This window comes from Veillonella sp. 27098_8_77, from assembly GCF_041431535.1.
Classification (GTDB): Bacteria; Bacillota; Negativicutes; order Veillonellales; family Veillonellaceae; genus Veillonella.
Map to the genome: position 1 here is coordinate 1 of NZ_JAPVXW010000005.1, position 115,343 is coordinate 115,343.

Genomic DNA, 115,343 nt, shown 5'->3' on the forward strand with positions numbered 1-115,343 from the left:
CTTCCTGAAGGTGTAGAAATGTGTATGCCTGGCGATAACGTAACAATGGAAATCGAATTGATTACTCCAATCGCTATCGAAGAAGGTCTTCGTTTCGCAATCCGCGAAGGTGGCCATACAGTAGGCGCTGGCGTTGTAACTGAAATCGAAGGTTAATTTAACCTTTTATGCTCATCGTAGTGATGCGTTGGGCACAATATCCACGACATGTAAGAGCGGCATGTTCTGCCGCTCTCGTGTTGTGTTTTTAAACTATGAAGTAGAAGGTTGCCTCTGCGGAGGAGAATTTCTATGGAGCAGTTCATTCACGAAATGGACGACAGGAGGAATTATTAATAATGGCTAAACAGCAAAAAATCCGTATTCGCCTTAAGGCATACGACCACAAAGCTCTCGATCAAAGCGCTGCTAAGATCGTAGACACTGCAAAAAGAAATGGCGCTATGGTATCTGGTCCGATTCCATTGCCAACAGAAAAGAATATCTTCACGATTCTTCGTTCCGTACACGTTAACAAAGATTCCCGTGAACAATTCGAAATGCGTACACATAAACGCTTGATTGATATTCTTGAACCAAATTCGAAAACAGTAGATGCTATCACTCGTTTAGATTTACCAGCTGGTGTATCTATTGAAATAAAACTATAAGGAGGTGCGATAATGTCTAAAGCTATTTTGGGTAAAAAATTAGGAATGACACAAGTCTTCACAGCTGAAGGCCAATTAGTTCCTGTAACAGTAGTGGAAACTACCCCAAGCGTTGTAGTGCGCGTTAAGACTGTTGAAACAGACGGTTATGAAGCAGTACAAATTGGTTACGGTTCCATTAAAGAAAAACATTTAACAAAACCTGTAAAAGGTCAGTTCGACAAAGCTGGCGTAGCTCCAGTTAAATATCTTCGCGAAGTTCGCGTTGACAATGCAGCTGACTACACAGTAGGCCAAACTCTGGCAGCTGATATCTTCGCAGAAGGTGAATTGGTGGACGTAGTAGGTACAGGTAAAGGTAAGGGTTTTGCTGGCACAATTAAACGCCATAATTTCTCCCGTGGTCCTGAAACTCATGGCTCCAAATCTCACCGTGAACCTGGTTCCATCGGTCCTATGATCTCCGGTGGCGGCGGTAAGGTATACAAAGGTAAAAAACTCCCTGGACAAATGGGTGGTTACAGAGTTACCGTACAACGCTTATCCGTTGTGAAAGTTGATGCTGAACGTAACCTTTTATTGGTTAAAGGTGGTATCCCAGGCGCTAAAGGTAGCTTGGTTATGGTTCGCAACACGGTTAAACCTGTTAAATAATCATTTGTCGAAAGGAGGATTATGTAATGCCTACAGTAGCAACATATAATCAATCCGGCGTTAAAGTCGGTGAAATACAGTTAAACGATGCAGTATTCGGCGTTGAAGTAAACGAAGCCGTTATGCATCAAGCCGTAGTTCGTCAATTGTCTAACGAACGTCTCGGCACTCATGCAACAAAAACTAGAGGTATGGTTCGTGGCGGTGGCCGCAAACCTTGGAAACAAAAAGGTACTGGTCGTGCACGTTCCGGTTCCAGCCGTTCCCCAATCTGGATTGGTGGCGGTACTACATTTGGTCCACAACCTCGCAGCTATTACAAAGCTATGCCTCGTAAGGCTAGACGTTTGGCAGTTAAATCTGCTCTTAGCGATAAGGTAAATAATAGCGAATTATACGTTTTGGAAGAAATCACATTAACAGCTCCTAAAACAAAAGAAGTATTGAATATTATCAATAGCTTCAATGTTGGCGATGCAAAAGTATTGTTCATCACTGAAGGTGATGTAAATGTTGAACGTTCCGCTCGCAACATCCAAGGTGTTAAAGCATTGGCTTGCGAAGGTATGAACATTTTCGATCTTCTTCATTACGATAAGCTCTTCATTACTAAAGGCGCTGTCGCAAAAATTGAGGAGGTACTTGGATAATGCAATTACATGATGTACTAATCCGTCCGGTTATTACCGAAAAATCCACAAAGCTTATGGAAGAAAACAAATACACGTTCCGCGTGCCTTTGACTGCAAATAAAGTGCAAATCCGTCAAGCTGTTGAAAAAATCTTCAATGTAAAAGTAGAAAAAGTAGCTACTATTCGCGTATTAGGCAAAACTAAACGCATGGGTCGTACACAAGGTAAACGTAGCGATTACAAAAAAGCTATCGTAACTTTAAAAGCTGGCGAATCCATTACATTATTTGAAGGTGTCTAAGAGTCTAGTTGTAAGGAGGCCCACTAATGGCAATTAAATCATTTAAACCGTACTCCGCTGGTCGCCGGTTTATGACAGTATCCGCCTTCGACGAAATCACAGCAAGCAAACCAGAAAAATCTTTGTTGGCTAAGATTTCCCAAAAAGGTGGTCGTAATAATACTGGTAAAATGACAGTTCGTCACCAAGGTGGCGGTCATAAACGTCAATACCGTATCATTGACTTCAAACGTACTAAAGATAATATCCCAGCTAAAGTAGCAACAATCGAGTATGATCCTAACCGTTCTTCTCGTATCGCTTTACTTAACTATGCTGATGGTGAAAAACGTTATATTTTAGCTCCTAACGGCTTAAAAGTTGGTGACGTTGTTTTCTCCGGTCCTGAATCCGATATTAAACCTGGTAACTGCTTACCATTGGCTAATATCCCAGACGGTACTCAAATCCACAACATCGAATTAAAAATTGGTAAAGGCGGTCAAATCGTTCGTTCCGCTGGTACATCCGCTCAATTGATGGGTAAAGATAATGGCTATGCTATTCTTCGTTTACCATCTGGCGAAATGCGTCGCGTACGTCAAGAATGCCGTGCAACAATTGGTGTTGTAGGTAACGCTGAACACAGTAACCTAGTAATTGGTAAAGCTGGTCGTCATCGTTGGATGGGCGTTCGTCCTGGTAACCGTGGTGTTGTAATGAACCCTTGTGACCATCCACATGGTGGTGGTGAAGGTAAATCTCCTGTTGGTCGTAAACATCCTGTTACACCTTGGGGCAAACCAGCACATGGTGTTAAAACTCGCGACAAGAAAAAAGCTTCTAACAGCTTGATCATTAAACGTCGTACAAAATAGGATAAAGGAAAGGAGATAAAATAGTGTCCAGATCTATTAAAAAAGGCCCTTTCGTAGCAGATCATTTGCTTAAGAAAGTTGATGCTTTAAACGAAACTAACGAAAAGAAAGTTGTAAAAACCTGGTCCCGTGCCTCTACTATTATCCCTAGTTTTGTAGGCCACACAATTGCTGTGCATGATGGTCGCAAACATGTACCTGTATTCATTACAGAAGATATGGTAGGTCATAAATTGGGTGAATTCGCTCCTACACGTACTTTCAAAGGTCACGGTAAGGACGAAAAATCTACAGGCAAATAATAGGAGGAATAATTAATGGAAGCAAAAGCAATCGCTAGACATATCCGAATCGCGCCTCGTAAAATCCGTATCGTTGCTGATTTAGTGCGCGGTAAAAACATCGGCGAGGCATTTGCCATCTTGAAGTTCACTCCGAAAGTTGGCGCTGATGTAGTCGAAAAAGTTATGCGTTCCGCAATCGCAAATGCAGAACACAATTTTGATATGAATGTGGATAACTTGTATGTATCCGAGATCTTCGTAGATCAAGGTCCTACATTGAAACGTATTCATCCTCGTTCCCGTGGACAAGCTTTCAAAATTTTGAAACGCACTAGCCACGTAACAGTAGTAGTTAAAGAAAGAGCTTAAGAAGGAGGGAAACAGAGTGGGTCAAAAAGTTAATCCACACGGTTTGCGTGTCGGTATCGTAAAAGATTGGGACGCAAAGTGGTATGCAGAAAAAGATTTCGCTGCTAATCTTCATGAAGACGTTAAAATTCGTAACTTCTTGAAAGAAACCCTTTTCATTGCTGGTATTTCCCGCATTGAAATCGAGCGTACAAATAAACGTATTAAATTGACTATCCACACTGCAAAACCAGGTATGGTTATCGGTCGTGGTGGTGCTGGTATCGAAGATATCAAAAAAGCAATGACTCGTTTCACTGATAAACAAGTTGACGTAAACATTGCAGAAATTAAACAAGCAGATATGGATGCAGTTCTTGTTGCAGAAAACATTGCTGGCCAATTGGAACGCCGTATCGGTTTCCGTCGTGCAATGAAACAAGCTGTTGGTCGTACAATGCGCTTAGGTGCAAAAGGTATCAAAATCATGGTAAGCGGTCGTCTTGGCGGCGCTGAAATCGCTCGTAGCGAATCCTACCGTGAAGGTTCCATTCCATTGCACACACTTCGTGCAAATATCGACTACGGTACTGCTGAAGCTCATACAACATATGGTTGTATCGGCATTAAAGTATGGATTTACAAAGGTGAAGTTTTGCCTGAAGCAAAACAACCTGCTAAGAAGGAAGAAGGTGGCAAGTAATGCTTATTCCAAAGCGTGTAAAACATCGTAAGCAATTCCGCGGCCGTATGAAAGGTCGTGCTATGCGCGGTAATACAGTGTCTCATGGTGAGTTCGGCTTGGTAGCATGCGAACCATCTTGGATCACTAACCGTCAAATCGAAGCTGCCCGTATTGCTATGACTCGTTATATCAAACGTGGCGGTCAAGTATGGATTAAAATATTCCCTGACAAACCTATCACAGCTAAACCAGCTGGTACTCGTATGGGTTCCGGTAAAGGTTCTCCTGAATACTGGGTAGCAGTAGTTAAACCAGGTCGTGTAATGTTTGAAATGGACGGCGTGCCAGAATCCGTAGCTCGTGAAGCTATGCGTCTTGCAAGCCATAAACTTCCAATCAAATGCAAATTTGTTGTTAAGGGTAAAGAATTGGGTGGTGACGTAAATGAAGGTTAATGACATTCGCAATATGAGCGCTGCCGAAATGGAACAAAAAGTTTCCGGTCTTAAGGAAGAGTTATTTAACCTCCGTTTTCAGCTTGCAACAGGTCAATTAGAGAATCCTATGCGCATTCGTGAAGTTAAGAAGACAATCGCTCGTATTAAAACTGTACAACGTGAAGTTGAACTTAAATCTGAAAACGCATAATGACAGATTTGTTAAAGTTTGAAAAGGAGGCTTAAAATCGTGGCAGAAGAAAGAAACGTACGTAAAGTCCGCGTAGGTAAAGTTGTTAGCAACAAAATGGACAAAACTGTTGTCGTTGCTGTAGAACGTAAAGTACCTCACGCATTATATAATAAGCCAATGGTTAGCAATAAACGCTTCAAAGCACATGATGAAAATAATGAATGCTTAATTGGCGATACAGTTAAAATTGTAGAAACTCGTCCACTTTCTAAAGATAAATGTTGGAGAGTTGTTGAAATTCTTGAAAGACAAAAATAAGAGTGATGTAAGGAGGAATAGACGATGATCCAGCAACAAACAATTTTGAATGTTGCCGACAACACTGGTGCAAAACGTATTATGTGCATCCAAGTCATGGGCGGTTCTTATCGCAAATTCGGCAATATCGGTGACGTAATCGTTGCTTCTGTAAAAGATGCATCACCCGGTGGCGTTGTCAAGAAAGGCGACGTAGTCAAAGCTGTTATTGTTCGTTCTAAAAAAGGTATCCGTCGTCAAGACGGTTCCTATATCCGTTTTGATGAAAACGCAGCAGTAGTTATTAAAGAAGATAAAACCCCTCGTGGTACTCGTATCTTCGGACCTGTAGCTAGAGAACTTCGTGAAAAAGACTTCATGAAAATTGTTTCCTTAGCTCCAGAAGTATTATAAGAAGGAGGAACGCAGCATATGGCTAAATTACAAATCAAAAAAGGCGATACAGTTGTTGTTATCTCCGGTAAAGATAAAGGTAAGCAAGGTACAGTTATCGCAACTGCTCCTAAAAAAGAACGCGTATTTGTTGAAGGCGTTAACACTGTAAAACGTCACACAAAACCTTCTCAAGCTAACCCACAAGGTGGTATCGTTACTAAAGAAGCTGGTATCCATGTTTCCAATGTAATGATTGTTGACCCAGAAACTAAAACAGCTACTCGTATCAAAAAAGTTGAAGGTAAAGACGGTAAATTCGTTCGTGCAACTGTTAAATCCGGTACAGTACTTAAATAATCAGGAAAGGAGGAGCTACATAAATGTCTCGTTTATTTGAACAATACAACTCTGAAATTAAAAAGAGTATGCAAGAAAAATTCCAATACGGCAACGTAATGGAAATTCCTAAATTGGAAAAAATCGTTATCAACATCGGCGTTGGCGATGCTGTAGGCAATGCAAAAGCTTTGGAATCTGCAGTTAATGACTTAACAATTATCGCTGGTCAAAAACCTGTAATCACAAAAGCTAAAAAATCCATTGCGAACTTTAAAGTTCGTGAAGGCATGGCGTTGGGTACAAAAGTTACTCTTCGCGGCGAACGCATGTATGAATTCCTTGATAAATTGATCAATGCGGCATTACCTCGTGTACGTGACTTCCGCGGTATCAGCGCAACTGCATTTGATGGCCGTGGTAACTACGCTTTGGGTCTTAAAGAACAGCTCATCTTCCCTGAAATCGAATATGATCAGGTAGAACGCGTTACTGGTATGGATATTATCGTAGTAACAAGTGCTAAAACAGATGAAGAAGCTCGTGAATTGTTGACTCAATTCGGTATGCCTTTTGAAAAATAATAGGAGGAACATATAGATGGCTAAAAAATCTATGATTGAACGCGAAAAGAAACGCGCTAAAATCGTTGAAAAATATGCAGCTAAACGTGCGGCACTAAAAGCAGCAGGTGATTATGAAGGCTTGTCCAAATTACCAGCTAATGCATCCCCAACACGTTTGCACAATCGTTGCAACTTAACTGGTCGTCCTCACGGCTATATGCGTAAATTCGGTATCAGCCGTATTGCGTTCCGTGAATTGGCGTACAAAGGACAAATTCCTGGTGTTAAAAAAGCCAGCTGGTAATATTAGACGAGAGGAGGTTTTTAGATTATGGTAATGACCGATCCTATCGCGGATATGCTTACGCGCATCCGTAATGCAAATGCTGCACTTCATGAAACGGTAAACATTCCTGCATCTAGAATGAAAGCAGCAGTTCTTGATATCCTTTTACAAGAGGGTTTCGTAAAGAACGTTGAAAAAGAAGACAACACTTTAAAAGTAACTTTGAAATATGGTTCCAATAACGAAAAAGTTATTACAGGAATTAAACGTATTTCCAAACCTGGTTTACGTGTTTACGCGAAAAAGGAAGAACTTCCTCGTGTACTTGGTGGTTTGGGTATCGCAGTTATTTCTACATCCAAAGGCGTTATGAGCGACAAACAAGCTCGTAAAGAAGGTCTTGGTGGCGAAGTAATCGCATACGTTTGGTAATAGTAGCAATAGGAGGTAGAAATAATGTCACGTATCGGTAGAATGCCTATCGAGATTCCTGCAGGCGTTACTGTTACATATGATAACCATCATATGAACGTTAAAGGTCCTAAAGGTGAATTATCTCGCGATTTGCATCCAGATATGATTATCACTGTAGAAGGTAACACAATCACAGTAGATCGTCCTTCCGAAGACAAAGCTCATCGTGCCCTTCACGGTTTGACTCGCGCTCTTGTTGCTAATATGGTAACAGGCGTAACAGAAGGATTTACAAAAACTCTTGAAATCAACGGTGTTGGTTACAGAGCGGCTAAACAAGGCAATAAATTGGCTCTTACACTTGGCTTCTCTCACCCAGTAGAGATGGAAGCTCCAGCTGGTATTACAATTGAAGTTCCAGCTCCTAACAAAATCGTTGTGTCTGGTGCAGACAAAGAAGTTGTAGGTGCAGTAGCAGCTGATATCCGTAAATGGAGAAAACCTGAACCTTACAAAGGTAAAGGTATCCGCTATGAAGGCGAAGTTGTTCGTCGTAAAGCTGGTAAAGCTGGTGCAAAAGGTAAATAGTAATATCATCTATATAAATGAAAGGAGTGAATATCTTGCCTCGTAAATCTAGTAGAAACATCGCTCGAGCAAAACGTCATCTTCGTATTCGCCGCCACATTTCTGGTACGGCAACTTGCCCACGTTTAAACGTATATCGCAGCTTGAGCAACATTTACGCTCAAGTTATCGATGACGTAGCAGGTACAACTTTAGTAGCTGCTAGCTCTTTAGATAAAGATTTAAATTTATCCTATGGTGGTAACATTGCCGCTGCTAAAGCTGTTGGTGAAGCAGTTGCTAAAAAAGCTATCGCTAAAGGTATTGATACTGTAGTGTTTGACCGTGGTGGTTATATTTATCATGGTCGCGTAGCAGCACTTGCAGAAGGTGCTCGTGAAGCAGGCTTAAAATTCTAAGAAGGAGGAACTATAGACATGGCGAGAATTGACTACACCAGTCTTGATCTTAAAGAAAGAGTAGTATTTATCAACCGCGTAGCCAAAGTAGTTAAAGGCGGTCGTCGTTTTTCCTTCAGCGCACTTGTAGTTGTTGGTGATGGCAACGGTTATGTAGGCGTTGGCTTAGGTAAAGCTGCGGAAGTACCTGAAGCTATCCGCAAAGGTATCGATGATGCTAAGAAAAATATCGTAAACGTAGCAATTAAAAATGGTACAATCCCTCACACTGTAACAGGTGTATTCGGCGCAGGCCGCGTATTCTTGAAACCAGCTGCTGAAGGTACTGGCGTTATCGCTGGTGGCCCTGTTCGTGCCGTATTGGAATTAGTTGGTGTTCGTAACATCTTGACTAAATCTTTGGGCTCTTCTAACCCTAACAATATGGTTCGTGCTACTATTGAAGGTTTGAAAAATTTGAAACGTGCTAGCGAAGTTGCTGAACTTCGTGGTAAATCCGTTGAAGAAATCTATAACGCGTAATAAGGAGACAAGAAATGGCACAAGTTAAAGTAACATTAACAAGAAGCTTAATCGGTCGTCCTGAAGATCAACGCGCGACAGTTAAAGCTTTGGGCTTGAAAAAAACTAATTCTCAAGTCGTAAAAGAAGTAACACCTCAAATTCAAGGTATGCTTCACAAAGTTAGACATTTAGTAAAAGTTGAAGAAGTTTAATACTGATAAGGAGGTGCACTGAATGAAACTTCATGAATTACAACCAGCTGCTGGTTCCAAAAAGACTCGTACTCGTGTAGGCCGTGGTTTAGGTTCTGGCTTGGGTAAAACATCTGGTCGTGGTCAAAAAGGTCAAAACTCCCGTTCCGGCGGTGGCGTTCGCTCTGGTTTTGAAGGCGGCCAAATGCCTCTTTATCGTCGTTTACCAAAACGTGGTTTTAACAACGTTTTTGCTAAACAATATGCTGAAGTTAACGTAGAACAATTGAACCGTTTTGAAGACGGTGCAACAGTTGATCCAGTAGCTCTTATTAAAGCTGGTATTTTGAAAAACGTACGCGATGGTATCCGCATCTTAGGTAATGGTTCTTTGGAATCTAAAAACCTTACTGTTATCGCTAACGGCTTCACTAAATCTGCTGAAGAAAAAATCACAGCAGCAGGCGGAAAAGTAGAGGTGATCTAGTTTGCTAGATAGCCTCTCGAACATCTTTAAGATTACCGAGTTGCGTAATAAGATTTTATATACGTTGATGATGTTTGCCGTGTTTAGAGCCGGCATTCACATCCCTGTACCAGGTGTAGATGCATCTGTAATTGAATCCTTGTTTACATCCGGTAACCTATTCGGTCTATTAGACTTGTTTGCTGGTGGTGCGCTAAGTAAGTTCTCTATCTTTGCAATGAGTATTACACCTTACATTAATGCTTCCATCATCATGCAACTACTTCAAGCTGTAGTTCCACAGTTTGAAGCGTGGAGTAAAGATGGTGAAGAGGGCCGTAAAAAAATTGCGAAGGTGACTCGTTATGGTACGGTTGTTTTAGGTTTTGTTCAAGCCTTTGGCATGGCATTTGCACTACGTGCGAATTCCGCTCTCGTAAATAATGATATCCTTAGTGTATTTGTTGTCGCAATCATCCTTACTGCAGGCACTTGCCTATTGATGTGGGTTGGCGAACAAATCACAGCATATGGCGTTGGTAATGGTATTTCCCTAATTATCTTTGCTGGTATCGTAGCTCGATTACCAGATGGACTTCAAACCATTTACCAATATATACAAACCGGAACAATCAATATGTTCCAAGCATTCTTATTTGCTGTAATCGCTATTGCAATGATTGCTGTTGTAGTAGCTGTTACACAAGGCCAACGTCGCATTCCGATTCAATATGCAAAACGCGTAGTAGGTCGTAAAATGTACGGAGGTCACTCTACATTCTTGCCGTTGAAAGTCAATCAGGCAGGTGTAATTCCAATTATCTTTGCGTCATCTGTGTTGATGTTCCCTGTAACAATTGCACAATTTATCGACAATGATTTTGTTCATAAATTGGCTGATCTATTCACATGGGGAACGCCGTTACAAACGGCATTGTATGCAATATTGATTTTTATCTTTACGTATTTCTATACTGCAATCTCTATCAACATTACAGATATGGCAGATAATATGAAAAAATACGGTGGTTTTATCCCTGGTATTCGTGCGGGTAAACCTACTGCCGATTATGTGGATAACGTGATGACCAAGATTACATTGGCTGGTGCTGTATTCTTAGCTATCGTCGCTATCATACCGAATTTCCTCGGTACGATTACTGGCGTGCAAGGCGTATACTTTGGTGGTACAGCTCTCTTGATCGTTGTAGGTGTAGCACTTGATACAATGCAACAAATTGAGTCACTTATGGTAACACGCCACTATAAGGGCTTTGTAAAATAGGAGGGAAACAGAATGTATATTTTATTAATGGGACCTCCTGGTGCTGGTAAAGGCACACAGGCAGCTCGACTTATTGAAAAATACGGTATTCCCCAAATTTCAACAGGTGATATGTTCCGCGCTGCGATTAAGAACGAAACACCTCTTGGAGTTGAGGCTAAGAAATATATCGATGCCGGTCAATTGGTACCTGACAGTGTAACTGTTGGTATCGTACGTGATCGCTTGGTTAAAGATGACTGCAAATCTGGATTTATTCTTGATGGATTCCCAAGAACTACAGCGCAAGCTGTGTCCTTGGATGCAATCCTTAAGGAATTAGGAATTTCTTTGGACGCTGTGCTTAACTTAAATGTTCCTTCCGAGGAACTTGTTAAACGTATTAGCGAACGAGCAGTTCTTGAAAATCGTGCTGATGATAACCCTGAAACAGTACAGAAACGTCTAGCTGTGTACGAAGAATCTACTAAACCATTAATTGACTACTATCGCAACAGCGGTTTGTATCAAGAAATCAATGGTTTACAAGATGTAGACGCAGTATTTGCTGACATCATTAAGGCGTTGGAGAAATAATCTATGATTATTTTAAAATCTGCCCATGAAATTGAATGTATCCGCAAGGCAAGCAAGCTTACAGCAGACACGTTGTCCTTGTTAGTAGAAAAGGCTAAACCTGGCATCACGACGCTTGAGTTAGATACAATTGCCGAAGAATATATTCGCAGCCACGGTGGTATACCAAGTTGTAAAGGGTACTATGGGTTCCCTGCTACAATCTGTGCTTCTATCAATGAAGAAGTTGTTCATGGTATTCCGAGCGCTAAGCGTAAGCTTAAAAATGGTGATGTCATCAGTATTGATCTTGTAGCATCAATCGATGGCTATCACGGCGATTCGGCTGTGACGATTCCTATCGGTCACGTCAAACCGGATGTGATGAAATTGTTAAAAGTTACAGAGGAAAGTCTGTTCAAGGGAATCGAACAAGTGAAAGTTGGTAATCATATCGGTGCCATCGGTCACGCTGTTCAAACGTATTGTGAGAAACATGGTTACGGTGTCGTTCGCGACTTCGTTGGTCATGGTTTAGGCCGAGAAATGCATGAAGATCCACAAATTCCAAACTATGGTAGTCCGGAACATGGTCCGATTATGAAACCTGGTATGGTATTGTGTATTGAACCGATGATTACAATGGGTTCTTATAAAGTTCGTGTATTAGGTGATGACTGGACGGCAGTTACCATTGATGGTAAACCGGCTGCTCATTTCGAACATACAGTGGTTGTTACAGAAAACGGCCCTGAAATATTAACCATGCGTGAAGAACCGCGGTTAATTAAATAAACAGGTAACCGGAGGAAAAAATATGTCAAAAGAAGACGTTATTGAGGTGGAAGGTACGGTAGTAGAAGCGTTACCGAATGCTATGTTCCAAGTAGAGTTGGAAAATGGTCATGTGGTATTAGCTCACGTGTCAGGTAAAATGCGTATGAATTTTATCCGTATTCTTCCTGGTGATAAAGTTACTATGGAACTGACACCATATGACTTAAATCGTGGTCGCATCACCTATCGCTTTAAATAAGCATAGGGTCCACAAAGGAGGTACTAATGAAGGTTCAACCATCAGTTAAAAAGATATGCGAAAAATGTAAAATCATTAAACGTAAAGGCCGTGTAATGGTTATTTGCGAAAATCCAAAACATAAACAAAAACAAGGATAATCTGATAGGAGGTGGAGATTTAAATGGCACGTATCGCCGGTGTAGATTTACCTCGTGATAAACGAGTGGAAATTGGTTTAACTTATATTTATGGTATTGGTCCTACTTTGGCAGACGAAATTCTTGCTAAAACTGGTATCAATCCTGACACACGTGTTCGCGATCTTTCTGAAGATGAAGTAGCGAAAATTCGTGAAGTGTTAGATGCTGATTATAAAGTAGAAGGTGACCTTCGTCGTGAAGAAGCACTTAACATTAAACGCTTGATTGAAATCAACTCCTATCGAGGCAAACGTCATCGTATGGGTTTACCACTTCGTGGTCAACGTACTAAAACGAATGCACGTACTCGCAAAGGTCCTAGAAAAGCAATTGCTGGTAAAAAGAAATAAGATAAAGGAGGGATAAAGCGTGGCTAAAAAAGTTGTTAGAACTAAAAGAAAAGAAAAGAAACATATTGAATCCGGTGCGGCTCATATTCGTTCTACATTCAATAACACTATCGTAACTTTGACAGATACAAACGGTAATGCGTTGTCTTGGGCTTCCGCTGGTGGCTTGGGCTTCCGTGGTTCCCGTAAATCCACTCCATTCGCTGCTCAAATGGCTGCTGAACAAGCTGCTAAAGCTGCAATGGAACATGGTCTTCGCACTGTTGAAGTATTTGTAAAAGGTCCTGGATCCGGCCGTGAAGCTGCAATCCGTGCTTTACAAGCTGCAGGTCTTGAAGTTACTTCCATTAAAGACGTAACTCCAATTCCTCACAATGGTTGTCGCCCTCCAAAACGCCGTCGTGTATAATATATAGACGGCCGTTTTGACGGCCGTGCTATAATTAAACTAAGAACGTGTGTTATATAGGAGGATGTTCCTGATGAGCGAAGAAAAGAAACTTAAAATCGAGAAGGTGGACATCGCCGATGGCGGTCGCTATGGTAAATTCGTATGCGAACCATTAGATCGTGGCTATGGTATCACTCTCGGTAATAGCTTGCGCAGAATTTTGCTTTCATCCTTGGATGGGGCAGCTATCACCTCTATCAAAATTGATGGGGTTCTTCATGAATTCTCTACTATTCCTGGTATCCGTGAAGATGTTACGGATATCATCCTTAACTTAAAGCAATTGTGCATTAAGCTTGAAGAAGATGCAGAATGGCCATTGGAAGTTCACTTTGATTTCCAAAAGGATGGTGTATTAACAGCTGCTGATTTGGCTGAACAACTTCCACCAGAAGTAGAAGTATTAAATCCAGAGCTCGTGATTGCGACAATGGATGAAACAGCTCATTTAGTAATGGACGTAGTAATCGAACGTGGTAAGGGCTATGTTCCTTCCACTAAGAATAAAAAGGATACAGATGTTATCGGTTGCATTCCAATCGATTCCATCTTCTCTCCAATTCTTCGTGCTAAATACGAAGTGAGTGATGTTCGCGTAGGTAATGAAATGGACTTTGACAAACTTACATTAGAAGTTTGGACTGACGGTTCCATTACCGCTGCTGATGCAGTGGCAAAATCTGCTGCCATTATGATTGGTTATTTAGGGAACTTCACTAAATTAGCGCACTCTACAAGTGTTGTTGAATTAGACGATCAAAATCTTGAAGGCGATGTAGTTGATCCTACACCTCAAGATGTTCAAGAAGATGACGGCCCAGCTAAGATTTCCATCGATGAATTGGAACTCTCTGTTCGTGCGTACAACTGCTTGAAACGTGCTGGTATCAACACAATTGCAGATTTGCTAGACAAAACCATTGATGACTTAGGAAAAGTTCGCAACTTAGGTAAAAAATCTATCGATGAAATCGCTGAAAAACTCAGCAACCATCCAGGTGGATTTAATCTTAAGCAAAAAGGCGAATAAGGAGGAAGACGAATGTACAGAAAATTAGGCCGCGATAGCTCCGCTCGTAAAGCGTTGTTCCGTAGCATGTTAACATCTTTCTTCCAATATGAGCGTATCGAAACTACTGAAGCTAAAGCGAAAGAACTTCGCTCTTTAGCTGATCAAATGGTAACTTTGGCTAAACGTGGTGATCTTCATGCACGTCGCCAAGTTCTTGCATACCTCATGGATGAAAGCGTAGTAAAAAAATTGTTTGATACAATTGCTCCAAAATATGCAGACCGTCAAGGTGGTTACACTCGTGTAATCAAAACTGGTCTTCGCAAAGGTGACGCTGCACCTTGCGCTATTATCGAGTTAGTTTAATCAAACTCATACGGTGTTGTAACTTCGGTTGCAACACCGTTTTTTTATTGTCAATTTTATGGTACAATCGACTAGTACAAATATCGTTATATAGTAGCAGTTATCGTAGTGCTGGAAGATTAATTGTTAACTTTCACATACAACGAAATTGACTAGAAAGATACGAGGCTATTCATGAAATCAAAGGAAACAATGATTGAGGTCAATCATTTAAGCCATTTATATGTTGATGAAAATGGTAATGACTTGCGTGCTTTGGATGATGTGAATCTTACCATACAACGTGGTGAATTCGTGGCCATTATAGGTACTAATGGTAGTGGTAAAAGCACATTGGCTAAGCATTTTAATGTATTATTACAACCGACAGAGGGCAATGTTACGGTATGTGGTTTTGATACATTAGATGATGAACATATTTGGAATATTCGCCAACATGTAGGCATGGTATTTCAAAATCCAGATAATCAAATTGTAGCGGCCGTGGTAGAAGAGGATGTAGCATTTGGTCCTGAGAATTTGGGTGTACCAAGTGCAGAAATTCGTAAACGTGTGGATGAAGCGTTGGCTGCTGTTAATATGACAGAATATGCGGAGCATGGTCCACATCTATTATCAGGTGGCCAAAAACAACGGGTTGCCATTGCCGGTGTACTTGCGATGAAACCAGATTGTATCGTTCTAGATGAACCTACTGCTATGTTGGATCCAAAAGGGCGTTTAGAGGTTCTTGAAACAATTCATAGACTTAATAAAGAAGAGGGGATTACTATTGTAATCATTACTCATTTTATGGAGGAAGCGGTAACCGCAGACCGTGTCGTGGTTATGAAAAATGGCGTTAAATTACAAGAGGGAACGCCGCGTGAAATCTTTACACAAGTAGATACGCTAAAAGATTTGGGCCTAGATGTACCTGTTGCAGCTGAGGTAGCATCTAAACTTATTCATAAAGGTGTAGATATTCCTAATGACATCATTACAAATGATGAACTTGGTGATGCATTAACGACGTATTATGCGAAGGAGGCACACTAATGGCTATTGTATTAGATAATATTACCTATACCTATGGTGTGGGTACTCCTTTTGAGAAAACAGCGTTGAAGGGAATCTCCATGACCATTGAAAATGGTGAATTTCTTGGTATTATTGGACATACGGGATCCGGTAAATCTACATTCGTACAACATCTTAACGGCCTACTACACCCTACGACGGGGAAGGTAACTGTTAATGGTGTGGATGTAAGTGAAAAAACTGATGAAGCAAAACATATGCGCCATAAGGTGGGCATGGTATTCCAATACCCTGAACATCAATTATTTGAGGAAACCATTGCCGAAGATATTGCATTTGGCCCGAAAAATTTAGGCCTTGATGCAGAAGAGGTAGAACGTCGCGTTCGTGAAGCGATGGCCTTTGTAGGTCTGGATTATGATACCTATGCTGAGCGATCTCCGTTCCATTTATCGGGTGGTCAAATGCGCCGCGTTGCTATAGCTGGTGTAGTGGCGATGGAACCGGATTTCCTTGTACTCGATGAACCTTCGGCAGGCCTTGATCCATTTGGACGAGAAGAAATTTTTGATGAAATTATCAAACTACATAATGAAAAAGATGTAACTGTCATTCTCGTATCTCATAATATGGAAGATATTTCGCGTATGGCGAATCGCTTGATTGTGCTAGATAAGGGTCAAATTGTACTAGATGGCAAACCATTAGATATTTTTAATCATCATCGCGATGTATTGCAACAAGTGGGCGTTGATGTGCCACCCGTATCCGTATTGATTGAATCATTGCGGAAACGAGGCCTTGATATATCAAACGAAGTATTAACTGTAGATGATGCTGTACAAGCTATTCTAGAAGGAGGTCAACATGTTAAATAATATTACAATTGGCCAATTCTTCCCTGGTAACTCGTTGTTACATCGCATGGACCCACGGGCAAAAATTATAGGCACTACCATTTTCGTAGTTGCCATATTCCTAGCCAATACACCATTGGCATACGGTATTGTGGCAGCTTTCACCATAGGAGCCATGCTATTATCTAGATTGCCAATGCGTTTGATGTGGAATGCCATAAAACCACTTTGGATTATCATCGTATTTACCATGGGGATTCATATATTTACAACACCTGGTAATAGCATCATCTCTTATGGCATCATTAATATTACGGATAATGGCCTTGCTATGGGCTTACAAATGGCGGCACGATTAGTGTTCTTAATCTTATTCTCGTCCTTGCTAACCTATACAACATCGCCTATACGGCTCACAGATGGCATTGAACATTTATTAAATCCATTCCGCCGCATTGGTGTGCCTGCTCATGAACTAGCCATGATGATGACCATTGCATTACGTTTTATTCCTACCTTGCTTGATGAGACAGATCGTATTATGAAAGCTCAATCGGCTCGTGGTGCAGATTTTGTAACAGGTTCTATCATTCAACGTGCTAAAAATATGGTACCTCTCTTGGTGCCATTGTTTATCAGCGCATTCCGTCGTGCCGATGAATTGGCTGTCGCTATGGAAGCCCGTTGCTATCGTGGCGGTGTTAATCGTACGCGTATGAAAGAACTCAGCATTACATGGGTTGATTATGTAGGATTGGGAGCTGTGTTTATTGTAACGGCTATTTTATTAATCCTATGGTGGTTAGGCTAATGCGAAACATACGATTAATTGTGGCTTATGATGGGACCGATTTGGCGGGTTACCAGAAACAATCGGCTGATAAGGGAATTACCGTGCAAGGAGCCTTGGAAAAGGCGCTATCAATCATCTGTGCTGAACCGATTCAAATCTATGGTGCATCTCGTACAGATGCGGGCGTACACGCACGTTTTCAAGTCTGTGCATTTCAAACATCCGGGTCTATACCGGTAGAGAATATTCCACGCGCAACGATTGCTCATTTGCCAAAGGATATTGTTGTTACAGAGGCTATTGAGATACCGTTAGACTGGAAACCGCGCAATAATATTTTTGGTAAGGAGTATATTTACTCCATTTATAATCGTGAAATTGCAGATCCTATGGGGCAGCGATATCATTGGCATATTAAGAAACCACTAGATATTGAAGCTATGCGTCAAGCAGGCAAAGCCCTTGAAGGAACACATGATTTTTCTACCTTGAAAGGGGCTAATACGACACCTGTGGATCCGGTGAAAACCATTTATGCTATCGGCATTGTAGAAACGAATGGACGTATCGATATTTCTGTGGTAGGCGATGGATTCTTGTATCATATGGTTCGAAATATAGCTGGTTTATTAGTTGATGTCGGTCTTGGACGAAAGTCAGTGTCTCGAATTCCTGAGCTATTAGCTGCAAAGGACCGTAAACGAATTGGAAAAACGGCACCGGCTCAAGGACTTGTTCTGGAAGAAATTTTCTTTACAGCCGATAGACTACATACGGTAATAGAACGTATTAAAGAAGAATAATTATGAAATGTTACATTGTAAAAGAGTTACTATACATGTTACAATTGCACTATGAGACAGGTTTATTACTTAGCTGTAATTTATATACATAGGGTAGACTCTTGTCAGCATTGTAATTGTATCCTAAGGAGGGTGAATCTCTTGCAAAAACGTAAAGATTTTATCTGGAAAATGGGTGGACAACAAGGTGAAGGTATCGAGAGCTGTGGCGAAATCATGGCTACAATCCTTGCAAAAGAAGGATATTCTCTATACAGTCAACGTTTGTTTGCATCCCGTATCAAAGGTGGTCATACTACCTTCGCATTGCGCGTTGCATTGGAACAAGTTATGTCCATTGGTGAAGGCGTAGACTTCTTGCTTTCTCTTGACCAAGAAACTGTTGATATGCACGGTGGTGAAGTGCGTGATGGTGGTTATATCATCTGCGATAGTAAAGTAAAACCAGATTTTTCTAAATTTGAAGGTTCCAAAGTTAACTGCTTATCCTTGCCAATCTCTGAAACGGCAATGAAACAAGGTTCCTTGTTGATGCGTAATATCGTAGCACTTGGTATGTCCGTAGCACTTCTTGGTTTTGACACTAAGATGTTTAAAGATGCAATCGCTGCAAAATTTGCGAAAAAATCCCAAGAAATCGTGGATAAAAACTTGGCAGCTTTTGATGATGGTCATAGCCTTGTAATGGAAAAATTAGGCGATGTAGAAATCGATACATTGCCTGCTCCTGGCAAGAAAGATCAAATGTTCTTACTAGGTAATGAAGCATGTGCTCTTGGTGCTATTGCAGCAGGTTCCCGTTTCATGGCATCCTATCCTATTACTCCTGCATCTGAAGTAATGGAATACATGATTAAAAACATGGATAAATTAGGTGCTACTATCGTTCAAACAGAAGATGAAATCGCAGCTTGTATGACTGCTATGGGCGGTGTATACGCAGGTGTTCGTGGTTTCACATGTACTTCTGGCCCTGGTTTATCCTTGATGGCAGAATCCTTGTCTATGGCATCCATGGCAGAACTTCCTATGGTTGTTATCGATGTACAACGTTCTGGCCCATCTACAGGTATGGCTACAAAGGTAGAACAATCCGATATTGATGCGGCTTGCTATAACGCACATGGTGATTATGCAGGTATCGTTATTTCTCCAACATCCATCGAAGAATGTTTCTACGAAATTCAAAAAGCGTTCAACTTGGCAGAAATGTATCAATGCCCAGTTATCTTCATGCCGGACTTACAACAAGGTTTGAATAAACAATCCGTTCCTACATTCGACTTGAACCGTGTACCTATTAACCGCGGTAAAATGATGAAGGAAGCTGACCTTCCTGAATTGGAACAACCTAAATATTTCAAACGCTTTGAATTGACAGAAGATGGTATTTCTCCTCGTACAATTCCTGGTATGAAAAATGGTTTATTCCTTTCTACAGGTCTTGAACATAATGAAGAAGGTAAACCAGCAGAAGCGCCTACAATGCACGTAGCGCAAACTGATAAACGTTTCCGCAAATTGGAAACTGTAGCTGATAACTATGAACCATTCTTGAATAACGCTAAATACGATGAAGCTGATGTACTCGTTGTAGGTATGGCTTCTAGCCGCGGCGCTATCGAAGAAGCAGTTGCTGAATTCGATCAAGAAGGCGTTAAAGTTAACCACTTACAATTGCGCTTGATTAAACCATTCCCAGCAAAACAATTACAACCATTCATGGATGCTGCGAAAAAAGTGGTTATCGTTGAGCACAATGCAACAGGTCAATTGACTAACTTATTTAAAATCAACATGCATAAGAAATCTAAAATTTCTAGCTGCTTGAAATATGATGGTAATCCATTCACAAAATCATATGTGAAAAATGCAATTAAGGAGGTCCTATAATATGACAACAGCTAAAGATTACAGAAATGATATTCGCCCTAACTGGTGCCCTGGTTGTGGTCATTATGGGGTACAAGCTGCCATTACTGATGCAGTAGTAGCAAAAAATATTCCACCTGAAAAATTAGCAGTTATCTCTGGTATCGGTTGTTCTAGCCGTATCGGTGGTTATTTCTATGCATATGGTGCACATACAACTCATGGTCGTGCACTTCCATACGCTCAAGGCGTCAAACTTGCTAACCAAGACTTAGAAGTTATCGCTTGTTCCGGTGATGGTGATGCATTCGCTATCGGCATGGGTCATACAATTCATGCTTTCAAACGTAATGTAAACATGACATATATCGTTATGGATAACCATGTTTACGGTTTGACTAAAGGTCAAGCATCCCCTCGTTCCGATATCGGTTTTGTTACAAAAACAACACCTCGTGGGGCATTTGAAACACCATTGTCCGTTTGTGAAACTGCCATCGCTGCAGGCGCTACATTTGTAGCACAAGGTTATATGATTAACCGTGCAGAATTGGTTGATTTGATTCAACAAGCTATGGACCATGAAGGTTTCTCCTTCATCAACGTATTTAGCCCATGTGTTACATACAACAAACACAATAGCTATGACTGGTTCAAAGAACATTTGACTAGCTTGCCAGAAGGATATGATCCAACAGACCGTGCGACTGCACTTAAAACATTAGGTGAAACACAAGGTTTGGTTACTGGTCTTATCTATCAAGATACGACTAAACCTTCCTTTGAAAAAGCTATGGCCGCTGTTAATGGTGGTCCACATCCACGTCCATTGACTGAAGATGTTGTAAAACCTGATCAAGCATTATTTGATAGCCTCTGCAATCAATTTAAATAATTTTAATTTAACATATATCATGTTATGATATATTCCCCTCTTTACTGACAATTATGTAAAGAGGGGATTTTCATTTTATTACTTTTCGGTTAGTGATAATTACTTTACGGAGTTTTTCTTAACTGATATACTAATTTTAATTTAAGTTATTTATAATTAAACATAGGTATAGTACCTGCTAGACGTATTTTAACTATTACAGCCATAAGATAGAGGGGTAGAGTAACGTGTCGAATGAATATAATGAAGCATTACTAGAACCACTAAAGTATTACAGAGAAAGTCTTAAGGATACATTCCAAGGTATTACAGAAGATTATTTTCAAGATTTGGTAAATCAATCACAGGTTGATATTAATAAAAATAAAGACTTAATCGATAAGTATACGAATGTTTCGGAGAATCGAAATCAGTCTAACAGTACATATAAACGGTTTGGTATTGTACGAATTATCGATTCCATTGTGGGCATAGGCGCACTTATTTATGGTGTGTATCAGTTTTCACAACCGCAAATGGATATTCTATCCATCGTTATATGTATCGCTATTATAGCCTTATGCATAGGGCTGTATGTATATTGGATTCGACCTAATCGTAAGAGCCTCGAAGAGAAACTGAATGATTTAGATGCAACGCTAAGTCAAATGCGTGACGAAGGGTACGAAATGATGCAACCGTTGAATGAGTTGTTTCATAGTGAGATGACCGCAGAACTCATCAAAAAGTCGATTCCCTTTATCCATCTAGATTCCAATTTTAATATGGAGCGTTATGAACAGCTCGTTAAAGATTATGGCTTTTTAGAAAAAGATGATGTAAATCGCTCTACATTGGATATTACTTCCGGAGATATTTTAGGAAATCCTTTTGTGTTTATTAAGCGTATTATCCATTGGATTGATGATTATACATATGAAGGTACTCGTGAGGTCGTCTATACAGAGGAATATATAGATTCTGATGGCAATACAAAAACTAGAGATGTAAGTGAAACACTTCGTGCCACGTTAAAACGACCTGGTCCATATTATGCGGATAGAATATCCTTGGTATATGGTAATCATGCAGCACCGAATTTAATATTCCATAGAAGACCACCAGAAAAAGGTTTATTTAATTTTGGAGGTGCGAAGATTCAACTGGCAAAACGCATTGCAGGGCTTAGAAAGAAAAGTGAAGATGCCTTAGAAGATGGTGGAAACTTTCAGGCCTTGGCAAATGAAGAGTTCGATGCACAATTTAATGCATTAGACCGAAATAATGAGGTCGAGTTCCGCGTGTTATTCACCCCATTAGCACAAAGTAATTACAAAGATATTTTTGAGAATTCTCCCTATGGTGATGACTTTGTTTTCAATAAACAATGTAAAATCAATGAAATTTTAACTGATAACTCTATGGATTGGAATTTCGATACCGTACCATCACAATACTATGATTTCTCCTTTGAAAAGATTAAAGAGAAATTCATTAATTTTAACTGTAGCTATTTTGAGCATATGTATTTTTCATTTTTGCCAGTCTTAGCAATTCCTGTATATCAACAAATGGCTTCTACTGATTATATTTATAAGAAATCTTACGATTTTAAATATAATGATTACATTACAGAAATGCTCGCGAATAAGATGAACCTTGGGTTATTTATTCCTCCTGATGCAACGCAGAGAAGTAATGTAAAAACATTGCTAAAAACGAGTCACTATAAAAAAGAGGCAGATTCGGAAATTATTAAGGTAGATGCTTATTCGTATAGGACTATTGAGCATGTGGATGAGGTTCCTGTTACAGCAGGTAATGGTAGAACCTATTATGTACCAGTTAAGTGGAATGAGTATGTGCCGGTTACAAAGCATGAACTTATTGAAGTAGCAGAAGTAGATACAGTTGACGATGACTTCAAGCGTGTTAAAGAATTGAATCATTACCAACGATCCGAAAATAACAAAAATGGTTCCTTTGCCTATGGACATTTTATGGTAGGGAAACTCTATAAAGATAATCAGTCTCTCGTAGACTTATTACATACGATTTATGAACAAAATGGAGGTAAGTAAAATGGCTAATCAACTTGACGAAATGAATCCTGAGATTATGTCTCAAGGCAGAGATGTACATGTTATTGCTAAGGTGATTCCTGTAGAAACAAGTGGTTTTGAAAAACTGATTCCCACCATCCTTATGGCTATCGGTGTAATTGCCATCGTTTTAGGGATAGTGATAGACAAGTACCTCATATCTGTTATAGGTGTGGTTGTACTTGTTTATCCTTGGTGGAGATTAAAACAAATTAGTTCCGAATTTAATATGATGGAACAACGAATTCAAAATGCAGCATCCGAAATTGATAACTATATGGAACAACGAGTTGTCATTCTTTCTAATGCGGCTAAACTCGTAGAAAAATCTATTGAAGTAGATAAAGATATTCTTGTAGATATTGCAAAATATAGAAGTGGTAATTTTAGTGAAGAATCTAGAAGTGATGTAAATGCTCAGCTTAATAAAGCGACGAGAGCATTAAATGTAGCTATAGAAAATTATCCAGAATTGCAAAGCCAAGATACAATTCGCGATGCAATGCAACAAAATTCATATTTGCAAAAAGAAATTACTGCAGCTAGAACGTTGTATAATGATGCGGTAAATACTTGGAATCGAGAAATATTCGATTTCCCATTCAAAAAAATTGTAGCTGCTAAGGAAGGTAGAACCACAAGAATTCCATTCATAGCAGATCAAGAAACTAAAGAAAAGGCAAAAGGTGTTTTCTTTTAGTTCATAACATTTGGTAGTCATAAAAAGGGGATACTATGAAAACATATGAAAAAGGCATTAGCTTGTCTATTTGGACCTTAAGCTGGCCTATATTTATCGAAGTATTCCTGCAAATGCTCGTCGGCAATATCGACCAACTGATGATGAGTCATTACTCGCCACAGGCGGTAGCCGCTGTAGCTAATGCAAATCAGATTTTAAATATTTTTATCATGCTCATCGTAGTTATGAGCACGGCTACAACTATATTAATTGCTCAATACTTGGGCGCTCGCAATCAGTCGAAGTTATCAGAGGTTTGTACCGTTAGTTTAGTGCTAAACTTTGCATTCTCCTCTGTGGCAGCGGTGTTTTTTATTACTTGTCATGAATGGATTTTTACATGGCTTGGCATACCACCAGAAACGATGGGGGATACATCGCTGTATACGACCATTGTAGCAGCGGGATTACCAATACAGGCCATGTACTATGCATTGGTTGCCGTATTTAGAGGCCATTCATTGACGCGTATCACCATGTATGTGGCACTCGTTATGAATATTATCCATGTAGGAACAAACTATATCCTAATCTTCGGGCATGGCCCGATACCGAGTCTTGGCGTACTCGGTGTATCTATTTCTACGTGGCTTTCAAAGGTTATTGGCCTTCTTATCATCGTATATCTGTTCAAGACCTTGTTGCAATTGAGGGTTAGTACGTCTTATTTAAGACCCTTTCCTTGGCATACGGTTAAATCCTTGCTCCATATTAGCGTGCCATCCGGCGGCGAAACATTGAGCTATCAATTATCGCAAACGACGATTATGAAGATGGTCAACATTCTAGGGTTAACTGTGATTAATACGAAGGTTTATGTATATGTCATCGCTATGTTGTGTTATGTGTATACCATAGCCTTATCGAATGCATCGCAAGTTATCGTAGGATTCTTGATGGGCGCTAAACGGCAAGATGAGGTGACAAATCGCGTATGGCATTCTATGTTTTTAGCTATCGCTATCAATGTAGGATTGGCAACGTTCTTTTATATAACAAGTGATACGGTTTTATCTGTATTTACAACGGATCCTGAGATTTTATCCTTAGCCCATAATGTACTCTTGGTTGAAATCTTCCTTGAACTAGGACGGGCTGTAAATATCGTTATGGTCGGTTGTTTACAGGCTGCAGGTGATATTCGTACCCCAATGCTCGTTGGTATCTTTGGCATGTGGTTATGTGCTGTGCCATTATCGTACCTATTGGGTATTTATTGGGGATGGGGCCTTGTAGGCATATGGATTGCTATGGCTGCTGATGAGATTTTACGTGGTGTATTGTTTATCTATCGCTGGTATAGCGGAAAATGGAAAGAAAAACGCCTTATTGAGGTGTAGTGGTATAGTTTGTTTGTGTTTCTATATTGGAGATATAGGAACGTTTGTGAAAGTAGGTTTATATGAGTAAAACCGTAGGTATAATTGGATTAGGTTTGTTGGGTGGTTCGTTGGCAAAGGCTTTGAAAGCCTATACAGATTATGATGTAGTAGGGTATGCACGCCGACAAGAGGTATGTGATGCAGCATTACAAGATGGGGTAGTATCCCAAGCTTGGACCGAGGTAGAGCCACTCATTGAGCACTCGGATATCGTAGTGTTTTCGTTGCCGCCAGATACTAATGCTCGACTTTTTACAGAGGTGGCACATCTGTTTAAACCAGGTCAGGTGGTAACAGATGTATCCAGTGCAAAGGAACATTTTGTACGCGCCGTGTATGAATCTATTCCAAAGGGGACCTTTTTTGTATCTGTTCATCCTATGGCGGGATCTGAAAAGGGCGGCTATGAAGTATCTCATAAAAACCTGTTTAAAGGCATGGGGTGGATTGTCTTAGAGGATAAGGCATCTGATGTGTATAATGCAGAGGTGGCCAAAGAATTGGCTGATATGGGGCGCGCCGTTGGTTCTCGTATCGAATTTGTCGATGTATATGCTCATGATGCGTATTTAGCGATGGTTAGCCATATGCCACATCTGATGGCAGCTATGTTAACTCAAGTATCTGGTGGCGATGAGCTCGGTGAATTGCGTATGCGCTTATCCGCAGGTGGATTCCGTGATTGTACGCGTGTAGCTGGTGGTTTACCATCCATGTGGCGTGAAATCATTTATGGTAATCGCCATAATGTATTAGAAGGCTTATCTAAAATGGAAGATGAAATTCGTCGGGTAAAAGAAATACTTTCACAAGAAGACGAAGGTCAAGCCTTAGAAGACTATTTAACTAGAAGCCGAGCCGTTCGAAATAAATTACCGTACTTAACGGGACAAATTAAGAATAATTAAGAGGAGTTGTTATGGGGTTACTACAAGAAACCTGCGACGCAATTCACAGTCGTAGTAAAGAGATTGAACAACATATTATTAAGAATTGGAATGATGCGTCAGATATTAAGCAATATGGACGTCTCGTCAATATGGTGGCTCAATATGGGGCGGCTACAAATCAAGAGAATGTGACAATTCCAAAACCTTGCATGATCATTGCCTCTGCCGATCACGGTGTGGCCGATATGGGGGTTAGTGCCTATCCAAAGGAAACGACTGTTGGTATGACGCAAAATTACTTAATTCCCAAAGGGGCTGGTGCCAATTCCTTAGCCAATTATTGTGGTGCTACAATGGAAGTCATTGACATGGGCATTGATGCGGATATGAGTTGGGTACCTGGACTGCGTTCTCACAAATTGGGGATGGGGACAAAGAATTTTGTAGAAGAACCGGCCATGACGCGTGAACAAGCAATCGAAGGTATTGAAACGGGCATTAAATTGGTTCAAGAAAAGATGTCTGACGGATATAATGTGTTTCTTGTAGGTGAAATGGGTATTTCCAACACGACAGCTAGTGCACTTATGACGGCCAAGTTTGCGGGCCTCACTGCAGAAGAGGCAACGGGGCGAGGTACGAATATTTCAGATGAGCGCCTTAAATTAAAACAACGCATCGTTCATGATGTATTGGTTAAATATAAGGATATCCCAAAGGATGATGCCATTGGTATTTTGGCTGCCGTAGGGGGCTTTGAATTTACATGTATTGTAGGTGTTATTTTGGGGGCAGCTGCTCATCATGGTATGGTCATCATCGATGGCTTTAATACATCTGCTTGTGCACTGGTGGCTAAAACATTGGTTCCCGCCTCCATGGATTACGTTATGGCCTCTCATTTATCTGCAGAAAAAGCGGCTAAATCTTCATTGCAAAATCTTGGATTAGAAGCCTATGTGGACTTAGGTCTTTGCTTAGGAGAAGCCTCTGGTGGTTCCGTTCAAATGGGGATGCTTGACCTTGCAGTTCATATGTATAAGTCTGTCACAGGAGGTAAGGCATGAGAGCTTTTAACATTCAACCATTAGATACGAAAGCGATGGAAACATGCCGGTATCGCATTGATAATTTAACCAAACCTATTTATAGCCTGGCTATGCTCGAAACGATAGCTGAACGATTTGCAGGCGTATTGGCGAATCCTAAACCAAATCATTTAAAATATGGTGTTCTTATTGTAGGAGCAGACCATCTTGTGGACGGTCCTCAAAATGTTGAACATGGGCATACTAGTTTAAATGCAATAAAACGATTTAATGAAGGCATGAGTGCTACGCAAGGGGCGGCATTTAAATTACAAGCACCGGTTTACGTTGTTAATATTGGCTTAGAACAAGATACAAATCATTTGGCAAATATTGATTCTCGAGTTATTCGTAATGGGTCCCACTTCTTTGGCGTAGAACCTTCTATTAGTCATGATGAATTGGAACAGGCTCTTGAAATGGGCTTTGGTTATGCGGATACATTGCATGAAGCAGGCCTACAAGTGGTGGCCTTAGGTAATATAGGTGAACGCACATTCCTTGATGCGTTGGTTACGACCGCTACCATTACAGGCGCATCGTACGAGACTTTATTGACAGAATCTGATAATGGACCTACCATTGCACAGCGTGCTACACACATCCATTCGTTTGTGGATCCATTTGATATTGCTGTAGATGATTGGTCTGTTTTATCTGAAAGCGACCGCCGCACTGCTGTATTGCGTTTGCTTCATGTAGTAGGTGGCCTCGATATTGCTTTTTTAACAGGCTTTATCTTAGGTGCTGCTAGCCATCGTATGGCTGTGGTATACGATAATGCACTAACTGGTGCTGCTGTACTCGCAGCAGTGACGATGGAACCATTGGTGAAAGACTATGTTTTCTCATCCGCTGTTTACGATGATCCTATTCATAAGGAACAATGTCGTTTTTTAGATGTAAAACCTCCATTACATTATGATTTACAAATCGATGAAGGCTTAGGCTCTACAATGGGGCTATCTATCGTAGATGCATCTATGCATATGTTAAATGACATGAAAACATTCGTAGAAGCAGAGGTTCGTGCCGCTGAGGATGGTGCCGGTAAAGGTAGACAAGAAGATATTAAATAATGATAGAGAGGACTTCATGATATATAGTTCCTTTACTTAAGAAATAGTAATGGAACTATATATTTGAAAGTCCTCTTTTATATGTTTGTTGTAAATTACGTAGATTTGTATCATATAGATTTCGTATTATTTTTATAGGAAATTCATTGAAAAACCATTGACACTATATGTGTAAATTGATATTATTATAAGGCAGTCAGAACTGACCTGGTTTAGTTCTTGACTAACAGAAGGTAATTATGATATAGTAATTATCGGTTCTGTATGCGGGAATAGCTCAGCGGTAGAGCACCGCCTTGCCAAGGCGGGGGTCGCGAGTTCGAATCTCGTTTCCCGCTCCATACATTCCTCGATAGCTCAGTTGGTAGAGCAATCGGCTGTTAACCGATCGGTCGTAGGTTCGAGTCCTACTCGGGGAGCCATTCATGACTCACTAGCTCAGTTGGCAGAGCACCTGACTTTTAATCAGGGTGTCCCGCGTTCGAGTCGCGGGTGAGTCACCAACTTTGGCCCGTTGGTCAAGCGGTTAAGACACCGCCCTTTCACGGCGGTATCCCGGGTTCGATTCCCGGACGGGTCACCAATATGGACGATTAGCTCAGCTGGGAGAGCGCCTGCCTTACAAGCAGGATGTCGGCAGTTCGATCCTGTCATCGTCCACCATATGCGGGAATAGCTCAGCGGTAGAGCACCGCCTTGCCAAGGCGGGGGTCGCGAGTTCGAATCTCGTTTCCCGCTCCACTAATGTTCCTCGATAGCTCAGTCGGTAGAGCAATCGGCTGTTAACCGATCGGTCGTAGGTTCGAGTCCTACTCGGGGAGCCAATTTCATATCATGGCCCGTTGGTCAAGCGGTTAAGACACCGCCCTTTCACGGCGGTATCCCGGGTTCGATTCCCGGACGGGTCACCACATGGACGATTAGCTCAGCTGGGAGAGCGCCTGCCTTACAAGCAGGATGTCGGCAGTTCGATCCTGTCATCGTCCACCACGCTAAAGCAGTTATCTTCGGATAACTGCTTTTTTGTGTTATGAACACCGGCGTGTGCAGTACAAATACAAAAAGCGACACTATGTGTCGCTTTCAGAATGGTTATTATAATTATTGTATATTGATTTATCTCGGTGCATACATGATGATATATACGCCTAAAAGGCAAACTAGACCGCCGATGATATCATAGATGTCGGGACGTAATCCATCGATAAGCCAACCCCATAGAATGGAGAGGGCGATAAATACGCCACCGTATGCAGCGTAGACCTTGCCGAAGCTGGCCTCTGGTTGAAATGTAGGGATGATGCCATATAAAAATAGGATGATGGCACCAGCCAGTAAATATACAGGGCTTTTATCATCGCGCATATAGAGCCATACTAAATAACCGCCACCGATTTCGGCTAAGCCCGCTAAGATAAAAAAGAAAATAGATAAGAGCATAATAACCTCGCTCTTATAATTTAGCAGGGGATTCCTGATGGACATAGTCCATAAATGTATGCATCGTTTCCGTTTTTGAATTATTTTTCTTGTATGCGAAACATACTTGTAACTTAAATGGTTTTTCTAATGGTAAATAGCCAGTAGTGATGTTGAGGGCATCGAGGATTTGACGTGCTACGATGCAACCAGATTCATTCTTACCGCAATAATCAATCATTGTGTATGGATTAGATAAGCGGCTACCGCGGATGTGTAGATTTTGTTGACCATTACCTACATATGCTTTTAATGTACGGTACATAAAATATTTAGGTGGATACATTAAAAGTGGGAATTGTTGAATTGATTTTAAAGTCGCTTCCTTAACTTGATTGATTAATTTAGGCGCATAATATACAAATTCATCTTCCCGTAGCGCTTTTGATTCATATAAGGACATGTCCTTATTATTTGGTAAATAGAGAAGAGCAATATCGATACGATTTTCTCGTAAATCGAGCAATAACTCTTCTTCTTCCATATCGTAAATAGATACAGAAAATTCAGGATGGTTTTCAAAGAAATGCGATACATATCCATTGAGGCGAATGTCGCCGAGGCTACGAAGAACGCCGATGTTTAGGATTGGGCGTTCAACCTTGCTAGCTAAACGGATGGATTGTATGGCTCTCTCCAATGTATCCAATACAAGTTCTGCTTCCGGCAAAAATAGTTCCCCTTCTGGTGTCAAACGACTACCGCGGGTGGAGCGAGAAATTAATTTAACGCCTACAAGACGTTCTAATTTTTTCATTTGCGCACTGAAAGCAGATTGGGTGATATTCATCGTTTGTGCTGCTAGTGTAAAGCTACCTGTTTTATTATATGTAATAAAACTTTGTAGCTCTTGCATGGTTGGTAATTCTTTCATTTCGGTACTCCGATTATATTAAAAACCTCACATTACTACTTATTACCTATATTAATTGTATTGTAGCACACTATAAGTATTTTTTCATCTAAATCTATAAAAGGCGATGAATTAATTAGAATAGATATAGAGCGGTTCTTTTATAAGAAATTTCGTTTGTAATACACTGATAGGTGAGTAAAATTAATGATAAATAGTATGGTGAAAGAATACATTTGGCACATGCAGTTTATGGGTAGAACTAATTGACATAGGGTCATAAGTAATGATATTATTACTAGGTACCTTTATGTCATGGTACAAGTATATATTAATTTATGAGGTGATAATCACATGGCAACGAGAAGAGAGGCTCGATTCAAACTTTGTCGTCGCTTTGGTGTGAACGTATTCGGTCACGCAAAAGCCTTGAATCGCGTCAAAAAAGACCAACGTCAGAAAAAAATGTCTGAGTATGGCACACAATTATTAGAAAAACAAAAAGTTAAAGCTTACTACAACTTGCTAGAACGCCAGTTCGTACGCTATTATGATAAAGCGAAAAAAATGCAAGGTGTTACAGGTGAAAACATGTTGATCCTTTTGGAACAACGTCTTGATAACCTTGTATATCGCATCGGCTTCGGTAACTCCATTCGTCAAGCACGTCAAATGGTAAACCATGGCCACATTTTGGTAAATGGTCGTCGTGTAGACATTCCATCCTACTCCTGCAAACCAGGTGACGTTATTGAACTTCGTGAAGCTTCCCGCGACAACGAAATGTTCAAAACTAATTTCCAAGAGCTTCGTTCTTTCGAACTTCCTTACATTGAAAAAGACTTAGAAGGCTTCAAAGGCACTTTCACTCGTCTTCCTCAACGTGAAGAACTTCCTATCGAAGTTAACGAAACACTTATCGTCGAATTGTACTCCAAATAATTTGGCGCTATTGCCCGCAGTGCTATGCACTGCGGGTATTTTTGTATATGTTGTATTATATTATTTTTAAGAGGGTTGGTTATGATATTATCAAGATTGAAAAAATGGGGGTTATGTACTGGTTTATTAGTGTCCTTTGCTGCAACTACGGTAATGGCTGAAACTGTTACCATTAATAATGCTACAGTAATGGACGTTAAATCGTATATTTTAGCTAATCGCGAGTTGAGGCACCCAAATTCAACCGTTAGTCTTATTCCTAATCATGGTAGCTCATTTCAAATGGGCAGTAGTAGCTATGAAACGATTGTTTTTAAGTCAACTAAAAAACTAAGAGTTGGATTATTTGGTGAAGATTCAGTTAAGACAAATCGGGATACATATTTTTCTATATCTACACCATTAAATCGTGTAGGTGTGAAAGTATCTTATTTTGAAAGTACTGAGCTATATAATCCTAATAAAGGTAAGTTTGATGATCAAATAACTAGTACTAATGAATCAGAGGCAATCATTTTAAATAAAATCAAACTTCACTTTGATGGCGGTTATACAAATGGATACACCTTGAGTCGTGAAAAAGGCAAGAAGGGCTATCAGATAGAAAAAATTAATCCCCATGGTCCTGCTGAAAAAGCGGGATTAAAAATAGGAGATGTAGTTGTAAAGATTAATGGACAAAAAGTTAACTTTGAAAAAGACCTTAATACTTTTAATATCTCAAATGATATTGGTAAGAAAGAAACTGAGACTGTAACTATAATTACTGATAGTGGCTTAGAAAAAGATATAGTCATAGAGACCGCTTATTGGAATCCTCAAACAGGCATGTTTGAATAAAAGTGGATATATATAAGCTTTATAAAAACTAAATTTGTAAGAGTATAATGCATTTGTGACAAGTAAATAAAAATGAGAAGGAACTCTGTTACAATGAAGTTGCACGTCGTTATCATACTAGTAGACAACAAGTACAACGTTGGGTAAAGCATTTCGAAGGGACTATCGATTCACTTCGATTGTATAGTAGTAAATATAACAGAGTACTTTATGAATCCTGAGGTATAAGTATTTGTCACAAATGTTTGATTACTCTAGGAAATTAAAATATTTTAATAAAACAAAACTATTTACAAAAAAAACTTTAACTATGTTATTCTGTTGATAGAAAAAATTATGATTTAATCATGATTGGTGTTGTTAGAGTATGTATTTAGGAGAGTTTTGTGAAGATAAAACGCTTAGTTCTTCTTAGCCTAGGTGTATTGGGTGCATCTATGCCTTTTGAGGCATATGCAGAGAATCCGATTATGCCTATGGCACAGCAAGAACAATTACAACAAGACCGAGAAGTTCAACAGGAACGGAACCTTCGCTTAGATACTGAGCGCGTTGAAACCGTTGTTAGCAAACCGGCACCTATAGACGTACCTTCAGATCAGAATGGTGCGTCTTTTTTTATTCATCATATTCAGTTAGATGGTGTACCTAAGGAATTTACGTTCTTACATAAGATTGCACGTAAAAATGAGCAAAGAATAGTAACAGTAGCAGATATTACTAATATACGTAATTCCCTTCAACGTAAGTTGCTAGATAGAGGTTTCGTTACCTCACAAGTATATATTCCTGAACAAAATGTAAATTCTGGCACGTTGCAGTTTATGGTTCTACCGGGACGAGTGGAAGATGTGAGATATAGTGATTCTTCGGCTCACGGCCCTTGGCGAACGGCATTTCCTGTGCATCCAGGAGATATTCTTAATATCCGAGATGTAGAACAAGGCTTGGAGCAGATGAAACGTGTATCATCTCAATCGGTAACAATGCAGCTACTTCCAGGTACATCTGTTGGTACTTCTATTATAGAGCTATCGATTAAACAAGAGAAACCAGTACACGGATCAATTAGTATCGATAATAGTGGTCTTGAATCAACAGGTGTATATCAAGGTAGCTTTACTGCATCGTTAGACCAAGCTTTTAGAGCTAATGATACGTTAACCATGTCATTGTCAGGTGATTTAAGCGGTGCAGGCAGTATAAAAGGAACTCGCGCAGCCAGTCTTAATTATGTGATACCACATGGTAAAGATACGTTTAGTGTTAGTTTTTCCAAATCAAGATACCATCAAACTATTCAATCTAATCCCTATGATTTCACATATAGTGGTAAGTCCAGTACTATCAAGGCAAAATGGAATCATGTTTGGTCACGTACACAACGTGAAAAACGGGCATTTGATATTTCTATTAGCACACGGCATAATCATCGCTTTATCAATGATATGGAACTACCTGTGCAAGCATTACGTACCACTTCAATGGAGCTTGGTGTTTCCAATCGTACATATATTGGAAATGCTACGTTATACTCTCGTTTAGGATTCCAGTGGGGGATAGGCGCACTTGGCGCACAGGCTGAACATAAGGCCTCTGTTGCTATGGGTGGGCCTACCTCAAGATATCATATGTGGCTTGTAGATGTAGATTATCGAAAACCATTTATTATGGGCCATCGACCAGCATCCTTCACCTCTTCATTCCATGGACAATGGGTACAAGGCGGTAAGAGAGTGTATAGTGTAGATACTATCAATATTGGTAACCGATATAGTATCTATGGCTTCGATGGCGAATATACACTTATGGGCGATAGTGGTTGGTATGTACGTAATGAAGTATCATCTGTTATTCCTCGCCTTAATACGGAAGTATATTTTGGCATTGATGTAGGGGCTGTATATGGTAAAAGTACGGAATCATTAGTTGGAAAAAGTATTGCTGGTACAGCATTAGGTATACGTGGTAACTATGCATCAGGGCTCATGGTCGATGCATTTGTAAGTACCCCTTTATATAAACCGCAAGGATTTCATACGAAAAAGTTTTATAGCGGATTTACTATAGGGTATAGATTCTAATCTCTATATAATTATGACTATATATGTGTTGAGCTAGCATGTGTTGAGCTAGTATTTATATAATTGGAGAGTTGTATGTGTAAAACAAATCAAGAACGACGTAGGCTAGGACGAAAGATACTGTCTTGGCTCACTTTTGGTATATTTGTCGCCTCTCAATCGTTGGTATTGGCGGCACCGATTATACCGGATAATAATGCTGCTATTACTGAACGACCATTAGTTCAGGAAACAGCTAATCACATTCCATTGGTTAATATTACGGCACCTACTAATGGTGGCGTCTCTATGAATAAGTATGACCAATTTAATGTTGAGAAACAGGGTGCTATTCTAAATAACTCATATGTAACGAGTAAAACGGAACTTGCTGGTTATGTGCAAGGTAATAGTAACATGGTGAATGGTACTGCAAAGGTCATCGTAAACCAAGTTACATCAGATGCACCAACATCTATGAGTGGCTATTTAGAAGTAGCGGGGCAAAAAGCCTCCGTTGTGGTTGCTAACCCTAATGGCATTACAGTTAATGGTGGGGGCTTCCTTAATACAGATCATGCTGTGTTAACTACAGGTAAACCAGAATTAGATGATGCTGGAAATTTACAACATTACCGCGTAGAACAAGGAAATGTTTCTATTGAAGGTAAAGGCCTTGATGGGAAACGTGCAGATTCTGTGTCTATCTTGGCACGAACTATTGATGTAAATGCAGGTGTTTGGGCAAAAACACTTAATACTCGTACAGGACAAAATCACATTGATGCTAACAACTTAAAGGCTACAGCTTTAGAGGCTTCAACTGTTGAAACAAAACCAACGATTGGTTTGGATGTAGCAGCAGTAGGTGGGATGTACGCGAATCATATTACTATGGTTGGCACCGAAGCTGGTGTAGGTGTTAATCTTAATGGTGTAGTAGCAGGCACTCAGTCTGTTTCAGTAGATGCTAATGGTCATCTATCTGTTAATGGTACACTTCAATCTGATAAGAGTCTTACGATTAAAGCAGACTCTATACAGAATACAAAGATAATTGCCTCTGGTGGAGAGTTAGGATTAGAAACAAAAGAGCTAACTAATACAGGGCATATTACATCTGTTAATAATGGACATATTCAGGTAGAAGAATCCTTAACTAACAAAAATACAATTGCAGCCGGTGTTAACATACAAGGCGCTGTTACAAGTAAGGGTTCCTTGTCTGTTGTGGCAGGTACCGTTCGTAATACTGATGCAGTGATTATATCTGGTGATACTACAACAATTAATAGTAAAGAATTACATAATACAGAGAATGGTCGCATTTATGGTGGGAAGATAGCAATACAAACCAAGGTATTCGAAAACCGCAAGAATGTAGCGTTAGAATCTAAATTAGATGCCGCTATGGCAGATATGAAAGCAGCAGAAGATAAGCTTGAAGCAGCCTATGCTGTAGATACTACAACTTTTACATCAAAAACTGAACAAGATAACTATTTGAACCGAATCAAAGAACTATCCAAAGTATATGATGAAAAACTAAAAGCTGTTAAGTTAGTACAAGAGGATTTATCTGCTCATAAAGGGAGTACTATTGCAGGTCGAGAAGATGTAACTATTGAGGCGGACTCTATTTTGAATAGAGAAAAGTCTCTTATATATAGTGGTGGTACTATGACGCTAGACGGTCGTGATACATTACACAACATAGGTGGTACTATTGACGGAATGGGCAATGGTGTCATTCGAAGTAAAGACTACCAAAATAAGAATTCCTCCTTTACCGCAAAACGTGTTAGCCCTGAAATTGAAAAAGGCCTTTCTGGTGAAAGTAATGACGCTATGCTTACAGCGCAAGAAGACCAAATCTTGATTACAGACAAAAATCATAGCGAGCGGGGCCAAACGTTTAAAAAGTCTGAATTTAGATCATTGAACAGTGGCTATGGTGCCTATCATAGTTATAGTAGTAAGGCACCAATGCCTATATACGAGGCTGCAGAATATGTTACTGTAGAACAAATTACACCTGAAGAACAAGCGGCTGGCGAAGCACCAATTCCAGCAGAATATATTGGTACAAAAGTACCATCATATGCCTATGATGACCCCATTTTTAAGGAGTTTGGCATTACATCTATGACGACAGAGCGCCCTCAAAAAGCAGGTCCTGAACAAGAGGCGTGGGATGCACAGTTTAAGCCTATTTTGGCATCATTAAATGATAAAATTAAAGCTCATAATGAAAAGGCTAAACTATATAACCAACAGATTTCTGGTGTGGCTAATGAAAAAATAGATGATTATACTATAATTCGAACTAAGACTATGACTTCTCATGAAGAAGTAAAAAATAGTACACCAGGTGTTGTACGCTTTGGTGGAGATATGTCATTCACCGGAACTGGTACTAATGAAAATAGTCAAATGGTTGTAGGTGGTACGTTAGCTACTACTGGAGCAATTAATCAAGTTGCAAAGGAAAATCAAGAAGTAACAAATACTTTTGGGACTACTGAAGTAACCCATAGATATAAGCGTAAATTTCCTCATAAATCTTGGCGTCGAGGTTATAAGGGTCAAGTGTTTATGACACCACAAGTGAATAAAGAAAATCCAATAGCACTTGGGGTTGCTAAGAAAGAAGATAAAAATGATAAGGCAAAAGGTGAAGTAGGGGCTAATCACCGTAAAGAGGTACAAGATTTTTTAAATCCATTTGCACAAGATAGTAGTAATGATACATCTAAACCAAATGCGGGAACGAACGTTTTGGCATTGCCTACAGAATCTTTGTATAGAATACACCCTGAAAGCACTACTAACTATGTAGTAGAAACAGATCCACAATTTACGAATAAAAAAGCTTTTTTATCTTCTGATTATATGTATCGAGAGATGAAAACGAAGCCTGAAAATATTGAAAAACGACTAGGCGATGGTTTGTATGAGCAGACCTTGGTTAGACAGCAGATTGTATCTGGAACAGGGTATAGATTTCTTGATGGGTATACAGATGATGAAAGCCAATATAAAGCTCTCATGGATGCCGGTGTTGCCTATGCTAAGCAACATGGTATTGTTCCAGGTGTAGCGCTGACAGCAGAACAAGTCGCTAGTTTAACTAGTGATATGGTCTGGCTTGTAAAAGATGTTGTTATGATAGAGGGTAAACCTGTTGAGGTAATCTATCCTAAAGTATATCTTAAACAAAGTCATGGCTTACAGTTGCATACTGATGGAACATTAATAAGTGCTAATACATTGATCATGAATGCAAAAAACAGTATTCGTAATGAAGGTGCTATTCAAGGTAAAACAGTAGTTCTTGCATCTAACCAAGATATTATTAATGGCGGTCATATTAATGCAGACAAAGTTGGTTTGCAATCGGATAGAACTATTTACCAACAAGGTCAAATTGTTGGCCGTGATGCTGTAGAACTACAAGCAAAAAAGGATATTACCTTTAACAATTCTATTGCGCATTTAACAAACCAAGATGTAATACATAAAACAGCCGGTATGGCTGTAACTGGTGATACAGGTGTTATGATTGTATCTGCTGGTAATGATGTAAACCTAGGTGGTGCGACTATTGAAGCGTTAGGTAAAGATGGCGCTATCGCTATTACCGCTGGACATGATATTAATAGCACTACAGATACTCTTACTGCTAAAAAAGATATGACTCAAGATGGGGATAATTATTTACGAACCTATCGTCAAACTGAACTAGGAACGACAATAGAGGCTGGCGGACATGTATCTATAGGTGCCAAACATGATGTTAAGGCTCGTAATTTGACTGTTAGCAGTGATTCCGGTGCTGTAAAGGTGATTGGTGAACATGACGTATCTATTGAAAATGGATATAGTGAATCTAAAGATGCCTTTGCGTTAACATATAAAGAAAAAGGGTTCCTTAATAAGAAAGAAACTAAAATTAAGACTCATGATGAATCTAAACATGCATTAATGAGTACACTTAGTGGCCATACTGTTGTAGTGGGTGCTAATAACGATGTGACACTTACATCCTCTAATGTAGTAAGTACTGCGGGCACATCTGTATTAGCCGGTCATAATGTAATAACTGATGCCGCAGCAGAGCATACGCTAAGTACCGCATCTAAAGATGTAAAAAAATCTGGTATTATGGGTGCTGGCATGGGTATCATGATTGGTAAAAAGCAATCTAAAGATAACTACTCTATCGATGAAACGACTCATAAAGCTACTACTTTAGGATCTACTAATGGTGAGGTTACTGTACAAGCTGGTGATACAGTTCATTTGACTACGACAGATATTACAGCGGATAAAGGTATTAGACTTAGTGGACAAGATATACTATTAGATGGAAAGGAAAATCATTACCTGTCTAAAGAAAGTCATGAATATAAGTCTTCCGGTCTTACAGTTAGTCTTGGCGGCTCTGTAGCAAGTGCTATTAATACGGCCTATGGATTACAACAAAAAGCTAAAGGTCGTGAAGATAAACGTTTAGCCGCACTAGAATATATGGAAGCTGGTAAAGAACTTAAAACGGCAGCGACGAATATCCATGATTACACAAGCTATACTGCAGGTTCTGTGTTAAAGAAGGGGACTGAATTAAAAGAGCTCGGTCAAGCCCAAATAACATCTGCACAAGAGCTAAAAAATGCTTCTCTTATGAATCGATATGCGAATACAGCAACAGCAAATGTTGCTGAGTATAAAACTCAAGTAGGCGAAGCCAATATAAGTAAAGGAAATGCAGAGTTAGCTGATTTAGAAAATGACAAAGCTGGATATAAAACTAAGAAACGTGCTAAAGCAGATAATCTTGTAAATATTCGTGTAAGCATTGGCTCTAGTAGTAGTCGAAGTGCGTCTTCCTATGAGGCAAATACATTTGATGGTGGTACTATTGAAAGTAATGGAGATATTACCATTGAGGCTAATAGTGCAGACTCTATCAAGGGTAATATTAAAGCTGTTGGTGAAACGATTTCAGGTAAAACAGTAAATCTAGTGGCTTCTAATGATGTATCTTTACAAGCAGCAACGAATACAAGTGAAAAGCTTGAAAATGCTAAGAGTAAAGGCTGGTCTGTTGGAGCTAATATTAGTGTTACTGGAGGTGGTATACTTGGATTTGATGCAAGTGCTAATGCTGCAAAAGAAAAGAGTAACACAAAGGTAACAACACATACTGGTACTACTGTTGTAGGTACAGATGCTGTTGCTATTACATCTGGAAAGGACACCCATATCAGTGGTTCCAAGGTAATTGGTAAATCTGTAACAGCAAACGTAGGTGGCAATCTTTCTATTGATAGCTTACAAGATACAAAAACATATGTAGGTGAAAGCTCTAATAAAGGGTTTAGTGTATCTACAAATGCGGGTTCTTTAAGTAATGTATCTATGAGTTCAAGCAACGGAAAAATGAAAAGTGATTATACGAGTGTTACTGATCAAGCTGGTATATATGCAGGTGACGGTGGATTTGTAATTAATACGGCTAAAACAACATCATTAACTGGGGCTGTTATAGATAGTGTAGCAGACTCTAATAAAAATAATTTATCTACTGGATCATTAGTTGTTAAAGATATTGAAAATAAGGCTGAATATACATCTCGTAATGTAGGCATGAGTTATAATCACGTCGGTGAGTTTAAGAATCTAAGTAAAGCGGGGCAAGATGCTGTGTGGAATACATTAGGGAAATTACCTAATCTGTTGCCAGATTCTAGCAAATCTAGTTCTTCCACTACAAAATCTGCTATTTCAAATGGTACAATAGAAGTACGAGACGCTAACTTTAATATGCAAACACTGTCTCGAGATACAAAAGATAGCTTGAATAAGCTTGATGAAATCTTTGATAAAAAGAAAATAGAAGAACGTCAAGAATTATCTAAGTTATTTGCAAAAGAAGCCTTTGGACAATTACATAATTGGAATCCAACCTCTAAAGAAGGTAAAGCTGCGAAAGCAATAGCCCATGGTGTAGTCGCTGAAGTATCTGCTCGTATGGCAGGAAATAAACCGGGTAGTGGTTTTTATGCTAGTGCTACCAATGAAGCATTAATTGGAGAAATTCAAAAAATTGCCAAAGAAAAACCTGATGTAGCTCAAACATTAAGTGCTTTACTAGGTGCTGCTGTAAATGGTAGTTTAGGCCATTCACCAGTGACAGGTGCAGCTGAGGCACAATATGGGACTAAGTGGAATGAATATCAGACTATACAAGGTATTAAGGAAAAAATAGAGGCATTAAAACAAGGGAAAAGTATTGAAGTACATGGTAAAGATATAACCTTAGATAATATAAGAGAGAATGAATGGCTAATATTATATGGGATTGATCCAATAACCAAAGAGTATAGATATGTAGCTATTAATAAGAATGGGGAGAGTTATGATATTAAACACTATGATTATTATTTAAATAATAGTTTTACTAACATCCTTAATGTGAATAATCTTGTTACTATTCCAGCGGATATGGTTGTTTATAATGGGAAAGATATTCCTGTTAGAGTTACAAATGAATATATGGATAATCCCGCTACTGCTAGGCTTGTATCATCTGGTGAAGTATCTCGATATGAGTTGGGGGAGTATAATGGCAATATTTTTGCAACGGATTTTTATACAAAAGCTAGTCCATCTTTTTGGAGAAAGGTACAAGGTGAAAGGGTTAAGTATAGTTTAGATAATATTGATGTAAGGCATGTTGCTCCAAGTTACGTTATATATCGAATAATAATGGAAAAGCGTATTCCTCGGAACCTTGCAGATGATTATAAAGTTGTATTTAATGATGGAAAGTTTTGGGTGCAATCTGTTAAATATCCGAAATATAAGTCAGAATTAAGCCAAACTGGTGCTTTTATGATTGTAGGTAGGAGTGAGTATCAAAAAGAATATGAAAAAATGCAACGTATAGGTGCGGATAATGAAGGGTATTTTGGATTAGGATTAAGAAAAGGTATAGGTGAGGCTAGTTTAAAAGTTGTTGAAGGAATGTCTTCTGATGATAGAATTTTTATTGGTAGTGAAGCAACTATAAAAGGTAGCGTTACTGTGCGTGATCTTGTCAATCTTTTCCAACCTAAAGAAATGATAACTGGAGAGAAAGTAACGGTTAAATCAATTCTAAAGGTGCCACTTGTACCTGTTATGGGACGGAAAAGTAATGATTATTGGCAATCTGGTTTTAAGATAGATAAACCGATTTTGAAAAGATTTCCTGGTGGGGATACTCTTATACAAGTTGATGTTCCTATTACTTATAGAACAGAAATCGAATCTGTTGCAACAAAAGAAGCTATATCTGCAGTTAGAGAAAAGACTAATAATGCTAAAGCGGAAGAGTTAGTTGCCATGGCATATCATAATGCTCATCCAAATGAAGGGAATTTTTATTATGATGTAAATAGAAAAACAAAAAGTTTAATAAAAAAAGTTGACAGTGTCACTCATAAATATGAAATTCTTGATGGCGATGAACGTTGGAATGTTCTTCCAACTAAGATTTTTGATGATATTTATAGACATAATAAAGTGGATGAAGAATGATGAGACAGCTTTTATATTCTGAATTAATAAAGTTTAAATTTGAATTATTATCTTTAATTCAATGGTTAAAGACAATAAATTTATTTACAATCAATATACAGACATACCTTTCTATAAACTTATTGGTGTTTATTGGTATAGGAATAAATATCTTTGTTTTATCTACTCTTCCGGAGATAGTATATACTCAAGAAATTTATGACATTATATATTATGTGGGCACAGTTATTTATGTTCTTTTTGTAGCTTTTACAAATTATGGTAGCTTGAATTATTACAATAAAGTGCAATTTCATTGGGTAAATATCATAATTACTGTGGTTTTACTATTGATATTATTGGGTGGAAAGCATTTTGACCTTTCTTACGGAAAAGCTATTTTTGAGTCCAACAATATTATATTATGGGGCGTTGATGTACCAGATTTATTCTATCCATGTCTTTTGTGTTCAATGTTGTTGTTTTCTGTAGTACCGAGGAAACTTTGGTTAAGAGATAATAATGTTGAACTTAAGGGAATAATTTTTGATAATAAGGTTATAGATGTACTCTGGGGTGAGCGTAATGATTTAACTACCTCTCAAATTAAAGCTATAAACTCTTTTTATAGTCGCCAAGATAAAAGGCCTCTTTTAACAGATCTTTATAAAAGCATATTAATTGACAGTCTTTGGCCTAATGGACGAAGCACAGTTCGTCAATGGAATCTTTTTAATGTATATATAGCGTTTATAATATACAATATGATATTAAATTATAATATCGAAAACTATGCTCTGCGATATGCTTTATACGTTTATCTTATATATACTATTATCATCATGATCTTTAGACGTTTGAGAGATAGCAATAGTAGTATATTTTGGATTATTGACTTATTTGTCCCTATTAGCAATATATATGTATTGTATTTGTTGTATAATAAAACCTCTGCGTTATATGATAAAGAAAGTAACAGTATTTTTTATTATGCATTATGATACATAAAATATGGAGATATGAGATTGTATGTTAAAGATCTTTCTATGGCTGAACAACAATCAGAAATTAAAACTTCTTGACTTTCATTCTATAGAAACATTATAATCAGATTATAATTTTATACTCGCCTAAAAGAAACCGATGAGGTGGAGATAAAAATAGGAAATGCACTCACAGAGAGCGGGATTAGCTGAGAACCCGTAGTACGTAGCTTATTAAATGGACCACCGAGGGCGCATGGAACAGAATGAGCTTTCATTCCTAGTATGGTGCGACGTCACACGAGCGTTAGTCGTGAGGGATATGTTAGTATCCTGCGAAAGGGGAATGCACTGCATTCAAACAAGGTGGTATCGCGATTTATAGCATAATACAAGTATTTTCTAATAATTGTATAAGAATAGAACTATAGACTCGTCCTTGACGTTATATTGTCATGGGCGAGTTTTTTTATTGTCTTTAGACTGGTTCGTGACGTAGTCGCGAATCATAAAACCACCCGCTATGCGGGTGCGGCAACGAAAGTTATACAAAAAATCACCTTGCTTAAGTATAATGTAGGTGTTCAAGCCGCATTATATGCAAAAGAAAGGTGATTTTATATGGCAACAAAGACACAGAGTCTTGTGCACATAAAATGGTTATGCAAATACCACATAGTATTTACACCTAAGTATAGACGTAAAGTTATATATAATCAATATAGAAATAGTTTACGTGAAATATTGAGGCGTTTATGTGAATATAAGGGCGTCAAGATTATAGAAGGGGATCTCATGGCAGATCATGTGCATATGTTAGTATTAATCCCACCTAAAATAGCAGTATCATCTTTTATGGGATATTTAAAAGGTAAAAGTGCACTTACGATGTTCGATAAACACGCAAACTTAAAGTATAAATATGGAAATAGATACTTTTGGTCCGAGGGATATTATGTTAGTACAGTAGGTCTAAATGAGGCAACAGTAAGAAAATATATACGTGAGCAAGAGTTATATGACCAAATGAAGGATAAGTTAAGTTAAGTGTAAAAGAATATGAGAACACTTTTAAGGGTAGCAAGTAATACATATCCTCTTTGAGGGGAAGGCTACGAGTTAATAGCTATGCGGCTTGAACGTAGTGAAAGCCAGTGCCTTTAGACGCTGGCCTAGTACTACGGGCTTATAGCCCGTGAGCAAACCACCCGTTTTACGGGTGGTTCTGATTGGTATCGCCAGATGGAGGTTTTCATCGTAAAACAGAAAATAATGATACAAAAAGATGGTCTGTAGGAGCTAATCTAAGTATGAATGGTGGCGGTGTCTTAGGATTTGATGCTAACTATAATAAAGGTATGCAAAGAGAAAATACCGAGAAAGTATCATACGCACCTTCTTGAATAACAGCTAATTATGCCGGTGTAACGGAGCAAGCCAGTATCTTTGCAGGTAAGAATGGTTATACAATTACTACAAAAGGTACTACTATATTAGAAGGGGCCGTTATTGACAGTAAAGCTGCTGCAGAAAAGAATACAGTATCTACCGGTCACTTAGTTATGAAAGATATAGAAAGTACGGCTGAGTATTCCTCGAAGAATACCGGTGTGAGTTATAATCATATAGGAAACTTTAAGTCTCTGAGCCAAGCGGGACAAGATGCGGTATATAATTTGTTAGGACTTTTACCGAAATTATTACCTGAATCGAGGGATTCCGTACATAGCACTACTAAATCTGCTATTGCTGATGGTACAATAACTGTGCATGATGAATCTGTAGATATGCGTACTATATCCAGAGATACCGCTAATAGTCTTAATAAACTAGACAAGATTTTTGATAAGAAGAAAGTAGAGGAACGACAGGAATTAGCCCGACTCTTTGCTAAAGATGCATTTGAACAATTGCATTATTGGGAACCGAAAACAAAAGAAGGTAAAGCGGCAAAAGCAATAGCCCATGGTGTAGTCGCTGAAGTATCTGCTCGTATGGCAGGAAATAAACCGGGTAGTGTTTTTTATGCTGGGGCTACGAATGAAGCATTAATTGGAGAAATTCAAAAAATTGCAAAAGAAAAACTTGATGTAGCTCAAACATTAAGTGCTTTATTAGGTGCTGCTGTAAATGGTAGTTTAGGCTATTCACCAGTGACAGGTGCAGCTGAAGCACAATACGGGACTAAATGGAACTATCAAGGCGCGATGAAGATTAATGGCAAGATTGTACCAGAGGCAAAATATCAGGCAATTAAACAAAAAGATGGTAGTTATCGTTTCTATAAAGCTATTGATGATATGACCAATGTCGTAGAAGTAAGGGAGTCTGATTTACCTAGAGGAGCAATTGTTTGGTATTATTATGGTGATAATTTTATCGGAGATGGGACGGATATAGGTGAAACATTCATAAAATATAATGGGCAATTACATTCTGTAGAAGGACATTTCAGTTTAAAATACGATACATAAGATAATAGTGTTGTGTACTCGAAACTCGACCAATCGGCAAGAGAAAGTCTAATAAAAGCAGGGATGAAACTACATTCGGTTTCAAATGTAGTTTATGGTGAAGATAAAAACGGTAATATTGATCGATTTAAACTAACAGAGTCAGTCAAACAATTGAGAGATGAGACTATGGAGAAAAATATCAATAGATTCTTTAAGGCGAATAATAAGGAGCATAATGAGAAACTCTATAAAGTACTTGCCAATAAATTAACAGTAAAAGATTTAGAAAAAGCTGAAAATTCTTTACGAGAATATTGGACTCCTAAAATGGCATCGTATGGTCCATCTACTGTGGATGCATTAAATACATTTTTATCTAATAATCGCGAAGCATTAGTTGGACAATATGGTATTATTGCTGTTAGTAAGCGTAGTATATTAGGTGAAGATAAAAAAATGCATACTTATGATTTAGTTACATATGGTGCTGAATCTAATGTTGCAAAGGCTATGCTTCAATATGATAGTAAAATCTTAGAGATTGTTAATAATACAATTATTAACAGTGAACGTGTTGGGGGTGTTGCAAATTCAATGAAAACATGGTCGGATAGTTATGAAGCTGAAAACCCACTTATTTCAGAGCAATATTATTTAGCTGGTAAATTTACTGCATTGACTACAGTTAGATATGATGCAAATACAAAAGACTATTTAGTAACAATTCAGTTCTCAGATGGATATGATAATCATATTAGTCGAGCTATTGGACCTAATGCGATAAATGTTCAAAAACCTGTAGCAGAACTGGAAGCTGGTGGTAGATATAGTCCATTTTACTGGACTACAGAGCCAATAAAATTAACGCTTCCAGCATATAAAGTTGAGGCCTATATGAATAGTGTAAATAATACGGCTAATTCTAGATTTCTTAATAGAATTCAGTAGTATAGGGGGGGTTAGTATCAAAGTATTGTTTGTGAAATCTATTTTAGTAAGTTTATTTGTATGTCTTTTAATTCAAGTATATACTTTATTTTTTTCGGAATTAAATAGTGATAATTCTATACAAATTATTGGTTTGGGCAAATATGTGGTACTAGCAGATGGTGGGATTTATAATGCATATAATCAAAAGAATATAGAGTCTTTTGTTTATGGTGCTACTTCGTCAAACACCAAGACCTATGTTGTTGGTGAATATGGTGTCTATATATTTGAAAATAAATTATCCTTTATAGAAATCTCGTTTTATCCAAATCCATATAAGAAGAATGATATCCATGAGCAAATTATCAATTCAATATTTGAAGAATCTGGTGATTCGGTTATCATTTTGTCTCAACTTACAAAGATTGATAAAACTAAAGTAAAAAGAGCTATAAAAGCCAGTGATCAAATATTTGATTACGGACGTTTACGTGACATTGATAAACAGTGGTTTGATTTATTAATTGGAAATTAAGTGATGAGAAAATTCAAATATATTTTTGATATAAGAGTAATGATAGGGATTGTAGCCATATTAAGTTTTAGTTTATACATATTCTCTGGAGCTACACTAAATTTTTATCAAAATCCTAGTAAGGAAATCGTTGTAATTGGTAACTATCAATTTAGTCGATATCCAGTGGTTGAGTTAGAGGATAGGAGTAAGAATATAACACTTGAAGTGAGCGTTTATGCCAAATTATTGGAGGATAAAACACTTTATGTATTAGGTGAACGAGCCGTTTATATTATTGATGTAGAATCAAATAAGATGCGCATGATTTATAATGAGGCCCCTTTGTTTGAACAGTACATAAGTAATGCACAATTAATGTTGCTATATGGTAATAATATAGAGACTGTTAATACTTTATCAGATAAAGATAAGTATTATATAGATAAATTAATTACACCAAACATTTATTCGACATTAAGTTATAATTCAGGGCATAAGATGTGGCTAGATAGAGTGTTAAATTTAATTAGCATTTGATAGTACTTTTTTCCTAAAAAGGACGTTATAGTCTAATCATCAGTAATATGTAATGCTGAAGGATTTAATGCTATAGCGACCTTTTATTTTCCGTTAGTTTGAGGTATGAGAAGATGTTGTAAATATGTCAAGATTTATTTCATGCGATTATTAAAGATATTAGTGAAACAATTTCAGATAAAACAGTCAATTTAGTGGCTTCTAATGGTGTATCTTTACAAGCGGCAACAAATACAAGTGAAAAGCTTAAAAATGCCAAGAGTGGCAGTGTAATATATTTTGTCGGCGGCAAAATAGAATTATAACAATACTAAATATATTTATGCTACCTTTGAAGCTGGACCGGAGTTGGGTGCTCAGACTAAACTTGGTCCTGTAAGTGTGCGAGCCAATATTAAAGCGGGTACTAAGAAATATATTAATTTAAGAATTCAATTATAGGAGATAAATCTGAAGAGGATAAGGTTTATACTAAAGTTTCTGATTTACTGAAAAACTACGGAGGATAATATTTTATGAAAGATTTGTTCATTTTTTTTAAGAATATTGATCCACAGTTTTATACCTGTATATTTGGGGTAGTTGTAACTGGAATTGGCATATACAATCCTTTGCTATTAGGCCTATATTCTCCCGATAACAGTTATAATGAAAGTCCAGTTATGATATTTATTTTTAGGCTTATTAGTGGGATGTTGTTTTTAATAATGGTTTTGTATTTATTATATCGGCTTGTTACAGGGACATGGTTTGGTACTTAATTTTGAATGTTTAGATTTTTCAATTAAATGAAAGTAAATATAAAATCTATCTTCTACAAAGGTAAAAATCATAGTAACTTTTAATTGACACAACCCCATAAAATCTGTATACTATTTTGAGTAAGCTTTAGTCGTGTTTCCATTAGCCCCGGAAGCAAAGGACAAGCTGATTTTGGTAGAATTATGACGTTATTAGGAGGATATGCAGCATGAAAACTACATTTATGGCCAATCCGAACACAATCGAACGGAAATGGTATGTTGTTGACGCTGAAGGTAAAACTTTAGGACGCCTTGCTGCCGAAGTTGCAAAAGTTCTTCGGGGCAAAAATAAACCAACTTTCACACCACACGTAGACACTGGTGACCATGTGATCGTTGTAAACGCAGAAAAAATTCGCGTAACTGGTAAAAAATTGGAACAAAAGGAATACTTCCGTCACTCTGGTTACCCAGGTGGTTCCCGTTTCACTAAATTATCCATGATGCTTGAAAAACAACCTGAACGTGTTGTTGAAATGGCAGTTCGTGGTATGCTTCCAAAAAACAAATTGGGTGCACAACAATACCGTAAATTAAATGTATACGCTGGTCCTGAGCATCCACATGCAGCTCAAAAACCAGAAGTATTAGAAATTTCCGTACGATAATCTAGAGGGAGGAACATATAATGGCAGTAGCACAATATTACGGCACTGGTCGTAGAAAATCTTCCGTTGCTAGAGTTCGTCTGGTACCGGGCACAGGTAAAATCACTGTTAACAAACGTGAACTTAATGAATATTTCGGTCGCCAAACTTTGGAATTGATCGTAAAACAACCTTTGAATTTGACTAACACAGTTGAACAATACGATGTAATCGCAACTGTAGCTGGTGGCGGTCCTTCCGGTCAAGCTGGTGCAATTCGTCACGGTATCTCCCGTGCGTTATTGGACGTAGATGGCGAACTTCGTCAATCTTTGAAAAAAGCTGGTTTCTTGACTCGTGACCCACGTATGAAAGAACGTAAAAAATACGGTCTTAAAAAAGCCCGCAAAGCAAGCCAATTCTCCAAACGTTAATATTTGGAAAACAGGATATTACACCTGCAGACAATGTCTGCAGGTGTTTTTTGCGTTTAATTTATGGTATAGTGTAAATATATTTTATTTGTTAAGGGGAAACAGTATGGGAAATAATAACACATATAAAAAGGATTACGTTACAAGGATTAATTTAAAAACAGCTACAGAGCAACGGGAGAAATTAATTAAATTCTGCTTACATGATCATGATAAAGATCAATTTTTAGCTATAGGTTGGAGTTGTGTTGATTTTGAATCTGATGACTACTCTGCGTTTTATGATACCGTAGTGGAGTATGTACATGGACAAAATCGACGATTAAATCCAGCTTTAAATACTTTTAAGTCGGCTTGTGTAAATGATCTATTTTGGACGAGAGATCTAAATGGTGTGTATTGGATTTGTCGAGTAAAAACTCCTGCTAAGGCCTATTTAAATAAAGAGTTAGATATAGGTGCGATTTTACCTGTTGAAGCTTATGAATTCGGGCTTGAAGTACCTGGTCAGATAAAAGCATCGTTTAATCGGGCAAGAGGTGGAATTGTTCAGAAATTATATTATCCAGCTATCATCGAATACTCTAAATTTGTATTTAATAAATTATCTGGTAAGAATTACTATGCTCTTAATTTAGCTATAGCGAATAATGTAATAGAGAATCTACCTGATTTTGAATTGGAGGAATTGGTAATTTCTTATCTTCAAATTGTAAAAGGATACTATCTTCTTTCTAATTCTATTGCTAATAAATCAACAACTGTGAAAATTGAGTGTCAATTGATTTCTCGTGATGTAAATAATGTTAAAAAGGCTGTTGTACAAGTTAAAGGTCCGAAAGCAAGTGAATTAGATGCTCTTGCTTTCAAGGAGTTTGAGGATAAAGGTTATTATATTTACTTATATGCACCGGGGGTTAAAAAGTCAGAAGAAATGAAGAATGTTATTGCGATTACCCCTGAGGAACTACAAGAATTTTATCGGGAGTATAAAGCTATTTTGCCAGAATCTATTACTCAATTTGAAAATCTATTTAATATAGGGTTTAGTGAAAAGGAGTAATTTTACATTTACATCCCCATTTAATTTTCCTATAATAAAGATATATAATCGAATATTTTCGAATGATAATTTTCATATAGGAGAATTCATATGATTTATAATACAATTCAGTATGTAGTAGATAATGGTATCGGTACATTGACATTTAATCGCCCTAAAGTGGCGAATGGTTTTAACATCGAAATGTGCAAGGAGATCCTTGAGGTTTTAGATAAGGCTCATAACGATGAAAGTGTGCGTGCATTGCTCATCAATGCTGAGGGCAAGGTATTTTCTGCCGGTGGCGATTTAACTGAAATGGAACGCGCCGTAAACGATGGTGATACAGAGTCCTTATTTGAAATCGTTGAGCTCGTAGCCGAAATTTCTATGGCTATGAAACGCTTACCTAAACCTGTTATTATGAGCCTTCAAGGAGCTGCAGCAGGTGCGGCATTTAATATGGCATTGGCTGCAGATTTTGTGGTAGCTGCTAATAATGTGCGCTTTATTCAAGCCTTCGTAAACGTAGGTCTTGCACCTGATGCAGGTGGTTTATTCTTGTTGACTAGATCCATTGGTATGAATCGTGCTATGCACATTGTCATGACTGGTGAAGCGGTTTCCGCTGAAAAAGGTAAAGAACTTGGTTTCGTGTATAAAGTTTGTGAACCAGAGGATTTAGAAACTGCTACACGACGCGTTGTTGAAAAATTAGCGAAAGGCCCTGCAAAATCGTATCGTGTTATGAAGGAAATGATGTGGAAAAGCTTCTTAGCTGGCTGGGAAGAATACAAGAAATTTGAAGTAGAAAACCAATGCGAATTAGGTCTTTCTGAGGACTTTAAAGAAGGTGTTCTTGCCTTTACAGAACGCCGTCGTCCTAAATTTGGCCAAAAGTAATATTATTTATAATATAATGTGCTAAATAGTATATAAATTAGAACAAAATACCCATATCATTAGAACCGATGTAGCTCATATAGTGTGTTACATCGGTTTTTTCTTTTCAGACATTGACAAAACGTATATAATAGAACTATTGAGATAGTTTTAGGAGGTCCATATTTTATGGCTCAAGATACAATTAAATGTTATGACGGTCCTAGTGATGTGGTCGCTGCATTGGCGGAGGATTTTATTGCTTTTACCAATGAAGAAATTAGCCGCACCGAAACATGCATTGTAGGTATCACGGGTGGCACAGTCATCAATGGTTTGTTAGAAACATTGAACTCCGCTGAGTACATTGAGCGTGTTAACTGGGAACGAATATTTTTTGTCTGGACTGATGAGCGATTTTTGCCTCAGTCTCATGAAGATAATTATTTCAACCGTGTAAAACCATATCTGCTTTGTAAGGCGAAGGGGGCAGCCCATTTCTTTCCTATTAACACCAATTCGAAAACTGTTATAGAGGCAGCTGACGAGTACGAGAAAGAAATAGGCAATGTTCTTAAGGCTTGTAAAAAATCTGGCCTAGATTTAGCAATCCTGGATCTTGGTGAGGATGGTCATACAGCAGGACTTTTTGCGGGTTCTCATGCACTGCGTGTAGCAGATCGCAACGTTGTGCCCGTTGAGGATGGCAAGGTGTGGGAACGCATTTCCATGACCTTCTCCTTTTTGGCGAAAACAGATGTCCTTTGGTTCACTGTGACTGGTGAAAGTAAACGGACTGCCCTTACAAAGGTTTTATACCAACGTGAGGATTATGAAGATACATCATGGGATAAACGTATCGGCCGTGTACTGCCGGGGGCGGTGCTTTCACAAGAACCTATGACGTGGTATGTGGACAAAGATGCGTATAATGATGTAAACTGAAGAGTATAGTATTAAGTAAATATAAAAGGAGATACAAATGGGGTCTATAGGAACACCTGAATTAATAGTTATTTTAGTGATTGCTCTAGTTATCTTCGGACCTGGTAAATTGCCTGAAGTGGGTAAAGCGATTGGTAAGGGTATCAATGAATTTAAAGATGCTCTTTCCGGCCCAAAGAAAGCTGTCGATGAAACAAAGGAAGCCGTTAAATCTGCTACCACTATCGATGTGACAGCTGGGGCTAAAAATGATGAAAAACATAAGGAAGCTAATGATTAGGAGGTATTATTATGTGCAAAGATTGCGGTTGTGGTGAAGATAATGGCGTTGTAACAAAGGTATTCACTGTACCTGGTATGATGTGTAATAATTGTAAGGAAACAGTAGAAGGTGCTACATTAGGCCTAGAAGGCGTACTTAGCTCCGAAGTTGATTTGCCAAATAAAACGGCTACTGTATCTTTTGATCCAGCAAAGGTATCTGTTGAAACGATTACAACAGCTATTGAACGAACTGGATTTGATGTAGAGTCCGTGGCTGATGGTGTTCGTAAACATAGCCATGGTTTACTAGGTACGATTAAACGTCTCTTTAAATAATCGAATTCATAGAGCTGTATTGAAACATCGTTTCGATACAGCCCTTTTTGTATTGTGAGGTGATGAGATGATACGCAAGTTTGATTCGGAAAATTTTAAATGGGATGGCGTTGATACCTTGGTGTATAAACAAGATGGTAGTCCTTTTAAGGATGTAACACGACAAGTGCTATATGATGGGGCTTATGACATTCCCTGCCAATTCCGTTATTTTGAATGTTTGCCCGGGGGCTACTCTACGTTAGAGTATCATGAGCATACACATATGGTTATGATTGGCCGTGGTAAGGGGCAGCTTTTACTAGGTGATGAAATTTATGATGTAGCACAAGGGGACTTTATTGAAATCCCAGGTAATACAATTCATCAATTTAGAGCCAACAAAGGCGACTATATAGGATTTTTCTGCCTTGTTAATAAAGACCGAGATAAGGTTAAATTATTGACTGATGAACAAATGGAGACATTGCGTCAAAAGCCTAAGATTAAGGAATTTTTGGAGGGACTATGAGTACATGGACACGAGCGGCCTTAACCGTTTTGATTGGCCTGATTATTTGGTTTTTGCCTCATACAGAGGCGATTAAGCCTGAAGGTTGGCATTTGTTGGCTATCTTTACGGCTACGATTGTTGGTTTTATTTTGCGCCCTTGGCCGACGGGCATTATGGCACTCTTTGGCATTGTTGCTGCTGTGGCAACGAGCTCTATTACGATGGTGCAAGCTTTGGGTGGCTATGCAGAGGCTAATGTGTGGCTTATCGTAGCAGCCGTATTCTTTTCTAGAGGTATTATTAATTCCGGCCTCGGTAAGCGCATTGCATACACATTAATTCGTGCCTTTGGTACAAGTTCTCTGAAATTAGCCTATGCCTTAGCTTGTACGGATTTGATTATCTCTCCAGCTACGCCATCTAATACGGCGCGTGGGGGCGGTATCATTTTTCCAATCGTCCAAAATATTTCCCTTGCTTTTGACTCTGAGCCTCATGGCAATACAGCACGTCGCATAGGGGCGTACTTGATGACGACGGCCCACACCATTAATACAATTACAGTAACAATCTTTTTAACTGCTTGTAGCGGTAACCTATTGATCACATCCTTAGGTGCAAAATTATTTGGTTATGATATTTCTTGGTGGGAATGGTTCCAAGCGGGTGTCATCCCTGGTGTGATTTGTATGATTTTGATGCCATGGTTTATCTATAAAATCTATCCGCCAGAAATCAAAGAAACACCAGAGGCGGCTGAGATGGCACAAAAGGAATTAAATGCACTTGGGCCAATTACGAAATCTGAAATTTCTGTGGCTATTATCTTTATCCTGTGTATTTTGCTTTGGGCTACGGCGATTTGGACAAAGTTACATCCTACAGTAGTTGCTATGATGGGTGTTCTTGCTTGTGTTGTAACTGGCTCCCTTACATGGGAAGACATATTAGGTGAACGCACCGGTTGGGATATCCTCATTTGGATGGGAACCCTCGTTGGTATGGCTGGCCTGCTTGGTAAACTTGGTGTAGTGGCTGTGTTTGCTAATTTTGTAAGTCAACATCTCGTAGGTATTGATTGGTTCTGGGCATCCTTTATTATCTCTGCAACCTTCGTATACTCTCAATACTTCTTTGCTAGTGGTACGGCGCGTATTACCGCATTATTCTCCGCCTTTGCAGCCATTTTGGTTGCCATGGGTGCGCCGATTCCATTTACCATCTTGCTCTTTGGTTTGATGAATAGCCCTGGCTGTACATTAACGCATTATAGCTCTGGTGTAACACCAATCTTCTTTGGTGCAGGCTATGTACCTCAAGGCACATGGTGGCGCGTAGGTCTTGCTATTTCTGTAGTAAGTTTTATGATTCACTTCTGGGCTGGTACATTTGGTATGTGGCTGTTCGGTATTTTATAATATATAAATCCCTCGCTACGGCGGGGGATTTTTGTATATCCAATATTGGTGCATAAACATATATGGGTATAGCTATTGGGTATGGTGAACTTCATAAAAAAAATATAATAAATCTATAGAATATTTATTGCATGACACTATAGAACGTGTTATTATAGGTTTATCGTTACAGATTATTTTAGGAGGAAACATGTTCGGTTTAGTCATTAGCTTGTTGATTATCGCGCTGGTCGTGATTATTAAAAACATTCGAATTATGAACAACAACTTAACACGTTTTTGTCTTAAAAGTTCCGCGAATGGTTTAATATACAATCAATAAGATTTGACTATAGTGTTTCTTATTTGTATATATACCATGGGGTACATAGGTTGTTATGTATGTATTTAGGAATTCTGTAAACAAAAGGAATATCATTTGTAAACTTTTAAGACGGTTCTTTGGAATCGTCTTTTTTTATTCATTGTGAAAGCCGTCCAAGTGGATACTTTCAAAAGAAGTGAGGAGAATATCATGAGTTGTAGAAGTGACAATTTAAAAACAGGCGTAGCACGTGCACCACACAGATCTTTATTAAAAGCACTCGGTTTCGTAGACGAAGAATTAGGTAGACCGGTCATTGGTATTGCCAATTCCTTCAATGAAATCATTCCTGGTCATGTGGGCTTGAAAAATATTGTACAAGCCGTAAAAGACGGTATCCGCAACGCAGGTGGTGTGCCAATCGAGTTCAATACAATTGGTATTTGTGACGGCTTGGCGATGAACCACATCGGTATGAAATACTCCTTGGTAACTCGTAATATCATCGCTGATTCCATCGAAGCAACAGCTATGGCAACACCATTTGATGCTATGGTATTCATTCCAAACTGCGATAAAGTAGTACCTGGTATGTTGATATCTGCAGCTCGTCTAAACATTCCATCCGTATTCGTATCCGGTGGTGCTATGCTTGCAGGCGTACACAATGGCAAAAAAATCGGTTTGTCTGATGTATTTGAAGCAGTAGGTAAACATCAAACTGGTGAAATGGGTGATGCTGAGTTAGCTGAAATCGAAAATACCGCATGTCCTACATGTGGTTCTTGCTCTGGTATGTACACAGCTAATACAATGAACTGCTTAACAGAAGCTCTTGGTATGGGCCTTCCTGGTAATGGTACAATTCCAGCAGTATACTCTGAACGTTTACGTCTTGCTAAATTAGCAGGTATGCAAGCAGTAGAGGTATTGAAAGCAAACCTTCGTCCTAAAGACATTATGACACGCGAAGCCTTTGAAAATGCAGTAGCTCTAGATATGGCTTTGGGTGGTTCCTCTAATACAGCACTTCATTTGCCAGCTATCGCTCACGAAGCGGGTATCGATTTAACACTTGATGATTTTGCACGCATCGCCCAAGAAATTCCTCAATTGTCCAAATTGTCTCCATCCGGTAAATACTTCATCGAAGACTTGTACTATGCTGGTGGTGTATCCGCTGTATTGAAACGCTTGGCTGATAATGGTCACCTCAATAAGGACTGCAAAACTGTAGCTCTTAAAACACAAGGTGAAATCGCAGATGTAGCTCATGTATATGATGAAGATGTAATTCACCCTTGGAATAATCCTGTTCATGAAACAGGTGGTATCGCCGTATTGAAAGGCAATCTTGCCGTAGATGGTTCCGTTGTAAAAGCGGGTGCTGTTGATGATGAAATGCTCGTTCACTCTGGTCCAGCCAAGGTATTCGACAGCGAAGAAGAAGCGGTAGAAGCTATTACTGGTGGCAAAATCGTAAAAGGCGATGTTGTAGTTATCCGTTATGAAGGTCCTAAAGGTGGTCCTGGTATGCGCGAAATGTTGACACCAACATCCATGATCGCTGGTATGGGTCTCGATAAAGATGTAGCTTTATTGACTGATGGTCGTTTCTCAGGTGCTACACGTGGTGCATCCATTGGTCACGTATCTCCAGAAGCGGCTGCAGGTGGCACAATCGCTATTGTTCAAGATGGCGATATCATCAACATCGATATTCCTAATGGCAAATTAGAATTAGCTGTATCCGATGATGAAATTGCTCGTCGTAAGGCTGCATTGAAACCATTCAAATCTAATGTAACTGGATACCTTAAAAAATATGCTCTTCATGTTTCTTCTGCAGCACAAGGTGCCATCGAAATTTTGGAAGACTAATTAGAGCGGTATTATTATTACTACAAGAGTAGGTGTCTTATGCATAAGTTATATGATTTTATGGAAGCCCGTGAACGGTTAAGCACGATTACGGTAAAAACTAAACTGCTTCATAGCGATGTGTTCTCTGAAGAGAGTGGCAATGATGTGTATATCAAGCCAGAAAACTTACAAATAACAGGTTCCTTTAAGGTGCGTGGCGCATACAATAAAATTGCTAAATTGACAGAAGAGGAAAAGGCACGCGGTGTTATTGCCGCGTCTGCTGGTAACCATGCACAAGGCGTGGCCCTTGCGGCTAAACGCCTTGGCATTAAGGCGACTATCGTCATGCCTAAACATACGCCTCTTATCAAGGTGAATGCGACCAAACAATATGGTGCTGAGGTCGTACTATCCGGTGAGATTTATGATGAAGCGTACCAAAAGGCGATGGAATTGCAACAAGAATATGGCTATGTGTTCGTCCATCCTTTTGATGATGAAGATGTCATCGAAGGCCAAGGGACTATTGCCCTTGAAGTTCTTGAGGAATTGCCTGATGCGGATGTATTACTTGTTCCAGTAGGTGGTGGCGGTATCGTATCCGGCATCGCAGCAGCCGCTAAGTTGAAAAATCCTAGCATCAAAGTAATCGGTGTAGAACCAGAAGGTGCTGCTAGTGCATTAGCAGCCCTTAAAGCTGGTAAACCAGTACCATTAGATGAAGTAGCTACTATTGCGGACGGCACTGCAGTACGTCTAATCGGTGATACTACACTAGACTATATCAAACAATACGTAGATGAAATCGTTACCGTATCCGATTATGAATTGATGGAAGCTTTTTTGTTACTCGTTGAAAAACATAAATTGGTAGCAGAAAACTCTGGTATTTTACCATTGGCAGGTCTAAAAAAATTAGACTGCAAAGACAAAAAGGTGGTAGCCATTGTCAGCGGTGGTAATATTGACGTTCTTACCATTTCCTCTATGATTAATAAAGGTCTCGTATTGCGTGGACGTATCTTTACATTCTCTGTAAATCTTCCAGATAAACCAGGCCAATTGGTTGCTGTGTCTGAAATGCTAGCAGCTGCAGATGCCAATGTTATTAAACTTGACCATAATCAGTTTAAAAATCTTGATCGCTTCCACGAAGTGGAATTACAAGTGACTGTAGAAACGAATGGTGAAGAACATATTCAAAGTATTATTGATACTTTTAAAAAGAATGGTTATATCATTAAACGTTTAAATTCCAGCGAGATTTTATCCGAATAGCTGGTTGAAAGGGTTCCTATGAGCGCAGACACAATCAATGGGGCACGCATTGTCCTAGAAACATTGCATCGCCTTGGCGTAACCGATATATTCGGCTACCCAGGTGGTGCCGTAATCCCAATTTATGATGAAATTTATAGCTTCCCTGAAATTAAACATTATTTCGTACGCCATGAACAAGGCGCTGCTCATGCAGCCGATGGTTATGCGCGCGTATCCGGTAAAGTAGGCGTGTGCCTCGCTACCTCTGGCCCTGGTGCAACGAACCTCGTAACAGGCATTATGACTGCTTATATGGATTCTGTACCTATGGTGGCCATTACAGGGCAAGTAGGACGTGCACTGATTGGTAAGGATTCTTTCCAAGAAGCGGATATTCAAGGTATTACAATGCCTATTACTAAGCATAACTATCTTGTGCAAGATATTCACGACTTGCCACGAATTATCAAAGAAGCGTATTTCATTGCTGGTACAGGCCGTCCGGGTCCTGTATTGATTGATATTCCTAAGGATATTCAAACTGAAAAAATATCCATGTCCGAATACAATAAATTGTATGATGTACCAATTCATCTTGAAGGGTATGATCCAACCTATAAAGGGCATCAAGGTCAAATTAAAAAGGCTGCAACACTTATTAAGAATGCGAAACGTCCTCTTATTATTGCTGGTGCAGGTGTATTAAAATCCGGTGCTATGGCAGAACTTAAGGAATTGGCCGAAAAGGCTCAAATTCCTGTAGCTAATACCTTGGTAGGTCTTGGTGGATTTCCTGGCAATCATGAGTTAGCTCTTGGCATGGTCGGTATGCATGGCTCTGTAGCGGCTAATAATTGTACAGAAGACGCAGACCTTGTCATTGCAGCCGGGATTCGTTTTCATGACCGCATTACAGGTCATCCTGATTTCTTCTGTAAAAAAGCGAAGATCATTCATATCGATATTGATCCTGCTGAAATCGATAAAAACGTTACCATTAACGTACCAATCGTAGGCGATTTAAAACGAGTGTTAACCGAATTAAACACGTTAGTTGAACCTACTACACATGAATCTTGGATTACACAAATTCGAGAATGGCAACAAGAATATCCTATGGTTGTTCCTGAATCAACTCATGGCGAGTTACACCCACAATATGTATTATCTGAACTCAATAAATTTGCTAAGGATGATGCTATCATTGTAACCGATGTAGGCCAACATCAAATGTGGGCGGCTCAGTTCTTGACGCATAAGGCTCCACATACCATCGTAACCTCTGGTGGTGCTGGTACAATGGGCTATGGCTTGCCAGCTGCCATCGGTGCTCAAGTGGGAGCTCCTAACAAACAAGTCATCCTCGTTGTTGGCGATGGCGGTTTCCAAATGACCTGTGAAGAACTCATGATGGTTCGTCAGTACAATTTACCAATTAAGATTGTCATCATCAACAATGGATACCTTGGCATGGTCCGTCAATGGCAACAAATCTTTAATAATCGACGCTACTCCTATGTAGATTTAGAAGTGAGCCCTGATTTCTTAAAATTAGCTGATGCTTTTGATTTGAAAGCAGCTCGCCTAGATTCTGTTGAAACATTTAACAAGGATTTCAAATCCTATATTACCGCTGATGAAAGCATCGTATTGGATTGCCGCGTTGAACGCGAGGATAATGTATTGCCAATGATCCCAGCCGGTGGCACTGTGAGTGGCATGATGGGCAAGAAAGGGGTGCTATAATGGCGAGAGAACATCAAGTCTTAGTCATCGCTAAGAATACAGCAGGTATTGGTGCCCGTATTTTGGCACTCTTTAATCGCCGTGGCTTTAACGTTACAAAAATGACATCTGGTATTACGAATACACCGGGCTATGCGCGCATTACTCTCACTGTTGAGGCCGATGATCGCATCTTGGACCAAATTCAAAAGCAAATTTATAAGCTCATTGATGTGGTTAAGGTTAAAGTATTTGAAGACCATGATGTGGTATGTCGTGAATTGATGCTTATCAAGGTGAAAGCAACGGCTACTACACGGTCTCAAATTGTACAAATTGCCGATGTATACCGCGGCAATGTACTCGACATTTCTCCTACTTCTATGATTATCGAGGTTATCGGTAGTGTTGAAAAGCTACGCGGTTTTATTCAAATTATGGAAACCTATGGTATCCTTGAAATCGCAAAAACTGGTATTACCGCAATGAGTCGTGGAGAAAAAATGTAGGAGATGATGATGTGAGTAGTGAAGTACTACACTATGAAGATGTCAAGTTTCGTCGCGATGGTCGAGAAATTCTAAAAGGCGTAGACTGGCACGTGGAAGAAGGCGAAAACTGGGCTCTTTTAGGTCTTAACGGGGCGGGTAAATCGACGATGCTCAGCATGATTCCAGCCTATCAAATCCCTACGACAGGTCTATTACGTGTATTTGGCCATGAATTTGGCAAATATGCATGGGTGAAGATTAAAAATCGACTAGGTTTTGTGAGTGCCACATTGGGTCAATTTCAATCTACCCTAGATCGTCAATTGGTAGAAAATGTCGTTATTTCTGGTGCGTTCAACACCATCGGCGTCTATAAGGACGTTACTGAAGAACAGCGAAAAAAAGCGGCAGAACTAATGGAAGAATTTAAAATTTCCTATTTGGAAGGCCATAAATTCTCCACCTTATCCGTTGGCGAACAACGTCGTGTCCTATTAGCGCGTGCCATCATGGCAGATCCTGATTTACTCATACTTGATGAACCTTGCTCTGGTCTTGATTTACCGGCTCGTGAGCAGTTTTTAAGGACCGTGGAGAACATGGCACGGGATGAGAAAAAGCCTTTTATCTATGTATCTCATCAAATCGAAGAAATTATGCCTAGTATTACACATGTAGCGATTATCAAAGATGGTCTCATCGTGTATAAAGGCAAAAAACAGGACATCTTAACCGACGATATTTTGACCGATATTTTCGGTATCGATGTATCTGTCGTCTGGGAAAAAGATCGCCCTTGGGTTATCGTTAAATAAGGTATGAAAATTTCAGAATTCATATTTTTTTAATACAAAGAGGGTACAAATTTAGTTATGAATTAGTCTATTTGACTATTCGATAAATTACGATATACGCTACAAACCTTGCAATTATTTGCGAGATTGTGTACAGTATATATATTAAATATTCTATTGAATATAAATTGGAGGTTGTCTAATATGGCAGGTAAAATTTTAGGTACTACAGTTTACTATGATGAAGATTGCAATTTAAGTAAATTGGAAGGCAAAAAAATTACAGTTTTAGGTTACGGTTCTCAAGGTCATGCTCATGCATTGAACTTGAAAGAAAACGGTTTTGACGTAACTATCGGTCTTCGCGCTGGTTCCAAAAGCTGGGCAGTAGCTGAAGAAGCAGGTCTTCCTGTAAAAGAAACTGCAGAAGCAGTTAAAGGCGCTGATATCGTTATGGTATTGATTCCAGACGAATTACAAGCAGACGTTTATGCAAAAGATATCGCTCCTAACTTGAAACAAGGTGCATACTTAGCATTCGCTCACGGCTTCAACATTCACTTCGGTAAAATCGTTCCTCGCGAAGATATCAACGTATTCATGGTAGCACCTAAAGGTCCTGGCCACTTAGTACGTCGTACATACCAAGAAGGCTCCGGCGTTCCTTGCTTGTACGCAGTAGAAAAAGACCCATCTGGCGATACTGAAGAAGTAGCATTAGCTTGGACTTGCGGTATCGGTGGTGGCCGTGCAGGTATCTTGGAAACTAACTTCAAATCCGAAACAGAAACTGACTTGTTCGGTGAACAAGCTGTATTGTGCGGTGGTTTGACTGCATTGATCCAAACTGGTTTCGAAGTATTAACAGAAGCTGGTTATGAACCTGTAAACGCTTACTTCGAATGCTTGCATGAAATGAAATTAATCGTAGACCTTATCTACGAAGGTGGTTTCCAAAAAATGCGTAACTCCATTTCTAACACAGCAGAATATGGTGACTACTATGCAGGCCCTCGCGTAATTACTCCAGAAACTAAAGAAGCTATGAAACAAATCTTGGCTGACATTCAATCTGGTAAATTCGCTGATGAATTCTTGGCTGATTCCAAAAATGGTCAAAAATTCCTTAAAGAACATCGCGAAGCAGCTGCTGTTCATCCAATCGAACCAGTTGGTGCAGAACTTCGCAACTTGATGAGCTGGTTGAAATAAGAGATTACCATAGTAATTTCTTGATAAGCATAGGCTTACTGAAAGCGACCCCGAAGTGGGTCGCTTTTTTGTTGAGTTATACAAGTACGTATGATATAGTTAACGTAGAATCAGTGTAGTATATTTTGGTATAAGGAGAGATACTATGAGTTCTACAACTATTATTATCATCGTGGCGGTTGCAGTCATTTGGGCCATTTTGTTTGCCGTATTTATGAAATTCAATAAAAAACGACAAGCCGGTGAACAACAATTTGTACAAGAGAATGCTAATAAAGCGATTCTTCATATTTATGGTAAATCTGTAAAGGTTGATGGTAAGGACCTTTCTACTATTGATCATAAAACTGGTCAATATGGTCAAGTCATTGTGGCATTAACACCAGGAGAACATACCATTGAATCCGTATATTACACGACGGATAATGTGGGTACTAAAACAAAAAATGTTGAAACACAGCCTGTTACCATCACAATTCCAGTACAAGCAGGTAATGAATATAATGCGGCTATGTATTTCTATTCCGCAGAACAACGTAAGGCCTATTATAAAGGTGACGTTGACGATGCCGTTTTAGAAGTTGAACTAGAATTAGAATCTGGTTTTACAGCGAATACTCATGCTTATATCATCGTGTACCGTGAATGTAAATAAATTAGTATAGTAACTGTTTAATAGAGCTATCATTGTGGTAGCTCTATTTTTTATAAATCGTTGGTGGTTATTATCATATTTATTTGTGATATAATAAAATGATATATGAAAGGAGCATAATTATGGACTTCTATACCGTTTCCTATGTGGAAAGCCAAATCACATCTGGTCATACATTAGGCTTCGTTATCTTTGTAGTTGTTTTATTAGCCCTTCTTGGAGTAGGCATTCAAGTTTTACGTAATGGTTTTACAAGCCGCTATCGTGATTTAACCGTTATTTTATCATTAGTTATTGTATTTTTCTTAGGTCTTGAATATCAAGAATATGGGCGTATGAAGGTGTATTCAGAAGATTCCTCTCGCATGGCTCAGTTCTTACACTCCTTTAGTGCCGATCGTGGTGTTGATGAAGGTCAATTAGCTGTTAACTCCTTAAAGGTACGTAATGGTATAATTTTAAAGGTTAGCGATGCATACTATGAGGTGCAATTTAACCCTGAATTTACTACCTATACAATCACTCGTGTGTATACAGTAAGCCCTACAGATCGAATTCATGATAAAGCGGATGTATTACCATAAGGAGGACCACATATGACAGAAGCTATGGCCGTCTATGGGATGGTCTTTGCCAAACTCGCCATAGGTCTCTTGGCGATTATTTTACAAATTAATTTAATGGGTAAAGGTAATTTGGCGCCTACCTCAGCCTTAGACCAATTACAAAACTATGTACTCGGCGGTATTATCGGTGCCATCATCTATAATGATGCGATTGGTATTTTACAATTTATGTTAGTTCTCATCTTATGGACTATTCTCGTAATGACGCTTAAATTCTTAAAAGGCAATCTTAGATTCTTTAAAACAATTCTAGATGGTCATCCTGTAATTGTTATTGAAAAAGGTCATGTCTTAACTGAAGAATGTATGCGTTATGGCATTCAATCGGCTGAGTTAAAACTAAAACTTCGCACAGCTGGTGTTCAATATGTAGCAGATGTTAAGCGCGCCGTATTAGAGCAAAATGGTCAGCTTAGTGTTGTTCAGTTCGGTGAAGAAAATATTCGTTTTGATTTGATCAATGATGGTCAAATTAATCAATTTACTCTTGATGTAATTGAAAAAGATAAAGAATGGCTAGAACAAGAGGTACAGGCACAAGGGTATTCTATTAAGGATATCTACATTGCGGAATACAGAGATGGTAAAGTCGTATTGTATCCGTATGAGAAAAAACATCGGCCTCAATTGGTAAAAACAATTAAAACTAAGACTACTCATACAAAGGATATAATAAAATCTAAAATATAATCTCTTGAATTATATATAGAGAGCGTTGTTAAGCCCACTATTCGTAGTGGGCTTATATAGAAAGGAAATTAGTGAACCGTAAAGATTTAATTGATCGATTACAAGAACTCTATAATGATGAAGATAGCCGCGTAACTATTAACCCTCATGCGGAGCAAAAGGTTGCCATTGTCTATCCGAATACATATTTCGTGGGCATGAGCAATTTGGGGCTTCATATTATTTATGAGGAAATTAATCGCCATCCGGCTAGTGTATGTGAGCGGATATTCTTGCCTGAGAAAAAGGAATTGGAAGCGTACGATAAAACTAAGACTCCTCTTATGAGTGTGGAAACGCAACGACCTATGCATCAGTTTGATGTGGTGGCCTTTGATGTGACCTTTGAAATGGATTATTTTCACATACCATTAATGCTGCGACATGGGCGTGTGCCTGTTATGAGTGAAGAGCGGACTAGCTTTGATCCCATCGTCATTGCGGGAGGACCTTGTGCGACATTTAATCCTGAGCCTTTTGCTGATTTTATCGATGCTTTCATCATCGGTGAAGGGGAGGGTATTGTTACTGCTGTGTTAGAACGAATTCGCAAGGGTCGTGAGAATGGTGAAAGTCGAGAAGAAACGATTGCTGCATTAGCTCAAATTGATGGTGTATATGTACCTGCTTTATATACGCCTCAATATGATGATAATGACCGTTTTGTTGGCTATGATATAGCAGATGGTGCACCTAAAATCATACGACGTCATTTTGAGCCTCTAACAAGTGGAGGTGAAACGGTAATTGCTACGAATTTTACCGAGTTTGGTGCCATGTATATCATCGAGGTAGCTCGAGGGTGTGGCCGTCATTGTCGATTCTGTATGGCTGGGTACTGTTTCCGTGTACCACGTGTACGTCCACTAGATATCTTGAAAGAAGGCGTGGATAGAGCGGAGAAGCTTGGAAAAAAGGTGGGCCTTATGGGGGCGGCGATTTCTGATTATCCAGAGGTTGATGAGCTCGTAACCTATATTCGTTCTAAGGACATGCGTTATTCTTGTGCATCGTTACGTGCTGATTCTTTGACACAAGCCGTTGTAGATGGATTGGCCGATAGTGGACAGAAGACGATTACCATTGCACCAGAAACAGGTAGTGAACGCTTACGCCGTGTTATCAACAAGGGCATTAGTGAAGAAAATCTTCGTACCGCTGCTCAGTTATCCGCTAAGTCTGGCATTCAGCATATGCGTCTTTATATTATGATTGGCCTGCCAACGGAAACTGATGAAGATATAGATGCCATCATTGGGCTAGCTGAACGTACACAAGCTCACATGGCTGAGGTGGGCTGTAAAGGTCGCTTAACACTTAGCATTAATCCATTTATACCAAAGCCGTTTACACCATTTCAGTGGATGGCTATGGATCATCAAAAGAGCGTAGAAAAGAAATTACAGTATATTAAGAAATCATTGCAAAAAAATCGTCGCATCGAGGTACTCGTTGAGTCTCCTAAAGAAGCATATATCCAAGGTGTACTCGCCCGGGGTGACCGCCGCTTAGGAAAGGTGCTCGCTGCATGTGCCTTTGATCGAGGTAGCAAATCCTTTAAATCTGAAATGAAAAAAGCGGGCCTCGACATGGATAACTGCAATTATCGGGAACGTAATTTTGATGATTATTTACCTTGGTCACATTTGGATATGGGACTAAATGATGGTTATTTAGAACAAGAATGGCAACGGGCTGTTGATGAAGCGTATACACCACCTTGTATGGAAGGTTGTAAGCGTTGTGGCGTGTGTAAGTGATTTGAGAATTAATAGTAGAGGAACCGTAGTATGGATATCACTGTTGTAAATATAAATACAAATAATCATAAATGGTCTTTTGAAACGCCTAACTGGGCCAATCAATTTCCTCTAGTTATGGGGGATACATATCGTCATGGCGGTGTATCTAAGAAGCCATGTGAATCTCTAAATTTAGCTACTCACATAGGAGATTCATTACAGGATGTATTAGATAACCGCAGCATTGTGGCTAATCATTTAGGCGTATCGCCAGACCGTATTACCTGCGGTAATCAGGTGCATGGACTCAATGCAGTACGCATTACAGAAGACTTAATCGGTGCTGGAGCATTGAATGCTGAGTCAGCTATTCCCGATTGCGATGCGGTATATACGGATATTCCGAATGTACCATTATTCTTATTTACCGCCGACTGTGTGCCGGTAGGTATTTATGATCCTGTGCATCATGTGGTGGCTACCGTTCATGCAGGATGGCGCGGTGCTATAGGACATCTGCCGGTCATCACCATAGAGGCGATGCAACGAGATTTTGGTACCCGCTTTGAAGATTGCTATGTCTATTTAGGGCCGAGCATTGGACCGAAATCCTTTGAGGTCAATCAAGAGCTAGCAGATACTTTCACAGACGAGTGGAAGAAAATAACCGATGCCAATAGTGATGAATTGGTCCGATATATCGTTAGAGACGGTGCGTCGAAAGCGACACCGCATATAGATTTGTGGCGGTTTATTGAAGAAGATCTATTGCAACGAGGCGTTCCAAAGGACAAAATCTGTATTGGTGGTACCGATAGTATGACTGATGAGAATTGTTTTTCCTATCGTCGTGAATATGGCAAAACGGGGCGTATGGCATTATTTGGTATGCTTGAAAAACGGTAAAGATATACATTATTGGTTAAATATTATATAATATAAGTCTATAGGATATTTATTTATACGTTACTATATGGGAGGATCATATGATTGAAGAATCCCTTCATAAAATCCAACAACGCATGGCCGATGCAATGGCTAGCGTAGGGCGCACGGATACGGCGTTACTTGTAGCGGTTACAAAGAATCATCCTGTAACGGCTGTAGAAGAAGTGGCTCGTCTTGGATGCACTCATGTAGGCGAAAATCGTGTGCAAGAGGCAAAAGAAAAACAAATGCTTTATACAGGACCTAAATTGGTATGGCATTTAATTGGCCATTTACAAGTCAATAAGGTTCGCCAAGCGGTACCGATGTTTGATTTGATTCATTCTGTAGATAGTAAGAAGCTATTAGATGAAATCGAAAAGGTTGCTGCTAAGCATGATAAAGTACAAGACATATTGTTACAAGTCAATGTAGCTCGTGAAGCGAGTAAGTCTGGTATGTCCGTAGAGGATTTTCCTGACATACGAGACTATGCAAAGACATTGCCACATGTACGCGTTAAAGGGTTGATGTGCATGGCTCCGTTTTTTAAAAATCCGGAGGATGCAAGACCTATCTTTAGAGTGGCACATGCTTTGTATGAAGATATGAAAGGGTATTTCCCTGATGGGGATATACAGTATTTGTCGATGGGGATGACACATGACTTTGAAATAGCCTTACAAGAAGGGGCTAACATCGTGCGTGTAGGCACTGCCATCTTTGGGGAACGTGTATATAACTAATTGGGAATATAACAGTGTGAGTATATTAGGAGGATTACCATGTCTATGGGAGAACAATGGCAAAAAATCAAAAATTTTATCGGCATTAATAATGATGACCGTTATGATTATGATGATGAGTATGAATATGAAGACGATGAGGACTATGCAGAAGACGTGCCACCAGTAGCACCAACAGCAGCTGCATCTGAGTTCCATCCACGTAAGGTAGGAGGCACATCCACTATGACACAACGTCCAACAGCCATGAAAGTAGTTGTTATCGAACCTAAGGTTTTTGAAGATTCTGAAAGTATTACTCATCAATTGCGTGACATGCGCCCTGTATTGATTAACTTTGAAAATACAGATCCTCACGAAGCAGCTCGCATCGTTGACTTTGTATCTGGTGCAACATTTGCATTAGATGGCAAATTGGAAAAGGTAGGCAAAGACATTTTCATGTGCGTACCTGTTAATGTATCCATTGATTATAATAATGAATCTGAAAGTGGAACAACTGAGCAACAAGAATTTAACTGGCAAAACAAATAATCCGGTATAGAAAAAGTGGTGATACTATGTTGGGAAAAACCGTATGTATAGGCGTAGGTGCCATGGGTGGTGCCCTTTTACGAGGTGCACTTTCACAAGGCATATTACGTGCAGATGATGTATCAATTGTGGTGCGTCGCCCTGAACATCGCGACGAATTAGTTGACGAATTGGGCGTTACAGGTTTTGTAGAATTACCTGATATGGCGCAGTTTGACACGATTATCTTAGCTGTTAAACCACAGGTGTTGCCGTCCGTATTGAGCCAATTAACGTCTGTGAAAGCGGGTGCTACGGTTATATCTGTGGCAGCTGGCGTAACATTAGATACCTTGCGTAACGCATTGCCTTCAGCAGTACTATATCGAGCAATGCCGAATACTCCAGCATCTATTGGATGCGGCATGACTGCGTTGACTGCGGATAATGGAGCTGATACTACTTCTGTAGAGGCTTTATTTAATGCGGTTGGAGAAGTGGCTGTTGTCAGTGAAGCCGACCTAGACCGATTAGGCGCTTTATCTGGTGCCGGTCCAGGATATATGTTTGTCATTTTAGACGCCTTGGCTGATGCGGGGGTCCGCATTGGATTACCTCGTCAATTGGCGATTAAGGCCGCCGCCCAAACGATGTATGGGGCTGGCAAAATGGCATTGGAATCCGGTATACATCCTGCTGTATTGCGCGACCAAGTGACTAGCCCAGGTGGTACTACGATTGCTGGCATTGGGGCTATGGAAAAAGGTGGCTTGCGCAGTGCCCTACAAGATGGGGTTGTTGCTTGTTTAGCTCGTTCCAATGAATTGGGGAAATAATGGCTGATACTAGTAAATTAATTAGATATTTTGAAGCAAGCGGTAGCGGTGAAGAAGCGCGCCGTATGCTCGATTTAGCTGAACAAGTGGTAAAGGGAAAACCGTATCGCGTTTGCGACTTTACAAGCCCTGCTGGTCTTGTTATCGCCGATGCGATTAAGGCGGCTTATCCTGAACTACTCGTTCAATCTTTTGGTGGCTATGAAGGGGCAGAACGCATTCGCATTGCCTTTGTAGATAGCCATTTTCAAGGTACAGTGGATATGGGTATCGTTCCATTGAAGGTATCTTGGGACCCACGATTTAGATTGTTAAATCATCGTGATGTGCTTGGTTCTTTGATGGGCCTTGGCATTGATCGCTCGAAATTTGGCGATATCATCATGGGTCAAGGGGGTGCACAAATCCTCGTAGATAGTACGGTAGCCGATTTTGTAGTACAGAACTTTACAAAAATCGCTATGGTTGCCGTATCTGTAGCTCCGATGGAGTTAGACGAAATTGCACCAAAAGAAGAAAAGATAAAAGAAGTGCGTACTACCGTTGCATCACTTAGATTAGATGCGGTAGCAAGCTCTGGCTTTAGCGTATCCCGTACGAAATTGGTGAGCGCTGTAAATGCCGGTTTATTGCAAGTAAATTGGCAACCTGCAAAGGGACCATCCCAAGAGGTTAAAGAAGGGGATATCATCTCCATGCGTGGTCGTGGCCGAATGAAGGTGGAGGCTATTACGGGGACATCCCGTAAGGGACGTATTGGCGTTTACCTTAAACGATTTATGTAGGCAAATAAGCAATCGGCTTGATTATTCAAGCCGATTTTTTATACCGCTTATGTATATCTATAGTTTCATATGTAGGTATACATAAGCGGTATTATCCATAGGAGCAGTTCTTATGCTATCTCTAACATTACAAACTACAGCGAGTGATACCATTCTATTCATAGGCGGTGGCGCCGTGGCTGAACGTCGGCTAGCCTTATGCTTACAAGAACCGTGTCAATGTATTGTCATCAGTCCTGTTATTACAGAACAGATGAAATCTTGGCATGAGGATGACCGATTTGTTTGGCACAATACTATATTTACTGATGAGTATATAGATATGGTCAAGCGTTGTAAGTTATTATTTATATGTACTGATAATACAGCGGTTAACGACTATGTAGAGGCAATCTCTCGTAAGTATGGTGTTTGGCTGAATCGTGCCGATGATGCCACATCCTGTGACTTTACCGTGCCATCTACTATCGATATAGGTGACCTTCATATTGCAATTAGCGCTAATAATGGAGGACCACGAATTAATCGTCTTGTGAAACGAGATATGATGAATCGTTATAGTGAGTTGCAAATTGCTATACCTAGACTTAAAATTATGAGGGAAGAGGTAAAGTTACTTATCCCTAGCGTAGAGGAGCGTAGCCAGTTTTGGCGTACTTACCTAGGTGAATCTGAATTTCAGGCTATTCTTAAGGGACAATGGCCTTTGATAGAGGAGAAACTACACCATGCAATTAGTGGTATTAGGACTAAATCATAGAAGTGCTGCCGTTGAGGTGCGTGAACGTTTCTCGTTTGAGAAGAACGAGGTAGAAACCGCCTTAAATCGACTCTATGAATACGAAAAAATTTCAGAATGCGTTATCCTATCGACGTGCAATCGTACGGAAATTTATGCCGTATTAGAAGATGTACAATCTCCTAAAGCGTATATGCTCGACGTATTAAAGCATTTAAAACATGCCGATACAATTGATGAATCAGCATTTTTCTTCTATGAAGAAAAGGCTTGTATAGAACATTTATTCCGCGTATCTGCTAGCCTTGACTCCTTAGTATTGGGGGAAGGCCAAATCCTTAGTCAATTAAAAGGTGCCTATATTGCTGCCTATAGTGCAGGCTTTACGGGAACTGTATTTAATATCTTGTTCCAACGCGCTATTGGTGTTGGTAAAAAGGTTCGGACCAATACAGGCATTGCGAATACACCTGTATCTGTTAGTTACACGGCGGTCAACTTGGCTGAAGATAGTCTCGATAAACCACTTTCAGAAGCCACAGTCCTCATCTTAGGGGCTGGTACTATGAGTGAGTTAACTGCTACACATCTACAAGCAAAGGGTGTAAAAACCATATTTGTATCTAATCGGACTTTCACCAAAGCGGAAGCATTGGCGAAGAAATTTAATGGTCAAGCCATCAAATTAGATCACTATGTAGAACAAGCGGAACATGCGGATATCATCATTACATCGACGGGGGCACCGCATTATATTATTGGTGAAAAAGAGGCAAAACGCATTGCCGCATTACGCCATGGACGCCCCATCGTCATGATTGATATTGCGGTACCACGTGATATTGATCCTGTCGTTGCGGATATCGAAGGTGTGTACCTATTCAATATCGATGCTCTAGAAAGCGTTGTAGAAGAAAATAAACAGCAACGTGAAGAGGAAGCCAAGCGGGCTGAACCGATTATTCACGAAGCCATCGATGAGGTGCTAGAAAAGTTTAGTTATTTATCCGTACGCCCTATGATGGCGCTATTGACGGATAAGGCTGACCGCATTCGTCGCCGTGAATTACATCGAGCACTGGCTAAATTGCCGGATATTTCCGATAAAGAGCGTCGCATCATTGATTCTATGAGTCGTATGATCGTTAGAAAAATGCTAAGAGAACCGATGATTCATTTCAATGAAATCGCCGGTACACAAGAAGAAGGTTTATATTGGGATTTATTCAAAGATATGTTTAATCTCGAGAAAGAAGGCTCGTAGTATGAGGAACCACATTAGAATTGGGACTCGAAAGAGTGCTCTTGCCTTATGGCAGTCAGAATATGTAAAAAGTGAATTGCAACGCTTATACCCTGCGGTTACCGTAGAATTAGTTCACTTTAACACAAAAGGGGATCGCATTTTGAATAAGCCTCTTGCCGAAGTAGGTGGCAAAGGGTTATTTACCGCTGAATTAGAGGCAGCTATGCATGCAGGCGATATCGATATTGCCGTTCACAGCCTAAAAGATATGCCTACAGAATTGCCAGAAGGGCTTACATTAGGTGCTATTTCCAAACGGGAAGTACCATTCGATGCTTTGGTAAGTCCTAAATATAAAACGTTGGACCATTTGCCACAAGGGGCGCGTATTGGTACGAGTAGTTTACGTCGTCAAGCCCAATTATTGCATCGCCGTCCGGATTTACAAATCGAAGTCATTCGCGGTAATGTACAAACCCGTCTTGGCAAGATTGAAACGGAAGGCCTCGATGGCGTCGTATTGGCACAAGCAGGCCTTAAACGGCTCGGTTTAGACGATAGAATCACACAAGTCTTTACAGCGGATGAAATGATTCCTGCTGTGGGTCAAGGTGCGTTAGCCATTGAATGTCGCAGTGACGATACTGAGATGTTAGACATGCTTTCAAAAATAGACGACGAACCAACACGTCTTGCCGTAGAAGGGGAACGCAGTTTCTTGAATCAACTTAATGGGGGCTGCCAAGTACCGATGGGCGTTTACGGAACTGTTGAAAAAGGACAGCTTAATTTGAAAGCGCTCATTGCATCGTTGGATGGTAAAACTGTATATGAAGGAGAATTGTCTGGACCTGCTAAGAAAGGGGTTATGTTAGGCAAAAACCTTGCGAAAGCCTTATATGAAGAAGGGGGCAAACACATTGTGGAAGCCCTTGTTAAGGAGGGAATCATAAAATGACAGGTTTAGTATATTTAATCGGCGCAGGCCCTGGAGATTCTAAATTAATCACCGTAAAAGGTAAGGAATGCATCGAACGTGCAGATGTTATCGTATATGATTATTTAGCAGATGCTCATCTATTAGAATGGGCTAGACCTGATGCAGAATTGATTTATGCAGGGAAACAATGTAAAGACCACACTATGCACCAGTGGGAAATCAACGAACTATTGGTAAAAAAGGGAAAAGAAGGCAAAATCGTAGCCCGCTTAAAGGGGGGGGATCCACTCGTATTCGGTCGCGGTGGGGAAGAAGCGATGGCCCTTCGTGAGGCCGGTGTTCCATTTGAATTTGTACCTGGTGTTACATCGCCTATCGCAGCGCCTGCCTATGCCGGTATTCCTGTAACACAACGCGCTATGGCTACATCCTTTGCGGTTGTTACTGGTCATGAAGACCCAACAAAAGCGGTGTCTGGAATCCATTGGGAAGGTCTTGCCACAGCAGTGGATACACTTTGCTTTGTCATGGGCGTAGGCAATTTACCTACAATTGCAGAAAAATTGATGGCTCATGGCCGTCCTGCTAATACACCAGTGGCGCTCGTTCGCTGGGGTACTAAACCTGTTCAAGAGGTGCTCGTTTCCACACTAGAACATGTGGTAGAAGATGTGGAAAAGGCACAACTAAAAGCGCCAGCTATCATCGTCGTAGGCGATGTTGTAAACTTGCGTGAACAATTGCAATGGTTCGATAACAAGCCATTATTCGGTAAAACGATTGTGGTTACTCGTGCTCGCTCTCAAGCTAGCAAATTCCGCGATATGCTCATGAACCAAGGCGCCAATGTTATCCAAGCGGCAGCTATTAAAACAGAGCCTGTAGAATTATTTGATGAAGATAAACGTTTATTACATGGCGTAGATCGATATTCTTGTGTTGTATTCACATCCGCTGAAGGGGTACGCTACTTCTTTGATGCATTATACGGGGAAGGTAAAGATGCTCGTTCCTTAGGCTATGCTAAGGTATGTGCTATCGGCAGCGCTACGGCTAAAGCGTTGACTAACTATGGCATTACACCGGATATTATCCCTGTAGATTACAAGGCTGAATCTGTTGTAGATGCATTGAAACAGCATGTTAAACCTAGACATACCGTGTTGTTAATTCAACCGAAAAAGGCTCGTGAAGTGATTCCTCGTGAATTGCGCCACCTAGATATCGATGTAGATATCTTGCGCTTGTATGAAACTCAACAAGATACATCTCAACAAGAGGCCTTGGTAGATGCGTTGCAACATGGTCATGTCGACTATATTACATTTACTAGCTCCTCTACTGTTACCAATACATTAGATCTATTGGGCGAAGATGCGCTTTCACTATTAGAACATACAAAGATTGCGTGTATCGGACCGATTACGGCTGCTACTGCTATGAGCGCTGGTTTAAAGGTGGATATCATTAGCCCTGTATATACTACAGAAGGTCTTGTGGACACAATTGTGAAAGACTGCGCTAACTAATTATTGTCATTATTAAACGGAAGAAGGAAATTTACTATGTACGATTTAACATATCGTCCTCGCCGTTTGCGCACTTCTCCAGAAATGCGTGATTTAGTACGAGAAACAACATTAGATACAACTGATTTAATTTATCCATTATTCATTGTTCCTGGTGAAGGTATAAAAAAAGAAATCGATACATTGCCAGGCCAATATCATTTATCCGTAGATGAAGCGGTAAAGGTAGCGCAAGAAGCGTATGACCTCGGCATTCGTGGCGTAGAAATCTTTGGCATCCCTACCTATAAGGACGAACAAGGTTCCTCCGCATGGGATATGTCGCAACCGGTACAACAAGCGATTACAGCCATCCGTGAAGCGGTGCCAAATCTCTTGGTTATTGCGGACGTATGCTTATGTCAATATACCTCTACAGGTCACTGTGGTATGATTGACCACCACGAAATCTTGAATGATGAAACATTGCCTCTATTATGTAAGGTTGCGGTTAGCCAAGCGCAAGCTGGTGCCCACATGGTGGCGCCATCTGATATGATGGATGGCCGTGTGGGTGCTATTCGCGAAGCTCTTGATGAAGCTGGTTTCACCAATGTATCCATCATGAGTTATGCTGCAAAATATGCATCTGCCTACTATGGTCCATTCCGTGGCGCTGTTAATTCAGCACCGCAATTTGGGGACCGTAAATCCTACCAAATGGATCCTGCCAATCGCTTAGAAGCGATGCGTGAAATTGAACTCGATATCGCTGAAGGTACGGATATCATCATGATTAAACCCGCATTGTGCTATTTGGATATCGTTCGCGAAGCCCGTGACCGTTATGAATTGCCATTGGCTGTCTACAATGTTTCCGGCGAATATGCCATGGTTAAAACGGCTGCATCCGCTGGTCTTATCGATGAACAACGCCTTGTTATGGAAACGATGCTCTCTATGAAACGTGCCGGTGCTAAGATTATCATTACATACCATGCCCTTGATGTGGCACGTTGGCTTAAACAATAAGGAGTGACTATGTTACAACTAGGTAAATCAGAAAAAGCATTTGACGAAGCGAAACGATATATGCCGGGTGGCGTTAATAGCCCTGTTCGCTCCTATCGTAGCGTAGGATCAAACCCTCCATTTATTAGCTCCGCTAGCGGTAGCCGTATCTATGATATCGATAACAACGAATACATCGACTACGTGTTGAGCTGGGGTCCTATGATTTTGGGCCATGCGAACCCAGAGGTCGTAGCGAGCTTGCAAGAGGCCATTCCACGTGGCACAAGCTATGGTGCACCTACACTGTTAGAAACGGAATTGGCTAAAAAAATTCAAGCCTTTATGCCATCCATGGAAATGGTGCGCCTCGTTAACTCCGGTACAGAAGCGACCATGAGTGCATTGCGCGTAGCTCGTGGATACACGGGGCGCGATCGCATCGTTAAATTTGTTGGTTGTTATCATGGTCATAGTGATTCTCTATTGGTGAAAGCCGGCTCTGGCCTCGCTACATTTGGCGTGCCAGATAGCCCAGGCGTACCAAAAGGCGTTGCAGAAAATACCATCACATTGCCATACAATGATATTGATGCGGTTAAACAATTATTCGATGAAATAGGCGATACCATTGCTTGTATTATCGTAGAACCGGTAGCAGGCAATATGGGCTGTGTACCTCCAGTAGAAGGATTCCTTGAAACATTGCGCGATGTTACAAAAGCGCATGGTGCACTATTAATTTTTGACGAAGTTATGTGTGGTTTCCGCGCTAGCAGCGGTGGTGCACAAAAACTATACAATATTAAACCGGACTTGACTTGCCTCGGTAAAATCGTTGGCGGTGGTATGCCTCTTGCTGTATTTGGCGGTTCTAGCAAAATCATGAGCGAAGTAGCACCATCTGGTCCTATTTACCAAGCCGGTACATTGAGTGGTAACCCTGTGGCTGTAACAGCTGGTCTTGCTACCTTGTCCATGTTGCAACGAGACCCTACCATCTTTAAACAAGTAGAAGATAGCACAAAAGCATTGTGTAATGGCCTTGAAGCATTGGCTAAAAAGTATAATGTGCCAGCTGTGGTGCAACGTGTGGGATCCATGTTTACCTTGTTCTTTACAGATAAACCGGTTCACAATTTTGATGACGCTAGTGCATGTAATGCGGACCATTTCAAGACATTCTTCCATCATAACTTGAGCCATGGTATTTACTATGCGCCAAGTCCTTTTGAAAGCAATTTTGTGTCCATGTGTCATAAGGGTGCAGAAATCGATAAAACATTGGCTGTCGCAGAAGAAGCTTTCAAAATGATCAGTGAAACATTGTAACACAATGTGACGTAATCGATGTAGGTAATGAACATGCAATTTTACAAGAACTTAAAACGGGCTCGCGTACGCATGGGAAAGAGCCAAATCGAAGTCGCCAAGGCTGTAGGCATTAGTAATGCAGCATTGTCCAATTACGAGACTGGCTATAGAGAACCAGACCTTGATACACTGTGTGCGCTGGCTCGCTACTATGAGATGACCTTAGATGAACTCGTGAATGTTACGAATGAACAACCAGAACGCATCTGTGATATTAGCACCGTTGTGAAAGATAAACATATTAAGTTCAAAGGGGACTTGTATGAATTAAAAGAATCGCAAAAGAAGGTTCTGTTGCGAGAACTGGATACAGTGTTTGAAAAGTTTCAACGATCTCGTATAACATCAATCAAAGAAGGTACCTCACACCGCCATCCCCATATCAATCGGGGAGGACTATTGGGGGCAAACCTGGCGGCGAGTCGCGGGAAAAAATGATAAATTAAAGCTATTATATCCAAACATATGATATGGATTTGGATATAATAGCTTTTTTATTTATGTTATAGATATTGTTTTAATAAAATATACAATTTATAATTTTATTAATAGTAATATAACTAGTGGAGAATTGTATGATAATAATCATTTATGTAGGATTTTTAGTATTCTTATATTGTATGTACTTTATTAAAAATCCTCATTTTACATTGAATAAAATAAAAATTAAACGATCGAAATTTTTATTAGCATCAGAGCTTTCAATGGGTGGAATATTTTTCTTCTATACACTTTTTTCGGGATATTCTAAAACATTCAGATTTTTATTGGAGTTGGGAATGCTAACAATGTGTTTTCTAGAACTGTGGTTAAGAATTCCGGCTATTAAAGAAGATTCTAATTTGTCGCCTGAAATTAAAGCAATGTTGATAAAAAAAGCAAAACGAGATTTTTACTCTGTTTTGCCAGTCTTCTTTATGATGCTATGTATGTGTGTTTTTGTCTATTTTCATAACTAAATAATAAAATATTACTATTCGATAAAAATAAGTTCTAATTACTTTAATGGAGATGTATATGAAGCTAGGTCTTTCACTATTCTTACTATGTTTATATTGTCTATATTTTATTAGAAATCCTTATTTTGTATTAGATCGGGAACAGATTAAACGAACTAAAACCATGTTATATACTGAAATAGGAATAGGCTGTTTAGCTTTTATTCTTATTAATATTCCGTATGATGGTGATAATTTAATTCATCTTTTGGCCGTTATAGGCATATTAAATTGGGGCTTAGAATTATATCTAAGAATTTTAGCTGTTAAAGGTGATTCTTCACTTGCTTTAGAGAATAAATTGATGCTTATAAAAAAAGCAAAGAAAGATTTTTATTCCGTAATACCTATATTAGTTATATTGGCACTAATAATTGTTTTTAATATTATATGAAATACGGATATAACATCTGTTACTATTGATTCGGAGGTAGTTGTTTTAGCCTTCGTACCGGAGATTATCTTATTAACGATAATTAAGCATTAGGTGAAATCAGTAATGATGTATCCACACAATTTTATTAATGGGGCATTTTGAGACAGGCTTTTGCGGATCGAATATATAGAAAGGTTAGATAATATGAATACAACCATATATGAAGCCGTAGCTAAGTATAAAAAAGATGATACATTACCATATACAGAGTATTTTGGTTTAGGGGATTTTTCGACTAAAGATTTAGCGGAAAATGCAATAATGTTAGCAAAAAAACTTCCTGGGTTTAGAGAGTTTTGTGATGAAAACTTTTATATTGAGGAATTTGTTTTAAATGATGGGGTACCAAGAAATTATAGTGTAGATGATCCTATCAAAAACAATGAAGTTTTTATATTGTGGTATGGATATGATGTTGATGCAATGTATACAGTTGGTGGAACGTTAGGTGTATTTAGTGAATATGAATATGCTGTATTAGCCAAAGAAAAATATAGTACTTGGGACATATTTATTGTTCATGGGTTAGACAATTTTGGTATTGGGAAGGTTGTATTAAACGAACGGCAATGGGTAGATGGATTTGTAAAAGTTTATGATTAAGTGTATATAGCAATGGGACTTATTTAAATATTTTTTAGCCTAATCTGGTTGCGTTGTTTATTATAATGAGGCTTTATACCTGCTTAACGGCTTTGAAAAAGATTATATGAACAAGTAAAGATTTTGCTTTTGCAAGACTCTAAAAGTATTACGTCATATGGAGTAATCATGGAAATATATAAGAATCTAAAGTCTAAGTTTAATCAATTGTCTTTTAGAGTTCGTTTGATACTAATCGTACATTAGAGAAGCATTGTAAATATTACTAGTGTTTATAATGAGAAGATGGAGTCTAATAAAATATATGCATATAGGTTTATTAAAAGAACTTGGTCCCAAATTATTAAAATATCTGCTTAGTGGCATTGCTGCAGCCTTTATACTAATCATAATTGTCGGCATCACTACTCGATATTATCATTATAATGACAACTCTTTTGCATTAATCAAATATGGTTATTCTCTATACAAAGAGGATTTGATTGATGAGATAAACTGGACTCGCGTAGGTGATAAGTTTATGGTAAAGAATTCTGACTATACAGACTTTACGGCAAAGTATAAGCAGAGTAAATTTTTAGATGATATAGATGATAATAAGGATAAAATTAGTGAAGGTCTTAATACCAATAGCATTAGAGTCCAGTTGAAAGAAGACTTTATACGAATTAAATATAAAATAGTGGATTGATAAAGATGGTTTGCGATAAGGTCGTTATTAATAAATTAAAAATAATTACAGTTATAGTAGGAATAATCATAGGTTCATTTGGTGGTGCTCTTGTATTAGAGAAAATAGATAATACATTGGAATCCAGTTATTCTGATAGACAAACTCTTATTTGGAATGAATATAAGCGTTTTGATTATCGTGAGCATTTTACTATCAATGCCATCTATCCTTTTAAATATGAACTTGGTAGTGTTAGACCTTATTTTATTGTTGATGTAGTAAGTAATAGTAATATGGCTGAACTTGAAAAATCTTTAATCTTAGATGGATGGAAGCAAATAGAGGCTAATACATTTCAAAAAGAAACTAGTGGAGAAGTATTAAAGTTATCCATTAAATCTGTTAATACAAATGAATATATGATTGTATATTATTACTAACTTTTACAAATGGAATCCATACTATTAGCTATGCGGTAATCGTAATAATTAATGAATAGTTATATATGTAAAGTTATTCAGAAATGTATTAGTGGAGTTAGGAGAGATTATGAACGCTGGGCGTATCTTATGTAGTATTTTACTTGGTATGTATGCAATATATATTATACGGAATAATACAATAACTATTGCAGGCGCAAATACTAAGAGAAGTCTTCTTCTTACGATGATACAATTAAGTCAATTATTGATGCTTGAATTAATGGTTATTTTTGGAGGGAGGATTTTACATAGTTTTTCTATTTTTTCGTTAATACTTGCGGTTCTTCTTTTGGGGGAAATGTTTGCACTAAAGCAAAATCTCAATGAATATTTTATGTGCAAGGAAGGAAAAGCTATGGCATTAGTATTATAGGAAAAGGTCGAATTGCTGTGTCTGTAGGACAGAGTATTCTTTTAATCTTTCTTGGAATCTGTAGTTGGTAAAATTTAATAAGCGCTAAAGTTAATGATGAGTCATAACTGTGTAACGGTTTCTGTAGCTGCATTAGTTGATGGAAGTGGAGATCATCCTACTTTAGATCGATTAAAAGGTGCGATTCGTCCTGCTGCCGTTGAAAATTTATTGGATGATGATTATGAAAATAATCGAGGACTTGTTTATAAGGTGGAATAAATGGGATCTATTCGTAAATATCTTACTTGGTTTTTTATTATAGTTTGTATATTGGTATTAGTATATATATTGAGATTGAAGTTTACATCTTATAATAATGTATGGAATCCACATAAAGGTGCTATTGTAGTTCTCAATGGCTCTAATGCAAACATTTATAATCCACAAGATATGGGAAATAATTTTAATCTCGATTTATCTATGCTAAAAATTAAGAACGGAATAATCACAGACGCTTTTTTTACTAAAGATAGTTTTTTTGCTATTCAGAAAGTACAGAATGGTAAGCAAGTCGATTGGTATTTAACTAATATTTTTGAAGATAAGTTAGAAAAAATTCTTATTTATACAGGAAATCAATATCATATATATCAGGTTTGGACTAGTAATGGGAACATTATTTTAAATACATCTGAAGGTTATTATCAATTAAATTTGAGAAGTGGAGAAATTTTAGAATTAGATAAAATGAATGGTATAAGTAATGAGTATCTTGTTTATAGTGAATGGCCGGAAGAGGGGGAATTTACAAATCAAAGTTTTTGCATAGATTACTCTGAAAGTGAAATATATAATTTACTTTCTAGACGATTAAGAATTAATGGCATTGTTGATAATATCGCTATTGTTCAAATTTTACCAAATACATCAAATGATGAACACGTCAGTTTAAATGCTTTTTTAGAGAGCTTAAGGTTTGGTATTAATTCTAGTGATTTTTCAATATTCTATTTGAACTTAAAAGAATCAAAATTTTTAATATTAGATTTAAGTTCTGAAGATGATCGTAAGTGGTATATGAATATTAAATATCTAAATACTGATTATAATGAAAAGATATTGAATCACTTTCAAAATGTAATTAATTATCAAGATAAAATACACGAGAGGTGATATGATTTGATATACGATATTAGTTTGGTTGTCATTTTTTAGTTAGTGTTAATAATTTTGTTTAAACTGCAGATAGTTGATCATCTAAAATCAACTATCTGCTATTTTTATGTTCTTAAAATCGAATAATTTCTATTAAAGTACCCAGATTTTAACGAATTTATGAGTGTTTTATGATAAAATAAAAGGTATGAATACTTCAACAACTCGGTCTATTACCTACAATGGTGACACAATTGAATATGAGTTAACAATCAAGCGTGTAAAGAATATAAATATGCGTGTGCACAAGGATGGTAGTGTCCATGTTTCGGCGAATGCTTATGTGCCAGATCATCGTATCGATGCATTTGTTATTGAAAATATACCCTTTATTGAGAAGGCTCGTTTTAAATTAGAAGCATTAACGGCACAGCGTATAGAGGCATTACAATATGTAACGGGTGAAACCGTATCTATTTTGGGCATGCCTGTTACGCTAGAGGTGCTAGAAACATCTGGCAAACCACATATCAAGTTTGATGGTTCTAATCGCATGGTAATGTTTGTTAAGTCTGATTACATTTATGAAAACAAGCATAAATTAATGCAAACCTTTTGGCGCCAGCTAGGGGAAAAGGTGTTTACCCATTGGGCGAAGGTCGTGTATCAACGCTTTCACCAACAACATATTGATGTGCCCATGCCTACGGTAAAGCAACAGCGCATGAAGAGTCGGTGGGGTTCTTGTACGCCATCAAAGCAGCTCATTAAGATGAATATGCGTTTATTAGAAGGACCACAGGCTTATATTGAATATGTTATGGTTCATGAGTTTGCTCATTTTAAATACTTGGATCATTCCAAGAACTTTCACAATTTAGTGGCCCAATTTTTACCAGATTGGAAGGCCCGTAAGAAATCGTTAAATATCTATTTTGCACATAGACCGTAAGGAGGTGTACCATGAAGCCATTTGTACATTTACATAGTCATACGGAATTTAGTTTATTGGACGGCATCAGCCGTTTGCCGGATATGGTGCGCCGCGCGAAGGAACTGGAACAACCAGCCCTTGCCATTACGGACCATGGCAATATGTATGCAGCCATCTATTTTTATAAGGAATGTGTGGCACAAGGCATTAAACCAATCATTGGGTGTGAAGTGTATGTCACAGAAGGTAGTCGCCTAGATAAGCAAGAGGGGCGTAGCCGTGAACGACTTAAGCATTTAATTTTATTGGCCGAAACGATGGAAGGGTATCGAAACCTCGTTAAAATCGTATCGAAAGCCTCTACGGAAGGCTTTAATTATAAACCGCGCGCTGACCATGATTTATTGCGTCAATACAGTAAGGGCATCATTGCCCTTAGTGCGTGTATTCAAGGGGAAGTGCCACAATATATCTTGCAAGATAACATGGATGGGGCTCGCCGCGCTGTTGAGTGGTACATTGAAACCTTCGGTAAAGATAATTTCTTTTTAGAAATTCAAAATCACGGTTTACCTGAAGAGTTACGAGCTCAGCAAGTGCTATGCCAATTAGCCGACGAATATGGCCTTGGCATCGTGGCGTCCAACGATTTCCACTATGTTATGAAAGACGACGCTGATGCTCAGGATATTCGCGTTTGTATTCAAACGGGCCGATGTCGCGCCGAAGTAGATCGTTTGAAATTCCCTAATGATGAGTTCTATCTAAAATCTGGGGATGAGATGGCGGAGCTCTTTGGACATATCCCTGGAGCGTTAGAAAATACTTTAAAGATTGCAGACCGATGCACTGTAGAATTTAATTTTGATGAACACCATTTGCCGCACTTTGACGTGCCTGAAGGGGAAACGTCTAAAACTTATTTGCGTAAGGTTTGTGAACGAGAAATACCACGCTTATATGGCGATACATCGGAAGAACTCAAAAAACGTCTCGATTACGAACTCGATGTTATCGGAACTATGGGCTTTGAAGACTACTTCCTTATCGTATGGGACTATGTGCGCTATGCGCGAGAACACGATATTCTAGTTGGCCCAGGTCGTGGCTCTGCAGCCGGTTCTGTGGTAGCTTATTTATTAGGTATCACAGGGCTCGACCCATTACAATACGATTTGCTCTTTGAACGATTCCTCAATCCAGAACGGGTTAGCATGCCTGATATCGATATCGATTTCTGCTATGAAAAGCGGGGCGAAGCTATCGACTATGTAACGCGGAAATATGGACAGGCTCGCGTGTCCCAGATTATCACCTTTGGTACGGAAGCGGCTCGCGCCGTTATTCGCGACGTAGGTCGTGTGCTCGATTTGCCACTAGCTGAGGTCAATCGCATTGCAAAGATGATTCCTAATGAATTGGGTATCACCTTAGAAAAGGCTTTAAAAGGTAAAGATTTAAAAGCTTTATATGATACAGACCCTAATGTAAAAGAGTTATTTGATTTCGGGCAAAAACTAGAAGGCATTGCGCGTAACTCGTCTACTCATGCGGCGGGTGTCGTAATTTCTGCGGACCCTCTAGATGACCATGTGCCTGTACAAAACTCTAATGAAGAAGGCTTTGTCACTCAATATGATAAGGATAATATCGAAGAATTGGGCCTGCTAAAAATGGACTTTTTGGGCCTCCGTACATTAACTGTTATGGGGGATGCCCTTAAGCTCATTAAGGCAAACCGAGGTATCGATCTCGATTTAGATGCCATCCCATTAGATGATAAAGCGACTTGTGAGCTCCTTACTAAGGGCGATACATCCGGTGTATTCCAGCTTGAGTCCGATGGGATTACCAAGCTCGTTATGGATTTGAAACCGGAGCATTTTGAGGATTTAATCCCTCTCGTTGCATTGTATCGTCCAGGCCCTTTGGGCTCTGGCATGGTGGCGGATTTTATCGACCGCCGTCATGGTAAAAAAGAGGTGACCTATTTACATCCGATTTTGGAACCTATCTTGAAAGACACCTTCGGCGTTATTCTCTACCAAGAACAGGTTATGCAAATTGCATCTGCCATGGGTGGGTTCTCCCTTGGACAAGCGGATTTAATGCGCCGTGCGATGGGGAAGAAAAAAGAATCCGTCCTCAAGGCGCAACGGGAATCCTTTATACAAGGTTCTATTAACAATGGCATCGAAGAGTCCATTGCAAACGAAGTCTTTGACTTGCTCGTTTACTTCGCCGGCTATGGCTTTAATAAATCTCATAGTGCGGCCTATGCGTACATTGCGTACCAAACGGCGTACCTCAAAGCACACTACTTCCCAGAATTTATGGCCGCTACCATGACCAGCTTTATGCAAAATATGGATAAGCTCACATACTATATCAATGCTTGTAAAAAACATAATGTGCAGGTCCTCGGTCCCGATGTGAATCATTCCTTGCGTAGCTTTGCCGTACAAGGCGATGCAATTCGCTTTGGCCTTGGGGGCATCAAGAACGTAGGGGATAATGCTATCGACCGACTCATCGCAGAACGTGAGGCCAATGGTCTCTATACGAGCATTACCGATTTCTGTCGCCGCGTAGATAGCAAGGTCGTTAATAAACGCTTGCTTGAAAGTTTAATTCGCTGTGGTGCCATGGACGGATTTGAGGAAAATCGTAATCAATTATTGCACATGTATGAAAGTGCACAGGCCGTAGGGGCTAAGCAGCAAAAGGATGCTGCCATGGGCACTATGAGTCTCTTTGGTGAAAGCACAGATGATGTCGATATGATTCCAGTGCCGAATCTACCTGATTTATCAGAAGATGATAAGTTGAAGGATGAAAAGGACTATACAGGATTCTATATTACGGGCCATCCATTGCAAGGGTATAACAAGGAATTGAAAGGTCTCTTTGAATTGGGGAAACTACTTGAAAACCCAGAGCGTTTTGATTGTCAAACGATTACCTTTGGCGGTCTCATTGCTGAAAGAGGGGATAGACCTACAAAACGGGGCGATGTCATGAGTATTCTTCGCATCGAAGATTACTCTGGTTCCGCTCAAGTGGTGGCATTCCCAAAGGTATTTGCTCAGAGCCAACAATTCTTGGCCGTCGATATGGTTGTTAAGGTGCGAGGCCGTGTTGATGCGGATGAAAAAGGCGTACAGATTATTGCAGACCGCATTGCACCGCTAAAGGTGAACTACAACAATGCACGACAAATTGCCATCCATATTCGCGGTGCCTATGATACACCAGAGAATAGTAATGCGTTGAAGGACATACTTTCACAAGCAGAAGGGCAAGTGCCGACAGCATTATATTTACATAAACAACGAAAACGAATTAATTTATCACCTCAATTATGCTTTGCACCTACAGATGAGATTATCGCACGTATTGAAGCGGTGTTAGGTGAAGGTGCCGTAGAGGTGCAATAGAGTATATTAAATACCATCCCATTTAGGAGGATATATGAAACGTACAAAAATCGTATGTACCGTAGGTCCGGGCACGGATAAGTTCGGTATTTTAGAAGATATGATGCGCGCTGGCATGAATGTGGCTCGTTTTAACTTCTCTCATGGTTCTCATGAAGAGCAAGCGGAGCGTATGCAAATGGTGCGTGATGCGGCGATGATTGTCAATAAACCAATCGCATTGTTGCTCGACACAAAGGGGCCTGAGGTTCGTCTAGGACTGTTTAAAGAGGGCAAGGTGTTCCTCGAAGCGGGTCAACAATTTACATTGACTACGGATGATGTAGAAGGCACGTCAGAGATTAGTACTGTAAACCATAAAGGTTTAGTAGGCGATGTGCACGTTGGCGATACGGTTCTCTTAGCTGATGGCCTTGTTCGATTGACCATCGATGCCATTGAAGGTAATAACATCATTACGACCGTTCAAAACAGCGGTGAAATCGGCAATCGTAAACGCGTGGCCGTGCCAGGCGTAGCACTTAGCTTGCCACCTGTATCCGAGCAAGATGAATTAGATTTGCGCTTTGGGTGCCAAAAAGGTGTAGACTTTGTGGCCGCATCCTTTATGCAACGTGCTAAGGATGTAGTGGCTATTCGTCGCATCTTGGAATCTGAGCAAAAGGATATTAAGATCATCGCCAAAATTGAAAATGCTGAAGGGGTTAATAATATTGATGAAATCCTTGATGTAGCGGATGGTCTTATGATTGCCCGTGGTGATTTGGGCGTAGAAATTCCTGCCGAAGAAGTACCGGTATTGCAAAAGATGATGATTGAAAAATGTAATCGTCTTGGTAAACCTGTTATTACGGCTACGCAAATGTTGGAATCTATGATTCAAAACCCTCGTCCTACGCGCGCCGAAGCGAGTGATGTGGCCAATGCAATCTTAGATGGCACCGATGCGATTATGTTATCTGGTGAAACTGCTAATGGCGCATATCCGGTGGAAGCGGTTACAACGATGACACGTATTGCAGAGGTAACGGAGCAATCCGTCATTTATGATTATAAGAGTAGAACGCAGGAAAGCGATGATGTGACTACTACTGAGGCTGTATGTTTAGCCAGTGTACGCGTTGCCAGTGACCTAGGGGCGGCAGCTATTTTGACATGCACCGAATCTGGGCATACTGCGATTAGTGTGGCTCGTCATCGTCCTGATTGTAAAATTATCGCCATTACACCACATGATGAAACGATTCGTCGCATGCAATTGTGCTGGGGCGTTGAAGCCATCAAGGGCCGTGAAAATATCAACTCTGATGAGATGGTAAAACAGGCGATTACCGGTGCTCTCGGGGCGAATGCCATCAACTCTGGTGATTTAGTTGTCGTTACCGCTGGCGTACCTTCTGGTTCTACAGGTACTACGAATATGATTCGCGTTCATATTGCAGGCAAGGTGTTGTTATCTGGCAATGGTATCTTGCGTAAATCCGCTACGGGTCGCGTATTTATTGCAGCTAATCATAAGAATGATTATGAAAGCTTCCAATCTGGTGATATCCTCGTAGTAGGGACTATGGAACCAGAATTGATGAACATTGCTAAACGAGCGGGCGGTATTGTAGCCGTAGAAGATGGTTATACATCAGATAGTGCCATTGCAGGCATTACCTATGGTATTCCTGTCATTTTAGGCGCCAAAGACGCTCATGACGTATTGCTGGAAGGCGCAGAGGTCACCATCGATGGTGAACGGGGCAAGGTCTTTGCAGGCATTGCGAATGCACGATAAGCAATATATAATGTAAATAGGCTAGTCATAAAAAAGGAGTACGACTATGGATGATAAAGAATGGCGTACCTTTGTAACCGTTGTGGATGAAGGTAATATAACAAAAGCAGCTGAAAAACTATTCGTTTCGCAGCCTGCTTTGAGCTATCGACTGCGTCATTTAGAGGATAGCGTAGGGTACTCCTTGTTGCTTCGTACGACAGAAGGTATTGCATTGACGCCACAAGGTGAAATCTATTATGACTATTGCAAACGCATGCTGCATGATAGAGAGGCCTTAGAACACGCGTTGACATCGTCTACTGGTAAGATTCAAGGTACCTTAAAAATTGCATCATCCATCAATTTTGCAGACTATGAATTACCAGCTTTGTTGAAATCGTTCCGCGAACAGTATCCAGATGTACATATCCAAGTTAAGACAGCTTTCAGCCATCAAGTTGTAAAGATGTTTAATACCGGTGATTGTATGGTTGCTTTTGCACGCGGTGGCTATGAGGTATCCGGCAATTCAGAATTGCTATTGGAAGAACCGTATTGCTTGGTATATAAAGAGTTAGTACCACCAGAATCGTTGGAGAAGGTGCCTTTTATTCGATACCAAACCGATGCATCGGTAGCTAATATCATTGAAAAATGGTGTGCTGAGCATTTTGATGAGCCCCCTATTGTGGCGATGGACGTCAATTCCATGAGTACATGTCGTCACTTTGTGCGGGCCGGACTCGGATGGTCTATTCTAACCTATATGGGGCTTGGATCTTGTAAAGACAAAGATATTTATGTTAGCCCATTGCGTAGCAAGGATGGCACGTATATTACGCGTGATACCAATATGGTATACACAAAAGAGTCGGCCAATTTAATTGCTGTCAAAACATTTATCGAGTACGTACGAGATTACTATAAAAAACACACTGTCGTAGACGATAGTATTTTTAGAGAATATAAATCATAACATGTAAGTGCATGTATACATCTTGTTAGAGGTGTATGCATGCATTTTTTTCATTTACACCTAAAAATCTATGAGAAAAATGCATAAAAAGTATGAATGACAGTTATAAAAAATTTTATGACCCCTATAAAGGTAATCTATTTTTCAGAAAATGATTATCAACGTATAATGAAATCATACTAAATACAAGAATTCATAAGTAATAGTCGCGTATTACGAATTGCTTGGGTAGTGTTAGGATGAACAGTATATGCCTATGTTTATAAGAAAGGAAAAAACATGGAAAGACTTGTAAAATTAGCCGTTATTGTGCTAATCCCAATTATCCTCTGGTTTACAACTCCACCAGCAGGGCTTTCTGCGGAAGCGTGGCGCCTATTTGGTTTCTACATCGCAGGTATCTTAGGTTTGATTTTAAAACCATATCCAATTCAAATTATTTTATTATCCGTATTATCTGCTTCTGCATTATTCATGGATAATGCAAAAGATATTTTGGTAGGTTATGGCTCCACAGCATTGTGGATGATCATTGCAGCCTTCTCCTTGAGCGTTGCATTTGGTAAAACTGGTCTTGGTCACCGTGTAGCTTACCACTTAATCCGTGCATTCGGTTCCACAGTATTGCGTTTAGGCTATGTAACAGCGCTTCTTGACTTAATCTTGTCTCCAGCAACACCTTCTAATACAGCACGTGCAGCTGGTATCGTATATCCTATTAACTTATCCATTGCAGAATCTATCGGTTCTTACCCTGGTGATACTGCAAAACGCGGCGGCTCCTTTATCTTGATGAATGGTTACTTCGTAACAAAGATTACGTCCTTCATGTTCTTAACAGCTATGGCTCCTAATGTGTTGGCACTGGATTTCGTTACTAAGATTACAGGCCTTACTATGAACTGGGTTGAATGGGCAGTGGCTTTGGCACTTCCTGGACTTGTAATGTTATTTTTTGTTCCTCTTGTAGGCTACTGGATTGACCGTCCTGAAGCTGTAAAAATCGACAATAAGAAATTGGCAGACGAAGGTCTTGCAAAATTAGGACCTATGAAAATGTCTGAAAAAATCTTGGCTGTTGTATTCATTCTTGCTCTTCTTGGTTGGGCCTGGCCTTCTATTGGATATTTTTTCCCAGCTATCGCTTTTGATTTGAGTCCTACAGCAGTAGCATTAGTTGCTATGACTGTTGTTTTCTTATCCGGCATCATCACATGGGAAGATATGGTTCAAACAAAAGCTGTTTGGAACACATTCATCTGGTTCGGTGCTATCCTTGGTTTATCCACAGCTTTAACAAAAGCTAAATTCTTTGCTTGGCTTGCTACATTTATGGAAGCAAACTTGGCACTCGATGTGTCACCACTCGTAGTAGTATTGATTCTTTCCGCTATCAGCGTTGTAATTCGTTACTTATTCGCTTCTAGTACTGCATATATCGCATCCATGCTTCCTGTATTCTTAACGGTAGGTATGGCAGCCGGTGTTAACCCTGTTATGTTTGGTCTAGTATTGCTTGCTACAAATGCATTTGGTGGCCTCGTAACTCACTACGGTGCATCCCCTGGTCCTATCATCTACTCTGCAGGTTATAATAACTTGAAAGAATGGTGGACTGCTGGTGGTATCCTAGCAATCTTGAGCTGGATCTTACTCTTTGTAATAGGTATTCCTTGGTGGACTTTCATCGGTATGATTTAATCATCATATAATTTTATACTCATCATTGTTTTTACGGCTTAGGACAGACTTCGCGACGGTCTGGTCTTTGCCATTTGATATATTTTTTTAGTGAAAGGATGTAACATGGCACAATTAGTGAAAGCTGCGCAAGCAGGCTTCGACGAAAAAAATGATGCATTAGTAACGGTTGAACCGATTACTAGCGGCATCGAAATCGAATTGACTTCCAAAGTTATGCGTCAATATGGCGACCAAATTAAATCTGTTATCTTAAACACCGTGAAAGAGGCTGGTTTTGACGGTGTAAAAGTAACTGTACAAGATAAAAATGCTTGGGATTACACAATTAAAGCTCGCGTGTTGGGCGCATTAGAAAGGGGGAGCAAAGCATAATGGCTAACGATAAAACATTTCCAGAAGTAAAAACTAATCCGCTTACAGAAGCGGCTAAAAAACGCTTATCTCGTTCCATGATGTTCGTTCCTGGTAATACACCAAAAATGATTAACAGTGCTGATATCCACGGCTCTGACTCTATCATGATCGATATCGAAGATTCCGTGCCTATTACAGAAAAAGACACAGCTCGTCTTTTGACTGCAGAAGCATTGAAATCCCGTAAATTCCGCGCTGAAACTGTAGTTCGTATCAACCATCCTACACAAACACCTTATGGTTATGATGACCTTGATGTTATCGTTCCAGCAAAACCTGATATGATTCGTTTACCTAAAACTGAAGATGTTTCTGAAGTTGAAATCGTAGCGAAGAAAATTGAAGAAGTGGAAAAAGCTAATGGCTGGCCAGAAGGTACAATCAATATCATCGTAGCTATCGAATCCGTTCGTGGCTTATACAATGTTCGCGAAATCTGCCATGGCCCACGCGTAGTTGCTATCGCGCTTGGCGCTGAAGATTACCGCGCTGACCTTCGCACAGGTAAACATAAACCAGCTGTTGAATTGTTGTTCGCTCGTCAAACAATCCTTCATGCAGCACGCGAAGCAGGTATCCGCGTCATCGATACTGTATTCTCCGATGTAAAAGACCCTCAAGGTTTCCGCGAAGAAGTTGAATTCATTAAAGCATTGGGTTATGATGGCAAATCTTGCATCCATCCAAGCCAAATCAAAATTATCCACGAAGTATTCACTCCTGATGAAAAAGAAATCGCTCATTCCGTTAAGGTATTGAACAGCTATGCTGATGCATTGCGCAACAATAAAGGCGTAATCTCCGTAGATGGTAAAATGATCGATGGTCCTATCGTAGTTCGTGCACAACGCGTAGTTGACAAAGCACGTGCAGCAGGCATTAAAGTTGAATTAGAGGAAGGAGCAGAATACGATGTTAAATAAAGTAGGTCGCGATATCCCAACAAATATCCCAGCACTAGAAGGTCGCGAAGTATATCAAGGTGAATTCGCAATTGAACCTAAGGCTAAACGTGCAGGTAAACCTGTTCACATGAGCCGTGTTGGTACAAATAAAGTTCTTGCTTCTATTGATGAAGCAATCGAAAAAGCTGGCGTAAAGGATGGCATGACATTGTCCTTCCATCATCATTTGCGCAATGGCGACTATGTTATGAAAATGGTTATGGAACGCGTTCAAGCGAAAGGCATTAAAGATATTACAATCGCTTCTTCTTCCTTGTCCCCATGCCATGACTTCTTGGTAGAAATGATTCAAGACGGTACTGTTACAGCTCTCGAAACATCTGGTTTACGCGATCGTCTTGGTAAATTCTTAACACAAAACCCTGGCGTATTAAAACGCCCTGTAGTGATTCGTTCCCATGGTGGCCGTGCTCGTGCTATCGAATCTGGCGAAGTTCATATCGACGTAGCTTTCATGGGCGCTCCTACAGCTGACCCTCGCGGCAATGCAACTGGTCGTATGGGTAAATCCGCATGTGGTGCACTTGGCTATGCTAAGGTTGACTCTCACTATGCAGACAAAACTGTTATCATCACTGATAACCTAGTTGACTATGTACACAACTATGCTGTTCCTCAAACTGACGTAGATTATGTTGTTGAGGTTGAAAGCATCGGCGATCCAGAAGGTATTGCTTCTGGTGCAGTAGGTTTCACTAAGAACCCTATCCAAATTAAAATCGCTGAATTAGCTGGTGAATTCCTTGACCAAGCTGGCATCATTAAAGATGGTTTCGTATTCCAATTGGGTGCTGGTGGTGCTCCATTGACAGTTGCGAAATTCATCGCTGAAAAACTTCGCAAACGCGGTGAAGTAGGTGGCTTTGCTATCGGTGGTGCTACTGGTATCTTGACTGGTATGCTTGAAGAAGGCTTGATTCGTGCTATTTACGATACTCAAACATTCGATACTACTGCAGCTGCATCTTTGGATAAAAACCCTGCACACATCGAAATGTCCGCTTCCATGTACGCTAACCCATGGACTGACTGCACTACAAACTACCTAGACGTAGTATTCCTTGGTGCTACTGAAATCGACCTTGATTTCAACGTAAATGTAATGACAGACTCCAATGGTGTATTGATGGGCGCTTCTGGCGGTCACTCCGATACAGCAGCAGGTGCTAAATGCACAGTTATTACTTGCCCATTGATCCGTGGCCGCTTGCCAATGATCCGTGATAAAGTAGCTACTGTAATTACACCAGGCTCTTCCGTTGACGTACTCGTTACTGAATACGGTATCGCAATCAACCCAGCTCGTACTGATTTGATTGAACGCTTCAAAGATAGCAACTTGCCTATCTACACAATTGAAGAATTACAACAATTAGCATTCGACTTAGTAGGTAAACCACAAGACATTCCTGTGTCTGACAAAGATGAAGACATCGTGGCAATCGTAGAATACCGCGATGGCTCTATCATCGACGTGGTTCGTAAACCTCTATAATTGAAAAAAGACCCTCTCCATGGTCCTAGGACTCACACATGCCTGAAGTTCCTCTACGGACCACGGAGAGGGTCTTTTTCTTATCACAGTTACGTTAGATTTATTGTATAATTTAGATAATAATATATTATTTATTTTGTATAAGGTGAGAGAAGGTTTAGTATGACAAATGTAAAAAAAGATAGTTTGTCTGCAAAGGGCTTGTCAATTCAAGTATATACAGAAGACTTTATGAATGATTATATTAGTCTAACAGACATAGCTCGATATAAAAGTGATGAACCTAGTGATGTAATTAAAAACTGGATGAGAAGAAAAGATACTATTGAGTTTTTAGGTTTGTGGGAGAGCTTAAATAATACGAATTTTAATTCGGTCGAATTCGACCGAATTAAATCTGAAGCGGGATATAATTCATTTACTTTATCGCCCAAGAAATGGATAAGTTTAACAAATGCAATCGGCATTATTTCGAAGAGTGGTCGATATGGAGGGGCTTTTGCATATAGTGACATAGCTTTTGAGTTTGCTTCATGGATTTCGGCTGAATTTAAAATGTACGTCATACAAGATTATAAGCGTCTTAAATCAGATGAAAATTCAAAGTTATCCTTAAATTGGAATTTGAATCGTGAAATATCAAAACTTAATTATAAAATTCACACAGACGCTATTAAAGAATATCTTTTAAATGATTTAACAGATGAGCAATTATCATATAAATATGCTAGCGAAGCAGATTTGCTAAATGTAGCATTATTTGATAAGAGAGCTAAACAGTGGCGTGATGAAAACCCTAAATTAAAAGGTAATATGCGTGACTATGCTAATTTACAGGAATTATTAGTTTTAGCTAACATGGAAAGCTATAATGCAATTTTAATTAGTAAGGGCATTTCTCAAAAGGAAAGAATGATAGAATTAAGAGCATTAGCTAAAAAACAATTATTGTCATTAAAATCCTTAGAAAATAAAAAGCTTATATCTAAAGATAATTTGTAGGAGAGTATATAGCAGTATTTTGGACTTTCTTGATATTAATAGGAGAGAGACTATGAGCCAAGTATTTAAACAGGATTTAACGGATACTTCAGGTCGTCCTGGTGGTATATTTTTTGTTGAGTTGCTGATGGCGGAGCATTGTGATATACTTGACCGTGAGCATATGGTTGAGGTATTTACAAAGCACTTAGGCACTGTAGATTGTTTTAGTTATGGGGCGGATTCAGCTGGTTTTGCACCTCAGAATTATAAGGTGCATTATGAGGATAATGATGCAGAGGTTCCTCCAACATTGATGATTACAAAATGTGAGAAAATTGATAAGCCTGTATTAGACGATTTTGATCGTAGTCAGGTATGGAATTGTCCCAATGTAGATGACTTGTTGGCAGAGTGCGAATATAGAGTATTTGCTACGGATATGTTAGCTGCTGGTTTAGAGTCAAAACAGCGTGCTGATATGCTCGTAAAGTATGTAGATGCTTTGTTAGAATTATATCCGGCTTGTAAGGCCGTTGTCTTTGGTCCATCTCGTAAGTTTTTAAGTCGTGAATCGATTGAAAATTATCCAGATAAGGCTGTAACTCGTTTTATTGATTATGCAGTTAATGTGCGATATTTTAACATTCAGGGAACAGATGACATGATGGTTGACTCGGTGGGGATGAGCACCTTATTCTTGCCTGATGTACAGTATCACTTTCATGGTATAAATCCTGATGATGTAGTTATTCATGCATATAATATGCTGTATTTTATTTTAGAAAATGACAATCCTGTGGGTGATGGTGATACTATTAGCGGCCTAGAGAATGGAGAATTGGATTCAAATGTTCAATGGACATTGCATTATGAGGATTCTCTAATTCAACCGGTGAGAGCAGTGCTTGATGTAAATATGGGTGAATATGCTTCAGGAACTCGTTAGTTGTTAATTGATGAAAGGTGGAGGTATTATGAGTAACCAACGTGTTTTTGATATGGAACTTGTGAAAGTTGAAAGTTTGGAGAAAGCTGTTAAGACGCCATTTTATCAAACTGATTCCACAGGTGGTTCAGTATGGGTTATTAAACCTGGTCAAACCTTACCAAAACATTATCATCATCACTCTGATGATATATGGGTCATATTGCAAGGCAAGGGTGTATTTTATCCAACGCCTGATACAGAGGTGCCTTTTACAAAGGGGCAAGTTATAGTATCTAAAAAGGGTGAATGTCATGGTGCAAAAAATACTGGAACGGAAGATGTTGTCTTTGTGAGTATCGTTGCTCCGGTGCCTGCTGATTATGATCCTGTTAATACTAATTAATATGAAAGTACATTATAGTATTTTCTTATCTTTTGATAGAGATATATTCATACTATAAAGTATTTTTTTTAGGAGTTATAACAGAAAGTGGGTCACTAGTGAGGTAGAAGGACTCAAATTCTTTATGATTTGATTTTATACAATGTGTTTTTGTGGCGTTGAATAAGAATTTTTAGTATAATATAGAGATAGATAACAAACTATATAAACTAAAAATAGCAAGGAGGTTCTTATGAATCCATATATGACACAAACGCCGAATGCTAATGATGTAGCATTGGTAGAAAGTATTGTATCGCAACGGTTAAAGGGTTCCATTTTATGGATGGTTGTTGGTTTATTGACCACATTGGGGATTGGTGTTGCGACGCTAATGAACCCATCTTGGGCGCGCTTTGCAGCTAGCAATTTTAATATTTTATTGATTGCAGAAATCGCCGTAGTATTCTTGTTTAGCATGCGTACGTATAAGGCTAATGTTATGTCTTTATATGCGATGTTCTTCATCTATAGTGCATTGAATGGCGTAACCTTATCACTTGTTTCGTTAGCGTATGGCATCATGGAAGCTACTGTACCTGCATTGATTGGGGCGTTGGCGTTCTTCGTTGCCTTCTCTATTGTAGGTCTTACGACTAAGAAAAATTTAGCCGGATTAACGCCGTATTTGGTGGCGGCTATCTTTGGTATGATTATCGTAAGTCTCGTGTTTATGGCAGCATCGTATTTTTCGATTCCATATCTTAGCTCCATTAGTTATAGTACAATTAGCTTAATTCTTGGCTACGTTGGGGTCGTGGTATTTTCCATCTTTACAGCTGTTGATATGAACATGATTAAAAATAGCGTTACTCAATTGGCACTATCTGAAGATGAAACGATTTTAGATCGTATTGAAATTGCTGGTGCACTTAGCTTGTATCTTGATTTCATTAACTTGTTCTTATCCTTGTTACGCATCTTTGGTAACAGACGCTAATATCTAAATAGTGTATGTGAAAGCACCTTATATACTGTTAGAAATCTCAAGGAAGATTCTACATAACAGATATAAGGTGCTTTTTGTATGTTACATATTCTAATTCGTTGTTCCTATATTCTATATAATATCATTGACAGAGGACATTTGTTTTTTTAATATATTATGGTAAGTATCATATAGTAAGTAGAAAGGATTCATATGAACTCATCATCTGTACCAGAGTCTCAAAGTGGGACCATCGATTTCAAGGATTTTACAAGGCGGCGTATGTTGCATGTAATCCTGCCATTATTTATTGTTTCTATTATCGCCTTTTTAGACCGCGTGAATATCGCTTATGCAGGTTTGACTATGAAGGAGAATTTACCATGGTTAACACCAGAAGTATTTGGTATGGGCGCAGGAATTTTCTTTATTGGCTATGTTTTATTTGAAGTGCCGGCTTCACTATTAGCGTCAAGATTTAATGCCATGCACTGGGTGGCTCGTATCATGTTTAGTTGGGGCATTGTTTGTGTCCTCATGACGACAATGACTACAGAGTGGGAGTTCTTCTTATATCGATTCTTGTTAGGTTTATGTGAGGCGTCATTATATCCGGTTATCTATTCCTTATTGATACCGAATTGGTTTTTACCGAGAGAGCGGGCAAAGGCAATTTCTTTAATGCTTACATCTCTGTTATTCTCCAATATTATCGGTGGTCCATTAGCTGGTGTATTACTAGATACGACATTCTTTGGATTACATGGATGGCGAACATTGTTTATTGTAGAGGCTATACCAGCCGTTATCTTTGCTTTCATTTTTGCATTCTGGATGAAAGAAAAACCAGAAGAAGCCGCTTGGGTAACTGATGCAGAGAAAGCATATATCAAAGAAGAGCTTGCTAAGGAAGAAGCTGAAAAACAATCCGTAAAGAAATACACCATTTGGCAAGCATTGAAAGATCCAAAGGTATTGCGATTAGCATTAATTTATTTCTTGTGGGTTATTGGGTTCTGGGGATTCAGTTTCTGGATGCCACAAGTGCTTAAAAGTTTGTCCGGATGGCCACCAAGTGTTGTAGCCTGGTCTATTGCCATTCCGATGAGTGCTGCCTTATTAGTACAAGTTTTCTGTGGCTATTCCTCAGAGAAACGCAATGAGAAACGCTGGCATGTGGCGACCACATTATTTGTTGGCACCATAGGTTTTATTGCCACACCACATAGTCCATCACCTGAAATTAGCTTGTTATTCATCTGTTTAACGGCTGTAGGCGTGTATGGCGGTATGGGTGTATGGTGGACGATGCCGACTACATTCTTATCTGGCGCTGCTGCAGCAGGTGCGATGGGACTCATCAACTCATCTGGTAATATGGGCGGTTGGGTCGGTCCATATATGCTTGGCTTCATCAACGGTCATACAGGTAGCTTTACTATGGGCTATTATGTGATGGGCGCATGCATGTTCCTTGCAGGGCTTTTGGTATTAACATTGCCAAAATCTATGGAACATAAGGATGACTAGATAACATCATAGTAGAGTAATATAAAAAGAGCTATATCATTCATATTCTCACATATTGTGAGTGGATATGTTTGATATAGCTCTTTGTTTTATTTCTTTACATCCGGTACCTTACCAGGATTCATATCCAGGTTAAGATCGGTGGATTTTAACGGATTAGGATCTCCATCAGGAGGGATAACCTTTAGCTCTGGGTGTAACCATTCCAGTTGTTTTAGTTCCCAATCATATCTAGCGCCATCGTTTTGTAGTTGACGGATATATTTCTGCAATTCCTCGATTTGATCGCTATGCTTGTTCGCCATGCCTTCTAAAATATATAGGCGTCCAGCTACACTGTCTACGGTTGAACCGTCATGATCCTCATCGACGCGCCACTGTAGTTCCGATATTTGAAACTGCTGAATAATAATGACGATGATGAGCACTATGATAACTGCCCACATGGGCGTTTCTTTAGCTTTCAAAAGGGCCCGCAATTTTGATGCGAGCCCAGATGGTTTGTTCATTATTTATGAGCCTCCAATTGTAGACCAGGTAATGGCAATTTGGAGTTGACGAAGTCTAACCACAAGCGAGAAGCGTGGGAGAGGTAATGACCTTTTTTCCAGATTACATATAAGGTATGGATGATTTCTGGAACGAGAGGACGTACCACAACCTTGGATCCAACTTCTGTATTTTCACCTACCTCAGGGCAAAGGCGAGATGGTAGTAAGGCGATGGCAAGATCTGCACTTACTGTTTGCAACATAAGGTCACGTTGGCTTGTTTCAAACACGATATGAGGTTGGAAACCAGTGTGTTTACAAGCTTTGATGATTTCATCATGTAAATTGAAATCGTCCTTATGAAGAACGAAAGATTCTTCTGAAAGCATGTCCAAGCGAATTTCTGGTTCTTTTGCAAGTGGGCTCGTTTTAGGGACGATAACGGACAATGGGTCGGATGTGAGATAGAAGGATTCAAATTCTTTAGGATTTGGTTTCGTACAGATAATACCGATATCAATCAAACCTTCTTGTACGCTGATTTCGACCTTCTTAGAACCTTGTTCGTATAATTCTAAATCAATTTGAGGGTATACCTTTTTGAATTCGCCTAACAGTTGCGCAAAAATTGGCGCATCTGTAATAGGTGGGATGCCAATTCGAATGGAGCCTTGCTCCAAACGAAACTCGTTTTCAAAATCAGTTTTCAAATGTTCAAACATAAACACAACGCGTTTTGCGTGTGTTAAAAAGATGGTACCTCCATCAGTGAGTTCTACGGATTTAGCATTACGCATGAAGAGAACAACACCAAGTTCGTCTTCTAAAGCTTTAATTGTACGGCTAATCGCGGATTGTGAGATGTGCAAATTTCTTGCAGCCTTACTAAAGCTCTTTTGATCAGCTACTTCTACGAAGTATTTTAAATGGTGGAAATCCATAACTAACCCCCTAATATGTAAAAAATATTACAAACATAATTCAAAAAGCAAATTGATAAATGAGAATAATTATTACTAAAACGCAATTAGCTATTACTTTATGTAAAGCATGAATAGCGATATTGGCAAGGCGCCAAGCGCTGTATGTATTGCTTTGATATAGCCCACCACGTTATAATGGGTTTATAGGGCTATATCAAGTTATGATATTAGGAATTATGGTTGTGCCCACTACAAATGTATGTTCACACATAATGCCATAAATATATATAACATATATATTATTGCATTATTTTTTCATGTGCGCAAGTTTGTAATGGTTGTTATTCCTAAACATAATGATAGATTAAGCAAGTGTTCTATTTTTGCTAAATGCTTAAGGAGGCAATATTCACATGAGTCGTAAATTTAAAACTATGGACGGCAACCAAGCGGCTGCTCACGTTTCTTATGGTTTTACAGAAGTTGCTGCGATTTACCCAATCACTCCATCTTCTCCAATGCCAGAACACATTGACGAATGGGCTGCATCTGGTCGTAAAAACATCTTCGGTAACACTGTTCAAGTTGTAGAAATGCAATCTGAAGCAGGCGCTGCTGCTGCTGTTCACGGTTCCTTGCAAGCTGGTGCATTAACAACAACTTTCACATCTTCCCAAGGTTTGTTATTGATGCTTCCTAACTTATACAAAGTAGCAGGCGAATTACTTCCAGGCGTATTCCAAGTAGCTGCTCGTGCATTAGCTGCACATGCATTGGCTATCTTCGGTGACCACCAAGACGTAATGGCTGCTCGTGCAGCTGGCTGTGCTATGCTTGCAGAATCCTCCGTACAAGAAGTAATGGACTTGTCTGCAGTAGCTCACTTGACAGCTATTAAAACTCGTGTACCGTTCATCAACTTCTTTGACGGTTTCCGTACATCCCATGAAATTCAAAAAATTCAAATCTGGGACTATGAAGAATTAAAACCATTAGTAGATATGGAAGCAGTTCAAGCATTCCGTAACAACGCTTTGAACCCAGATGCTCCTGTAACTCGTGGTACTGCAGAAAACCCTGACGTTTACTTCCAACATCGTGAAGCATCCAACAAATTCTACTTGAACGTTCCTGACGTTGTAGAACACTACATGAACGAAATCAACAAATTGGCTGGTACTAACTACCAATTGTTCAACTACGTAGGTGCTCCTGATGCAACTGACGTAATCGTTACTATGGGTTCCTCCGCACAAGTAGTTGAATCCACTGTAAATTACTTAAATAAATTGGGTCGCAAAGTTGGTTTCATCAACGTTCACTTGTTCCGTCCATTCGCAACAGATCGTTTGTTGAAAGCTCTTCCTCAAACTGTAGAACGCATCGCTGTTCTTGACCGTACAAAAGAACCAGGCGCTTTGGCTGAACCATTGTTCTTAGACGTTCAAGCTGCTGTAGTTGACGGTGGCCGTAACATCAAAGTTATTGCTGGTCGTTATGGTTTGAGCTCCAAAGACGTTATCCCTGCAGACATCGTTGCTGTATTCGATAACTTAGCTGCTGACAATGGCAAGAAATTCTTCACATTGGGTATCAATGATGATGTTACATTCTTGTCCTTAGATCGTGCTCAAGGCGTAGAAGTTGAAACTCCTGGTTTGACTGAATGTAAATTCTGGGGCTTCGGTTCTGACGGTACTGTAGGTGCGAATAAATCCGCTATCAAAATCATCGGTGACCACACTGACATGTATGCACAAGCATACTTCGATTACGACTCCAAAAAATCTGGTGGCGTAACAATGTCTCACCTTCGTTTTGGTACAAACCCAATCAACTTACCTTACTTGATTACTGAACCTCAATTCGTAGCATGTCACCGTCAATCCTACGTACATGAATACGACTTACTTCGCGGTATCAAAAAAGGCGGTACATTCTTATTGAACTGTACTTGGTCCCCTGAAGAATTGAGCGAACATTTACCTGCTAAATTACGTCGTCAAATCGCAGAAAAAGAATTGAACTTCTACATCATCAATGCTGCGAAAATCGCTGCTGAAATCGGCTTAGGCGGTCGTATCAACATGGTAACTCAAGCTGCATTCTTCAAATTGACTGAAATCATCCCTGTAGATGACGCTATCAAATACTTGAAAGAATCCGTAGTTACTTCCTATGGTAAAAAAGGTCAAAATATCGTTGACATGAACAACGCTGCTATCGACCAAGGCGTTGGTGCTCTTGTAAAAGTAGACGTTCCAGCTGACTGGAAAAACGCTGTTGATGAAGGTGGCCACGCAGCTAAACCTGGTTGCGAATCTTGCCCATCCTTCGTTCAAAACATTGCACAACCAATCAATGCGCAAGCTGGTTATGATCTTCCTGTATCCACATTCGCTGGTTACGAAGATGGTACATTACCTGCTGGTACTGCTAAATTCGAAAAACGCGGTCCTGCATTGTTCGTTCCAAAATGGATGCCAGAAAACTGTATCCAATGTAACCAATGTTCCTTCGTATGTCCACATGCTACAATTCGTCCAATCTTGGCAACTGAAGCAGAAGTGGCTGCAGCTCCAGAACATTTCGAAACAATCCCTGCATTGGGCGCTAAAGACCTTCAATTCCGTATCGCAGTATCCCCATTAGATTGCTTGGGTTGCGGTAACTGTGTTGATATCTGTCCAGCTCCTAAGGGCAAAGCTATCGTAATGACTTCTATCGATTCCGAAATCGAACAAGCTGAAGCTTGGAACTACGCTGTTAACCTTCCTGTAAAAGAAAACCCTATGAAGAAGGAAACTGTTAAAGGTTCCCAATTTGAACAACCATTGTTCGAATTCTCCGGTGCTTGTGCAGGTTGTGGTGAAACTCCATACGCTAAATTGTTAACTCAATTGTTCGGCGATCGTATGATGATTGCGAATGCTACTGGTTGTTCCTCTATTTGGGGTGCTTCCATGCCAGCTTCTCCATACACAACTAACCAAGAAGGTCAAGGTCCTTCCTGGGCGAACTCCTTGTTCGAAGATAATGCTGAATACGGCTATGGTATGTACATCGGCGTTAAGAAAATCCGTGAACAATTGCTTGAAGTAGCTAAGAAAGCTGTTGAAACAGCATCTGGCGAATTGAAAGAAGCGTTGGAACAATGGATTGAATTCGCTAACCTTGGCGCAGCTACTCGTCAACGTTCCGCACGTTTGGTAGCAGCAATCGAAGCTGAAGGTGCTACAACTCCAGAATTGAAAGAAATCCTTGATAAGAAACAATTCTTAATCAAACGTTCTCACTGGATTTTCGGTGGTGACGGTTGGGCATACGATATCGGTTTCGGCGGTGTTGACCATGTATTAGCTTCTGGCGAAGACATCAACATCTGGGTATTCGATACTGAAGTATACTCCAACACTGGTGGTCAATCCTCCAAATCTACTCATGAAGCTGCTGTAGCTCAATTCGCAGCATCTGGTAAACGTACTAAGAAGAAAGACCTTGGCATGATGGCTATGTCTTATGGTTATGTATACGTAGCACAAGTAGCTATGGGTGCAGATAAAAACCAATTGATGAAAGCTGTTACAGAAGCTGAAGCTTATCCAGGTCCTTCCTTGATTATCGCTTACAGCCCATGTATCAACCATGGTATCAAAGCTGGTATGGGTAAAGCTCAAGAAGAACAACGTAAAGCAGTTGCTTGTGGTTACTGGGATCTTTACAGATACAACCCTCAACTTAAAGCTGAAGGTAAAAACCCATTCTCCTTGGATTCTAAAGAAGGCAACTACGACGAATTCCAAAACTTCCTTAAAGGTGAAGTTCGTTATGCTTCCTTGGCGAAAGCTGCTCCTGACGCTGCAGAAGAATTATTCGCTAAATGTGAAGAAGACGCTAAAGAACGTCGCTTAAGCTATGTTCGCTTACAAAAAGGTTTTGACGAAGTTAAATAATTAATTTCTCTAAACTGCATATACAAGAGGCATCCTCATTGAGGATGCCTCTTTTGCATCTATCATCCTTATGAATAGGTGTATAGTACGCATGATTTTGGTATAATAGATAGTATATATGTGTATTATTCATGTATTGTTTATACAATATATGTTTTTAACGATAGAGGATATTATGACTACGAATACAAATGACGTACAACAAACCATTTATAGTGAATTAGGCTATAAATCTATGCCATTCCCATATACCACACCGGCTACTCTTGAAGCCTATGCGGCCCTTGTGGGTATTTCAGCACCTAATCCTAAGAATGCTAGAGTGCTAGAGCTGGGTGCAACCTATGGTGGCAATATTATCTCCCAAGCATTATTTAATTCCGATGCTACCTTCGTAGGTATTGAGCTTTCACAAGAACAAGTTGAAAAGGGCAATGAAGTGATTGCGAATGCAGGGCTAACAAATGTTTCCTTAGTTCAATCTGATATTGCATCTATTGGTAGTGAAATTGGTACCTTTGATTACATTATCGCCCATGGTGTGTATTCTTGGGTCGATGACGGTGTTAAAGATGCGTTGTTGCGCCTTATCGATGAACATTTAGCAGAGGATGGTATCGCTTATGTGTCATATAACACATATCCTGGCTGGCATACGATGGAAGAAGTACGTCAATTGATGATGTTCAGCAACCGTGATAAGGCTCAGTTTAATCACAAGGAAAAGGTACTGCATGGCAAAACGATTGGTAGTATCGTAGGTAGTCAAATTTTAAAATATGACAATCTAAAGGAACGAAATAGTAAATTCCTAGGTGCTCTTCGATCTGTTATGCAAAAGGATGAATACTATGTTGGTCACGATCATTTAGAGCCTAATAATGACCCTGTTTATTTCTATCAATTTAACGACCATTTAGGAGCGCACAATTTAGCATATCTATGCGATGCTGATTTAACTTTATCTATGGTGCGTAGCTTTGATGCTGATATTGCAGATACGCTTGATAAATTGGCGCCTAATGATCATGTGGCTCAAGAGCAGTATTTAGACTTTATGCTAGATACAACATTTAGAAAATCTATTATATGCAAGGCTAACCATGCAGAATCCGTAACTTATGACATGGGAAATCCTGAACTTGTAAACTCTGTACCTATGCGTACTATTATTAATAGCTTTACGTACACCATTCTTTTCAATGAAGAAGTATTGTCCATGTTTGAAAACGATATTGTACGCGATACATTTCAGTCCATTATTAAGGATGGCGGTCAGTTTAATATGATCGAAGCTTTAGCCATTGTGAAAGCTGCTAATGATGCTGCTAAGGGCGATGATGAAAGCTTAGAAGCCGCTGTTAATGCGTTATATGTAGCTATGGCAGAACATATTGTACGCGGTGGTCTACGTTTTTTGAAACACCTACATCCGAAAGCTTACTATATGGAGGGCCAATCCTTTGTACCGGCTAGATTTACAAAATTTGTGAAAGCTTTAGTTGAATCCGGTACAGACATCATGTATGGGGCTACCTCTGAAAATGAAGCCGTGGAAAATCTGTCCGATGAAGATTTGATGTTTATGGAAATCCTCAATAAACCAAAGGCAAAATCTACTATCGTTAATGCGATTAAGAAAAATGTCTTTGGTGGTGCACAAGCTGGTCAGGCAAAAAATCAAACAGCTATGGCTGAAGCGTTCTATGCTGAATTGACGAAACGCATGGAAACATTAGGCTATTTAGAAAATAAAATTAAATAAAGGTATTTACTATGTTACGCGGTGTGATTGCTCTAAGATGCCATAAGATATAGATAAAGGCTAATTCTCGATATATAGAATTAGCCTTTATTTTTATGTTTAATATTTTCGTTTTATTTTATAAATATTACATTTAGTTATATTGAGTTGCATAAAAGATATAGGAAAGATGAAAAAATCCATGAAAAAAACATGAAGTAAACATGACTTTTATGATATACTTTGTATGAGTGATTTTGTGTACATGTAACAATATGGTCATAATAGGCCATATTTTGTTGTTAGTTAGTATAAGTATATTGTAAAAGGAGTTTTTCCATGGCATCTAAAAAGGCAGTACTAGTATATATACTAGAAATCCTACGAGATGAAACAGATGCGAATCATACATTATCTCAAGAGGAAATTCGTAGCATCTTAGCGAAGAAATATGAATTGACGGTAGATCGTAAAACCTTAGGTCGTCATCTAAATGATTTATATGAATCTGGTAATTTTAATATTGAGTGTGAAGAATCTGCACTAGGTACAGATGGATCGATTCGTCGTACCAATTTTTATATGATTCATCCCTTTGAAGAGGCTGAGTTACATTTGTTAATCGATGGCTTATTAGCATCACGTCATATTAGTGTAAATCAGCGTAAAGATTTGATTGATAAGGTATCTGCCTTGGGAGGCCGTTATTTTAAATCCCATGGAAAACAAATTAAGAGTACATCTGATTCTCTTGTGAGAAGTCAGGACCTATTCCTAAATATTGATCTCATTGAAAAAGCGGTGACGGAAGGGAGAAAAATTTCGTTAGTCTATTATCAGCCTAGTACAGATAATAAATTATATCCTAATCTTGATTATGCAGGTAATGAGCGAAATTATATTTTTAATCCCTACCAACTAGTATCTAGTCGAGGACTCTACTACTTGGTAGGTAACCACGATAACCATGATGATATGTCTACACTCCGTGTAGATCGAATTGGCAACATTAAGTTATTGGATATTCGCCGTAAGCCATTGCGGGAAATCCAAGGCTATCATAGTCAAAATACCTTTGATGTAGATAGATACATGAAGGAACATATCTATATGTTTGGTGGTGAATCAGTAACGGTAGTGTTTGAAGCAAAACGCAGTATCGTTAACCAAATTATTGACTGGTTTGATGGAAATGTAACATTTTTAAACGAGACGCCTCAAAAGGTGGAGTGTCGTGTTCATGTTAATCGGGAGGCTTTCAAATATTGGGCACTACAATATATGCAAAGTGTGAAAGTATTATCACCAGCATCATTGGTGTTCGATGTACGTGAAGCCATTCGTGATGGATTAGCACAATATGTACAAAAAGATGGGCAATAATTACAACAGCCCTTCAGTATTAAAAAGGAGCTATTGAGAAATCAATAGCTCCTTTTGTGCATTCTTAGAGAATATGCAATTTTTCTGCTTCTTTATAATCTTTTAATACTGGGCGTGGTGGTAATTTATCGAAAATGCTGACAAGATAAATCGCAATGGACGAGAATAAAAATCCCGGTACGATTTCATAGAGTCCAAAGAAGGCAAATTGTTTCCAAATTAGGACTGTAAGACCACCTACGACGATACCCGCGATACAACCGCGGCGCGTCATGCGTTTCCAGAATAGGGAGAAGATGATAGCAGGACCAAAGGCAGCACCAAAGCCAGCCCATGCGTAAGCAACCATCGTAAGGATGAGGCTATCTGGATTTAATGCTAAGAAAATGGAGATAGCCGCTACCAACAATACAACAATACGACTTACAAGCACGAGTTCTTTGTCGGTTGCAGTTTTGTGAATGATATTAGCGTAGAAATCATTAGCAATAGCAGAGGCTGTTACTAATAGTTGAGCAGATGCAGTACTCATGATAGCTGCAAGCACAGCAGACCAGATGAGGCCAGCCATAAATGGCGTAAATAAACGTTCCGTCATAACGAGGAATATCGTTTCTGCATCTGTACCCACTAATTTTTCTGGTAACATATATACATGACCGATGAGGCCTACGAAAATGGCCGCCAATAAGGAAAGGATAACCCAAACCATAGCGATATTTGTAGATTTTTTTAGTTCCTTCGCATCGGAAATCGCCATGAAGCGAACTAGGATATGTGGCTGACCAAAGTAGCCAAGACCCCAACCAAGGGAAGATATGATGCCGATAACAAGGGCAAACATATCACTCGTATCACCCCAGAGGTTTAAACCTTGAGGAAATTCGCTTTGGATGAGTTGCATCGTATCAATAGGACCACCTAAGTACATGGCTGCCGTAATAGGTACAGCCAAGATGGCGAAGAACATCAACGCCCCTTGAATACAGTCCGTCCAAGATACGGCGAGGAAACCTCCGAGGAAGGTATAAAATACTACAATGCCCGCCGTAATAAAGAGGGATACCGTATAGTCTAAACCGAAGATGGTATTGAATAATTTGCCTCCTGCCACAAATCCAGAGGATGTGTAGATGAGGAAGAAGATTAATATAAACAATGCGGAAATAACAGCTACCGAATGAGATTGATCGTGAAACCGATTTTTTAAATAATCCGGCAATGTTAAGCTGTCGCTAGCTACTTCCGTATGGTTACGCAATCTACGGGATACGAATCGCCAGTTGGCCCAGGTGCCCAAGGTAAGTCCTACGGCAATCCATACACCGGAAATACCTGTAGTATAGGCAAGACCCGGTACACCCATGAGCATCCAACCGCTCATGTCGGAGGCTTCGGCACTGAGTGCCGTAATCCACGGCCCTAGCTGTCTACCGCCTAATATATAGTCACCAATACTGTTCGATTTGCGATAATAGTAGACCCCGATGTACATCATCAGTCCTAAATACAAGGCAAAGGCGATTATGATCATTATGTTGTTGTGTGTCATGCCTATATAAAACCTCCTTAGGGTTGTTCACCACGTTAAAATACATACTAATTATTGTACCATAAATTGCCATTCTATAGGATATGTAAATCATATAATTTATTGGTATATATTGATGATATTGTTAAAATTACTAAACAGTATTATATGAAAATAACTCAAAAAATACCTCAAAAAATGATACAATAAATAGACACGATATTTCGTTTTGATATGGCATATAACATCGTTAATTTTGTACACATAGGAAAGGAGGTATACAGATGGAGGCTATTAATTCTCGTGATCGAGCGTTACAATTACTACAAACCTACTTTGGGTATACCTTCTTTCGACCGGCTCAGGAGGCACCTGTAGAGTCTTTATTAAAAAACGAGGATGTAGTGGCCATCATGCCTACCGGGGCAGGTAAATCAATATGCTTTCAAATTCCAGCACTTTGTAAATCAGGGCTTACCGTCGTATTCTCGCCCTTAATATCTTTGATGAAAGACCAAGTAGATGGTTTGGTGGATCAGAATATACCGGCTGCACTAATCAATAGTACATTAACGCAAACAGAATTTAATAAGACCATGTACGATGTGCGGAGTGGGAATATTAAATTATTATATATTGCACCAGAGCGCTTAGGTTCCAATTTCTTCTGCAATGTATTACGATCTATGCCAATCTCTCAAGTTATCGTCGATGAAGCGCACTGTATTTCGCAATGGGGTCATGACTTTAGACCTTCTTATCGATTGATTGGCGATTGGCTCGCCAGTTTGCCTAAACGTCCCGTAGTGGGGGCTTTCACAGCAACAGCTACGAAAGCCGTAGAGAATGATATTAAAAAATTATTAGGTCTCGATCATGCGAATGTATATGTTACGGGATTTGATAGGCCTAATTTATCGTTTTCCGTCATACGCACACCAAAGCGCATGGATTATGTAGTTGATTATGTGCGGCGCCATAGTCATGAAAATGGTATCATCTATTGCTCTACGCGAAAGGATGTAGAACGAGTCTACGATAATTTGACGCGTGCCGGAATCCAAACTGGATATTACCATGCCGGTTTATCCGATGAGATGCGCAAAGATATGCAAAATAAATACGCCTTCGACCAATTACAAGTCATGGTAGCTACCAACGCATTTGGCATGGGCATCGATAAGAGTAATGTGCGGTATGTGTTGCATTACCAAATGCCGCGCAATATGGAGTCCTATTATCAAGAGGCAGGCCGTGCTGGACGCGACGGTGCACCGGCGGAATGTATTCTGCTCTATAGTGGGCAAGATGTGCGAGTTCATAAGTATTTGATTGAACAAGGTCATTTAGAACCACAACGTGAGCAGGTAGAACTTAGAAAACTGCAGTCTATGATTGATTACTGTTTCTGTAGTACATGCCTAAGAAAATATATGCTCGCCTATTTTGGTGAAATCGTTCCGTGGCTCGAATGCAGTAACTGCAGTTCGTGTAATACAAAGGGGGAACGTGTTAATGTCACGAAAGAGGCAAAAGCCATTTTCCGAGCTATTATCGCCACAGAAGAGCGGTATGGTTCCTCTATGATTTCTTCCATCGTGCGCGGAGAACGAACTGATCGCATTACACGGGCAGGCCTTGATGCATTATCCGTCTTTGGTTATTTATCGGATGTAGGGGATAAAGAGATTAAGGGGCTCATACAACAATTTGTAGCATCTGGCTATTTACGGAGCTCTATGGGGAAATACCCGGTTCTATCCGTCACAGCCGGTGCAGAAGAGGTGTTAGCAGGGCATAAAGAAGTCGAAGAGATTAGGCAAGAGGTCATTGTACCATCTCGTAAAACGAAAAAGTCAGCCTCTATATCTCGCTCCGAAGTGCCTCGTTCTGGTTCTGGTGGGTTATTTGAACACTTACGGCAACATCGTAAACAATTGGCGTCGCAGTTGGGTGTGCCACCATATATTATATTCCCTGACACGGTGCTTATCGATTTAGCCAATATACGACCAAAAACATTAGGTGAGTTTGGCAATATAAAGGGCGTAGGGGAAGCAAAACTAAAAAAATATGGACTTTCATTTTTAGAGGCCATTTCACAATATAAGGGGTAGTAATTGGGCGTTTCTAAACGCTATATTGAATGATTTCCAATATGATTAGGGGGAACTATGAGCTTAGCAGATACACAATATCTCAATATTATTGAAAATATATTAGATCATGGTATATATGGTCAAAATAGAACAGGTATAGCCACATATAAATTGCCACAACAAATTATGCAGTTTGATTTACAAGAGGAATTTCCTATTTTAACCACAAAATTTGTGGCTTTCAAAACAGCTGTGAAAGAATTGTTATGGATTTGGCAAATGCAGTCCAATGATGTGCGTAAACTACAAGATATGAATGTTCATGTGTGGGATGAATGGATGCGCGAAGATGGGACTATTGGCAAGGCCTATGGATACCAAATTGCTAAATATAAACAGTTGGATAATCTCATCAAAACCATCAAAGAAGACCCTGATAGTCGCCGCATGATTGTTACATTGTGGAACATAGAAGATTTGCCTGATATGGCATTGCAACCTTGTGCGTATGAAACATTGTGGGATGTGGGCAATGGTTATTTAAACTGCATGCTTATCCAACGTAGTGGCGATATGGGGCTTGGCGTTCCGTTTAATACGGCTCAATATGCAGCTCTTTTATGTATGATTGCCCAAGTAACCGGTTTGAAGCCTGGTAAGTTTACTCATGTTATTAATAATGCACATATTTACGAAAATCATGTGGATGCATTGCGCGAGCAATTATCTCGTCGAGATCAAGCGTTGCCAGCGCCTAAAATTAGTGTCAATTCACAAATTACTGACTTTTATGACTTCACACCGGATGATATCGTGTTAGAAGGGTATGAACATTTAGGCAAATTGGCTATGACCGTAGCCGTATAGGGGGATACTATGTTAGCACTTATCGTAGCGGTAGCACATCATCGCGTTATCGGCAAGGATAATTCTTTGATTTGGCATTTACCAAATGATTTGAAATTCTTTAAGGAAAAAACGACGGGCCACGTTATTATTATGGGCCGTAAGACCTTTGAAAGCTTGCCTTTTTTATTGCCTAATCGAGAACATTGGGTGATTACGAAAAATAAAGGCTTTAATGCACCGCAAGGGGTACGTGTATTCTCCTCGCCAGAGGCTGCTGTAGAAGCTGCTAAAGAGCTTGATGTAGCCTATGTTATCGGGGGCGCACAAATTTACGAAGCCTTTTTACCGTATGTAGATGTAATGCATATTACTGAGGTTGATCATGAATTTGATGGAGATGCTCATTTTCCTGAATTCGATGCGTCAGCTTTCACTATTACCTCTGTTGTAGAGGGCACGGTAGATGATAAAAATAAATATCCTCATCGATTTGTAACATATGAAAGAAAAGGACATAACTAATGGAATCAATGTTTGCCATTATTGCAAAGGAATTAGGCGTTAAGCCTGGTCAAGTAGAAGCGGCGGTTACCCTCTTAGATGAAGGTAACACGGTGCCGTTCATCGCTCGTTACAGAAAGGAAGTAACAGGCGAATTACAAGATGAACAACTGCGAACCGTAGAAGAACGTATTAAATATTTGCGCAATTTAGAAGCGCGACGCCAAGAAATCATCAATGCTATTACGGAACAAGAAAAGATGACCGATGAATTGATGGCATCCTTGATGAAAGCCGTAAAATTACAAGAATTAGAGGATTTGTATTTACCATATCGACCTAAGAAACGGACACGGGCCATGATTGCCCGTGAACGCGGACTTGAACCATTAGCGGATATGATTTTGAACGATACGGTCACAACGGGCGACCCTCTAGATATTGCAAAAGAATATATATCTGAAGAGGTGCCTACGCCAGAGGACGCCATTCAAGGTGCATCGGATATCGTTGCAGAAATCGTCAGCGATAGTGCCGATTTCCGCGCTACCCTTCGCAAGCGTATGTGGAAGGAAGGGTTTATCCAAGCGGAGCTCGTGGAAGATAATGAGCACAAGGACCAATTCCTTCAATATAATGAGTATGCAGAACCGGTTCGTCAGATGCCGTCTCATCGTATCTTGGCGGTTAATCGGGGCGAAAAATTAGGGGCTCTTAAATTGGCCCTAACCGTACCCGATGAATCTTATATTCAATATATGGTGCGTGGTATCACTAAAAATGAACAATCTATTTTTAGCGATGTGAAAGCTAGCGCCGTAGCAGATGCACATAAACGCTTGATTTTCCCTGCTCTCGAACGGGATATTCGCAATGAATTAACCGAATCGGCAGATGAACAAGCGATTAAGGTGTTTGGGGTAAATCTTAAAAATCTGTTGTTACAACCACCATTGGCAGGACATGTCATTATGGGCCTTGACCCAGGGTATCGTACGGGTTGTAAGATGGCTATTATCGATGCGCAAGGGAATGTACTCGATTATGGAGCTTACTATTTAACGAATAGTGAAAAACTAAAACAAGAAGCACAAAAGAAATTGGCTGAAAAAATCCGCAAATTTAAGGTTACCTTATTGTCCATCGGTAATGGTACCGCTTCGTATGAAACGGAACAATTTGCATCCAAGATGATTGAAGAAGAAAAGCTAGATTGTCACTATATCATTACCAATGAAGCTGGTGCGTCTGTATATTCCGCATCAAAACTAGCTATTGATGAATTGCCAGATTTAGACGTAACGATTCGCGGCGCCGTATCCATCGCTCGTCGCGTACAAGATCCATTAGCAGAATCCGTTAAAATCGATCCTAAGTCTATCGGTGTTGGCCAATACCAACATGATGTTAACCAAAAGCAATTGTCTCACACATTAGATCAAGTGGTAGAATCTGTTGTAAACCATGTTGGGGTAGAGCTTAACACTGCATCACCAGCCATTTTGCAACATATTGCCGGTATTTCCAGTACCGTAGCAAAAAATATCGTCGCATTCCGTCAAGAAAGTGGTGGCTTTACGAGCCGTAAACAATTGTTAAAGGTACCTCGTTTAGGTCCTGCAGCGTTTACGCAATGTGCGGGCTTCTTACGCTTAAATGGGGCTAAAAATCCGTTGGATAATACATCCGTTCACCCTGAGTCTTATGAATTGGCAGAACGTATCATTGGCGAGTTGGGCTTTACATTAAAGGATTTGCAAGATAAATCACAATTAAAAGCATTACAGGTGAAATTGCCATTGGTTGATGTAGATAAGATGGCTCATAAACTTGATGCGGGCGTTCCAACTGTACGAGATATTATCGCTGCTCTCGCTAAGCCGGGCCGTGACCCTCGTGAGGATCTACCAGCACCGCTTACACGTAAGCATGAGGTTAGCCTTGAAGATATTAAGGTCGGCACCGTAGTAAAAGGAACTGTTCACAATGTGGTGGACTTTGGTGCGTTCATCGACTTTGGCTTAAAAACGAATGGTTTATTACATCGCAGCGAACTATGTAAGGGGAAACAACACCCTTCTGACGTACTTGCTGTAGGCGATATTATTGAAGCCGAGATCATCTCTGTTGATGTAAAACGAAATCGTATCGGATTATCTGTTAAGTCATTGAGAAATAAAGACAAGAAAAAGGCCTGATCTAGATAGGTTATTTCGCAAAAAATTATACATGTCAAAATTGAACATGATTAAAAGGAGTCCTTTAGGTAATAGAGGACTCCTTTTTTGTGTGCGTTATTATCATAAATAGTGATAAGCATATCGATTTTGGTATAGAATAAGGCTATTGAGAATACAATAAAATCGCTATATCGAAAACAGTGAAATAGATTGAAGTATTTAGATATTGGGTGTATGATGAACTCATAGAAGACAATTAATAGTCATTATCCATTAAAGGAGGAAGTACTATGAGTTTACATATTAACGAAAAATATGGCCTTTTAATTAATAATGAATGGGTACCAGCATCTGATGGTGCTGAATTTAATGTATATAACCCTGCTAATGGTGAGCAACTCGCCATTTGTGCAGAGGCGACAAAGGATGATGTTGATCGTGCTGTAGCTGCTGCAACGGAGGCTTTTAAAACGTGGAAAAACGTTTCCCAAGTCGATAGGGCAGATTATTTATTAAAGATTGCAGATGCTATCGATGCTCACAAAGAACATTTGGCAACTGTTGAAACATACGATAATGGTAAGCCTATCCGTGAAACACTGAATGTAGATATTCCGTATGGTGCGGATCATTTCCGTTATTTTGCTGGTGTGTTACGCGCTGAAGAAGGTTCAGCACAAGTATTTGATGAAAATACATTGAGTCTTATTATTCGTGAACCGATTGGTGTAGTTGGTCAAGTAGTACCTTGGAACTTCCCGTTCCTAATGGCTGCTTGGAAACTGGCACCAGCTCTTGCAGCAGGTTGTACAGTTGTTATCAAACCTTCTAGCCATACATCCCTTAGCCTTTTGGAATTAGGTAGTATTTTGAAAGAGATTTTACCTCCAGGTGTTGTAAACATCGTAACTGGTAAAGGTTCTAAATCTGGTCAATATATCCTTGATCATCCAGGATTTAGCAAATTGGCTTTCACAGGCTCTACAGAAGTAGGCCTCGATGTATATAAAGCAGCATCTGAACGCTTGATTCCTGCTACATTGGAATTGGGTGGTAAATCGGCTAATATCTTCTTTGACGATGCGAACTGGAAACAAGCTCTTGATGGGGCATTGCTTGGCATCTTATTCAACCAAGGCCAAGTATGTTGCGCCGGTTCGCGCATCTTCGTACAAGATACAATTTACGATAAATTTGTAGCTGAACTATCTAGACTATTTGATAAGGTGAAAGTAGGCCTCCCTTGGGATGAATCTACACAATTGGGCTCCTTGATTTATGAAGCACAAGTTAAGAAAGTGCTTAGCTACGTAGAACTTGCTAAGGAAGAAGGCGCCCGCATTGTAGCCGGTGGCGAACGCATTACCGATGGCGAACTTGGTAAAGGCTGTTTCGTAAGACCGACACTCATCGTAGATGCTACCAACGATATGCGCGTAGCTCGTGAAGAAATCTTCGGCCCTGTAGCAGTTGTCATCAAATTCCACAGCGAAGACGAAGTACTTGAACAAGCTAATGACAGTTTATACGGCCTTGGCGGTGGCGTATTTACTCAAAATCTTAACCGTGCTATCCGCGTAGCTCGAGCCATCGAAACAGGTCGTATGTGGGTGAATACATATAACTCCATCCCAGCAGGCGCACCATTCGGTGGATACAAACAATCTGGTATCGGCCGTGAAACACATAAGGTTATCTTGGAACACTATACTCAAATGAAAAATATCATCGTAAACTTGAGCGATAAACCATCTGGGTTTTATGATTTAGATTAAGAATTTAATAGATTTTCTTTTTACTTATATTTGATAAGAAGGCACCTCGAAGAGGTGCCTTTTTGCATTATCATACTATTACTTAATTTTA

Annotated in this window: 117 protein-coding genes, 9 tRNA genes and 3 pseudogenes; 124 read left to right on the plus strand and 5 right to left on the minus strand. The window is 39.5% G+C overall.

Features of this window, described 5'->3' with window-relative positions; translation table 11 throughout:
- The 52 genes and pseudogenes from tuf to O3617_RS04345 form a co-directional block, all read left to right on the plus strand.
- Positions 1-156: pseudogene (gene tuf, locus O3617_RS04090) on the plus strand (elongation factor Tu); the annotation flags it as partial.
- A gap of 182 nt (positions 157-338) precedes the next feature.
- Complete coding sequence (gene rpsJ, locus O3617_RS04095; RefSeq protein WP_004695100.1) at positions 339-650, plus strand: 30S ribosomal protein S10; 312 nt, start codon at positions 339-341, stop codon at positions 648-650.
- A gap of 12 nt (positions 651-662) precedes the next feature.
- Positions 663-1,304, plus strand: coding sequence for a 50S ribosomal protein L3 (gene rplC / locus O3617_RS04100; protein ID WP_059364064.1), 642 nt, complete (start codon positions 663-665; stop codon positions 1,302-1,304).
- A gap of 26 nt (positions 1,305-1,330) precedes the next feature.
- Positions 1,331-1,954 carry a 50S ribosomal protein L4 gene (gene rplD, locus O3617_RS04105; RefSeq protein ID WP_371448831.1) on the plus strand — a complete coding sequence of 208 codons (624 nt, stop codon included), beginning with the start codon at positions 1,331-1,333 and terminating at the stop codon, positions 1,952-1,954.
- Complete coding sequence (gene rplW, locus O3617_RS04110; RefSeq protein ID WP_005376990.1) at positions 1,954-2,238, plus strand: 50S ribosomal protein L23; 285 nt, start codon at positions 1,954-1,956, stop codon at positions 2,236-2,238. The genes rplD and rplW overlap by 1 nt, the downstream gene beginning before the upstream one ends.
- Before the next feature lie 26 nt (positions 2,239-2,264).
- A complete protein-coding gene (gene rplB / locus O3617_RS04115; RefSeq protein ID WP_105083567.1) occupies positions 2,265-3,095 on the plus strand; it encodes a 50S ribosomal protein L2 in 831 nt (276 codons plus the stop codon).
- A 23-nt stretch (positions 3,096-3,118) separates the two neighbouring features.
- Positions 3,119-3,397: a 30S ribosomal protein S19 gene (gene rpsS / locus O3617_RS04120; protein ID WP_302942480.1), complete on the plus strand. Its 279-nt coding sequence runs from the start codon at positions 3,119-3,121 to the stop codon at positions 3,395-3,397.
- Positions 3,398-3,412: 15 nt separating this feature from the next.
- Complete coding sequence (rplV, locus tag O3617_RS04125; RefSeq protein ID WP_004695112.1) at positions 3,413-3,748, plus strand: 50S ribosomal protein L22; 336 nt, start codon at positions 3,413-3,415, stop codon at positions 3,746-3,748.
- Between the two features lie 16 nt (positions 3,749-3,764).
- Positions 3,765-4,430 carry a 30S ribosomal protein S3 gene (gene rpsC, locus O3617_RS04130; protein ID WP_005377155.1) on the plus strand — a complete coding sequence of 222 codons (666 nt, stop codon included), beginning with the start codon at positions 3,765-3,767 and terminating at the stop codon, positions 4,428-4,430.
- Entirely contained in the window at positions 4,430-4,867 is a 438-nt protein-coding gene (gene rplP / locus O3617_RS04135) for a 50S ribosomal protein L16 (RefSeq protein ID WP_105083566.1), read from the plus strand. Before rpsC ends, rplP begins: the two co-directional genes overlap by 1 nt.
- Complete coding sequence (rpmC, locus tag O3617_RS04140; RefSeq protein WP_004695115.1) at positions 4,857-5,060, plus strand: 50S ribosomal protein L29; 204 nt, start codon at positions 4,857-4,859, stop codon at positions 5,058-5,060. The genes rplP and rpmC overlap by 11 nt, the downstream gene beginning before the upstream one ends.
- A 39-nt stretch (positions 5,061-5,099) precedes the next feature.
- Positions 5,100-5,360 carry a 30S ribosomal protein S17 gene (gene rpsQ, locus O3617_RS04145; RefSeq protein ID WP_301833636.1) on the plus strand — a complete coding sequence of 87 codons (261 nt, stop codon included), beginning with the start codon at positions 5,100-5,102 and terminating at the stop codon, positions 5,358-5,360.
- A gap of 24 nt (positions 5,361-5,384) precedes the next feature.
- Entirely contained in the window at positions 5,385-5,753 is a 369-nt protein-coding gene (gene rplN / locus O3617_RS04150; RefSeq protein ID WP_005376994.1) for a 50S ribosomal protein L14, read from the plus strand.
- A gap of 18 nt (positions 5,754-5,771) precedes the next feature.
- Entirely contained in the window at positions 5,772-6,092 is a 321-nt protein-coding gene (gene rplX / locus O3617_RS04155) for a 50S ribosomal protein L24 (protein WP_316056435.1), read from the plus strand.
- A 23-nt stretch (positions 6,093-6,115) separates the two neighbouring features.
- A complete protein-coding gene (rplE, locus tag O3617_RS04160; protein WP_316056436.1) occupies positions 6,116-6,655 on the plus strand; it encodes a 50S ribosomal protein L5 in 540 nt (179 codons plus the stop codon).
- A gap of 16 nt (positions 6,656-6,671) precedes the next feature.
- The gene (gene rpsN / locus O3617_RS04165) at positions 6,672-6,941 is read left to right on the plus strand and encodes a 30S ribosomal protein S14 (protein WP_005377140.1); all 270 of its coding nucleotides are present in this window, start codon (positions 6,672-6,674) and stop codon (positions 6,939-6,941) included.
- Between the two features lie 27 nt (positions 6,942-6,968).
- Positions 6,969-7,355, plus strand: coding sequence for a 30S ribosomal protein S8 (rpsH, locus tag O3617_RS04170; protein ID WP_316057702.1), 387 nt, complete (start codon positions 6,969-6,971; stop codon positions 7,353-7,355).
- 24 nt (positions 7,356-7,379) lie between these two features.
- The gene (gene rplF, locus O3617_RS04175) at positions 7,380-7,925 is read left to right on the plus strand and encodes a 50S ribosomal protein L6 (RefSeq protein ID WP_316057700.1); all 546 of its coding nucleotides are present in this window, start codon (positions 7,380-7,382) and stop codon (positions 7,923-7,925) included.
- A 17-nt stretch (positions 7,926-7,942) separates the two neighbouring features.
- Positions 7,943-8,323, plus strand: a complete 381-nt coding sequence (gene rplR / locus O3617_RS04180) for a 50S ribosomal protein L18 (RefSeq protein ID WP_005382771.1) — start codon at positions 7,943-7,945, stop codon at positions 8,321-8,323.
- 18 nt (positions 8,324-8,341) lie between these two features.
- Positions 8,342-8,845 (plus strand): 30S ribosomal protein S5, encoded by a 504-nt coding sequence (gene rpsE / locus O3617_RS04185; protein WP_371448835.1) that lies wholly within the window; start codon positions 8,342-8,344, stop codon positions 8,843-8,845.
- A 14-nt stretch (positions 8,846-8,859) separates the two neighbouring features.
- Positions 8,860-9,039 (plus strand): 50S ribosomal protein L30, encoded by a 180-nt coding sequence (gene rpmD, locus O3617_RS04190; protein WP_005377126.1) that lies wholly within the window; start codon positions 8,860-8,862, stop codon positions 9,037-9,039.
- A 22-nt stretch (positions 9,040-9,061) separates the two neighbouring features.
- On the plus strand, positions 9,062-9,505 hold the full coding sequence (gene rplO, locus O3617_RS04195) for a 50S ribosomal protein L15 (RefSeq protein WP_371448836.1): 444 nt from the start codon (positions 9,062-9,064) through the stop codon (positions 9,503-9,505).
- 1 nt (position 9,506) lies between these two features.
- Positions 9,507-10,769, plus strand: coding sequence for a preprotein translocase subunit SecY (secY, locus tag O3617_RS04200; protein ID WP_371448838.1), 1,263 nt, complete (start codon positions 9,507-9,509; stop codon positions 10,767-10,769).
- 12 nt (positions 10,770-10,781) lie between these two features.
- Complete coding sequence (locus O3617_RS04205) at positions 10,782-11,345, plus strand: adenylate kinase (RefSeq protein WP_004695145.1); 564 nt, start codon at positions 10,782-10,784, stop codon at positions 11,343-11,345.
- A 3-nt stretch (positions 11,346-11,348) separates the two neighbouring features.
- Positions 11,349-12,119: a type I methionyl aminopeptidase gene (gene map / locus O3617_RS04210; protein WP_371448840.1), complete on the plus strand. Its 771-nt coding sequence runs from the start codon at positions 11,349-11,351 to the stop codon at positions 12,117-12,119.
- 22 nt (positions 12,120-12,141) lie between these two features.
- Positions 12,142-12,360, plus strand: coding sequence for a translation initiation factor IF-1 (infA, locus tag O3617_RS04215; protein WP_005377071.1), 219 nt, complete (start codon positions 12,142-12,144; stop codon positions 12,358-12,360).
- Positions 12,361-12,386: 26 nt separating this feature from the next.
- The gene (gene rpmJ, locus O3617_RS04220) at positions 12,387-12,500 is read left to right on the plus strand and encodes a 50S ribosomal protein L36 (RefSeq protein ID WP_004695148.1); all 114 of its coding nucleotides are present in this window, start codon (positions 12,387-12,389) and stop codon (positions 12,498-12,500) included.
- 23 nt (positions 12,501-12,523) lie between these two features.
- A complete protein-coding gene (gene rpsM, locus O3617_RS04225; protein WP_005377185.1) occupies positions 12,524-12,892 on the plus strand; it encodes a 30S ribosomal protein S13 in 369 nt (122 codons plus the stop codon).
- Between the two features lie 19 nt (positions 12,893-12,911).
- Positions 12,912-13,301, plus strand: a complete 390-nt coding sequence (gene rpsK / locus O3617_RS04230) for a 30S ribosomal protein S11 (RefSeq protein WP_004695151.1) — start codon at positions 12,912-12,914, stop codon at positions 13,299-13,301.
- A 73-nt stretch (positions 13,302-13,374) separates the two neighbouring features.
- Positions 13,375-14,373: a DNA-directed RNA polymerase subunit alpha gene (locus O3617_RS04235; RefSeq protein ID WP_105092675.1), complete on the plus strand. Its 999-nt coding sequence runs from the start codon at positions 13,375-13,377 to the stop codon at positions 14,371-14,373.
- A 12-nt stretch (positions 14,374-14,385) separates the two neighbouring features.
- Positions 14,386-14,721, plus strand: coding sequence for a 50S ribosomal protein L17 (gene rplQ, locus O3617_RS04240; protein WP_005377090.1), 336 nt, complete (start codon positions 14,386-14,388; stop codon positions 14,719-14,721).
- A 174-nt stretch (positions 14,722-14,895) separates the two neighbouring features.
- Positions 14,896-15,759 carry an energy-coupling factor transporter ATPase gene (locus tag O3617_RS04245; protein WP_371448842.1) on the plus strand — a complete coding sequence of 288 codons (864 nt, stop codon included), beginning with the start codon at positions 14,896-14,898 and terminating at the stop codon, positions 15,757-15,759.
- Entirely contained in the window at positions 15,759-16,619 is an 861-nt protein-coding gene (locus tag O3617_RS04250) for an energy-coupling factor transporter ATPase (RefSeq protein ID WP_371448844.1), read from the plus strand. Before O3617_RS04245 ends, O3617_RS04250 begins: the two co-directional genes overlap by 1 nt.
- Positions 16,609-17,409, plus strand: coding sequence for an energy-coupling factor transporter transmembrane protein EcfT (locus O3617_RS04255; RefSeq protein WP_371448845.1), 801 nt, complete (start codon positions 16,609-16,611; stop codon positions 17,407-17,409). Before O3617_RS04250 ends, O3617_RS04255 begins: the two co-directional genes overlap by 11 nt.
- Positions 17,409-18,194 carry a tRNA pseudouridine(38-40) synthase TruA gene (truA, locus tag O3617_RS04260; RefSeq protein ID WP_371448847.1) on the plus strand — a complete coding sequence of 262 codons (786 nt, stop codon included), beginning with the start codon at positions 17,409-17,411 and terminating at the stop codon, positions 18,192-18,194. The genes O3617_RS04255 and truA overlap by 1 nt, the downstream gene beginning before the upstream one ends.
- Positions 18,195-18,335: 141 nt before the next feature.
- Entirely contained in the window at positions 18,336-20,087 is a 1,752-nt protein-coding gene (locus tag O3617_RS04265; RefSeq protein ID WP_302942459.1) for a 2-oxoacid:acceptor oxidoreductase subunit alpha, read from the plus strand.
- A 1-nt stretch (position 20,088) separates the two neighbouring features.
- The gene (locus tag O3617_RS04270; RefSeq protein ID WP_371448849.1) at positions 20,089-20,961 is read left to right on the plus strand and encodes a 2-oxoacid:ferredoxin oxidoreductase subunit beta; all 873 of its coding nucleotides are present in this window, start codon (positions 20,089-20,091) and stop codon (positions 20,959-20,961) included.
- A gap of 227 nt (positions 20,962-21,188) precedes the next feature.
- Positions 21,189-23,021 (plus strand): MAG1210 family protein, encoded by a 1,833-nt coding sequence (locus tag O3617_RS04275; protein WP_371448851.1) that lies wholly within the window; start codon positions 21,189-21,191, stop codon positions 23,019-23,021.
- Position 23,022: 1 nt separating this feature from the next.
- Positions 23,023-23,742, plus strand: a complete 720-nt coding sequence (locus O3617_RS04280; RefSeq protein WP_371448853.1) for a LemA family protein — start codon at positions 23,023-23,025, stop codon at positions 23,740-23,742.
- 35 nt (positions 23,743-23,777) lie between these two features.
- Positions 23,778-25,124, plus strand: a complete 1,347-nt coding sequence (locus O3617_RS04285; protein WP_371448855.1) for an MATE family efflux transporter — start codon at positions 23,778-23,780, stop codon at positions 25,122-25,124.
- A 62-nt stretch (positions 25,125-25,186) separates the two neighbouring features.
- Positions 25,187-26,074, plus strand: a complete 888-nt coding sequence (locus O3617_RS04290) for a prephenate dehydrogenase (protein WP_371448857.1) — start codon at positions 25,187-25,189, stop codon at positions 26,072-26,074.
- Between the two features lie 11 nt (positions 26,075-26,085).
- Positions 26,086-27,123, plus strand: a complete 1,038-nt coding sequence (locus O3617_RS04295) for a nicotinate-nucleotide--dimethylbenzimidazole phosphoribosyltransferase (protein ID WP_371448858.1) — start codon at positions 26,086-26,088, stop codon at positions 27,121-27,123.
- Positions 27,120-28,223: a nicotinate-nucleotide--dimethylbenzimidazole phosphoribosyltransferase gene (locus O3617_RS04300; RefSeq protein WP_371448860.1), complete on the plus strand. Its 1,104-nt coding sequence runs from the start codon at positions 27,120-27,122 to the stop codon at positions 28,221-28,223. Before O3617_RS04295 ends, O3617_RS04300 begins: the two co-directional genes overlap by 4 nt.
- Positions 28,224-28,489: 266 nt before the next feature.
- Positions 28,490-28,564, plus strand: a tRNA-Gly gene (locus O3617_RS04305).
- A gap of 5 nt (positions 28,565-28,569) precedes the next feature.
- Positions 28,570-28,645, plus strand: a tRNA-Asn gene (locus tag O3617_RS04310).
- Between the two features lie 5 nt (positions 28,646-28,650).
- A tRNA-Lys gene (locus O3617_RS04315) sits at positions 28,651-28,726 on the plus strand.
- Between the two features lie 5 nt (positions 28,727-28,731).
- Positions 28,732-28,806: transfer RNA gene (locus tag O3617_RS04320), tRNA-Glu, on the plus strand.
- A gap of 4 nt (positions 28,807-28,810) precedes the next feature.
- Positions 28,811-28,886, plus strand: a tRNA-Val gene (locus O3617_RS04325).
- Positions 28,887-28,889: 3 nt separating this feature from the next.
- Positions 28,890-28,964: transfer RNA gene (locus O3617_RS04330), tRNA-Gly, on the plus strand.
- A gap of 7 nt (positions 28,965-28,971) precedes the next feature.
- Positions 28,972-29,047: transfer RNA gene (locus O3617_RS04335), tRNA-Asn, on the plus strand.
- Between the two features lie 12 nt (positions 29,048-29,059).
- Positions 29,060-29,134 (plus strand) — tRNA-Glu (locus tag O3617_RS04340).
- Positions 29,135-29,137: 3 nt separating this feature from the next.
- A tRNA-Val gene (locus tag O3617_RS04345) sits at positions 29,138-29,213 on the plus strand.
- Positions 29,214-29,339: 126 nt separating this feature from the next.
- Here the strand turns inward: O3617_RS04345 and O3617_RS04350 are convergent.
- Together O3617_RS04350 and O3617_RS04355 are read right to left on the minus strand one after the other, a co-directional pair.
- On the minus strand, positions 29,340-29,663 hold the full coding sequence (locus tag O3617_RS04350) for a YnfA family protein (RefSeq protein ID WP_371448861.1): 324 nt from the start codon (positions 29,661-29,663) through the stop codon (positions 29,340-29,342).
- A 13-nt stretch (positions 29,664-29,676) separates the two neighbouring features.
- A complete protein-coding gene (locus tag O3617_RS04355; RefSeq protein ID WP_371448862.1) occupies positions 29,677-30,576 on the minus strand; it encodes a LysR family transcriptional regulator in 900 nt (299 codons plus the stop codon).
- 333 nt (positions 30,577-30,909) lie between these two features.
- On the opposite strand from O3617_RS04355, the gene rpsD reads away from it, so the two are divergent.
- The 64 genes and pseudogenes from rpsD to O3617_RS04675 all read left to right on the plus strand — a co-directional run bounded on the left by rpsD (position 30,910) and on the right by O3617_RS04675 (position 97,823).
- Positions 30,910-31,497, plus strand: coding sequence for a 30S ribosomal protein S4 (gene rpsD / locus O3617_RS04360; protein ID WP_371448864.1), 588 nt, complete (start codon positions 30,910-30,912; stop codon positions 31,495-31,497).
- A gap of 81 nt (positions 31,498-31,578) precedes the next feature.
- A complete protein-coding gene (locus O3617_RS04365; protein WP_371448866.1) occupies positions 31,579-32,337 on the plus strand; it encodes a PDZ domain-containing protein in 759 nt (252 codons plus the stop codon).
- A 95-nt stretch (positions 32,338-32,432) separates the two neighbouring features.
- A pseudogene (locus tag O3617_RS04370) lies at positions 32,433-32,558 on the plus strand (helix-turn-helix domain-containing protein); the annotation flags it as partial.
- A gap of 165 nt (positions 32,559-32,723) precedes the next feature.
- Positions 32,724-34,421, plus strand: a complete 1,698-nt coding sequence (locus O3617_RS04375; RefSeq protein WP_371448867.1) for a ShlB/FhaC/HecB family hemolysin secretion/activation protein — start codon at positions 32,724-32,726, stop codon at positions 34,419-34,421.
- A gap of 75 nt (positions 34,422-34,496) precedes the next feature.
- Positions 34,497-41,984: a hemagglutinin repeat-containing protein gene (locus O3617_RS04380; protein WP_371448869.1), complete on the plus strand. Its 7,488-nt coding sequence runs from the start codon at positions 34,497-34,499 to the stop codon at positions 41,982-41,984.
- Positions 41,981-42,964 carry a DUF805 domain-containing protein gene (locus tag O3617_RS04385; protein WP_371448870.1) on the plus strand — a complete coding sequence of 328 codons (984 nt, stop codon included), beginning with the start codon at positions 41,981-41,983 and terminating at the stop codon, positions 42,962-42,964. Before O3617_RS04380 ends, O3617_RS04385 begins: the two co-directional genes overlap by 4 nt.
- A 603-nt stretch (positions 42,965-43,567) precedes the next feature.
- Positions 43,568-44,034 (plus strand): annotated as a pseudogene (gene tnpA, locus O3617_RS04390) (IS200/IS605 family transposase).
- A gap of 141 nt (positions 44,035-44,175) precedes the next feature.
- Entirely contained in the window at positions 44,176-44,349 is a 174-nt protein-coding gene (locus O3617_RS04395) for a hypothetical protein (RefSeq protein ID WP_371448872.1), read from the plus strand.
- A 207-nt stretch (positions 44,350-44,556) separates the two neighbouring features.
- Positions 44,557-45,420, plus strand: coding sequence for a hypothetical protein (locus tag O3617_RS04400; RefSeq protein WP_371448873.1), 864 nt, complete (start codon positions 44,557-44,559; stop codon positions 45,418-45,420).
- Between the two features lie 63 nt (positions 45,421-45,483).
- The gene (locus O3617_RS04405; protein ID WP_371448875.1) at positions 45,484-46,350 is read left to right on the plus strand and encodes a hypothetical protein; all 867 of its coding nucleotides are present in this window, start codon (positions 45,484-45,486) and stop codon (positions 46,348-46,350) included.
- 31 nt (positions 46,351-46,381) lie between these two features.
- Positions 46,382-46,867: a hypothetical protein gene (locus O3617_RS04410; RefSeq protein ID WP_371448876.1), complete on the plus strand. Its 486-nt coding sequence runs from the start codon at positions 46,382-46,384 to the stop codon at positions 46,865-46,867.
- On the plus strand, positions 46,868-47,386 hold the full coding sequence (locus tag O3617_RS04415) for a hypothetical protein (RefSeq protein WP_371448877.1): 519 nt from the start codon (positions 46,868-46,870) through the stop codon (positions 47,384-47,386).
- Between the two features lie 970 nt (positions 47,387-48,356).
- Complete coding sequence (rplM, locus tag O3617_RS04420; protein ID WP_005381375.1) at positions 48,357-48,797, plus strand: 50S ribosomal protein L13; 441 nt, start codon at positions 48,357-48,359, stop codon at positions 48,795-48,797.
- A gap of 20 nt (positions 48,798-48,817) precedes the next feature.
- Entirely contained in the window at positions 48,818-49,210 is a 393-nt protein-coding gene (gene rpsI, locus O3617_RS04425) for a 30S ribosomal protein S9 (protein ID WP_005377846.1), read from the plus strand.
- 106 nt (positions 49,211-49,316) lie between these two features.
- The gene (locus tag O3617_RS04430; protein WP_371448879.1) at positions 49,317-50,273 is read left to right on the plus strand and encodes a ribonuclease D; all 957 of its coding nucleotides are present in this window, start codon (positions 49,317-49,319) and stop codon (positions 50,271-50,273) included.
- A 90-nt stretch (positions 50,274-50,363) separates the two neighbouring features.
- Entirely contained in the window at positions 50,364-51,155 is a 792-nt protein-coding gene (locus O3617_RS04435) for an enoyl-CoA hydratase (RefSeq protein ID WP_371448880.1), read from the plus strand.
- A gap of 168 nt (positions 51,156-51,323) precedes the next feature.
- Positions 51,324-52,079, plus strand: coding sequence for a 6-phosphogluconolactonase (gene pgl, locus O3617_RS04440; protein WP_371448882.1), 756 nt, complete (start codon positions 51,324-51,326; stop codon positions 52,077-52,079).
- A 37-nt stretch (positions 52,080-52,116) separates the two neighbouring features.
- On the plus strand, positions 52,117-52,359 hold the full coding sequence (locus O3617_RS04445) for a twin-arginine translocase TatA/TatE family subunit (RefSeq protein WP_005377864.1): 243 nt from the start codon (positions 52,117-52,119) through the stop codon (positions 52,357-52,359).
- Between the two features lie 11 nt (positions 52,360-52,370).
- Positions 52,371-52,679 carry a heavy metal-associated domain-containing protein gene (locus O3617_RS04450; RefSeq protein WP_316599143.1) on the plus strand — a complete coding sequence of 103 codons (309 nt, stop codon included), beginning with the start codon at positions 52,371-52,373 and terminating at the stop codon, positions 52,677-52,679.
- A 67-nt stretch (positions 52,680-52,746) separates the two neighbouring features.
- Positions 52,747-53,190 (plus strand): cupin domain-containing protein, encoded by a 444-nt coding sequence (locus O3617_RS04455; protein ID WP_005377848.1) that lies wholly within the window; start codon positions 52,747-52,749, stop codon positions 53,188-53,190.
- Complete coding sequence (locus O3617_RS04460; protein ID WP_016476513.1) at positions 53,187-54,590, plus strand: DASS family sodium-coupled anion symporter; 1,404 nt, start codon at positions 53,187-53,189, stop codon at positions 54,588-54,590. Before O3617_RS04455 ends, O3617_RS04460 begins: the two co-directional genes overlap by 4 nt.
- Positions 54,591-55,104: 514 nt before the next feature.
- Positions 55,105-56,775 carry a dihydroxy-acid dehydratase gene (gene ilvD / locus O3617_RS04465; protein WP_371448883.1) on the plus strand — a complete coding sequence of 557 codons (1,671 nt, stop codon included), beginning with the start codon at positions 55,105-55,107 and terminating at the stop codon, positions 56,773-56,775.
- Positions 56,776-56,814: 39 nt separating this feature from the next.
- Positions 56,815-58,038: a threonine ammonia-lyase gene (gene ilvA / locus O3617_RS04470; protein ID WP_371448885.1), complete on the plus strand. Its 1,224-nt coding sequence runs from the start codon at positions 56,815-56,817 to the stop codon at positions 58,036-58,038.
- Between the two features lie 18 nt (positions 58,039-58,056).
- Positions 58,057-59,766, plus strand: a complete 1,710-nt coding sequence (gene ilvB, locus O3617_RS04475) for a biosynthetic-type acetolactate synthase large subunit (RefSeq protein WP_371448887.1) — start codon at positions 58,057-58,059, stop codon at positions 59,764-59,766.
- Entirely contained in the window at positions 59,766-60,254 is a 489-nt protein-coding gene (gene ilvN, locus O3617_RS04480) for an acetolactate synthase small subunit (RefSeq protein ID WP_301833834.1), read from the plus strand. The genes ilvB and ilvN overlap by 1 nt, the downstream gene beginning before the upstream one ends.
- 11 nt (positions 60,255-60,265) lie before the next feature.
- Complete coding sequence (locus O3617_RS04485; RefSeq protein WP_371448889.1) at positions 60,266-61,051, plus strand: ABC transporter ATP-binding protein; 786 nt, start codon at positions 60,266-60,268, stop codon at positions 61,049-61,051.
- A 183-nt stretch (positions 61,052-61,234) separates the two neighbouring features.
- Positions 61,235-62,242: a ketol-acid reductoisomerase gene (ilvC, locus tag O3617_RS04490; protein WP_105083992.1), complete on the plus strand. Its 1,008-nt coding sequence runs from the start codon at positions 61,235-61,237 to the stop codon at positions 62,240-62,242.
- 145 nt (positions 62,243-62,387) lie between these two features.
- Entirely contained in the window at positions 62,388-62,897 is a 510-nt protein-coding gene (locus O3617_RS04495; RefSeq protein WP_005380336.1) for a hypothetical protein, read from the plus strand.
- Between the two features lie 122 nt (positions 62,898-63,019).
- The gene (locus O3617_RS04500; RefSeq protein WP_016476518.1) at positions 63,020-63,481 is read left to right on the plus strand and encodes a DUF3290 family protein; all 462 of its coding nucleotides are present in this window, start codon (positions 63,020-63,022) and stop codon (positions 63,479-63,481) included.
- Between the two features lie 12 nt (positions 63,482-63,493).
- On the plus strand, positions 63,494-64,213 hold the full coding sequence (locus tag O3617_RS04505) for a DUF421 domain-containing protein (protein ID WP_009661667.1): 720 nt from the start codon (positions 63,494-63,496) through the stop codon (positions 64,211-64,213).
- Positions 64,214-64,284: 71 nt separating this feature from the next.
- On the plus strand, positions 64,285-66,012 hold the full coding sequence (locus O3617_RS04510) for a radical SAM protein (protein WP_371448891.1): 1,728 nt from the start codon (positions 64,285-64,287) through the stop codon (positions 66,010-66,012).
- Between the two features lie 30 nt (positions 66,013-66,042).
- On the plus strand, positions 66,043-66,900 hold the full coding sequence (pgeF, locus tag O3617_RS04515; RefSeq protein WP_371448893.1) for a peptidoglycan editing factor PgeF: 858 nt from the start codon (positions 66,043-66,045) through the stop codon (positions 66,898-66,900).
- Positions 66,901-66,980: 80 nt separating this feature from the next.
- The gene (locus tag O3617_RS04520) at positions 66,981-67,667 is read left to right on the plus strand and encodes a YggS family pyridoxal phosphate-dependent enzyme (RefSeq protein WP_371448894.1); all 687 of its coding nucleotides are present in this window, start codon (positions 66,981-66,983) and stop codon (positions 67,665-67,667) included.
- A gap of 39 nt (positions 67,668-67,706) precedes the next feature.
- Positions 67,707-68,201 (plus strand): cell division protein SepF, encoded by a 495-nt coding sequence (locus tag O3617_RS04525; protein ID WP_005375690.1) that lies wholly within the window; start codon positions 67,707-67,709, stop codon positions 68,199-68,201.
- 26 nt (positions 68,202-68,227) lie between these two features.
- Positions 68,228-69,016 (plus strand): pyrroline-5-carboxylate reductase, encoded by a 789-nt coding sequence (gene proC, locus O3617_RS04530; protein WP_371448896.1) that lies wholly within the window; start codon positions 68,228-68,230, stop codon positions 69,014-69,016.
- A complete protein-coding gene (locus O3617_RS04535) occupies positions 69,016-69,801 on the plus strand; it encodes an RNA-binding protein (RefSeq protein ID WP_371448897.1) in 786 nt (261 codons plus the stop codon). The genes proC and O3617_RS04535 overlap by 1 nt, the downstream gene beginning before the upstream one ends.
- Positions 69,802-69,913: 112 nt before the next feature.
- Positions 69,914-70,561: a bifunctional precorrin-2 dehydrogenase/sirohydrochlorin ferrochelatase gene (locus O3617_RS04540; RefSeq protein WP_371448899.1), complete on the plus strand. Its 648-nt coding sequence runs from the start codon at positions 69,914-69,916 to the stop codon at positions 70,559-70,561.
- On the plus strand, positions 70,530-71,804 hold the full coding sequence (gene hemA, locus O3617_RS04545) for a glutamyl-tRNA reductase (protein ID WP_371448901.1): 1,275 nt from the start codon (positions 70,530-70,532) through the stop codon (positions 71,802-71,804). The genes O3617_RS04540 and hemA overlap by 32 nt, the downstream gene beginning before the upstream one ends.
- A 1-nt stretch (position 71,805) precedes the next feature.
- Positions 71,806-72,744, plus strand: coding sequence for a hydroxymethylbilane synthase (gene hemC / locus O3617_RS04550; RefSeq protein ID WP_371448902.1), 939 nt, complete (start codon positions 71,806-71,808; stop codon positions 72,742-72,744).
- Positions 72,741-74,255: a uroporphyrinogen-III C-methyltransferase gene (gene cobA / locus O3617_RS04555; protein WP_156717700.1), complete on the plus strand. Its 1,515-nt coding sequence runs from the start codon at positions 72,741-72,743 to the stop codon at positions 74,253-74,255. The genes hemC and cobA overlap by 4 nt, the downstream gene beginning before the upstream one ends.
- A gap of 36 nt (positions 74,256-74,291) precedes the next feature.
- Positions 74,292-75,266, plus strand: coding sequence for a porphobilinogen synthase (gene hemB, locus O3617_RS04560; RefSeq protein ID WP_371448903.1), 975 nt, complete (start codon positions 74,292-74,294; stop codon positions 75,264-75,266).
- 9 nt (positions 75,267-75,275) lie between these two features.
- Positions 75,276-76,577, plus strand: a complete 1,302-nt coding sequence (gene hemL / locus O3617_RS04565; RefSeq protein ID WP_371448905.1) for a glutamate-1-semialdehyde 2,1-aminomutase — start codon at positions 75,276-75,278, stop codon at positions 76,575-76,577.
- Positions 76,578-76,610: 33 nt separating this feature from the next.
- Positions 76,611-77,057 (plus strand): helix-turn-helix domain-containing protein, encoded by a 447-nt coding sequence (locus tag O3617_RS04570; protein WP_371448906.1) that lies wholly within the window; start codon positions 76,611-76,613, stop codon positions 77,055-77,057.
- A gap of 182 nt (positions 77,058-77,239) precedes the next feature.
- Positions 77,240-77,578, plus strand: a complete 339-nt coding sequence (locus tag O3617_RS04575) for a hypothetical protein (RefSeq protein WP_371448907.1) — start codon at positions 77,240-77,242, stop codon at positions 77,576-77,578.
- Positions 77,579-77,636: 58 nt separating this feature from the next.
- A complete protein-coding gene (locus tag O3617_RS04580) occupies positions 77,637-78,011 on the plus strand; it encodes a hypothetical protein (RefSeq protein WP_371448909.1) in 375 nt (124 codons plus the stop codon).
- Positions 78,012-78,197: 186 nt separating this feature from the next.
- Positions 78,198-78,656, plus strand: a complete 459-nt coding sequence (locus O3617_RS04585; protein WP_371448911.1) for a hypothetical protein — start codon at positions 78,198-78,200, stop codon at positions 78,654-78,656.
- Between the two features lie 277 nt (positions 78,657-78,933).
- Positions 78,934-79,347: a hypothetical protein gene (locus tag O3617_RS04590; RefSeq protein ID WP_371448912.1), complete on the plus strand. Its 414-nt coding sequence runs from the start codon at positions 78,934-78,936 to the stop codon at positions 79,345-79,347.
- Between the two features lie 5 nt (positions 79,348-79,352).
- Positions 79,353-79,769, plus strand: a complete 417-nt coding sequence (locus O3617_RS04595) for a hypothetical protein (RefSeq protein WP_371448913.1) — start codon at positions 79,353-79,355, stop codon at positions 79,767-79,769.
- Between the two features lie 109 nt (positions 79,770-79,878).
- Positions 79,879-80,184, plus strand: coding sequence for a hypothetical protein (locus tag O3617_RS04600; RefSeq protein WP_371448915.1), 306 nt, complete (start codon positions 79,879-79,881; stop codon positions 80,182-80,184).
- Positions 80,185-80,277: 93 nt separating this feature from the next.
- Positions 80,278-80,445 (plus strand): hypothetical protein, encoded by a 168-nt coding sequence (locus O3617_RS04605; protein WP_371448916.1) that lies wholly within the window; start codon positions 80,278-80,280, stop codon positions 80,443-80,445.
- Positions 80,446-81,339 (plus strand): hypothetical protein, encoded by an 894-nt coding sequence (locus O3617_RS04610; RefSeq protein ID WP_316586087.1) that lies wholly within the window; start codon positions 80,446-80,448, stop codon positions 81,337-81,339.
- A 166-nt stretch (positions 81,340-81,505) separates the two neighbouring features.
- Positions 81,506-82,273 (plus strand): M48 family metallopeptidase, encoded by a 768-nt coding sequence (locus O3617_RS04615; protein WP_371448918.1) that lies wholly within the window; start codon positions 81,506-81,508, stop codon positions 82,271-82,273.
- Positions 82,274-82,284: 11 nt separating this feature from the next.
- Entirely contained in the window at positions 82,285-85,692 is a 3,408-nt protein-coding gene (locus tag O3617_RS04620; RefSeq protein WP_371448920.1) for a DNA polymerase III subunit alpha, read from the plus strand.
- Positions 85,693-85,726: 34 nt separating this feature from the next.
- Complete coding sequence (gene pyk, locus O3617_RS04625) at positions 85,727-87,475, plus strand: pyruvate kinase (protein WP_371448921.1); 1,749 nt, start codon at positions 85,727-85,729, stop codon at positions 87,473-87,475.
- Positions 87,476-87,521: 46 nt separating this feature from the next.
- Positions 87,522-88,433 carry a LysR family transcriptional regulator gene (locus O3617_RS04630; protein ID WP_287500761.1) on the plus strand — a complete coding sequence of 304 codons (912 nt, stop codon included), beginning with the start codon at positions 87,522-87,524 and terminating at the stop codon, positions 88,431-88,433.
- Positions 88,434-88,712: 279 nt separating this feature from the next.
- Positions 88,713-90,134, plus strand: a complete 1,422-nt coding sequence (locus tag O3617_RS04635; RefSeq protein ID WP_371448923.1) for a DASS family sodium-coupled anion symporter — start codon at positions 88,713-88,715, stop codon at positions 90,132-90,134.
- 105 nt (positions 90,135-90,239) lie between these two features.
- On the plus strand, positions 90,240-90,509 hold the full coding sequence (gene citD / locus O3617_RS04640) for a citrate lyase acyl carrier protein (protein ID WP_005378412.1): 270 nt from the start codon (positions 90,240-90,242) through the stop codon (positions 90,507-90,509).
- Positions 90,509-91,474, plus strand: a complete 966-nt coding sequence (locus tag O3617_RS04645; protein WP_005382238.1) for a CoA ester lyase — start codon at positions 90,509-90,511, stop codon at positions 91,472-91,474. The genes citD and O3617_RS04645 overlap by 1 nt, the downstream gene beginning before the upstream one ends.
- The gene (gene citF, locus O3617_RS04650) at positions 91,464-93,011 is read left to right on the plus strand and encodes a citrate lyase subunit alpha (RefSeq protein WP_371442121.1); all 1,548 of its coding nucleotides are present in this window, start codon (positions 91,464-91,466) and stop codon (positions 93,009-93,011) included. Before O3617_RS04645 ends, citF begins: the two co-directional genes overlap by 11 nt.
- Positions 93,012-93,173: 162 nt before the next feature.
- Positions 93,174-94,013: a KilA-N domain-containing protein gene (locus O3617_RS04655; RefSeq protein WP_005378390.1), complete on the plus strand. Its 840-nt coding sequence runs from the start codon at positions 93,174-93,176 to the stop codon at positions 94,011-94,013.
- 52 nt (positions 94,014-94,065) lie between these two features.
- On the plus strand, positions 94,066-94,941 hold the full coding sequence (locus tag O3617_RS04660; protein ID WP_285416741.1) for a DUF4261 domain-containing protein: 876 nt from the start codon (positions 94,066-94,068) through the stop codon (positions 94,939-94,941).
- 28 nt (positions 94,942-94,969) lie between these two features.
- Positions 94,970-95,326, plus strand: a complete 357-nt coding sequence (locus tag O3617_RS04665) for a cupin domain-containing protein (protein ID WP_371448925.1) — start codon at positions 94,970-94,972, stop codon at positions 95,324-95,326.
- Positions 95,327-95,558: 232 nt separating this feature from the next.
- Positions 95,559-96,305, plus strand: a complete 747-nt coding sequence (locus O3617_RS04670; protein ID WP_371448926.1) for a Bax inhibitor-1 family protein — start codon at positions 95,559-95,561, stop codon at positions 96,303-96,305.
- Between the two features lie 201 nt (positions 96,306-96,506).
- Positions 96,507-97,823: an MFS transporter gene (locus O3617_RS04675; protein WP_371448927.1), complete on the plus strand. Its 1,317-nt coding sequence runs from the start codon at positions 96,507-96,509 to the stop codon at positions 97,821-97,823.
- Between the two features lie 89 nt (positions 97,824-97,912).
- Here the strand turns inward: O3617_RS04675 and O3617_RS04680 are convergent, their stop codons facing one another.
- Both O3617_RS04680 and O3617_RS04685 read right to left on the minus strand, forming a co-directional pair.
- The gene (locus O3617_RS04680; RefSeq protein WP_371448929.1) at positions 97,913-98,332 is read right to left on the minus strand and encodes a hypothetical protein; all 420 of its coding nucleotides are present in this window, start codon (positions 98,330-98,332) and stop codon (positions 97,913-97,915) included.
- The gene (locus O3617_RS04685) at positions 98,332-99,255 is read right to left on the minus strand and encodes a LysR family transcriptional regulator (RefSeq protein ID WP_005378410.1); all 924 of its coding nucleotides are present in this window, start codon (positions 99,253-99,255) and stop codon (positions 98,332-98,334) included. The genes O3617_RS04680 and O3617_RS04685 overlap by 1 nt, the downstream gene beginning before the upstream one ends.
- Positions 99,256-99,650: 395 nt before the next feature.
- Here O3617_RS04685 and nifJ point away from each other — a divergent pair, with 395 nt between their 5' ends.
- The 3 genes from nifJ (at position 99,651) to O3617_RS04700 (ending at position 106,317) form a co-directional block, all read left to right on the plus strand.
- Positions 99,651-103,190 carry a pyruvate:ferredoxin (flavodoxin) oxidoreductase gene (gene nifJ / locus O3617_RS04690; RefSeq protein ID WP_371448931.1) on the plus strand — a complete coding sequence of 1,180 codons (3,540 nt, stop codon included), beginning with the start codon at positions 99,651-99,653 and terminating at the stop codon, positions 103,188-103,190.
- A 175-nt stretch (positions 103,191-103,365) separates the two neighbouring features.
- Positions 103,366-104,955 carry a methyltransferase regulatory domain-containing protein gene (locus tag O3617_RS04695; protein WP_371448932.1) on the plus strand — a complete coding sequence of 530 codons (1,590 nt, stop codon included), beginning with the start codon at positions 103,366-103,368 and terminating at the stop codon, positions 104,953-104,955.
- Positions 104,956-105,273: 318 nt separating this feature from the next.
- Positions 105,274-106,317, plus strand: a complete 1,044-nt coding sequence (locus O3617_RS04700; RefSeq protein WP_371448934.1) for a helix-turn-helix transcriptional regulator — start codon at positions 105,274-105,276, stop codon at positions 106,315-106,317.
- A 64-nt stretch (positions 106,318-106,381) separates the two neighbouring features.
- On the opposite strand, the gene putP is transcribed toward O3617_RS04700, so the two are convergent.
- Positions 106,382-107,869 carry a sodium/proline symporter PutP gene (gene putP, locus O3617_RS04705; protein ID WP_371448935.1) on the minus strand — a complete coding sequence of 496 codons (1,488 nt, stop codon included), beginning with the start codon at positions 107,867-107,869 and terminating at the stop codon, positions 106,382-106,384.
- Between the two features lie 263 nt (positions 107,870-108,132).
- Between putP and recQ the strand changes: the two genes are divergently transcribed.
- The 5 genes from recQ (at position 108,133) to O3617_RS04730 (ending at position 115,252) form a co-directional block, all read left to right on the plus strand.
- Positions 108,133-109,965 (plus strand): DNA helicase RecQ, encoded by a 1,833-nt coding sequence (gene recQ, locus O3617_RS04710; protein ID WP_060807580.1) that lies wholly within the window; start codon positions 108,133-108,135, stop codon positions 109,963-109,965.
- A 57-nt stretch (positions 109,966-110,022) separates the two neighbouring features.
- On the plus strand, positions 110,023-110,814 hold the full coding sequence (locus O3617_RS04715; protein WP_005378396.1) for a thymidylate synthase: 792 nt from the start codon (positions 110,023-110,025) through the stop codon (positions 110,812-110,814).
- 9 nt (positions 110,815-110,823) lie between these two features.
- Positions 110,824-111,318: a dihydrofolate reductase gene (locus O3617_RS04720; protein WP_371448937.1), complete on the plus strand. Its 495-nt coding sequence runs from the start codon at positions 110,824-110,826 to the stop codon at positions 111,316-111,318.
- The gene (locus tag O3617_RS04725) at positions 111,318-113,495 is read left to right on the plus strand and encodes a Tex family protein (RefSeq protein ID WP_371448939.1); all 2,178 of its coding nucleotides are present in this window, start codon (positions 111,318-111,320) and stop codon (positions 113,493-113,495) included. The genes O3617_RS04720 and O3617_RS04725 overlap by 1 nt, the downstream gene beginning before the upstream one ends.
- Before the next feature lie 272 nt (positions 113,496-113,767).
- Positions 113,768-115,252 carry an aldehyde dehydrogenase family protein gene (locus tag O3617_RS04730; protein ID WP_371448941.1) on the plus strand — a complete coding sequence of 495 codons (1,485 nt, stop codon included), beginning with the start codon at positions 113,768-113,770 and terminating at the stop codon, positions 115,250-115,252.
- Positions 115,253-115,343: the final 91 nt, after the last annotated feature.

Excerpts from the sequence above, each read along its gene's own strand:
- rpsJ (WP_004695100.1), top strand. The coding sequence starts at position 339 with ATGGCTAAACAGCAAAAAATCCGTATTCGCCTTAAGGCATACGACCAC.
- rplC (WP_059364064.1), top strand. The coding sequence starts at position 663 with ATGTCTAAAGCTATTTTGGGTAAAAAATTAGGAATGACACAAGTCTTC.
- rplD (WP_371448831.1), top strand. The coding sequence starts at position 1,331 with ATGCCTACAGTAGCAACATATAATCAATCCGGCGTTAAAGTCGGTGAA.
- rplW (WP_005376990.1), top strand. The coding sequence starts at position 1,954 with ATGCAATTACATGATGTACTAATCCGTCCGGTTATTACCGAAAAATCC.
- rplB (WP_105083567.1), top strand. The coding sequence starts at position 2,265 with ATGGCAATTAAATCATTTAAACCGTACTCCGCTGGTCGCCGGTTTATG.
- rplV (WP_004695112.1), top strand. The coding sequence starts at position 3,413 with ATGGAAGCAAAAGCAATCGCTAGACATATCCGAATCGCGCCTCGTAAA.
- rplP (WP_105083566.1), top strand. The coding sequence starts at position 4,430 with ATGCTTATTCCAAAGCGTGTAAAACATCGTAAGCAATTCCGCGGCCGT.
- rpmC (WP_004695115.1), top strand. The coding sequence starts at position 4,857 with ATGAAGGTTAATGACATTCGCAATATGAGCGCTGCCGAAATGGAACAA.
- rplN (WP_005376994.1), top strand. The coding sequence starts at position 5,385 with ATGATCCAGCAACAAACAATTTTGAATGTTGCCGACAACACTGGTGCA.
- rplX (WP_316056435.1), top strand. The coding sequence starts at position 5,772 with ATGGCTAAATTACAAATCAAAAAAGGCGATACAGTTGTTGTTATCTCC.
- rplE (WP_316056436.1), top strand. The coding sequence starts at position 6,116 with ATGTCTCGTTTATTTGAACAATACAACTCTGAAATTAAAAAGAGTATG.
- rpsN (WP_005377140.1), top strand. The coding sequence starts at position 6,672 with ATGGCTAAAAAATCTATGATTGAACGCGAAAAGAAACGCGCTAAAATC.
- rpsH (WP_316057702.1), top strand. The coding sequence starts at position 6,969 with ATGGTAATGACCGATCCTATCGCGGATATGCTTACGCGCATCCGTAAT.
- rplF (WP_316057700.1), top strand. The coding sequence starts at position 7,380 with ATGTCACGTATCGGTAGAATGCCTATCGAGATTCCTGCAGGCGTTACT.
- rplR (WP_005382771.1), top strand. The coding sequence starts at position 7,943 with ATGAAAGGAGTGAATATCTTGCCTCGTAAATCTAGTAGAAACATCGCT.
- rpsE (WP_371448835.1), top strand. The coding sequence starts at position 8,342 with ATGGCGAGAATTGACTACACCAGTCTTGATCTTAAAGAAAGAGTAGTA.
- rpmD (WP_005377126.1), top strand. The coding sequence starts at position 8,860 with ATGGCACAAGTTAAAGTAACATTAACAAGAAGCTTAATCGGTCGTCCT.
- rplO (WP_371448836.1), top strand. The coding sequence starts at position 9,062 with ATGAAACTTCATGAATTACAACCAGCTGCTGGTTCCAAAAAGACTCGT.
- O3617_RS04205 (WP_004695145.1), top strand. The coding sequence starts at position 10,782 with ATGTATATTTTATTAATGGGACCTCCTGGTGCTGGTAAAGGCACACAG.
- map (WP_371448840.1), top strand. The coding sequence starts at position 11,349 with ATGATTATTTTAAAATCTGCCCATGAAATTGAATGTATCCGCAAGGCA.
- infA (WP_005377071.1), top strand. The coding sequence starts at position 12,142 with ATGTCAAAAGAAGACGTTATTGAGGTGGAAGGTACGGTAGTAGAAGCG.
- rpmJ (WP_004695148.1), top strand. The coding sequence starts at position 12,387 with ATGAAGGTTCAACCATCAGTTAAAAAGATATGCGAAAAATGTAAAATC.
- rpsM (WP_005377185.1), top strand. The coding sequence starts at position 12,524 with ATGGCACGTATCGCCGGTGTAGATTTACCTCGTGATAAACGAGTGGAA.
- O3617_RS04235 (WP_105092675.1), top strand. The coding sequence starts at position 13,375 with ATGAGCGAAGAAAAGAAACTTAAAATCGAGAAGGTGGACATCGCCGAT.
- rplQ (WP_005377090.1), top strand. The coding sequence starts at position 14,386 with ATGTACAGAAAATTAGGCCGCGATAGCTCCGCTCGTAAAGCGTTGTTC.
- O3617_RS04245 (WP_371448842.1), top strand. The coding sequence starts at position 14,896 with ATGAAATCAAAGGAAACAATGATTGAGGTCAATCATTTAAGCCATTTA.
- O3617_RS04250 (WP_371448844.1), top strand. The coding sequence starts at position 15,759 with ATGGCTATTGTATTAGATAATATTACCTATACCTATGGTGTGGGTACT.
- O3617_RS04255 (WP_371448845.1), top strand. The coding sequence starts at position 16,609 with ATGTTAAATAATATTACAATTGGCCAATTCTTCCCTGGTAACTCGTTG.
- truA (WP_371448847.1), top strand. The coding sequence starts at position 17,409 with ATGCGAAACATACGATTAATTGTGGCTTATGATGGGACCGATTTGGCG.
- O3617_RS04270 (WP_371448849.1), top strand. The coding sequence starts at position 20,089 with ATGACAACAGCTAAAGATTACAGAAATGATATTCGCCCTAACTGGTGC.
- O3617_RS04280 (WP_371448853.1), top strand. The coding sequence starts at position 23,023 with ATGGCTAATCAACTTGACGAAATGAATCCTGAGATTATGTCTCAAGGC.
- O3617_RS04285 (WP_371448855.1), top strand. The coding sequence starts at position 23,778 with ATGAAAACATATGAAAAAGGCATTAGCTTGTCTATTTGGACCTTAAGC.
- O3617_RS04290 (WP_371448857.1), top strand. The coding sequence starts at position 25,187 with ATGAGTAAAACCGTAGGTATAATTGGATTAGGTTTGTTGGGTGGTTCG.
- O3617_RS04295 (WP_371448858.1), top strand. The coding sequence starts at position 26,086 with ATGGGGTTACTACAAGAAACCTGCGACGCAATTCACAGTCGTAGTAAA.
- O3617_RS04300 (WP_371448860.1), top strand. The coding sequence starts at position 27,120 with ATGAGAGCTTTTAACATTCAACCATTAGATACGAAAGCGATGGAAACA.
- O3617_RS04350 (WP_371448861.1), bottom strand. The coding sequence starts at position 29,663 with ATGCTCTTATCTATTTTCTTTTTTATCTTAGCGGGCTTAGCCGAAATC.
- O3617_RS04355 (WP_371448862.1), bottom strand. The coding sequence starts at position 30,576 with ATGAAAGAATTACCAACCATGCAAGAGCTACAAAGTTTTATTACATAT.
- rpsD (WP_371448864.1), top strand. The coding sequence starts at position 30,910 with ATGGCAACGAGAAGAGAGGCTCGATTCAAACTTTGTCGTCGCTTTGGT.
- O3617_RS04365 (WP_371448866.1), top strand. The coding sequence starts at position 31,579 with ATGATATTATCAAGATTGAAAAAATGGGGGTTATGTACTGGTTTATTA.
- O3617_RS04380 (WP_371448869.1), top strand. The coding sequence starts at position 34,497 with ATGTGTAAAACAAATCAAGAACGACGTAGGCTAGGACGAAAGATACTG.
- O3617_RS04385 (WP_371448870.1), top strand. The coding sequence starts at position 41,981 with ATGATGAGACAGCTTTTATATTCTGAATTAATAAAGTTTAAATTTGAA.
- O3617_RS04405 (WP_371448875.1), top strand. The coding sequence starts at position 45,484 with ATGAAACTACATTCGGTTTCAAATGTAGTTTATGGTGAAGATAAAAAC.
- rplM (WP_005381375.1), top strand. The coding sequence starts at position 48,357 with ATGAAAACTACATTTATGGCCAATCCGAACACAATCGAACGGAAATGG.
- rpsI (WP_005377846.1), top strand. The coding sequence starts at position 48,818 with ATGGCAGTAGCACAATATTACGGCACTGGTCGTAGAAAATCTTCCGTT.
- O3617_RS04430 (WP_371448879.1), top strand. The coding sequence starts at position 49,317 with ATGGGAAATAATAACACATATAAAAAGGATTACGTTACAAGGATTAAT.
- O3617_RS04435 (WP_371448880.1), top strand. The coding sequence starts at position 50,364 with ATGATTTATAATACAATTCAGTATGTAGTAGATAATGGTATCGGTACA.
- pgl (WP_371448882.1), top strand. The coding sequence starts at position 51,324 with ATGGCTCAAGATACAATTAAATGTTATGACGGTCCTAGTGATGTGGTC.
- O3617_RS04445 (WP_005377864.1), top strand. The coding sequence starts at position 52,117 with ATGGGGTCTATAGGAACACCTGAATTAATAGTTATTTTAGTGATTGCT.
- O3617_RS04450 (WP_316599143.1), top strand. The coding sequence starts at position 52,371 with ATGTGCAAAGATTGCGGTTGTGGTGAAGATAATGGCGTTGTAACAAAG.
- O3617_RS04455 (WP_005377848.1), top strand. The coding sequence starts at position 52,747 with ATGATACGCAAGTTTGATTCGGAAAATTTTAAATGGGATGGCGTTGAT.
- O3617_RS04460 (WP_016476513.1), top strand. The coding sequence starts at position 53,187 with ATGAGTACATGGACACGAGCGGCCTTAACCGTTTTGATTGGCCTGATT.
- ilvD (WP_371448883.1), top strand. The coding sequence starts at position 55,105 with ATGAGTTGTAGAAGTGACAATTTAAAAACAGGCGTAGCACGTGCACCA.
- ilvA (WP_371448885.1), top strand. The coding sequence starts at position 56,815 with ATGCATAAGTTATATGATTTTATGGAAGCCCGTGAACGGTTAAGCACG.
- ilvB (WP_371448887.1), top strand. The coding sequence starts at position 58,057 with ATGAGCGCAGACACAATCAATGGGGCACGCATTGTCCTAGAAACATTG.
- ilvN (WP_301833834.1), top strand. The coding sequence starts at position 59,766 with ATGGCGAGAGAACATCAAGTCTTAGTCATCGCTAAGAATACAGCAGGT.
- ilvC (WP_105083992.1), top strand. The coding sequence starts at position 61,235 with ATGGCAGGTAAAATTTTAGGTACTACAGTTTACTATGATGAAGATTGC.
- O3617_RS04495 (WP_005380336.1), top strand. The coding sequence starts at position 62,388 with ATGAGTTCTACAACTATTATTATCATCGTGGCGGTTGCAGTCATTTGG.
- O3617_RS04500 (WP_016476518.1), top strand. The coding sequence starts at position 63,020 with ATGGACTTCTATACCGTTTCCTATGTGGAAAGCCAAATCACATCTGGT.
- O3617_RS04505 (WP_009661667.1), top strand. The coding sequence starts at position 63,494 with ATGACAGAAGCTATGGCCGTCTATGGGATGGTCTTTGCCAAACTCGCC.
- pgeF (WP_371448893.1), top strand. The coding sequence starts at position 66,043 with ATGGATATCACTGTTGTAAATATAAATACAAATAATCATAAATGGTCT.
- O3617_RS04520 (WP_371448894.1), top strand. The coding sequence starts at position 66,981 with ATGATTGAAGAATCCCTTCATAAAATCCAACAACGCATGGCCGATGCA.
- O3617_RS04525 (WP_005375690.1), top strand. The coding sequence starts at position 67,707 with ATGTCTATGGGAGAACAATGGCAAAAAATCAAAAATTTTATCGGCATT.
- proC (WP_371448896.1), top strand. The coding sequence starts at position 68,228 with ATGTTGGGAAAAACCGTATGTATAGGCGTAGGTGCCATGGGTGGTGCC.
- O3617_RS04535 (WP_371448897.1), top strand. The coding sequence starts at position 69,016 with ATGGCTGATACTAGTAAATTAATTAGATATTTTGAAGCAAGCGGTAGC.
- O3617_RS04540 (WP_371448899.1), top strand. The coding sequence starts at position 69,914 with ATGCTATCTCTAACATTACAAACTACAGCGAGTGATACCATTCTATTC.
- hemA (WP_371448901.1), top strand. The coding sequence starts at position 70,530 with ATGCAATTAGTGGTATTAGGACTAAATCATAGAAGTGCTGCCGTTGAG.
- hemC (WP_371448902.1), top strand. The coding sequence starts at position 71,806 with ATGAGGAACCACATTAGAATTGGGACTCGAAAGAGTGCTCTTGCCTTA.
- cobA (WP_156717700.1), top strand. The coding sequence starts at position 72,741 with ATGACAGGTTTAGTATATTTAATCGGCGCAGGCCCTGGAGATTCTAAA.
- hemB (WP_371448903.1), top strand. The coding sequence starts at position 74,292 with ATGTACGATTTAACATATCGTCCTCGCCGTTTGCGCACTTCTCCAGAA.
- hemL (WP_371448905.1), top strand. The coding sequence starts at position 75,276 with ATGTTACAACTAGGTAAATCAGAAAAAGCATTTGACGAAGCGAAACGA.
- O3617_RS04570 (WP_371448906.1), top strand. The coding sequence starts at position 76,611 with ATGCAATTTTACAAGAACTTAAAACGGGCTCGCGTACGCATGGGAAAG.
- O3617_RS04575 (WP_371448907.1), top strand. The coding sequence starts at position 77,240 with ATGTACTTTATTAAAAATCCTCATTTTACATTGAATAAAATAAAAATT.
- O3617_RS04580 (WP_371448909.1), top strand. The coding sequence starts at position 77,637 with ATGAAGCTAGGTCTTTCACTATTCTTACTATGTTTATATTGTCTATAT.
- O3617_RS04585 (WP_371448911.1), top strand. The coding sequence starts at position 78,198 with ATGAATACAACCATATATGAAGCCGTAGCTAAGTATAAAAAAGATGAT.
- O3617_RS04590 (WP_371448912.1), top strand. The coding sequence starts at position 78,934 with ATGAGAAGATGGAGTCTAATAAAATATATGCATATAGGTTTATTAAAA.
- O3617_RS04595 (WP_371448913.1), top strand. The coding sequence starts at position 79,353 with ATGGTTTGCGATAAGGTCGTTATTAATAAATTAAAAATAATTACAGTT.
- O3617_RS04600 (WP_371448915.1), top strand. The coding sequence starts at position 79,879 with ATGAACGCTGGGCGTATCTTATGTAGTATTTTACTTGGTATGTATGCA.
- O3617_RS04605 (WP_371448916.1), top strand. The coding sequence starts at position 80,278 with ATGATGAGTCATAACTGTGTAACGGTTTCTGTAGCTGCATTAGTTGAT.
- O3617_RS04610 (WP_316586087.1), top strand. The coding sequence starts at position 80,446 with ATGGGATCTATTCGTAAATATCTTACTTGGTTTTTTATTATAGTTTGT.
- O3617_RS04620 (WP_371448920.1), top strand. The coding sequence starts at position 82,285 with ATGAAGCCATTTGTACATTTACATAGTCATACGGAATTTAGTTTATTG.
- pyk (WP_371448921.1), top strand. The coding sequence starts at position 85,727 with ATGAAACGTACAAAAATCGTATGTACCGTAGGTCCGGGCACGGATAAG.
- O3617_RS04630 (WP_287500761.1), top strand. The coding sequence starts at position 87,522 with ATGGATGATAAAGAATGGCGTACCTTTGTAACCGTTGTGGATGAAGGT.
- O3617_RS04635 (WP_371448923.1), top strand. The coding sequence starts at position 88,713 with ATGGAAAGACTTGTAAAATTAGCCGTTATTGTGCTAATCCCAATTATC.
- citD (WP_005378412.1), top strand. The coding sequence starts at position 90,240 with ATGGCACAATTAGTGAAAGCTGCGCAAGCAGGCTTCGACGAAAAAAAT.
- O3617_RS04645 (WP_005382238.1), top strand. The coding sequence starts at position 90,509 with ATGGCTAACGATAAAACATTTCCAGAAGTAAAAACTAATCCGCTTACA.
- citF (WP_371442121.1), top strand. The coding sequence starts at position 91,464 with ATGTTAAATAAAGTAGGTCGCGATATCCCAACAAATATCCCAGCACTA.
- O3617_RS04655 (WP_005378390.1), top strand. The coding sequence starts at position 93,174 with ATGACAAATGTAAAAAAAGATAGTTTGTCTGCAAAGGGCTTGTCAATT.
- O3617_RS04660 (WP_285416741.1), top strand. The coding sequence starts at position 94,066 with ATGAGCCAAGTATTTAAACAGGATTTAACGGATACTTCAGGTCGTCCT.
- O3617_RS04665 (WP_371448925.1), top strand. The coding sequence starts at position 94,970 with ATGAGTAACCAACGTGTTTTTGATATGGAACTTGTGAAAGTTGAAAGT.
- O3617_RS04670 (WP_371448926.1), top strand. The coding sequence starts at position 95,559 with ATGAATCCATATATGACACAAACGCCGAATGCTAATGATGTAGCATTG.
- O3617_RS04675 (WP_371448927.1), top strand. The coding sequence starts at position 96,507 with ATGAACTCATCATCTGTACCAGAGTCTCAAAGTGGGACCATCGATTTC.
- O3617_RS04680 (WP_371448929.1), bottom strand. The coding sequence starts at position 98,332 with ATGAACAAACCATCTGGGCTCGCATCAAAATTGCGGGCCCTTTTGAAA.
- O3617_RS04685 (WP_005378410.1), bottom strand. The coding sequence starts at position 99,255 with ATGGATTTCCACCATTTAAAATACTTCGTAGAAGTAGCTGATCAAAAG.
- nifJ (WP_371448931.1), top strand. The coding sequence starts at position 99,651 with ATGAGTCGTAAATTTAAAACTATGGACGGCAACCAAGCGGCTGCTCAC.
- O3617_RS04695 (WP_371448932.1), top strand. The coding sequence starts at position 103,366 with ATGACTACGAATACAAATGACGTACAACAAACCATTTATAGTGAATTA.
- O3617_RS04700 (WP_371448934.1), top strand. The coding sequence starts at position 105,274 with ATGGCATCTAAAAAGGCAGTACTAGTATATATACTAGAAATCCTACGA.
- putP (WP_371448935.1), bottom strand. The coding sequence starts at position 107,869 with ATGACACACAACAACATAATGATCATAATCGCCTTTGCCTTGTATTTA.
- recQ (WP_060807580.1), top strand. The coding sequence starts at position 108,133 with ATGGAGGCTATTAATTCTCGTGATCGAGCGTTACAATTACTACAAACC.
- O3617_RS04715 (WP_005378396.1), top strand. The coding sequence starts at position 110,023 with ATGAGCTTAGCAGATACACAATATCTCAATATTATTGAAAATATATTA.
- O3617_RS04720 (WP_371448937.1), top strand. The coding sequence starts at position 110,824 with ATGTTAGCACTTATCGTAGCGGTAGCACATCATCGCGTTATCGGCAAG.
- O3617_RS04725 (WP_371448939.1), top strand. The coding sequence starts at position 111,318 with ATGGAATCAATGTTTGCCATTATTGCAAAGGAATTAGGCGTTAAGCCT.
- O3617_RS04730 (WP_371448941.1), top strand. The coding sequence starts at position 113,768 with ATGAGTTTACATATTAACGAAAAATATGGCCTTTTAATTAATAATGAA.